Genomic DNA, 113668 nt, shown 5'->3' with positions numbered 1-113668 from the left:
TTTGCGCGGTTCATCCCCGCGCCTGCCGAATAAATCCCCCAAGAATGAGGCCGACATGCCGACCTATACCGCGCTCACCACGCTATCCGATAAACGCCAGGCCGAGGCGCTGGCCGAGGCGCTGGAGGGGCTGACGCCCGAACCGACCGGCGTGGGTGCCTTCGAGATGGAGGACGGATCGGGGCTGTGGGAGATCGGCGCCTATTTCGAGGAGGCCCCGGACGAGGCGGGGCTGGCGCTCTTGGCAACGATTCATGAGGCGCGGCCATTTGCGGTGTCGGAACTGCCCGAGGTGGACTGGGTTGCCAAGGTGCGCCGCGACCTGAGCCCGGTCGAGGCGGGGCGGTTTTTCGTCTATGGCAGCCACGATGCCGACCGCGTGCCCGAGGGCTGCGAGCCCTTGCTGATCGAGGCGTCGATGGCGTTCGGCACCGGGCATCATGGCACCACATTGGGCTGCTTGCGCGCGCTTGACCGGCTGGCCGAGGCGGGCTTTGTCGGGCGCTCGGTGCTTGATCTGGGCTGTGGTACCGCCGTTCTGGCGATGGGGGCGGCGCGGATCTGGCCCGGCGTGATGCTGGCCTCTGATATCGACGCGGTGGCGGTCGAGGTGGCCGAGGCCAATGTCGCGGCCAACGATCTGGGCGGCCGCGTGCGCTGTGTCGAGGCGACCGGGCTCGATCATCCGGAGTTGCAGGCAGCAAGCCCCTATGACCTGATCTTTGCCAATATCCTCAAGGGGCCGCTGATTGCGCTTGCCCCCGAAATCACGGCGCGGCTGCGGCCGGGCGGAAAGGTGATTCTCTCAGGCATCTTGAACGAGCAGGCCGACGAGGTGGCCGGGGTTTATGCACAGGCCGGAAACAATCTTGATCATCGCGACGAAATTGGTGACTGGACGACGCTGGTGTTGTCCAGAAACTCTTGAAATTAAGTCAAAAATTGGCCCGATTTGCCAGTATCGCCTTGTTTTTGCCGTAATCGAGGCGTAGTTTTTTCTCAATCGCGGTGGGGGTCGTGATTGGAGAAATTTTTGCCATGAGTGATGTACACCAAGGCTTTAACTCTCGCGTCAAGGCGCTTGACCGCAAGCGTGCCCGGTCAGGGTATGGCTATGTCGGCAAGGTTCGCAGTGACGGCCTTATCGTTTTCAAACCCAAGCGGCGGATGCCGGGTCTTCCGATCCGCGGTCTGCTTTACATGGTTCTGGGCTTCGTGTTTTTCAAAGGGGTCGTTCTCGCCCATCTGGGCGCTGTGACCTACGAGGAACGTGTCGCGCAGCTGGCCGAGGGCAGCCTCATTCAGCAGGCGGGCGCGGCGGTGATGCAGCCCGATCCGTTGACGCGGATCATGGCGCGCTACTTGTCGCCGGTTCTGCGCTGATCCGATCCTGAAATTGAAAAAGCCCTGCTCAGGTGCGTCCTGTACAGGGCTTTTTCATGTCTTGCGCGCCGGGGGCTGTCCGCTGGCGCATCAGATGTTGCGTGCGACGACGTCGATATCGCCACGTGTCAGGCCGATATCGTCAAGCTCGCGGTCCGAGAGTTGCGACAGGGCGTTGCGCGTGGCGCGGCGCTCGTTCCATGCGACGAGCATGGACAGGACGCGAGAGGCGAGAGAGCCGAAGCCGGCGTGAGAGGCGTGGGCGCGGGTGGTGTCAAGAGCGGCCATGAGAGTGTTCCTTGAATGGGTGGTTGCGGAGAATTTCCGGTTCTGCAGTGCAGCTAGTCAGACAATCCCGTTCTCACAAGCAGGGATTCTTGCATAGTTCTTATGCATTTAATGCATGGGTCATGTTTGAGCGTAAGTCATTGTTTATAATAGACTTGCGATTTCACCAATCATGGGCTGATCCCCTCAGGGGCGGCAATTCTGCAACGCTTTGCCGTGGGGCTGGGCAAAATGGAAACTTGTATTCCCCTTGGTCTTTGTTCTTGTTTCGTGCTATTGCATCGAAAAACAGGCGGGCAGGGCTGAAAAACATGCGGGTATTGGGCATAGATCCCGGGTTGCGCAACATGGGCTGGGGCGTGATCGACGTGGATGGCAGCCGTCTGAGCCATGTGGCCAATGGCATCTGTCATTCGACCGGCGAGGACCTGGGCGCGCGGCTGTTGTCGCTGCATGAGCAACTCACGGACATCTTTCATCGCTATGATCCGACCGCGGCGGCGGTGGAGCAGACCTTTGTCAACAAGGACGGGGCGGGCACGCTCAAGCTGGGGCAGGCGCGGGGCATCGCCCTTTTGGTGCCTGCGCAATACGGGCTGAGCGTGGGCGAATACGCGCCCAATTCGGTCAAGAAGACGGTGGTGGGCGTGGGCCATGCCGCCAAGGAACAGGTGGCGCATATGGTCAAGGTGCAACTGCCGGGCGTGGTGCTGGCCGGTCCCGATGCAGCCGATGCGCTGGCGATTGCCATATGCCACGCGCATCACGCGCGCTCGGGCGACATGCTGGCGCGCGCGGTGGCGAGGGCGGGCGCATGATCGGGCGGATTGCCGGACGGATCGACTATCGCGCGAGCGATCATGTGCTCATTGACGTGCGCGGGGTGGGTTATCTGGTCTATTGCTCGGACCGGACGCTGTCGTCGCTGCCCGCCGTGGGCGGCATGGCGGCGCTTTATACCGACCTGCTGGTGCGCGAGGATATCCTGCAGCTTTTCGGCTTTCCGACGCTGGTGGAGAAGGAATGGCACCGGTTGCTGATGAGCGTGCAGGGGATCGGGGCCAAGGCATCGCTGGCCATTCTGGGCGCGCTTGGCCCCGATGGGGTGAGCCGCGCGATTGCGATTGGCGACTGGAACGCGGTGACGGCGGCCAAGGGGGTGGGCACCAAGACCGCACAGCGCGTGGTCAACGAGTTGAAGGACAAGGCGCCCACGGTGATGGCGATGGGCAGCGCGCCGCCGCCTGCGCAGGATGCGGGCGAGGTGATCGAGGCCGAGAGCGTGGCCGCCCCGGTTGCGGCCCCGGTGATGCCTGCGGGGAACGGTGCGCAGGCCGAGGCGCTGTCGGCGCTGACCAATCTGGGCTATGCCCCGGGCGAGGCGGCGGGCGCGGTGGCGCAGGCGGCGGGCGAGGCCCCCGGGGCCGAGACCCCCGCGCTGATCCGCGCGGCCCTGCGGCTGCTGGCACCGAAAGGCTAAGACGTGACCGATCCCGATCCCACCCTGCGCGCCGAGGAACTGCCCGAGGATCAGGACCGCAGCCTGCGGCCGCAGGCGCTGTCGGAATTCATCGGGCAAAAGGAGGCGCGGGCCAATCTGGCGGTGTTCATCCAATCGGCGCGGCAGCGTGGCGACGCGATGGATCACACGCTGTTTCACGGCCCCCCCGGTCTGGGCAAGACGACGCTGGCGCAGATCATGGCGCGCGAATTGGGGGTAGGGTTTCGCATGACCTCTGGCCCGGTGCTCGCCAAGGCGGGGGATCTGGCGGCGATCCTGACCAATCTGGAGCGCAACGATGTGCTCTTCATCGACGAAATTCACCGCCTCAACGCGGCGGTGGAAGAGGTGCTTTACCCCGCGAGGGAGGATTTCGAGCTGGATCTGGTGATCGGCGAGGGACCCGCCGCGCGCACCGTGCGGATCGAGTTGCAGCCCTTCACGCTGGTCGGGGCGACGACGCGGCTGGGGCTGCTAACCACGCCGCTGCGCGACCGGTTTGGCATCCCGACGCGCCTGCAATTCTACGAGATCGACGAGTTGCACGAGATCGTGCGGCGCAACGCGAAATTGCTGAACATTCCCACCGACCCGGATGGCGCGCGCGAGATCGCGCGCCGCTCGCGCGGGACGCCGCGCATCGCCGGGCGATTGCTCCGCCGGGTGGTGGATTTCGCGGTGGTCGAGGGCGGTGGCAAGATCAGCCGGGAGCTGGCCGATGCCTCGCTCACCCGGCTGGGGGTGGATCACCTGGGGCTGGATGGCGCCGACCGTCGCTATCTGCGGCTGATTGCCGAGGCCTATCAGGGCGGGCCGGTGGGGATCGAGACCTTGTCAGCAGCCTTGTCCGAGAGCCGCGATGCGCTGGAAGAGGTGATCGAGCCGTTCCTGTTGCAGCAGGGCCTCATTCAGCGCACCCCGCGCGGGCGAATGCTGGCGCAGGGCGGCTGGGCGCATCTGGGCCTGCCCGCGCCGGGACCGAAGGGGCAGAACGATCTTTTCGGCAAGTGACGCATCCCCGGTGCGGGTGTCGGATTTGAGTATTTTTGCCATAAAGAAACCGGGATTTGCGGGATCGGGGCGGGCCTGCTAGAGGGGGCCGCAACGGGAGGCTGAACGATGAGCGAGACCCTGAGCGCGGACGAGATCGAGGCGCTGTTTACCCGCACCGACGGGACGTTTCTGTTTGCCCGCTGGGGGCGGCCCATCGTGCCGATTGTCTTTGGTGTCGATGACCGGACGCTCGGGATCGTCAAGGGCGCGATCGAGGCGGTGGTGGCGCTGGCGGATCACAAGATGGCCGAGACCGATCCGGAACTGGGCGCGAACCTGATGATATTTTTCTTTCGTGACTGGGAAGAGTTGCGCGAGGTGCCGGATATGGACCGGCTGGTGCCCGATCTGGGGCCGCTGGTGGATCGGCTGGTGGCGGCGGGGGCCAATCAGTATCGCATCTTTCGCTTTGACGAGGCGGGGGCGATCCGGGCGTCGTTTGTCTTCCTGCGGATGGATGAGGAATTGAGTGCGGTGCCCGCCGAGACGCTGGCGCTGAGCCAGATCGTGCAGACCATTCTCTTGTGGTCGGACCGCGCCTTTACCGACCGCTCGCCGCTGGCGGCCTTGCCGGGCGGCGAGTTGGTGCTGCGCCCCGAGATCGGCGCGCTGATCCGGGCGGGCTATGACCCGGTACTGCCTGCCGTGGCACAGGACCCGAGCCACGCGCTGCGGTTGAGCGCGCGGCTGACGCGCATGTAAATAGGGCGGGCGGCGAAGGCCTTGGCCGTGTTTGCGCCGTGATATGCGTCTTTGCGGGCTCTGGGCCCTTGACCGAATCTGGTGAAACGGCGTTATTACCCCTCATTATCTGGGGGTGTGTTATATGAGAAACGCAATTTGTGGGGCATTGCTGGCCTTGGCCGGGCTGGGCATGGCCGGGGCGTCGGCGGCGCAGACCTGTGGCGGGGACTATACGGTCAAGCGCGGTGACAGCCTGTCGCTGATCGCGGACAGCCAATACCGTGACGCCGGCAAGTGGACCGTGGTGCATTCCAGAAATATCGGCGCGATTGGCGAGAACCCCAACAATATCCGGGTTGGCATGACGCTGCGCCTGCGCTGCATTGAAGGGCTGCCCACCGGCCTGCCCGGCGGGCAGGCGGTGGCGGTCGTGGCACCCGAGCCTGCCGCCTTGGTGGTGGCCCCCGGCACCGCCGCGACGCGCCGCAAGATCAATATCCTGACGGGCAGCGATTTCTGGCCCTTCACCGACAAGGACATGCCCGAGGGCGGGGTGCTGGCGCATGTGGTGCGGGCGGCGATGGAGGCCGCCGATCCCGAGCAGGGCTTTGCCGTGCATTGGGTTGATGACTGGGCGTCGCACCACGAGCCGCTGTTGTCTAACGCGCTGCTGGATATCGGGTTTCCGTGGTTTCGCCCCGATTGCGAAAGCGATCCCGAGACCTATCGCTGTGCCAACCTGATCTTCTCGGACTCGATGTTCGAGGTTCTGATGCTGCTTTTCGTCGACAAGAGCCGCCCGATTGCCTTTAACAGCGTGGCCGATTTGCAGGGCCGGGTGCTGTGCCGTCCGGCGGGCTATTCGACGTATATTTTCGACCAGCACGGGCGCAACTGGCTGAAGGACGGGGTGATCACCCTCAAGACCCCCGCCTCGCCCGCCGAGTGCCTGCGGTTGCTGACCGAAGGCGAGGTCGATGGCGTGGTGCTCAACGAATTCCTCGGCCGGGGCAAGATCAAGGAAATGGGATTGGGCGACCGCGTCGTGGTGGCGCAGGGGCAGCCGATTTCGGTCGATGGCAATCACATGGTGGTTCACAAGTCGCATCCCGAGGGGCGCGCGCTCTTGGCGATCTTCGAAGAGGGGTTGGCGCAGATCAAGGCGGATGGCAGCTATCAGCGCATCATCGATGAGCACATGACCCGCGTCTGGGCGGAGTTCTAGGGCGATGCGGGGTGTCGTGACGGGGATTGCCGCCGTGCTGATGCTGGCCCTGCCGGGGGTGGCGCGGGCTTTGTGTGATGTGACCTACCGGGTGCAGCCCGGCGATACGCTGCTGACTGTGGCAGAGCAGCATTACGAGGCGTCGGATCAGTGGACGCTGATCTATTATGCCAATCAGTCGGCACTCGCGGGGCAGGTGCAGAGCCTGGTCGCGGGCACCGAGATCTATATTCCCTGCCCGGCGGAGAACCCCGTCGCCGACGCCACGCCGTTGGTGCAGAAGGGGGCGGAGATGACGCTTTTGACCGGGGGCGGCAAGCTGCCCTTTGCCGATCCGGATTGGCCCGGCGGGGGGCTGGCGACCGAACTTGTCAATGCGGCGCTGGAGCTGAGCCCGTCGCCGGTGCCCTACGAGGTGGTCTGGGAGGAGGACTGGTCGCGGCATCTGTTCCCGCTGCTGGAGGACAAGCGGTATGACATGGGCTTTCCCTGGCCCAGGCCCGATTGTGCCGCCACGCCAGAGGATGCGCGATGCGCTGCGTTCCATTTCTCCGATCCGCTTCTCGATCTGCCGATCATGCTGTTCCGGCGGGCAGAGGGTGATTTTTTCTACGAGAGCGATGCCGATATCATCGGCAAGCGGCTATGTCGGCCCAAGGGGCGGTTCACCCATGATCTGGACCGGTCGGGGCGACGCTGGCTGGCGCAGGCTCAGATCGAGCTGATGCAGCCGGGCACGCCCGAGGAATGCTTTGCCGCGCTGATGGCGGGGCAGGTGGATGCGGTCAGCCTCGATGTGTTCGAAGGGGCTGCCAAGATCGTGGCCATGGGGCTGCGGGGGCGCGTGGTGCCGGTCGATCAGCCGCTGTCGCGCGAGGCGTTTCATGTGGTGATTTCCAAGACCCACTGGCGCGGCACGACGCATCTCTACCGGCTGAATGCGGGGTTGGCCCGGTTGCGCGAGAGCGGGCGGTACAACGAGATCGTGCAGCGGCATCTGGCGCTGTTCTGGGAAGAGTTGAAGTAGGGGGCGGTTCTGGCCTGGGGCGGTCGGGCGCTGCGCGGCGGTGCCTGCGGCACCTTGGTTCCGCGCATTGGTGCTGAGCCTCAACGACCGCTCCAGCCCCGTCCTGGTCTCAGAACGCCTTGAAGGTCAGCGTCGTCTCGGTGCGTTCGATCCCGTCGATATCGAGCAGGTTGTCGTTGATGTATTTGCCGATATCCTCAGCCTCGGGGATGTAGAGCTTCATCAGCAGGTCGAACGGCCCGGAGGTCGAGTAAAGCTCGGAATGGATCTCGCGCAGGGCGATGGCCTCGGCCACGCGGTAGGAGTGGCCCGGCTTGCAGCGGATATTGATGAAGACGCAGCGCATTGTGGCTCCTTGGCGTTGATTTGAATCTGGCCAGAGTATTTCCGTAACGCGACCGATTGGCAATGACCTCAGGTTCCGGGCGGTGTCAGGAGTGGCCGCAGCAGGGCCAGCGGATGCGCGCGCAGACTCAGATGCAGGGCGGCGTAATCCTCGACCATCTCTTCGCCGAGGGTCATTTTCGGCAGATGTGCCGCCGGTTCGTGGATCGCCTCGCCATCGAGATCGCGGGCAAAAAGCGGCAGCGGCTCGGGGCTGTGCAGCGCCTTGGCCTGCCAGAGCGCGTCGCGTCGCGTGAGGCCAAGGGCGGCGAAGGCATCGGCCTCGGCCAGACGCGCCAGCAGCGCCGGTGCAAGGCCCGCGCGCCGCCAGACATCCTCGGGCCCGGCATAGCCGTTGCCGCGCGCCGCCGCGATCCAGTCGGCCTCGTCCCGGGCGACGCCCTTGATCTGGCGAAACCCGAGGCGCAGCGCCAGCCGCCCCTGGCGGTCGGGCTCCAGCGTGTTGTCCCAGTACGAGGCGTTGATGCAGACCGGGCGCACGGTCACGCCGTGTTCGCGTGCATCCCGCACGATCTGGGCGGGGGCGTAGAACCCCATCGGCTGGGCATTCAGCAGCGCGCAGGCAAAGACCGCCGGGTGGTGATGCTTGATCCACGCACTGGCATAGACCAGATGGGCGAAGCTGGCGGCGTGGCTTTCGGGAAAGCCGTAGCTGCCGAAGCCCTCGATCTGGCTGAAACAGCGTTCGGCAAATTCCATGTCATAGCCATTGGCGCGCATGCCGCGCAGAAAGCGGTTGCGGAACTCGCTGACATTGCCGTGCTTCTTGAAGGTGGCGAGCGAGCGGCGCAGGCGATCAGCCTCCTCGGGGGTGAACCCCGCGCCGATGATGGCGATCTGCATCGCCTGTTCCTGAAAGAGCGGCACGCCGAGGGTCTTGCCCAGCACCCGACCGAGTTCGTCGGAGGGAAAACTGACCGGATCCTCGCCGTTGCGGCGGCGGATGAAGGGATGCACCATGTCGCCCTGAATCGGCCCGGGGCGGATGATCGCCACCTGGATCACCAGATCGTAAAAGCAGCGCGGGCGCATGCGCGGCAGGAAATTCATCTGCGCGCGGCTTTCGACCTGAAAGACCCCGAGGCTGTCGGCGCGGCTGAGCATCTCGTAAACGGCGGGGTCTTCGGGCGGCAGGGTGGCCAGCGTATGCGCCTGCCCGCGATGTTGCGTCAGAAGATCGAACGCCTTGCGGATGCAGGTCAGCATGCCGAGCGCCAGCACATCGACCTTGAGGATGCCAAGCGCGTCGATATCGTCCTTGTCCCAGCAGATCACCGTGCGGTCGGCCATGCTGGCGTTCTCAATCGGCACCAGTTCATCCAGCCGCCCCTCGGTGATGATGAAACCGCCGACATGCTGGCTGAGATGGCGGGGAAAGCCGGTGATCTCGCGCACCAGATCGAGGGTGAGGGCAAGGCGCGGCTCGCTCGCATCGAGGCCCAGTTCGCGCAGGCGGTCCGGGCTGAGCCTGCCATCGCCGCCATACCCCCAGATCTGCGAGGTCATCGCGCCGAGGATGTCTTCGCTGAGGCCCATGGCGCGGCCCACCTCGCGGATCGCGCGCTTGCTGCGGTAATGGATCACCGTGGCGCAGAGCCCGGCGCGGTGGCGCCCGTAGCGTTCATAGATCCACTGGATCACCTCCTCGCGGCGCTCGTGCTCGAAATCGACGTCGATATCGGGCGGCTCGTCGCGCGCCTCTGACACGAAGCGCTCGAACACCATGGTGCCGATCTCGGGCGAGACCGAGGTGACGCCGAGGCAGTAGCAGACCACCGAATTGGCCGCCGATCCGCGCCCCTGACAGAGGATGCCGCGCGAGCGGGCGAAGGCGACCACATCGTTGACGGTCAGGAAATAGGGCTCGTAGCGCAGCTTGGCGATAAGGGTCAGTTCGTGTTCCATCATCGCGCGCACCCGTTCGGGCGCGCCGGTCGGATAGCGCCAGTCGAGGCCCGCCTCGGCCAGCCGTCGCAATCTCTGGCTGGGGCTCTCGTTCTCGGCGACTTCGCTGGGGTATTCGTAGCGCAATTCGTCGAGCGAGAAGGTGAGCCCGGCGGCGAGGGCGGCGGCGCGGTCGACCGCGTCCTTGTGGCCGGTGAAGAGGCGGCGCATCTCGGCCTCGGAGCGCAGGCGCGCTTCGGCATTGGGCAGGGCGTGGCGGCCCAGCCGGTCCACGGTCACGCCCAGCCGGATCGCGCTGAGGACATCGGCAAGGCGGCGGCGCTGCGCGCGGTGCAGGATCGGGGCTGCGGCGGCAAGGGTCGGCAGGCCGAGGCGGGTGGCCTGCCGGGTCTGGTGCGCGAACCGTGCCGGGTCGCGCCCGTCATAGTGCGGGCGCAGCAGCAGGTGCATGTGAGCGCCGAGGCGCGCGGTGAGTTGCGCCGCCTGCCTGTGCCAGTCTCTTGCCCCGCCGGGATGCAGCAGCAGGTGCAGGCCAGCCGCCCCCTCCAGCAGGTCCGCGAGGTGCAATTCGCAGCCCCCCTTGGCCGCGCGCCGTCGCCCGAGGGTGAGCAGGCGGCAGAGGCTGGCCCAGCCCTGCCGGTCGCGGGGCAGGGCGGTGAGCGTCAGCCCGTCGCGCAGCACCAGCCGGGCGGCGGGTATGAGCCGGGGGGTGGCGGCCCAGTGCGGGGTGGTGGGCCAGGGTGCGGGCGGGCCGATCATCCCATGGCGCGCCTCCTGTCTCTGGCGTTCGCGCACCTGCCGGGCGATCTCGCGCGCGCGGGCATGGGCGCGCACGATGCCCGCGACGGAGTTTTCATCGGCGATGGCCACGCCCGAGAGGCCGAGCGTGGCGGCACGCTCGATATATTCCTCGGGATGGGCGGCCCCGGTGAGGAAGGTGAAATTCGAGAGGGCAGAGAGTTCGGCGAAGGGCATGGGGTGGTTGCGATTCGGGAAGGGGCGGGCAGGCGTGTAGTGTATTCACGTTTTGTTCTTGTTTCGAGTCCTTGTGTGGTTGGGGTGGAGTTGGCCTGAAGTGGACCTTTGGTGTTAACGAGATGAGCCGCGCGGCGCCCGCCCGGTGGGGCGGTCGGGCGCTGCGCGGCGGTGCCTACGGCACCTCGATTCCGCGCATTGCTCCTAGATGTCAACGACCGCTCAAGGCCCTTCGTGCCAATCCCCCAAAGAAAACCGCGCGGCCCGTGTCGGGGCCGCGCGGCGGGGTCTCGTATCTTGGCGTGACGCCCGATCAGGTCAGATCGAAGCGGTCAGCCTCCATCACCTTGGTCCAGGCGGCGACGAAATCCTTCACGAATTTCTCCGCGTTGTCGTCTTGCGCATAGACCTCGGCATAGGCGCGCAGGATCGAGTTGGAGCCGAACACCAGATCGACGCGGGTCGCGGTGAACTTGGTCTCGCCCGACTTGCGGTCAACGATGTTGTAGGTGCCGCTACCCGCAGGCTCCCACTTGTAGCCCATGTCGGTGAGCGTGGTGAAGAAATCGGTCGAGAGCGCACCAGGCTTGTCGGTGAAGACGCCATGCGCCGTGCCGCCGTAGTTGGTGCCCATCACCCGCATGCCACCGATCAGCGCGGTCATCTCATGCGCCGTGAGGCCCAAGAGTTGCGTGCGGTCGAGCAGCATTTCCTCGGGCGTGACGATGTAGTCCTTCTTGGTCCAGTTGCGGAAGCCATCGGCCAGCGGTTCCAGAACGTCGAAGGAGGAGGCATCGGTCATCTCGTCGGTGGCGTCGCCACGACCGGGATGGAACGGCACCTCGACGTCGAACCCGGCAGCCTTGGCCGCCTGCTCGACACCGACATTGCCGGCCAGCACGATCACGTCAGCGAGGCTTGCACCGCTCTCCTTGGCGATCGGCTCCAGCACGCCCAGAACACGGGCCAGACGATCGGGCTCGTTGCCCTCCCAGTCCTTTTGCGGGGCCAGACGGATGCGCGCGCCATTGGCACCGCCGCGCATGTCCGAGCCGCGATAGGTGCGCGCGCTGTCCCATGCGGTGTTGACGATGTCCGACAAGCTCAGCCCGCTATCGGCGATCTTGGCCTTGACGGCGGCGACGTCGTAGTCGGTCGCCCCTGCCGGGATCGGATCCTGCCAGATCAGGTCTTCGCCCGGAACGTCGGGGCCGATATAGCGCGCCTTGGGGCCCATGTCGCGATGCGTCAGCTTGAACCAGGCCCGCGCGAAGGTCTCCGAGAAATAGGCCTCGTCGGCCATGAACTTCTCGCAGATGGCGCGGTAGGTCGGGTCCATCTACATCGCCATGTCGGCATCGGTCATGATCGGCATGCGACGCACCGACGGATCGGTGGTATCGACTGGCATGTCTTCTTCCTTGATGTCGACGGGCTGCCACTGCCACGCGCCTGCGGGGGATTTGGTCAACTCCCACTCATAGCCGAAGAGCAGCTTGAAATAGCCCATGTCCCACTGTGTCGGGTTGGTCGTCCACGCGCCCTCGATGCCGGAGGTGATCGCGTTGGTCGCCTTGCCGCCGAGGTTGGGGTTGACCCAGCCAAAGCCCTGCGTCTCGACATCCGCGCCCTCGGGTTCGGCCCCGAGCGTCGCGGCATCACCATTGCCGTGGCATTTGCCCACGGTATGCCCGCCACAGGTAAGTGCCGCGGTTTCTTCGTCATCCATCGCCATGCGCGCAAAGGTCTCGCGCACCTGCTCGGCGGTCTTGAGCGGGTCGGGCTGACCGTTGACGCCTTCGGGGTTGACGTAGATCAGGCCCATCTGCACGGCGGCCAACGGGTTTTCCATCGTGTCGGGCTTGCTCACGTCGCCATAGCGGCTGTCGGAGGGGGCCAGCCACTCGCGCTCGGCACCCCAGTAGGTGTCCTTTTCGGGATGCCAGATATCGGTGCGGCCGAACGAGAAGCCGTAGGTTTTGAGCCCCATGGATTCATAGGCCATGTTGCCCGCGAGGATGATCAGATCGGCCCAGCTCAGCTTGTTGCCGTATTTCTTTTTCACCGGCCAAAGGATGCGCCGCGCCTTGTCGAGGTTGCCGTTGTCGGGCCAGGAATTGAGCGGTGCGAAGCGGATGTTGCCAGTGCCCGCGCCACCGCGCCCGTCGGCCAGGCGATAGGTGCCCGCCGCGTGCCATGCGAGACGGATCATCAGCCCGCCATAGTGGCCCCAGTCCGCCGGCCACCACTCCTGGCTCTCGGTCATCAGCGCCTTGACGTCGGCCTTGACCGCGTCGAAATCTAGGTCCTTGACCTCTTCGGCATAGTCGAAGTCCGGTCCCATCGGGTTGGTCTTGCTGTCATGCTGATGCAGAATGTCGAGGTTGAGCGTGCTGGGCCACCAGCTGGTGACGCTCTGGCCGCTCTCGGTCAGCCCGCCATGCATGACGGGGCATTTGCCCATATCGTTGCCGTCCATCTTGTCCTCCAATTCAGGTTGGGTCTGCTGTATTCGCTGCTGCGGTGCGGGCGCATGCCTCATCTTATCCGCAGAATGTAGAATCGTTCTAACAAATCCACGACATTAGGGGAAGTTGTCTTTGCTGATTAAAGTGATAGTTTCTTGTTATTGGTATGTCACAGCTGATTCAGCAAGTCGCGCGTTGGCCAGGCATCGACCGGCAGCCCCAATTTGGCCTGCATTTCGCGCACCGCCGCGCGGGTATTGGCCCCGAGAATACCGTCCACCCCGCCGACGTCATAGCCGCGCGCCTTGAGCTTGCGTTGCAGCGCTTTCATCTCCTCGCCCGAGAGGCCCGGCGCGGGATTGCCCGCGTCAAACACCGGCGCGCCCTCCAGCCGGTTGGCGAAATAGGCGGCGGTCAGCACGTAGGTAAAGCTTTGGTTCCATTCGAAATAGACCCGAAAATTGGGATAGGTGAGAAAGGCCGGCCCGCCCTTGCCCTGCGGCAGGATCACGCTGGCGGGCAGGTCTGCGATCTCGCCATGGCGCGGGCGCAGGCCCATGGCGGCCCAGTCGGCACCGCCCTTCGTCACCTCCAGCCCCGATTGCGCCCAGTCAAAGCCCTGCGGCAGCGCCACCTCCTGCAACCACGGCTCATCTGCGCGCCAGCCCAACCCGGCCAGCATCGACGCCCCGGACAAGAGCGCATCGGGGGCCGAGGTTTTCAGCCGCACATGCCCGTCGCCATCGCCATCGGTGCCGTGCTCCAGAATGTCCTCTGGCAGCATCTGAACCATGCCGATTTCCCCGGCCCAGGCGCCGGTGGTGCGGGCGGGGTCGAAATCGCCTTGTGCAAACAGCTCGATCGCGGCGAAGATCTGCGGGCGGAAAATCTCGGGGCGGCGGCAGTCATGCGCCAATGTGACCAGCGCGTCGCGGGTGTTGAAATCGCCCTGCACCGCGCCGTAATCGGTCTCGAACGCCCAGAACGCCAAGAGCACGCCCCGGCTGATGCCATAGTCATGCTCGATCCGGTCAAAGGTGCTGTCATATCGCTCGGCCATCTGCCGCCCGCGGTTGAGCCGGTCGGCGCTGATCAGACGACGGGCGAATTCGGTGAAGGGCAGTTGAAACACGCCCTGCCGCCGGTCGGCGCGCAGCACGGATGCATCCTGCCGGACACCGGAAAAGAACCGCTGCACCGTCGCCGCGTCATGGCCACGGGCCTGCGCCTCCTCGCGCAAATCGGCGACGAAGGCGTTGAAATTGCCGCCGCAGGCCGCCGCCGCCCCGCTCGCCGTCAGCAGCCCGAGCGCCGCCACCATCATCATCTGCCGCATGTCACACCCCACAGGTTTCAAACGCGGCGATGAAACAGGATCACCCGCGCGACCGCAACCGCGAAAACCGGCTATCCGCCAAACAGGTCCTGCAACGCAAAGGCCATCACCCGCGCCGATTGCAGCATGTCATCAACGCCCACATATTCATCCGGCTTATGCGCCAGATCGAGGATGCCGGGACCATAGGCGATGCAGTTCTTCAGCCGCCCGATCCGGTCGATATGTTTCTGGTCGTAGGTGCCGGGGCTGACCACGTAATCAGCCGCGTGGCCGAACACCTCCGCCACCGCCCGCGCCACTGCCGCGACCACCGGCGCGTCGCGCTCGGTCATTGTGGGCAGGACGCGGTGCAATTCGCGGATCGTGTAGTCAAACCCGGGTCGCCCGTCGCGCACCGCTTCGAGCACGGCGCGCACTTCCGCCTCGACCGCGCCGATATCCTCTTCGATCAGGAACCGCCGGTCGATCACCATACGGCAGCGGTCGGGCACGCAAGGGCTGGGCAGACCGGTATAATCGGCGTCCTGTTCCGGCTCGCCGCCATGGATGGAGTTGATGTTGAGCGTCGATTGCCGCGCGCCCTCGGGCACCACCGGCATCTCGGTGCGGCGCGCCGCGAGTGCCGGGAAGAGCTGCGCCTCCATCGCCTCGATCACCGCGCCCATGTGGCGGATCGCGCAATCGCCCAGAAACGGCATGGAGCCATGGGCGATCTCACCATGGGTCTCGATCTCGGCCCACCAGACGCCGCGATGGCCCAGACAGATGCGATCCTTGCCCAGGGGTTCGGGGATGATGACGTGATCGACGCGCTCGGGGCTGAAATAGCCGCGCTCGGCCAGGTAGGCGACCCCGCCGAAGCCGCCCGATTCCTCGTCCGCCGTACTGCTGATCTCAATCGCCCCGGCATAGTCGGGGCAGGTGGCGATGAACGCCTCGACTGCCACGATGCTCGCCGCCAGCCCGCCTTTCATGTCGCAAGACCCGCGTCCATAGATGCGGCCGTCGCGCAGTTCACCGCCGAACGGGTCCACGGTCCAGCCATGACCCACCTCGACCACGTCGATATGGCTGTTGAAATGTACGCAAGCACCGGGGCGCGTGCCCTCGCGCCGGGCGACGATGTTCCAGCGCGGATGCCGGTCGCTGTCGCCGGGTGCGCCATGGGCGCGGATCATTTCAGTTGCGAAGCCCGCCTTGGTCAGCCGCCGGTCCAGATAGTCGCAGATCTCGCGATAGTTCACGCCCGGCGGATTCAGCGTCGGGATGCGGATCAGGTCTTGCGTGAGCTCCACCAGATCCGCCTCACGCGCCGCGATCTCGTTGCTCAGACGGTCCTTGAGGGTCATCGCCTCACCTCCGCCGGACAAATAGCACCAGCGCGTGAAATGACCATGACAGCCGGTTTCTTTATGGCATAAATACTCATCTTGCCCGGTCTCACCCCAGCCCTGTCCCCTGCCGCAGCAGTGCCTCGGCCTGACCCACCATACCCTCAATGATCTCCGCCACCGGCGGGCGGTCATGGATCAGCCCCGTCGCCTCGCCGACAAATGTATTGGCGCGGGCCGGGTCGCCCTCGGTCCAGCCCGTCGCCCAGTCGGCCTGTGCGGCCGGGTCGGCGCGCAAGCCATCCGGATCATCGTGCCAGCGCTCGGTCACCGGGTTGCGCAGCACCCGCGCGGTGTAGCGGTCGGGCCAGCGCAGGCCCCGCGCGGCATCCATCACGGTGGAGCGGATGGTCTGATCCCCGGTGGCGGCAATCGCGGCATCGGTCATCGCCTCGCTCACCTGCGCCTCTGCCGAGGCCCAGAGGCGCGAGCCGATGAGCACGCCATCGGCCCCCAGCATGAGGGCCGCCGCCAGCCCGCGCCCGTCGGCAATCCCACCTGCCGCGAGGAGCAGCACATCGGGCGCGTTGCCCGCCAGCCAGTCGGCCACCTCGGGCACCAGCGTGATCGTGCCGCGCCGCTCGCCATGGCCGCCGGCCTCGGAGCCTTGTGCGACGATCACCCGCGCGCCGCAATCCGCCGCGCGCTGCGCGTCGCGCAGGGTCTGCACCTGTGCCATCAGTGGCACGCCCGCCTCGGCAATGCGGGGCGCAAACGGCGCGGGGTCACCGAAGGACAGGCACAGCGCCGCCGGATCGCGCGCGAGTACCTGATCGAGCACCTCCGGCCTCTCGGCCATCTTCCAGGTGATGAAACCGCAGCCGACCCGCGCATTCCCGGCCTCGGCATAAGCCCCGTCCAGCCAGTCGGCATCGCCATAGCCGCCGCCGATCAGGCCCAGCCCCCCGGCATGGCTGACAGCAGCCGCGAGCCGCCCCCCGGCGGCAAAGGCCATCGGCGCCGAGACGATCGGATGGGTCAGGTCAAAGGCATCGGTAAGACGGGTGCGCATGGGCGCAGTATGCGCGCGGGGCCGGGCTCAGGACAAGAGGTCAGCGACGATCCCGGGCAATTCGGCGAAATCGTCGAAGGCGCGGTCATGGGCGATGTCCGCCACCGGGCCCTTGCGGTAGCCTTGGGTATAGAGGGCAAAGGGCAGGCCCGCACGCGCCGCCGTCTCGGCATCGACCTCGCTGTCGCCGACATAGACCACGTCGCGCGCGCCAAGGCCTGCCACCGCCGCGCGCAGCGGGGCCGGGTCGGGCTTGCGCACGGTCAGGCTGTCGCCGCCGATCACCACCGGGAAATGCGCGTCGAGCCCGAGATGCGCGAGCACCGCGCGGGCAGGCATGACGGGCTTGTTGGTGCAAAGGCCAAGCGCGTAGGGCTCGGCCGCCAGCGCCGTCAGCGCGTCAGCGACGCCGGGATAGACCTGCGTCAGCGTCACCGCCGTCTCGTAAAGCTCGATGAACTCCGCGATCAGTTGCGCGCGCAGCGCCGCATCCCCGGCCCGGTCGCGGGCGCGCAGGCAGCAGGTGATGAAATGCGGCACGCCGCTGCCGATGAAGCTGCGCGTCTCGGCAGGCGTGAAGGGCGCAAAGCCGTGCTGCGCCATCAGGGTGTTGGCGGCGGCGTGAATGTCGGGCGCGCTGTCGATCAGCGTGCCGTCGAGGTCGAAAATGACCGCGCGGGTCAGGCCCCCGTTCATGCCATCGCGCCGGTGGCCGCCTCTGCCGCTTGGCGGATGCTGCGGATGTTCTCACCGTAAACACCCGCGTTGTCGACGCTGCCGCCCTTGAACACTGCCGAGCCTGCCACCAGCACATCGGCCCCGGCGGCGGCCATCAGGGGCGCTGTCTCGGGCGTGATGCCGCCGTCGATCTCGATATGAATGGGGCGGTCGCCGATCATCGCGCGCAGGCGTTTGACCTTGTCGATCTGGCTGTGGATGAATTTCTGCCCGCCGAAGCCGGGATTGACCGTCATCACGCAGACAAGGTCGATCATGTCGAGCAGGTTCTCCACCCCGTCGAGCCCGGTGCCGGGGTTGAGTGCCAAACCCGCCTTGCACCCAGCACCGCGAATGGCCTGCAAGGTGCGGTGGGTATGCGGCCCGGCCTCGAGATGCGCGGTCAGCACGTCGGCCCCCGCCTGCGCGAAGGCGTCGATATAGGGATCGACCGGCGCGATCATCAGATGCACATCCATCACCGTCTTGATATGCGGGCGGATGGCGGCACAGAGCGGCGGGCCGAAGGTGAGGTTGGGCACGAAATGCCCGTCCATCACGTCGACATGCACCCAGTCGCAACCCTGATCTTCGATGGCCCGGATCTCGGCCCCGAAATTGGCGAAATCCGCCGAGAGGATCGACGGGGCGATCTTGATAGAACGGGTGAAGGTCATGGCGTGGCTCCTCTCAGGGCTGGATGTTGGGGAAATGCGCGCTCGGACGAGGAAGGTCAAGGGCGGCCCGGTTGCCGTGTCCTTTTATCCGTCACCCTCCGGCTTGACCGGAGGCTCTCTCGGCCCCTCCACAGATCCTCGGGTCAAGCCCGAGGATGACGGAGCACGCGATTGATCCCTCTCGCCTTTCATGCCACCGTCGCCGGGCGAGGGACGAGAGAGGAGAGCAGCATGCAGGGCCAGATGATGCACCGTGATCTGCGGATCATCGACATACTGACCCATGCCGCAGAGGCGCATGGCGATCAGGGCATCGTGTCGGCCCGGGTCGAGGGGGATATTCATTGGCAAAGCTATGGCGAGACATTGGCCCGCGTGGCGCAACTGGCGCATGCGCTGGAGGGGCTGGGCGTGGGCAAGGGCGACCGCATCGGCACGCTGGCATGGAACGGCTATCGGCATTTTGAGCTGTATTACGCGGTGGCGGGCATGGGGGCGGTCTGTCACACGATCAACCCGCGCCTGTCGCAGGAACAACTGCTTTATATCATCCGCCATGCGGGCGACCGGGTGCTGTTTCTCGATCTGACCTTCGTGCCGCTGGTCGAGGCGCTGGCCCCCGATCTGCCGCAGGGGCTGCGGTTCGTGCTGATGACCGACCGCGCGCATATGCCCGAAACGGTGCTTGATGCGCTCTGCTACGAGGAACTGCTGGACGGTCAGCCCGAAAGCCATGACTGGCCGGAGTTTCCCGAGGAGACCGCCTCGGGCCTCTGCTATACCTCGGGGACCACGGGCAACCCAAAGGGCGCGCTTTATTCGCATCGCTCGACACTCTTGCATGCGATGCAGGTGCCGCTGTGCCAGACCAGCAGTTTTCGCGCCGGAGCGCGCATTCTGCCGGTGGTGCCGCTCTTTCACGTCAACGCCTGGGGCCTGCCCTATACCGCGCCGCTGACCGGCATGACGCTGGTGATGCCGGGGCCGCATCTGGACGGGCCGAGCCTGTTCCGGCTGATGGAGACGGAGCGGGTCTGGTCGGCCTGGGGCGTGCCCACCGTCTGGGCCGGGCTGCTTGAAGAGATTGAGGCACAGAACCGGGTGCCGGAGGGGTTTGGCGACCTTGTGGTCGGTGGCTCTGCCGCGCCGCGCGTGATGATCGAAGCCTACGAGGCGCGCGGCGTGAATGTCGCACAAGCCTGGGGCATGACCGAGATGAGCCCCATCGGTGCCCATGGCATGCTGCCTGCTGCGCTGGACGATGCCCCGCAGTCCGAGCGGATCGCCGCGAAATGCTGCGCCGGGCAGCGGCTTTTCGGGGTGGAGTTCAAGATCGTGGATGATGACGGCCACCGCATGCCGCATGACGGGCAGGCGAGCGGAGAGCTTTACGTGCGGGGCAACACCGTGATCAGCGGCTATTTCGAGAATGCCGAGGCCACGCGCGACGCGATGGATCCCGAGGGCTGGTTCGGCACCGGTGACGTGGCCTCGGTCAGTCCCGAGGGGCGGCTGGTGATCCGCGATCGCGCCAAGGATCTGGTGAAATCGGGGGGTGAGTGGATCAGCTCGATTGATCTGGAAAACGCGGCGCTGTCGCATCCCGCCATTGCCGCCTGCGCTGTCATCGCCGTGCCGCATCCGAAATGGGATGAACGCCCGGTTCTGGTGGCGGTGGCGACGGGCGCGGCGCGGCCCGATCTGGCCGAGATGCAGGCGCATATGGCCGCACATTTCGCAGCCTGGCAATTGCCCGATGACCTGCTTTGGACCGACGCGCTGCCGCTGACCGCGACGGGCAAGATATCCAAGCTGACACTGCGCGAGCAGTATGCGGATTACGTCCATCCCGACCTGCGCGAGGACGGCGCATGAGCGCGGAACTGGACACGGCCCGCGTCGCGGACTGGCTAGCGGGGCATCTGCCGGGCTTTGACGGGCCGGTCGCGGCCGAGAAATTCAGCGGCGGGCAGTCGAACCCGACCTATTTGCTGAAGACGCCCGCGCGCAATTACGTGCTGCGGCGCAAGCCGCCCGGGGTGCTGCTGAAATCCGCCCATGCGGTGGAGCGCGAGTTTCGCGTGCAAAAGGCGTTGGCGGGCACGGATGTGCCGGTCGCACGCATGCATGTGCTCTGCGAGGATGAGAGCGTCATCGGATCGCCCTTCTACATCATGGATGCGGTGCCGGGCCGCACCTTCGATGCGCCATCGCTGCCGGGGCTGGACCCTGCCGCGCGCCATGCCGTGATCGACGAGATGAACCGCGTTCTGGCCGCGATACACGAGGTCGATCTGGAGGCGACGGGGCTGATGGATTACGGGCCGTCTGGCAATTACTATCGCCGTCAGATCGACCGCTGGACGGCGCAGTATCATGCCACCGCCACCGAGGATCTGCCTCAGATGGAGGCGCTGATCGTCTGGCTGGATGACCACGTGCCGGAGGAGGACGGGCAGCGCTGTCTGGTGCATGGCGACTACCGGCTCGACAATCTGCTCTTCGCGCCCGACGCCACCGATTGCGTTGCCGTGCTGGATTGGGAGTTGTCGACCATCGGCCACCCCTATGCCGATCTGGCCGCTGTCATCATGCAATGGTCGATGCCCGCCACGACCGAGGGGCGGGGGCTCGCGGGGGTTGATCGTGCCGCGCTGGGCCTGTGGTCGGATGAGGATTTCATCGCGCGCTATTGCGCGCGGCGGGGGCTGGCGCCGATCGAGGGGTTCAACTTTTACCTCGCTTTCACCTATTTCCGCATGGCGGCGATCCTGCAGGGGGTTAAGAAACGCGCGCTGGACGGCAACGCCTCGGACCCCGCCCGCGGTCTGGCGCTTGGGGAATATGTGCCGGAATTCGCGCGCGCCGGGCTGCGGACAGCAAAGGATGAGACATGAGCGACAAGATCGACCCCGCGCTGCTGGAGGAACCTTCAGCGTTGCAAACCCACCTGGGCTATCGCCTGACCGAATGGCGCGCGGATTTTGCGCGGGTGGAATTGCCGCTGACGCCTGTGCTGATGAACCGGCAGGGGCTGCCGCATGGCGGGATGCATGCGACGCTGCTCGATACCGCGATGGGCTTTGCCGGGTGCTATACCGGTGATCCGGAGCGGGCGCAGATGGCGCTGACGCTCTCGCTCACGGTCAATTACCTCGGGCAGGCGCGGGGGGCGCTGCTGATCGCCGAAGCGCGACGGACAGGGGGCGGCAAGAGCACCTATTTCGCCGAAGCCACGGTGCGCGACGAGACCGGCAGCGTGATTGCCACAGGCACGGGCGTGTTCCGCTATCGGCGGCGTTGAAGTTCAGACAATCTGAAATTTGGTAAAGAAATTTGCGATTGATTTAATCATCTGCGCCTCGCAAGCTGCGTGCCTGAGATTTACCGCGACCCTGCGCGCCGCGCGGTGGTCGGCGGCGCATCACAAAGGACAGGCATGACACTCGAGACGCGCAACTTCATCGCAGGCCAATGGCAAGACGGTGCCACCTCCGTGGAAAACCGCAACCCGTCGGACCTAAGGGACGTGATCGGCCACTATGCGCAGGCCGACGCGGCGCAGCTTGACGCGGCCCTGTCTGCGGCGCGCACGGCGCAAACGACATGGGGTGCCACCGGTCCGCAAAAGCGCCACGATGTGCTGATGGCCATCGGCACAGAGTTGATGGCCCGCGCCGAGGAGATCGGGACAATGATCGCCCGAGAAGAGGGCAAGCCGCTGGCCGAGGGCAAGGGCGAGACCTATCGCGCCGGGCAGTTCTTTACCTATTTCGCCGCCGAGGCGCTACGCCAGCTGGGTGAGACCGCCGACAGCGTGCGCCCGGATATCGAGATCGACGTGCGCCGCGAGCCGGTGGGCGTGGTGGCGATCATCAGCCCGTGGAATTTCCCCATCGCCACCCCCGCATGGAAGATCGCGCCGGCGCTCGCCTTCGGCAACGCGGTGATCTGGAAACCTGCCAATCAGACGCCTGCCAGTGCCGTGGCGCTGACCGAAATCATCGCCAGGCAGGACCTGCCCGAGGGCCTCTTCAACCTCGTGATGGGGCCGGGGCGCGATGTGGGGCAGCGTCTGGTCGAAAGCCCGCAAATTGACGCCATCAGCTTTACCGGCTCGGTCCCCGTGGGCCGTGGCATCGCGGCGGCGGCGATGGTCAACATGACCAGGATCCAGATGGAGATGGGATCGAAGAACCCGATGGTGATCTGCGACGATTGCGATCTCGATCTGGCGGTGGCCCACGCGGCGAACGCAGCCTTTGGCGGCACCGGGCAGAAATGCACCGCCGCCTCGCGCCTGATCGTGCAAGACGGCATTCACGACGCCTTCGTCGAGAAGCTGGTCGCCGCCACGCAGGCGCTCAAGGTCGGCCACGCGCTGGAGGACGGCACGCAGATCGGCCCCGTCGTCAGCGAGGGGCAACTCAGCGGCAATCTCGATTACATCAAGCTGGGCCAATCCGAGGGCGCGGACCTCCTCTGCGGCGGCACGCGGCTGGAGCGGGCGACCGACGGCTATTACATGGCCCCCGCCGTGTTCGCGGGCACCGACAACGCCATGCGCATCAACCGCGAGGAAATGTTTGCCCCCGTCACCTGCATCCTCAAGGCGGGCAGCTATACGCAAGCGCTGCACATGGCCAACGATACCGAGTTCGGCCTGACGGCGGGGATCATGACCCGCGATCTCGCCCGCGCCACGCATTTCCGCCGCAACGCGCGCGCGGGCTGCGTGATGGTCAACCTGCCCACCGCGGGCACCGATTACCACGTCCCCTTCGGCGGGCGCGGCGCATCGAGCTATGGCCCCCGCGAACAGGGCCGCTATGCCGAGGAATTCTACACCACGGTCAAGACCTCCTACATCCATTCGGGGGTGCCCGCATGACGCCACCCCGCATCGACGCCCTGCAATATGCCAACTGGTCGGAGGATATTTTCCGGCAGATGCGCGCGGGCAATGTCGATGCGGTGCATGTGACGATCACCTATCACGAAACGTTCCGCGAGACGGTGCTCAATATCGAGGCGTGGAACCGCTGGTTCGAACAGTATCCCGACCTGATCTTTCAGGGCTTTACCGCCGACGATATCGCGCTTGCGCAGGCCACGGGCCGCACCGCGATCTTTTTCGGCTCACAGAACCCGAGTTGCATGGAAGACGATATCGGTCTGGTCGAGGTGCTGCACCGGCTGGGCCTGCGCTTCATGCAGCTGACCTACAACAACCAATCCCTGCTGGCGACCGGATGCTATGAGGCCGAGGATACCGGCCTCACCCGCATGGGTCGCGAGGTGGTGGCCGAGATGAACCGGGTAGGCCTCGTGGTGGATATGAGCCATTCCTCTGAGCGTTCCACGATTGAGGCCATCGAGCATTCGACGCGCCCCATCGCCATCACCCACGCCAATCCGGCACGCTGGCACCCCGCCCGGCGCAACAAGTCCGACCGCGTCCTCGACGCGCTGGCGGAAAGCGGCGGGATGCTGGGCTTTTCGCTCTATCCGCATCACTTGCGTGGTGGTGGCGACTGCACGCTCACGGAATTCTGCGCGATGGTTGCGCGCACCGCTGAGCGGATGGGCATCGACCGGCTCGGCATCGGCTCGGACCTGTGCCAGGATCAGCCCGACAGCGTGGTCGAGTGGATGCGGTCGGGGCGTTGGACGAAAAAGGTCGATTTCGGCGAGGGCAGCGCCGACAGGCCCGGCTTCCCGCCGATGCCCGACTGGTTCCGCGACAATCGCGATTTCGGGCAAATTGCGCAGGGTTTGCGCGCCACCGGCATGAGCCATGCCGAGGTGGCCGGGGTTATGGGCGGCAACTGGGCACGTTTCTTTGCCGAGAGTTTCGGCAGCGTCGCGCCCCGCTACAAGGAGGCCGCGCAGTGAGTTGCGAGAGCCGGAACCCCATGCCGCAGGCGGCGGCGTTCCGGCGACCGCCCGCCGAGGTCATGCGCCTCGGGCGGATGGGATGCAGCCACCCGACGCGACTGTCGTTCCTGCGCCAATTGCTGCGCCGGATCGAGGCCGAGGGCTGGGTCTTCGACCGTCCGGTCTGGGACATGGACGCGCGCGGCGTGGGACGCGCGGTCTACCGGATGCGCTTTGATGGCGGCAGCCTGAGCCTTGTGGCCTTCGCCCATGACCTGCCCGCCGATCAACGCTCCGACCGGGTGATCGCGACGGCGTGGGACGCGACATTCGCGCTCTTCGACGGCACGCCCGATGCCGATGATCTGGACCGGTTGCAGGCCAATGTGCCGCTGCAGGAGGCCGGGCGCGTCAGCCCGAAAGAGCTGTCGCTCAGCCGCGCCAACCGCTCGGTGCGGCTCTTCGATCACGTGATCGAGCGGTTGGCGGCGGGGCAGCAGCCCGATGCGCAGATGCTGCGCGAAACCGGCTATCTGATGCGCACCACCGCCGTCTACGGCTCGGGCAAGTTCGGGGCGGCGGATCGCGCGATGATCGCCGGGCGGCCCGCCCTCTCGGCCCCCTTTCAGGCCGAGATGCTGTCGGTCTGGCTCACCCGCGCCTTTACCGTCGATCTGGTCGAGCATCTGGCGCGTGCCCGTGGTGGCGATGCGGCGGTGCCCCTGCGCGAGGATCTGCGCCGGGGCCTCGGCGTGGGCAATTCCACCGGCCTCGGCATGGCACCGTTTCTGGTGCGGCACCCGGTGCTGCTCAACAACTGGATGATGGCCCGCGAAGAGGCGCTGGCGCGGGTGCGGGCGCAGGCGTCGGCAGATGAGATGACGCTGGCAGGCTTTCGCGCGACGCTGGCGGCGGCGGTGCAGAACGCCACTGACTGGCAGAGCGCGCACCCGATACAGCAGGCCAAGCTGACCGATCTGCGCGATGGTCTGGCCCGGCTGGATCGCTTCGTCGCAGAGGGTTGGGACGCAAGCGCGCCGCAGCCCTGGGACGCACTCTGGTGCTGGGGGAAGGCCAATCTGCCGCTCGAGGCGCAGGAGGCGCTGCTCGCCGCGATGCTGGAGCCGCATGGCGATCTGATCGACGGGCTGGGCCAATGCATGCAGGCCGATGAAGAGGCGCATTTCGGCATCGACGGCGCGATGCGCGTGGCCGCGCTGCGCGACATCCTGCAAGCGCATTACGACTGGGCCATCGACACCGATTACACCGATCCCGCCCATTGCGCGCGGTTCTGGTACATCTCCGAGGAAAAGCTGGAGCCGCGCCTTGGCGAGCGGTTTGAGGAGGAGGGCGCAAGCCGCGAACTCCCACTCGACACCGGGCGGCAGGCGGCGGCGCTCTGGCAGGCCTTGCAGGAGGAGGACGGTGATGCCCCGCTGGCAAAGTTCCTGCTGGCGCATCCCGACCATCGCCTGATTGTGCGCCGCGTGCAGAGCACGGCGCGGCATCCGTTCGCCGAGATACGCGACAACCTGATCGACGCGGACATGCTGCCCATAGACCTGCTGCGCTGCAAGCTGGCCTTCTTCGGGGCCACGCGGTTCGATCCGCGTTCGGACCGGTGGGTGCGGATCAGCCTGTTTCAGGGCGCGCCCTATCCCGATGATCTGAACCCGGGGGATGCGCCGTGATGATGTCGCCCAACGATCCGACCCGGTCTGCCTCTGCCCCTGTCGCACAGGACGGCGCGCGGGTCTGCCTGTCGCTGTCGGAGATCAACGCGCTGTGCTTCAAGGCGGCGCGCGGGGTCGGGCTGAGCTGGGGCGAGGCCGAAGAGGCGGGATGGGCTGCCGCGTGGCTCACGCGCGCAGGATTGGCCGGGCCGTCTATCGTGCTGCACTGGTTGCAGGACTGCGCCACGCTGGCCCGCCCCCTGCCCGCGCCCGGCCATTGGCAGGCCCGCATGGGGCCGCTTTGCCCGCTGCGCACGGGGCTGGCCCTTGCCGATTTTGCGGCGCTGCCCGAAGGGCCGGGCCACGATGGCCTGCGCATCGACACCGTCGCGCATCCGCGCCTCATCCTGCCCTTCGTGGCGCGGGCGGCGACAAGGCTTGACCTTCCGCTCCGTATCGGTTGGTTTGGCGCGGAACTCACGCTGGATACGGCAGGGAACGGGCCGGTCCCGGTGTCACTTGGGGAAGACGCGAGCGCACCTGCCGATCTGTGGATCACGGTCGCGGCGCCACCGGACCCGAATGAGCAACAGACTGATTGTGCGGTGCCGACCAAAGGTATCGCCTTTGCCGACTGGCAGGCGCTCGATGCTTTGGCATTGCGCGTTACCGTTCCACCCTCGGCCGGGTCGCGTGCCGGTGCCGGGGCTGCGGGGGATGACAACGATTGACCCGCGATCAGACGACCTACCATGAAAAGACCACTCAACTGGGAGAAAGACCATGAAAAAACTGACACTTGCACTGGCCTTCGGCGCGCTGACCGCGCCCGCGATGGCGCATGCCGAATGCGGCGAAGTCTCTGTCGCCGAGATGAACTGGGCCTCTGGCTCGATCATCTCCAAGATCACCGAGTTCCTGATGGAGCAGGGCTATGGCTGTGACGTGACGCTGGTGCCGTCGGCCACCACCACCGCGATCACCTCGCTCGCCGAGAACAACGAGCCCGACGTCGTGCCGGAGCTTTGGGTCAACTCGGCCCCCGCCTATTTCAAGCTGGAAGAAGAGGGCAAGGTGGTCAAAGCCGCCGATGTCTTCTCTGAGGGCGGCAGCGAGAACTGGTGGGTGCCTGACTACCTTGTGGAAGAGCATCCCGAACTGGCCACCATCGAGGGCGTGTTGAACAATCCAGACCTGGTCGGCGGGCGCTTCCACAACTGCCCCGACGGCTGGGGCTGCCGCATCGCCAACGACAACCTCGTCAAGGCGTTCGATTTCGAGGGCCACGGTATCGAGGTGTTCAACCACGGCTCGGGCGACACGCTGCCCGCTGCGATGGCCTCGGCCTACGAGAACAAGGAACCGTGGTTCGGCTATTACTGGGGCCCGACCGCCGTTCTGGGCCGCTACAACATGGTCGCCGTGGACATGGGGCCGCATATCGCCGACATCCACGAATGCAACCAGACACAGGATTGCGACAATCCCGGCAAATCCGCCTACCCGGCGGCCCCGGTCCTGACCGTCGTCACCTCGGACTTCGCAGAGCGTAACCCCGAAGTGTTCGAACTGGTGAGCAACATCTCCTTCGGCACGCAGGAGCTGAGCAACCTTCTGGCATGGCAGGCGGATAACAGCGCCTCGGCAGAAGAGGCCGCCGTCTACTTCCTGACGCAGAACAGCGACACCTGGAAAGGTTGGGTGAATGACGCCGCTGCCGAGAAACTGAGCGGCATCATCAAGTAAACGATGCCTTCGGGAGGGGCTGTGCGACATGCGCGGCCCCGTTTGCCCAATAAGCACGACAAGGCCCGCAAAAGGGCCTGCGCAGGGAGAGCCGACATGGCGACATATGATTTCATCTTCAACGGGCTCGGCCTGCGGGAGTGGTGCGACAAGGATGCCACCACCGGCCCGATGAGCATGGCCGACCTGCTCGCCCAAGGCTCGGGCGGCGGTGAGGGCACCCCCATCTGGGAGTTGCCTTTTCCCTCTCTCGATGCGCTGAACGAGGCCTGCCCGGCGATTGCCCGGACCCGCGACCTGACCAAGGGGGTCGAGACCAGCTTTCTCGGCGTCAAGGATTCGCTCAAGGTGGTGCTCGACCCGATCACCCAACCGCTGAGCTGGTTTCTGGAGGCCGCGCTCTACGCCTTTCAGAACACGCCCTGGTTCATCATGATCCCGATCCTGCTGGCGGTGGTCTGGTTCGCCTCGAAATCCTTGAAACTCGTGGGATTCGTCGCCTTCTCGATCCTCTTTCTGGCCTTCATCGACCATTACAATTTCGCCATGCAGACGCTGGCAATCATCTTCGTCTGCGCGTTCTTATGCGTTCTGCTCGGCGTGCCCATAGGCATCGCCATGTCGCGCAGCGACACGATGCAGCGCCTGACGATACCGGTGTTGGACATGCTCCAGACCTTGCCGCCCTTCGTCTATCTCATTCCGCTGATCTTCCTCTTTTCGGTGACCGAGCCGAAACTCTACGGCATTGCGATCATCCTCTATGCCATCGTGCCGGTCATTCGTCTTACGGACCTTGGCATCCGGCTGGTGGATAAAGAGGTGATCGAGGCCGCCGAGGCGTTCGGCATGACCGACCGGCAAAAGCTCTACGGGGTGCAGATTCCGCTCGCGCTGCCCAACATCATGGCGGGGGTGAACCAGACCATCATGATGAGCCTTGCGATGGTGGTGATCGCCTCGCTGGTGTCGGCCCCCGGTCTGGGCGTGCTGGTGCTGCGCGGCATCCGCAATCTGGAACTGGGCGTCGGTCTGATCGCCGGTCTGGGCATCGTGCTATTGGCGGTGATCCTCGACCGGGTGACCAAGGCGGCGCTGGCCCGCGTCAATGCTGCAAGTGCGGCGCAGAGAAACTCATGAGCGGGGCCGCTGCAATGGAAAAAGACGTCAAGATTTCGATCCGCAATCTCTACAAGATCTTCGGGTCGGACCCCAAGGGCGCGCTGGAGCATGTGCGCGCCGGGATGGGCAAGCCGGAACTGATGGAAAAGCACCGCCATGTGCTGGGCCTTCAGGACATCAATGTCGATATGCGCGGCGGCGATATCACCGTCATAATGGGCCTGTCGGGGTCTGGAAAGTCGACGCTGATCCGCCACCTCAACCGGCTGATCGAACCGACGGCAGGGCAGATCCTGCTCGATGGTGAGGATGTGCTGGCCTATGGCGAGCGTGACCTGCGCCGCCTGCGGCGCGAGCAGATGTCGATGGTCTTCCAGCATTTCGCGCTGTTGCCGCATCGCACCGTGCTGGAAAACACCGGCATGGCCCGCGCCGTGCGCGGTGAGACCAAGGCCGATTTCCAGGACGACGCGATCAAATGGCTGGACCGCGTGGGTCTTGGCGGGCAGGGCGGGCAGTATCCGCATCAACTGTCGGGGGGGATGCAGCAGCGGGTGGGCATCGCCCGGGCGCTCGCGTCGGACTCGCCGATCATGCTGATGGACGAGGCGTTCTCGGCGCTCGATCCGCTCATTCGGACCGACATGCAGGACTTGCTGCTGGAGTTGCAGGAGGAATTGCAGAAGACCGTGGTGTTCATCAGTCACGACCTCGACGAGGCGCTGAAGCTGGCCGATCACCTGGTCATTCTCAAGGACGGGCAGGTCGTGCAGCAGGGCGAGCCGCAGGAGATCCTGCTGCATCCCAACGATCCCTACATCGTGGATTTCATCAGCGACATCAACCGCGCACGGGTGCTGCGGGTGCGGTCGGTGATGGAGGATACCAAGGCGCAGGACCGCGAATTCGCGGGCGAGGTCGGCCCTGACGACACGCTGGAATCGGTCATTGCGATTTCCGAGGGCAATACCGGGCTGTGTTACCGTGTCATGCGCAACGGCCAACAGGTGGGCGCGCTGGAGATGCAGAAACTGGTGCGCGCGCTGGTGCCCACCGGGGCGGCAGAGGGCGGCATTCGCGACCGGGCGGTCTGAGGCGGCATTTACAGGGCTGTAATGCGCCGCGGATGTGCTATTGTCGCGTGACTTGCAGATAAAAGAGGTGGCAGGGCATGCCCCGCCACCCACCCGTAGGCCGTTACCAGAGCAGAGACCCGCGTCATGAGCACCCAAGCCCCCGCTATCCGTTCCGTCCATGATGCGGAGGGGGCGGCGGTCATCGACGCCTTCATGTGCCCCTATGAGACTGACACGCCGCTGATCCGGATGGGCGATTTCGGCGATGGCGGCTACCTGTTGCCCGACGACCTGCGCGGGATCGCGGCGTGCTATTCGCCCGGCGTGTCAGAGCAGGCCAGCTTCGAGATGGACATGGCCAAGCGGGGCATTGCGTCCTTCATGGCCGACGCCTCGGTCGAGCGCCCCCCGCTGAACGTGCCGGGGGCTGAATTTGTGCGCAAATTCCTTGGGGACAAGGATGAGGGCGAGGTCATGACGCTGGCCTCCTGGGTGGCGGCGACCGATCCTGACCCCGACGCCGACCTGCTGTTGCAGATGGATATAGAGGGGGCGGAATATGCCACGCTTTCGGCCGCGCCGCGTGACCTCTTGCGCCGGTTCCGGATGATCGTGATCGAATGGCACCACCTGCCCTCGATCCTGACCAAGCCGCGCTTCATGGGCCCGGCTCTGGCTGCCATCGAAAAGCTGCGCGAGGATTTTGTGACGGTGCATCTGCATCCCAACAACGTGTCGGGCAGTGTCGAAATCGACGGCGAGCCGATCCCGCGCGTGGTCGAGGCGACGCTGTTGCGGCGCGACCGCGCCCACGGCCTGCGCCTGGCGACCGCGCTGCCGCATCCGCTCGACCGGCGGCACAACCCCAGAAAACCCGCCCTCGCACTGCCGGAGCGGTGGATGCGTGACCCGGTGAAGGAGTGCAAGTGATGGACAAGGCGGTTCTGGAACGCCCCGAATTGACGTTTTCGCCCGAGGTGGGCGACTGGGTGCGCGAGACCTATGCAGCCTCCAAGGTCATTCTCGAATATGGCAGCGGCGGCTCGACCGTGCTGGCCTCGGAAATGACCGGCAAGACGGTCTTTTCGGTCGAGAGCGACCGCCGCTGGACACGCCGCCTGCAGGCCTATCTCGACGAGGCGGGCGCGCCGTCGCCGGTGCATCTGCACTATGCCCCGATCGGCAAGACCGGCAAATGGGGCCGCCCGGTGGATAGCAGCGGCTATCGGCGCTATCACGAATATGCGCTCGGTATCTGGGATCACCCCGAGTTTCAGGCCCCCGATACGGTGCTCATCGACGGGCGTTTTCGCGAGGCATGCTTTTACGCGGTGATGCTGCGCTGCACCCGCAAGACCGTGGTGTTGTTCGACGATTACGGCGACAGGCCGCGCTATCACGCGGTGGAACGCTTTGCCAAGCCGGTCGAGAGGCGCGGACGGATGGCCCGGTTCGAGTTGAAGAAGATGACCCTGCCGCGCGAGGACCTGACCCAGATCATCGGCGCGTTTGCCAACCCGTTCTGACGGTCAGACCGCCGTCTCGGGCAAGAGGCCCTGCACCAGATCGCTGAAATCGGGACGCTCGCGCAGCTCTGCGATCAGAGCGCGGTGATTGTCGCAGCAGGCCTCGTGCAGGCGGCGCAGGTCCGGGTCGGACAGCAACTCGTCGTAAATCTCGGCCTTGCGCGGGCGGATGCCGTCGATGCTGCGATCCTCGATCCGGTTGTGGTTCATCTTCTGCCAATACTCCAGCCCAAGCGCCTCGCCGCCGTGATGGGCGCGACCCCGGGCCTTTTTCACCAGGTAGGATTCGCAGGACTTGAGCGCGTAGTGATTGAGCTGCACCAGATCATAACCGAGTGAATCCGGCCCCGAGCGCCAGCTGCCCTCCATGTAGCGGTCGGGCATCGGCTGTCCCGAGCCGTTATACCACTGCGTTTCGGCAAAGGTTTCGACGGTGGGGCGCTTGGGCCGGTGCACGCCGATATGGCCCCACAGATCGCGGCGGAACATCGTCTTCAGGCCCCAGGCCTGCGGCGGGCGGCGGGTCATGTCGGCGGCGGCCATGCGGAACTGATCGGTGAGAAAAGTGTCCTCGTAAGATCTGACCCCGGCATTGCCGAAAAGCCGCCATGTCATCGACAGCGTGCGTGCCTGCGGCACCGCATCGGTCAGGGCGCGCAGCGTGTGATCGCCGGTCTTGACGTTGATGTATTCATCGGCGTCGATCGGGATCACCCAATCCTCGGGTCCTGCAAGATCCATCTTGAGAAACCGGCGATAGGCGCGGCGCTGCGGCGCGGGCTTTCTTGAGCTGTTATCGACATGATGCAGCTTGCCCATCTCGTGCAAGCGATCAAGCAGCGCATCCGAGCCATCGGTGCAATCGTTCGAGAAGATCGCCATCTCGTCCACGCCGATGGCCAGATTATGCGCGACCCATTCGACGATAAAGGGCCCCTCGTTCTTCATCGGGGTGACAATGACAAAGCGTCCCATCGGATATGCGCCGTCCTTTCGGTGAGTGAGTGCGGGCCGTGGCTCAGGTGCCCTGTGCGGATGGCAGGCGGGTCTTGCGGAAGGTCTCGGAGATGAACACCGCATCGCCGAACCGCAACTGCCCGTTCTTCAGCCGCCGTGACGGGAAGATGTCGTAGGGCAGGTAGCCATGCCCGCGCATCAGGGTCAGGATCTCGTCCAGCAGCGGCACACCGTCGTAATGCGGGATGGCGAACCATTCGAGCATGATGATGTCGATGGCGTCGCGTGACAGCAGGTCCTGCGCGCCGGTGAGGATGTTGAATTCGCTACCCTGCGTGTCGAGTTTCATGCAGGCGATGTGATCGACCGCGTTCGCCGCGCACCAGTCATCGAGGCGGTTGGTCTCGACGGTAATCGTCTCGGCGGTGGAGTGGCCGGAATGCTGTGCGGCCTCGTCACCGGTATTGGTGAAGAGCGAGGAACTGCCGACATGATCGGCAAGGTGAAAATCGCTCTGCCCGGTCTCGTGCGAGAGGGCCATCTGATGCACCTCGACCGTCGGAAAGCGCGCGAACCGCTCGCGCACATAGTCGCATTGCGCCGGGATCGGCTCGATCAGGTGGATCGGCATGTCGCAGAAGAGGCGGCACAGATGCAGCGCCATGGTACCGCGATTGACGCCCACATCAAGCACCGCGCCGCGACGCTCGGAATATTTCGAGAGCCGCGCGACGGCCCCCATCGGCCCGCCTTTTTCGGCGATTTGCAGGCGGTGTTTCTTCTTGGGATGAAGCATTGTGTCTGCGTTCATGCGACTGGTCCTGTGAAATGCCCGAGGGGTCTTTCGCGCCCTCGTGACTGCTGCCCGCCGGGTGCCGCGCTTGTGCCGCGCATGGTCAACCGGCCCCTTATCAAGCTGTCAGGCCGGGGTTTTTGTCAATAATCTTTCTCGGTGACCTCGTCCTTTGTCTCGATCTTGTTGACCTTGAGCCACCCGAGGAATTCGTCCCAGCCGGGGCGCTCCTTCAACTCGGCGATCTTGGCGCGATGCCAGTCGCAGGCCTCCTCGTGCAGGCGCGCCAGAACCGGATCGGCCTTGAGCGCGTCGAGAACTGGGCGTGCGCGTTCGGCATGGGGCAGGATGCTGCGATCCTGCGTGCGGTTGACGTTCATGTCGGACCAGTAATGTTCGGTCTGTTCGCGGGCGATGTGATTGGTGCGGCCCCGGTCGCGCTTGACCAAGAAGCTGTCGAGCGAGCGCACCGAGTAGTGATGCAGCCGCGCATAACGGTTGCTGAACCCCGGCCATGCGCGCCAGCCGATCTGTCCCATCGGGCGCAGGTTGCCGCCGCAATCGGACCAGCGCACCGCATCCTCGCGCCCCTCGGGGACGCCCTTGGGGCGGTGCGGGTTGTATTTGCGAAAGAGACCATTGTTGCGGAACATCGTCTTGAAGCCTGTGGCGCGCCCGTTGGCCGGATCATCCTCTATATCCGCGAGAAAGAACTGATCGGTCACGGGGGTGTCGGCATAATCCTCGACCCCGCCACAGCCGAACAGCTTCCAGACAAAGGACACCGCGTCGCAATGACCGATGGCGGCGATCATCTCATCCAGCGTCTGCACGCCCTCTCGCAGGTTGATGAACTCGTCCACATCGAGACAGATCAGCCACTCGGCCCCCTTGACCCACGGATGCGCGGTGGCGCGGCGCAGCGCCTTGTGCTGCGGCGGCGAGCCGTCCGAGACGTCGTTGGGCCGGTGACTGCAATAGCCCAGCTCCTCCAGCCGCTCGGCCATGAGGTCGGTGCCATCGTCGCAATTGTTGGTGAAGATCACGAATCCGGTGAAGCCGATGGTCAGGTTATAGGCGATCCATTCCAGCAGGAACGGCCCCTCGTTCTTCATCGTCGTCATGATGACATGGCTGCCGCCAAGGGCGGGGACGGGCAGGGCGGCGGTGATCGCTCCGGACTTGGTCATTCGGCGGCCTGTCTCTTGAGTTTGCGAAAGGCGGGGCTGACGATACGCGCCAGCTTGTCATGGCCGCGCTCTTGCAGGTTGGTTTGCAGCGCCTTGCGATACCACGGCAGAAAGCGGCGGTCGCGATACATCTTGTAGAACACGTCCGGTGTCAGCGTGTCGTCGAGCGCGTGCTGCATCAACGGCTTGAGCAGCCCCGCCCGGCGCAGGAACACCGGCGAGAAATGCCCCGAACACCAGGTCTTGAGCCGGATCACGTTGTCGCCCTCCAGCCGGTCGACATGGCGGCGGTCGGGCTCGAAGAACGGATCGTAGAGCACGAAGGCCTTTTCGACCTCGTCGATCTCGAAGGCGCAATCGCTATGGGCCAGCGACCAGTCGCGCGCGCGCCCCATGCCAAAGCGTTTTTCCCAGGGCACCAGCGTCTCGTCGAGCGTGGTCTGCGGGTTGAAGCTGATGACCGTGGCCCCGGGGGCCAGTGACGCAAAGGCCAGCGCCGCGAAACCGCCCATCGAGGTGCCGGTCAGGATCACCTTGTCGAACCCGGCAAAGAAGCCGTCGGCGGCCACCTTTTCGAGATGGGCGATCAGTTGCGGGCAGCGAAACCAATCCTTGCGCCGCGCCATCACCGCCATGTGCGACCAACCATTGTCGCGCACGAATTTATACGCCCAAGGCTCGCGCTCGGGCGAGAGATCATTGACGTTCGAGAGGTTGTCGAAACTCACCACCAGCCGCGCCTGATCCCGCAGGATGCCGACCACGGCATGGTTCTTGAGCCGGGTGTAGAAGCCTTCGGTGTCGCCGCCGGTGTGGATTTCCGCGAACCACGGCGGCAGGGCGGCGGGGGCGTCGGGGCGCGGGTCGGGTTCCGCGTCCGGTGCGATGTCGGCGGTTTCTGCGAGTGGGGTTTCGGGGGGCCGAGGCTTGGCGTTTGGCGCGGGTTTCGGGGCCACTGCCCCGAATGTATCCAGTACCCTTGCCATATCACCGCCGCCGGTTTGCAGCCGCTCCAGCGTTGCGCGTTCCTCGGCGCAGAGCGTCTCTTGCGCCTCTGCGACGCCGGGCAGGGCCATCAGCTGTGCAAGTTCGCGCGCCGTGTCATCCATGCGCGGCGTCAGGTCTGGGCCGTCGCCAGTGATGGCGCGCTGCACCTCCAGCCAGGCGATCACCGTGTCGGCATCGGGGCGCTGCTTTTCGGGCAGGGTGTCGAGGTGCAGAAGATGCGCCTCCACGCTCGGCGCGGGGATTTTCAGGATCGCAGCCTTGGACGTGCCGCGCGCGCCTGCATCGTTGGCCCATGTCAGGCGGCTATGCGGTTCGGCCATCGGCGTGCCGTCGCCACTCACCCATTTGAGCGCCGCCTTTCCCTGCGCAGGGCCGGTCGGCAGTTCGGGATTGCGTGCTGCAAAAAGCCCGAGCCGCACCACGCTGCGCAGCGGGGCATCCGCTGTCACGGCGGCGGTCGGTCGCGCGGTGAACAGGATCGCGCCGGTGTCCTGTGCCTCGGCCATGCCCGCAACCTGAAGCGGGGCCGAGAGCACATCCGCCCCGCCCGAAGACCGCATCAGCGATTGCACGGATTTCGCATTGTTCAGGATACAGAAATACTCGTCCGCCCCGAGATAGAGCCCATAGCCGCCGTTTTCCCCGGCCTCGACGGCCGCCGCGCGCAGGGCGGAATTGTGGATTTCTTCCTTCATGTCGGGATCGACGGCAACCGGTATCAGGCGCAGCACCCCTGCCGCCACAAGGGCGTCGAACAGCGGCGGTTTGCCCGATTGTCTGCGGTCCGTGAACAACAGCACATCGGTGGCCCCGATCGCGCGGTGATAGGCCAGCCATTCCAGAAACGACGATCGAGGCTGCGCCGCAAAGGCACTCAGCACCAGTTTCGGCCCGGTTGTCATGAACTCACCAACTCCTTCGCCACGGCCCGGCAGCGGGAGCGCTTGCGACTGTTTCCGTTGAGTGTATAAAATTTCCAGGATGTAGAAAAGGTTGATTTATGTCGAGGGTGGGCGATAACGGGCGCGGATGGTTCATCGGTCTGCGCAAGGACCAGTTGGGCGCGCGCCTGCTGATGATGCTCAACAGCATCCGCCTCGCCGAGGATTACGGCACTGATTTCCGCATCAACTGGTTCCCGCGCGGGGCGATGGCCCCGAAACTCGACACGCCGTCGGACCTCTTCGCGCAGGCGTTCATCGACCGGCATTTTATCGACAACGAGAGCTTCGAGGCGCTGGACAGCCTGACCAGGCCGCTCTGGTCGTTCCTCAAGGACAAGACGCCCGAACGGCTGGAGGCGCATCTGGCCGGGGGCGGGCATGTCCTGCTCGATGAGGGGTTCGAGATCGTGGAATTCCCCTGGGAGGATGGCAGCGACCTGCGCGGGCGGTTTCGTGGGTTCATCAGCCGCATCGCCTTCAACCCGGTGGTGCAGCGCCATATCGAGGCGATCGAGACGGCGATGGCGCAGGGCAGGGGGCGCGTCGTGGCCTATCACATCCGGCGCGGCGATATCCTCAACGAGGACCCGTGGAAGCACAAGGAATGGCCCGCCAAGATCGAGCCGGACGAGCTTTACTCGGCCTATCTGGAAAAGAACGCCGAGGCCGGGGCGCTGGTGTTTTCCGATCAAGCGGAAAGCATCGCGCGGTTCACCACCGCGCACAGCCAGGTGCGCAGCATCACCGATCTGGTCGATCTTGAGGGCTGCAAGCCGGTGCAGCGCGATTTTCTGGAACTCTTCGCGATGTCGCGTGCCTCCGAGATCGTGGCCCCGCCGATCAGCGCCTTCAGCCGCGCCGCCGCCCGCCTGAGCGGGCAGGAGCGCAAGTGCTTTCACGACGTGATGACCCTTGCGGAACGCGACGCCGCATATGAGCATCTGGTGGCCCGGTTCAACGCCGGGGTGGAGAATTTCATCACCCCGAGCGAGGCCGCGCATGTCTATGTGAAACTCGCCCGCCGCCTGCAGGAAACCGGGCGCGAGGCCGAGGCATGGGAGATCGGGCAGAGCATTCTGGATGCAGGCGCCGACAATGCCTTCATGGCGCTGATGCACGCCACCAACGGCATCTATCTCAGCAAATGGGACGAGGCGCTGGTGCATGTGGAGGCGGCGTTGGCTCATCCCGACCAATGGCAGGAGAACTATATCTCCGGCCTTGCCATCCGGGCGCATATCCTGGGGGCATTGGGCAAGCGGTTCGGTGCGCGGCGGTCGTTCCTGCGCGCCTTCTGGCAAAAGCCGATGCTGCCGGATGTGACGGTGCTGGGGTCGTTCATGATCAAGCGCGGGCGGCTCAAGCCCGGCGCGACGCTGCCGTTTGACCGGGCCACGCTGATGGCGCTGCCGGTGCGCTATCAGCAGACCAATATCGTGGTGCAGCAGGGCAAGATCCTGCGGCGTCGCGCGGCGGACCTGTCGACCATCGCCATTGAATGGCCGTGGTTCCCGCTTGATGGCAAGACCGGACGGTTGTTGCAGTCGACGCAGGAACTGGAAGCGATGCGGAAGCGCCTTCTGGCGCATGAGGGCTGCGTACCGGGGGCCGGGCCGTTCAGCTTTTGCGCGCTGCTCGAGGCGCGGATGGGGCGGCTCGATGATGCGTTTGCCCGAAATACCGAGGCGGTGGCGCAGGCCCCGGATGATCCGCTGGTGCGCAAGCGGCAGGCGGAAATCCTGCTGCTGCGCGGCGATCACGAGGGCGCATTGAGCGAGATGGACGCCTGCCGCGCCCATGCCCCCGATCACGCCTTCTGGCATTTCCTGACCGGGCAGATTCATGAGCAGGCGGGCGATATGGCGGCGGCGCGTGGGTGTTTCGAGCAGGCCTCGGCGATGGATGACAGCACCGCCGAATTGCACGCCTATCTGGCAGAGTTGTGTCGCCGCATGGGTGACGAGAACGCTGCCGTCACGGCGCTCGACCGCGCCGCCGAGATCGCGCCCAATCAGCAACGCTATCGCAACCGGCGTGATAGGCTGATGCGCAAACAGGCGTGAGCGGGGGGCTTTTGGCATTGAGGCGACATTGCCGTGAGCCGCGCATCGACGGGCCGCGGTGCGGTGAGCCAACCTTAGTTTTGTAGCGCTTTATATCAGCCAAGCCCGAAAAACATCAGAGCGCAGAGCAGGTTGCAGCCAAATCGCCGCGCCGGGGGGCGGCCCGGCGATGCGCGGCGGCCTTCGGCCGCGTTTCGCGCAGGGTGCTTCAATCGGATGTCCGCTCCAGGCCATCCCCGTCTCAACCCGCCCGCCGGATCAGCTTGAGGATCGCGCGTACGGCATATTGAAACTCCGCCAACTCTCCCGGATGGCTGCGTGGCGGGTGGTCTGGCAGGTCCGTGCGCGGTGGGAACAGCACCTCGCGCCCGGGGAAAAATGCCTCGCGCATCGCCGTGTTGCGCGCCTCAAGCGTCTCGTTGATCTGAGCGCGCTCTTCGGGCCGGAGCACATCCGCGCTGGCAAACAGCCGCGGGTCCTCGCTCTGCTGGAGAAGCCGCCCCAACCTGCGCCGCGCCTTCTTGTCATAGCCTGCCCCGCGCTCGTCAAAGAGGCCGAGCGCCTCGCTCGCCAGCCGCGAGAGCGAACGGTTCGCCGCAACACGGGGCAGGGTCACCGCCTCGGGCGACACGCCCATGGCCGACAGGAAATCCGGGATCACGTTCTGTCCCGCCATCTCGTCGCGCAGGTAGAGGCGTGGGTGGATTTCTGCCCCCGGCACCTGTGTCTTGATCCGTTCAAACAGCGCGCCGAAATCCATGTAGTCGGGGTCGCTCTCGATCTGCGCCAGCCTCTGAGCGATAAACCCGTCCGCCCCGCCGGTGGGCAGGGCATTCTTGGCGCGCTGCTTGTAATCGGCCTCGATGAAATCGTCGAAGCGGCGCAGGTAGAGGATGACCCTGACCGGCGCCTCCACGCGGTTCAAAAAACGTGCCTGCATCGGCGTCAGATCACGGCCGAAGAACATCTCGCTCGACAGGATGCAGTGCTGCCCGGGATGGGCGGCATATTCGGCGGCAAAGGCTTCGGGCTCGTCCTCGGGGGCGGTCTGCCAGCCCCGGCTCATGTGAATGGCCATGGCGTTGTGACAGATAAGCCGCGCAGTCCCGGTGCCCCGGTCGCGACCGGTGACCATGTAGCGGATGCCGTGATCTTCCAGAAAACCGGGCTGCGCATGCAGATAACCCTGCAGCGCCGTCGTGCCCGTCTTGGGCATCCCGATATGGAGCCAGAGCACGCCTGGCTTCCTCATTCCACCGTCACGGATTTCGCCAGATTGCGCGGCTGATCCACATCCGTGCCCTTGGCGACCGCTGTGTGATAGGCCAGCAATTGCGCCGGCAGCGCATAGAGGATCGGGGCCAGCACGGGATTGACATCGGGCACGGTGATGGTCTGCCACGTCTCTTCACCGGCAGCGGCGACGCCCTTGGCATCCGAGATCAGCAATATCTGCCCGCCGCGCGCCATCACCTCCTGCATGTTCGACACGGTCTTGTCGAACAGCGCATCACAGGGCGCCATGACGATCACCGGCAGGGTTTCGTCAATCAGGGCAATCGGGCCATGCTTCAACTCGCCAGAGGCATAGGCCTCGGCATGGATATAACTGATTTCCTTGAGCTTCAGCGCCCCTTCGAGCGCCAGCGGATACATCAACCCGCGACCGAGGAAGAGCGCGCTTTGCGCCGCCGAAAGATCACGCGCGACGACGCGGATATCGCGATCGATCTCCATCGCGGTATTGAAGGTCGCGGGCAGCGCGCGCAACTGCGACAGCAGATCGCTCAGCCGCGCGTCATCCATGCGCCCGCGCGCATGCGCCGCCTTGAGCGCGAGCAAGAGCAGCACCGTCAACTGACAGGTGAATGCCTTGGTCGAGGCGACGCCGATCTCGGCCCCGGCAAGGATCGGCAGGGCCAGGTCGCTTTCCCGTGCGATCGAGCTTTCGGGCACGTTGACCACCGACAGGACCTGTCCGGCGCGACCCTTGCAGTAGCGCAGGGCAGCGAGCGTATCTGCGGTCTCGCCCGACTGGCTGACGAAGAGGGCGGCGGTGCCCTTGCTCACCGGCGGTTCGCGATAGCGGAACTCCGAGGCGATATCGACATCCACGGGCAGGCCCGCCAACTGCTCGAACCAGTATTTTGCCGTCAGGCAGGCGAAATAGGCGGTGCCACAGGCCACAAGGCTCATGCGCTCGATCCTGGTGAAATCGGGCGTGCCGCCCGGCAGCACGATATTGCGCCCGTCCTCGGTCAGGTAATGGGTGAGGGCGGTGCCGATTACCGATGGCTGCTCGGCGATTTCCTTGGCCATGAAATGGCGATGCCCGGCCTTGTCGACGCGGGCATTGTCGATCTCGATGGTCTTGATGGCGCGGGTCACCGCCTGGCCTTCGGCATCGGTGACGGCGAGGCCCTGCCGGGTGACGACGGCGATATCGCCCTCTTCGAGATAGGTGATCCGGTCGGTCATCGACGCGAGCGCGATGGCATCCGAGCCGACGAACATCTCGCCCTCGCCATGACCCACGGCGAGCGGGCTGCCCTTGCGCGCGGCGATCAGCAGATCGGGGTGCCCGTCGAACAGGAAGCACAATGCATAGGCGCCTTCCAGCCGTGCAATGGTGGCACGCGCTGCCGCCTCGGGGTCCATGCCCTGCGTCATCAGGTGGTGGGCCAGCAGCGCCACTGTTTCGGTGTCGGTATCGGTCTCGTGGCCAACCCCGGCCTCTGAGAGTTCTGCACGCAAGTCGCGGTAATTCTCGATGATCCCGTTATGAACCACGGCGACGGGCCCGGCCTTGTGCGGGTGTGCGTTCATCTCGGTCGGGGCACCATGGGTGGCCCAGCGGGTGTGACCAATGCCGGATTTACCGGCCAATGGTTGATGCACCAGCAGATCCGCGAGATTGACCAGCTTGCCCACGGCGCGCCGACGGTCGAGCCGTCCGTCGTTCAGCGTGGCGATCCCGGCGCTGGCATAGCCGCGATATTCCAGCCGCCGCAGCGCCTCGACAAGGATCGGGGCGGCCTCGTGATTGCCCAGAACTCCGATAATTCCGCACATCAATCCGTTTCCTTCTGGTTCTTTCGGGCCTTTTGCGCCCGTAACAGTTCAAATAATTTACGTGCAAGTCCGGGTTTCTCGACCTGTCGGGCGCGCCCGATGGCCAAGGCACCCGCGGCCACATCCTGCGTGATGACCGAGCCGGAGCCGGTCATCGCCTCATCGCCCACCGAAACCGGGGCCACCAGCATCGTGTTCGAGCCGACGAAGACCCGCTCGCCGATGCGGGTTTCGTGCTTCATCACGCCGTCGTAATTGCAGGTGATGGTGCCCGCCCCGATATTGCTGTCGCGCCCGATCTGCGCGTCGCCGATATAGCTCAGGTGATTGACCTTGGCCCCCTCGCCGATGAGCGCGTTCTTGACCTCGACGAAATTGCCGATGCGGCTGTCCTCGCTCAACTCGGTGCCGGGGCGCAGCCGGGCATAGGGTCCGACCACCGCACCGCGCGCGACGTGACAGCCCTCGAGATGGCTGAAGGCGCGGATATGCGCGCCGGTTTCGATGGTGACGCCGGGGCCAAAGACCACATTCGGTTCGATCAGGCAGTCGCGCCCCAGATGGGTGTCATAGGCGAAAAAGACCGTGTCGGGCGCGACCAGCGTCACGCCGTTCTCCATCGCCTCGGCGCGGGCGCGGTCCTGAAAGGCGGCCTCGGCCATGCTGAGTTCCGCGCGGCTGTTGATGCCCATGGTTTCGGCCTCGTCACAGGTGACGGCGGTGGCCGAGAGGCCACGCGCGCGGGCCAGTCCCACGATGTCGGTCAGGTAATACTCGCCCGAGGCATTGTCGTTGCCGACCTCTGCGATCAGGTCAAAGAGAAGCGGGGCAGGGGCCATGACAACGCCGCTGTTGCATAGCGTGATCGCGCGCTCTGCCGGGCTTGCGTCCTTGAATTCCACGATCCGCGTGAGCGCGCTGCCCTCGACCAGCAGCCGCCCGTAGCGGCCCGGATCGGCGGCCTCGAACCCCAGCACCACGACGTCATGCGCGGCGCGTGCGGCGGCCATCTTTTCCAGCGTCTCGGGGCGAATGAAGGGCGTGTCGCCATAGAGGACAATGGCATCGCCGGTAAAATCCTCCAGCTGTGCCTGTGCCTGCGCCACCGCATGGGCGGTGCCCAACTGTTCCTCTTGCAGCACGATGCGCGCCGTCTCGTCATGTTCTTGCGCTGCTTCGGCCACCGCCTCGGCCTCGTGCCCTGCCACGATCACGGTATGGTCGGGGTCAAGCGCGGCACCGGCCTGCATCGCATGCACCAGCATCGGGGCCTCGGCGATCCGGTGCAGAACCTTGGGCAGATCGGAGTTCATCCGCGTTCCCTTGCCCGCCGCCAGAATGATGAGTGCAATCGACATGAGAAATCCCTGAACGTGGTAACGCGGTTTCTTGTATCGGTTCACCACACGGGCGCAAGGGTTGAGGTATGAAACCTGCGTTACAACCCGCGCCGGGTTGCGCGAAAACCTGCCGCAGGCTCATCGATAGGTGCGCGCCTCCATCGGGGTGTCGTCGATGTGGCGTTGCAGCCGGTCGAGCAGGGACTGTTCCGCGCGGTTGAGCACGGCGCGCGGGTTCCAGACCACATGGACATCGACCGCCGCCGTCTGATCATAGGGCGGCAACTGCCACAAGAGGCCGTCGCGCACGTCACGTTCGGCCACGTGCAGGGGCAGGGGGCCGATGCCGACCCCCGCGATGATCATGCGCCGCACCTCCTCCAGGTGGCTCGACGTGGCGATGATCTGATCGCCCAGTTCCGCCTGCGCGCGCATCAGCGTCACCGGCTTGAGAGCGTCCTGCAACCGGTCGGTCTCGAAGCTGACCGCGCTTTGCCCCGCCAGATCGGCGCGGGTCAGGTCGCGGCGGCCAAAGAGCGGATGCGGCGGGCCGCAGAAGAGGCCGAAGAATTCGCGGTAGAGCCGCAGATATTCCAGCTTGGGGTTGCGCTGATGCACGAGGCAGATGGCGAAGGAGGCCGAGCGCGCCGACACCGTCTCGATCGCCTGCGCCGAGGAATGTACTTCGATCGAGAGCGTTGCGCGCGGGTTCTCGGCATGGAATTCCGCCAGCACCTGATCAAAAAGCGGGCAGATGACATGGCTTGCCAGGGACACCCGCACATGCCCTGTCACCTCGTCGGTCATGTTGCGCATCAGGGTCGAGAGCCGCAGGATCGAGCCCTGGATATCGAGCGCCTCGCGATAAAGCACCTCGCCTGCCTCGGTCAGCTCGAACCGCCCCGGCGAGCGGTGAATGAGGCGCTTGCCCACCCGATCCTCCAGCCTTTTCAACGCGGTAGAGACCGAAGGCTGCGTCAGGCGCAGCCGGTTTGCGGCATCTGTGACCGACCGTGATTGCGCCAGCACGACGAAGGTGCGCAAGAGATTCCAATCCATCTCGCGCATGATGCGTTCGGGGCTGTCGCGGCTTTCCATAGATCTCATCTATTGTCACAATTCCTATTATCTATTTGATTAATGATGGACCGCTTTGCACCCTCTGGGCAAGCCCGCATTGAACGGGACGCGCATGAAAGGGAGACGCATGTCGGTCGAAGCCCGCGAGGCAAGACAGCCGTGGATATTGCTGTCACCTGCCCTTGGGGCGGTGCTCTTTCTGCTGATCATCCCGCTGATGTTCATCGTGGTCTATTCGTTCTGGCTGCGCTCGGCCATGGGTGCGGATCAGGTGGGGTTCTACCTCGACAACTGGCAAAAGGCGCTGAGCGACCGGTTTTATCGCGACATCCTGCTCAACACGCTGAAGATCGCGGCGATTACCACGCTGATCTGCGGGCTGATGGGCTATCCGGCGGCGTATTTCATTGCGCGGTCGAAGGGCAACAAGATGATCCTGCTGCTCCTGCTGATGCTGCCATTCTGGATCAGCTACATCATCCGCACGATGAGCTGGATCAACATCCTCGGCACGTCCGGCGCGCTCAATACCTTGCTGATGACACTGGGGATCATCAGCGAGCCGATGCAGATGCTCTATAACGAGGCGACGGTGATCCTCGGGCTCGTGCATTTCCTGCTGCCCTTCATGGTGCTGAATGTCTATGTCAGCTTGGAGGGCATCGACACCAATCTCGAAGACGCCGCCACCTCGCTCGGGGCGACCCGGTGGGAGGCGTTCACCCAAGTGACGCTGCCGCTGTCGCTGCCGGGGCTGGCGGCGGGCGGGCTGCTGTGCTTCGTGCTGGGGGCAGGCACCTATATCACCCCGGTGATCCTTGGCGGGCCGACCGATGCGATGTTCGCCAATCTGGTGTTCGAGGCGATCATCACGCAGCTCAACTGGCCGCTCGGCTCGGCGCTGTCGCTCTTGCTGCTGGCGGTGTTGGGGGTGCTGGTGGGCATCTACAACCGCTATCTCGGCATGGCGCAACTGGCGAAGGGGCTCGGGTGATGGGCTGGCATGCGATCCGCATCTGGACCGTGCTGGTCTATGGCTTCATGTTCCTGCCGGTGGCGGTGGTGGTGCTTTTGTCGTTCAACGCCAATCAGTTCGGCAGTTTCCCGATGACCGGCATGTCGCTGCGCTGGTTCGAGGAATTGTGGAACAACGACGCGGTGATGCGGGCCTTTCGCACCTCGATCGTTCTGGGGCTGATGACGGCGGTGATCTCGACCACGCTCGGCATCCTCGCGAGCCTCGCGCTGGTGCGCTACAAGATCCCCGGCCGCAACACGATCACCACGCTGCTGATCGCGCCCATTCTGGTGCCCGAGGTGGTGCTGGCGGTGGCGCTTTTGCTGTTTCTCAACTGGCTCGGTCTTGGCAAGAGTTTCGCTTTGCTGCTGGCGGGACACGTCATCTTTACCCTGCCTTTCGTGATCCTCGTGGTGCAGGCGCGGCTGGTGTCGATCAAGCGCGACGTGGAAGAGGCGGCCCTCAGCCTCGGCGCGTCGCCGGTGCAGACGTTTTTCTCGGTCACGCTGCCGCTGATGCTGCCAGCCGTCGCCGCCGGCGCGCTCTTTGCCTTCACCATCAGTTTTGATGACATCACCGGCACGCTCTTCTGGAAGCCCGGCGGGGTGGAGACCGTGCCGACGCAGATCTTCTCGATGCTGCGCAATTCGATCAGCCCCGAGATCAACGCGCTTGGCACGGTGATGATCGTGATGACCGTGGGTCTGCCGCTGCTGGGTGCGGCGGTGGCCCGCAAACTCGCCATGAAAAGCGGCACCTAAGAACCGCACCAACCCTCAACAAGGAGATATGAAAAATGGACAATACCAAACGTTATGAACGCCTGCTGGAGCGGTATCGCAATGGCGATCTGGACCGGCGCAATTTTCTCGGCCTGATCGGGGCGGCGGGCCTCGCCTATGGCGTGCAGACGCCCTTTGCCAAGTTCGCCCATGCGCAGGACGTGCAACAGGTGCGGTTCGACGGCTGGGGCGGTGTCGTGTCCGAGGCGTTCCGCGAGCATGCCTTTGAGCCATACACCAAGGAGACCGGTATCGAGGTTGTGGATGGCACCTTTGCGGGCAGCGACGAATATCTCGCGCAGGTCCGCTCCAGCCAGGAGGGCGAATACAACATCGCGCATCTGTCGGGCGTGTTCGACTATGCGCGCTACGTGAATTTCGGCCTGACGGTGGATCTCAACCTCGACAACATCCCCAACATGTCGCTGGTGATGGATGCGCTGACCAGCGCGTTCCGGGGTGTGACGCCGGATTACCTGTCGGCTGTGCCTTACGATTACGGCACCACCGGGCTGGCCTATAACCGCAAGTATATCTCCGACGAGGAGATGAAGGAAAAAGGCGCCAGCATCCTGATCGACGAGGCCTATAAGGGCAAGATCGGCGGTTGGGGCGAATGGCGCACGCGGATCTGGTATGGCGCGTTGCAGACCGGACAGGACCCCAACAACATTGAGGATATGGATGCCGTCTGGGACGCGATCCGCAGCCACCGCGATCTGGCGCTGAAATACTGGTCGTCGGGTGCGGAACTCATGAGCCTGCTGGCGGAGGAAGAGATCTACGTGACCGAAGGCTGGTCGGGCCGCATCGCCGCCTTGCAGCAGCAGGGCCACGATATCGGATATTACGACGCCCCCGGCAGCTTTGCCTGGCAGGAATGCCTGCATGTGCTCAAGGGCAGCCCGGTCGAGGCCTGCGAGGAGTTGTTGAACTTCATGCTGGCGCCGGAGACCTCCATCGCCGTGGCCGAGGGGCAGAATTATCCGCCCGCGCTCGACGGGACCAAGGTCGATCTGGGCGACAAGATCCCCACCCTGCCGGCCTATGATCCGACCGGCACGCTCGACTCGCTCACCTTCGCCGATCCGAACTACTGGAATGGCAACGAGGCGGAATGGTCCGAGACCTTCAGCCGCGTGCAGCGCGGCTACTGAGCCCTCGCCGCGCCCCTGTCCGGGGCGCGGCCCACCCCCGTTGAGGAGCCGCAGATGAGCGCCGTCACCCTGCAAGACATCGTCAAGCGTTTCGGCAGTTTTACCGCCGTGCATCGCACTACGCTGGAGATCCCCGAGGGGGCGTTCGTCACGCTGCTGGGGCCTTCGGGCTGTGGCAAGACCACGAACCTGCGGATGATCGCCGGGCTTCTCGACCCGAGCGAGGGCGAAATCCTGATCGGCGGCAAACGCGTCAACGACGTGCCCATTCACAAGCGCAACCTCGGCCTCGTCTTTCAGAACTACGCGCTTTTCCCGCACAAGACCGTGGCCGAGAACGTGGCCTTTGGCCTGAAATACCGCGACGTGCCGAAACCCGAGATCCCGGCCAAGGTGCAGGCGGCGCTGGAACTGGTGCAACTGCCCAATGTCGGCGACCGCTATCCCAAGGAACTCTCGGGCGGCCAGCAACAGCGCATCGCACTCGCCCGTGCCATCGTGATCGAGCCGGACGTGCTGCTTCTGGACGAGCCGCTTTCGGCGCTCGACGCCAACCTGCGCGAAGATATGCGGGTGGAGTTGAAGCGCATTCAGGAGCGTATCGGGGTGACCACCGTTTTCGTCACCCATGACCAGTCCGAGGCGCTCGCCATGTCGGACCTGATCGTGGTGATGTCCGAGGGGCGGGTGGAGCAGGTGGGCAAGCCCGAAGAGGTCTACAACACCCCCGCCTCGGAATTCGTCGCCAATTTCCTCGGGGCGTCCAACATCACCGAGGCGAAATGTATCGAGCATGGCGCGAGCGTGGTGGTCGAGGATGCGACCTTTGGCAAGGTGACCGTGCCCGCCGCCAAGGCCCCCAATCTGACCGGAACCGGCGCGGCCAAGCTGGTGGTGCGTGCCGAGAAACTGTTGCTGTCGAAAACCCCCGCGCCCGAGGGTGTGATTTCGGTTCCCGCCACCGTCGAAACCGTGGATTATCAGGGGCAGGCCGTGCGCTATTTCGTGCGCGCGGGCGAGGCGCAGCTGCAAGCCATCAACATGATCGACGAGCGCCCGTTTGCGGCGGGCGACGCGGTCCATCTGCACTTGCGCCCGCAGGATTGCGCGGCGCTTCCGGGATAAGACAATGAACGTGAAACCCTCTCACCTTTTCTATCAGGGGCGCGAGCGCAAGCCGGTGCTCGATCAGGCGCGCGGCGTCTACATGTGGGACGTGGATGGCAAGCGCTATCTCGATGGCTCAAGCGGCGCGATGGTCTGCAATATCGGCCATTCCAACGAGAACGTGCTCGAGGCGATGCGCCGGCAGATGGAGAAATCCACCTTCGGCTACCGCCTGCATTTCGAGACCGAGGCGTCCGAGAAACTCGCCGCCAAGACCGCCGCCTTGTGCCCCGAGGGCCTCAACCGCGTGTTCTTCGTCTCGGGCGGGTCCGAGGCGGTGGAATCGGCGCTGAAGCTGGCACGGCAATACGCGCTCGCCACCGGCGAGGGCAGTCGCTGGAAGATCATCAGCCGCGCGCCCTCCTATCACGGCTGCACGCTCGGCGCGCTTGCCATCACCTCCTACGCGCCGCTGACCGATCCCTTTGCGCCGATGATGCAGGCGATGCCCAAGGTGCCCGCGCCCCGCGCCTATCTCGACGGGCTCGACCCCGAGGACGAGGCGACGGGCCATCATTACGCCGACATGCTGGAGGCAAAGATACTGGAAGAGGGCCCCGAGAGCGTGCTCGCCTTTATCGTCGAGCCCATCGGCGGCGCCTCCACCGGGGCGCTGGTGCCGCCACGCGGCTACATGGAGCGGGTGCAGGAGATTTGCCGCCGTCATGGCGTGCTGCTCATTCTCGACGAGGTGATGACCGGGGCGGGGCGCACCGGCAAATTCCTCGCCTCCGAGCATTGGGGGCTGGAGCCGGATATCGCTGTCATGTCCAAGGGCTTTGCCGCCGGATACGTGCCGCTTGGCGCAATGGTCGCGCATGAGCGGCTGGTCGAGGCGGTGCTGGATGCGGGCGGCTTCCTGCACGGCTACACCTATGCCGGCAACCCGCTGGCCTGCGCCGCCGGTCTGGCCGTGATCGACGAGATCGAGCGGCAGGATCTGGTGGGCAACGCGGCGCGCATGGGCGTCAAGCTGAAAGAGCGGCTGGAAGGTCTCATGCAGCGCTATGCCATCATCGGAGACGTGCGCGGCAAGGGGCTGCTGACGGCGTTCGAATTCATGGCCGACCGGGGCAGCAAGGCCCCGCTGCCCAAGCACCTGCAGGCCTTCAACCGCTTCGTGCAGATCGCCTATGACAAGGGTCTGATCGTCTATTCGCGGCGCACCCGCGACGGGGTGGAGGGCGACCACATCATCGTCGCCCCGCCGATGATCGCGACCGAGACGCATCTCGACGAGATCACCGAGATGCTGGATGCCTCGCTGTCGCAGTTCACCGAGGAAATCCGCCCGGCCCTGGAGCAGGCCGTTTGATGCGCGAGATCATCATCACCTGCGCGCTCACCGGCTCGATCCACACGCCCTCGATGTCGCCGCACCTGCCGGTGACGGCGGACGAGATCGCAAAAGCGGGGGTTGAGGCGGCTCACGCGGGTGCCGCGATCCTGCACCTGCACGCGCGCGACCCCGAGACGGGCAGGCCGTCGGCCGACCCCGCCCATTTCCGCGCCTTCCTGCCGCGCCTCAAACAGGGCTGCGACGCGGTGCTCAACCTCTCGACCGGGGGCAGCGCGGTGATGACGCTTGATGAGCGTCTGGCCGCCCCGAAAGAGGCTGCGCCGGAAATGGCCTCGCTCAACATGGGCACGATGAATTTCGCCCTCTACCCGATGGCCGAGCGGATCACCGACTGGCAGCACGACTGGGAAAAGCCGTTCCTGGAGGGCTCCGACGATCTGGTGTTCAAGAACACCCCGCGCGACATCGCCCGTATCCTCACCGAGTTGGGGCAGGAGCGCGGCGCGCGGTTCGAGTTCGAATGCTACGATCTGGGGCATCTCTACATGCTGCGCCATTTTGCCGACCGGGGCCTGATCGAACCGCCGTTCTTCATTCAATTCGTGTTCGGCGTGCTGGGCGGCATGGGGCCGGACCCCGAAAACCTGAGCCACATGGTGCGCATCGCCGACAAGCTCTTCGGTGCAGATTACATGTTTTCGGTGCTGGCTGCGGGGCGTCACCAGATGCCGATGGCGGCGCAGGCGGCGGCGATGGGCGGGCATGTGCGCGTGGGGCTGGAGGACAGCCTGACGATCGCGCGCGGCACGCTCGCGCGCTCCAACGCCGAGCAGGTGCAGAAAGTGCGCGGCATTGTCGAGGCGATGGGCCGCGAGGTGGTGGATGCGGATGGTGCGCGCCGCCTGCTGCGCCTCAAGGGCGCGGACCGGACGGCGATCTGAGACATGGTGACGGAGTTTCGTGCGGTGAGAACGGAGGCAGATCTGGTCCTGCTGGATCGCGCCCTGCGCGCGCTGAGCGACGATCTGGGCGATACGCATCTGGCCAGTTTCGATGCCTTGCGCGCGGGTCTGATGGGCGATACGCCAGCGGCCTACGGGCTTCTGACGGTCGAGCATGACCTGATCGGCGCAGCGCTCTACAGCCCGGTGTTTTCCACCGCGCAGGGGGCGGCGGGGGTCTATGTCTCGGACCTCTGGGTCGATGCGGCGACGCGCGGGCAGGGGACGGGGCGGCGCCTGCTGGCCGAGGTGGCGCACCGGGCCGGGGCGCAGTGGAAAGCGGCGTGGATGACGCTGGCGGTCTATGGCCACAGCACCGCCTCGCGCCGGTTCTACGAACGCCTGGGCTTTGCGCCGCAGGACCGCGTGACACAGATGCGCCTGCCACGGGCGGGCTTTGACAGACTGAAGGGAGAGGGCAGATGAAGGCCATTTTCGACGACCGCCAGTGGCAGCACGACCCGCAGCATTTCATGGCCAACGGCGTCATCCAGCCCAGCCCCGAACAGCCCGAGCGTATCGCGCGGCTGACGGACGGGGCAGAGGCGGCGGGTTGCGAGATGATCGCGCCCAAGGATGCGGGGCTTGGCCCCATCGCCGCGCTCCATTCGCCGGAATATGTGACCTTCCTGCGCAACATCCACACCCGCTGGCAGCGCATCGACGGCGGCGGGCCGGAGGTGATCCCCAACATCCACCCCGCCACGCGCGGCGACAATTACCCGAAATCCGCCGTGGGTCAGGCGGGCTATCATCAGGCTGATACCGCCTGCCCCATCGGCGCGGGCACGTGGGAGGCCGCCTACTGGTCGGCGCAGAGCGCCGTCACCGGGGCCGATCTGCTGGAGCAGGGCGAACGCGCCGCCTACGCCCTCTGCCGCCCGCCGGGGCACCATGCCTTCGGCGATCTGGCGGGGGGGTTCTGCTTTCTCAACAATGCCGCCATTGCCGCCGAACGGTTGCGTATGGCGGGGTTGCGCACCGCCATCCTCGACGTGGACGTGCATCACGGCAACGGCACGCAGGGCATCTTCTACGACCGCGACGACGTGCTGACGGTCTCGATCCATGCTGATCCCGAACGGTTCTATCCGTTCTTCTGGGGCCATGCGTCCGAGCGCGGCGAAGGTCGTGGCATCGGCTACAATCTCAACCTGCCGCTGCCGCGCAAGACCGGCGATGAGGACTATCTGAAGGTGCTGGATCGCGCGCTGGAAAGGATCGTGAATTTCGGGGCTGACGCGGTGGTGGTCGCCCTCGGCCTCGACGCCTATGAGGGCGATCCGTTCCAGGGGCTGGCGATCACCACGCCGGGGTTCGGGCGCATCGGCGCGGCCATTGCGGGCCTCGGGTTGCCCACGCTGTTCGTGCAGGAGGGGGGATATCTCTGCGAGGAATTGGGCCAGAACCTCACCGCGACGCTGACCGGGTTCGAGGGGGTGCCTACATGACCGATATCATCGTCATTGGCGGCGGCATCGCGGGCATCAGTGCGGCGGCGGAATGCGCCCGCGCCGGGGCGCGCGTGACCGTGTTGGAGAGCGAGCCACAGATCGGCTATCACGCGACCGGGCGCTCGGCGGCGATCTTCATCCGCAATTACGGCAACGCGACGCTGCGCGCCCTCAACGCCGTGGCCGAGCCGATTTTCGAGCAACCGGGAGAGATCAGCGACACACCGATCCTCAGCCCGCGCGGCGAGTTGATGGTCGCCTCGGAGGAAGAACTGCCGGTGCTCGACGCCTATCTCGACGGCGCGGTCGGGGTGGAGCGGCTGACAGGGCATGAGGCCGCCGAAATCGTCCCCATCCTGCGCCCAGAGCGCATCGCGGGCGCGCTGATCGAACGCGACGCGCGCGGCATCGACGTGGACCTGCTGTTGCAGGGCTATGCAAGGATGCTGCGGGGGCGCGGGGGGCAGATCGTCACCGGCGCGCAGGTGCAGGCGCTCCGCCATGAGGCTGGGCAATGGCACATGGACACGGCGCAGGGCACCTTCAGTGCGCCCACCGTGGTCAACGCCGCAGGCGCATGGGCGGATGAGGTTGCGGCACTGGCCGGGCTGCAGCGCCTCGGGCTGCAACCCTATCGCCGGTCTGCCGCGATCATCCCGGCCCCCGAAAGCCATGACACCGAGCATTGGCCGATCTTCGGCTCCATCGCCGAGACCTGGTATGCCAAGCCCGAGGCGGGCAAGCTGATGGTCTCGCCCGCCGACGAAGACCCGGTCGACCCGCATGATGCCTGGCCCGAGGACATGGTGCTTGCCGAGGGGCTGCACCGGTTCGAGCAGGCGGTGACGCATGAGGTCACGCGGCTGGAGCATAGCTGGGCCGGCTTGCGCACCTTTGCCCCCGACCGCACGCCGGTGGCGGGTTTTGATCCGCGCCGCACCCGCTTTTTCTGGCTGGCGGGGCAGGGCGGCTATGGCGTTCAGACCGCGCCCGCGCTATCGCAATTCAGCGCAGCACTTCTGACTGGCGGCGCGCCCGTGCTCGACGCGGCCACCCGCGCCGCGCTCGCCCCCGACCGTCTTTGTTGATCCAACCGAAAGGACCCGCCCATGAGCGATATCACCCGTCACCACACCGGTCAGCGCATGAGCCAGATCGTCACCCATAACGGCACCGTCTATCTGGCCGGGCAGGTGGGTAATCCGGGCGACAGCGTGGCAGACCAGACCCGCACCTGCATCGAGAAGGTCGAGACACTGCTGGCCGAGGCCGGGTCAGACGCCACCCGCATCCTGCAATGTGTGATCTGGCTGGCCGACATGGCCGATTTCGCCGAGATGAACAGCGTCTGGGATGCCTGGGTGCCCGAAGGCCACGCCCCGGCCCGCGCCTGTGGTGAGGCAAAACTGGCCACGCCCGAGTATAAGGTGGAGCTGATCGTGACGGCGGCGCAAGGCTAAGTAGGACCGTGAGGCTGGGCGCGGGGCTGAGATTGGCCTTGAGCTGCCGTTGCCGCATCCCGCGCGAAACGCACCGAAGGTGCCCCGCGATCGCCGGGCCGGCCTGCGGCCTGGCGATTTGAGGGGTACTGCCACGGGGTGGGGTTTTAAGGAATTTTCCCGGCTAAAGTACCCGCCACACCCCGTGCATCGCCAGTCCCCGGCCCTGCGATCACGCGGCACTTCTGGCGGTCATTCAACGGCAGCTTCAAGCCAAAACGCAGCTAGCCCGACGCCTCACCGCAGAATACGCGGCAAGCGCAGCCCGTTCTCCCGAGCGCACTCGAGCGCCTCTTCATAGCCTGCATCCGCGTGCCGCCAGACCCCGCTCGCCGGATCGTTCCACAGCACCCGCTCCAGCCGTTTGGCGGCCTCGGGCGTGCCATCGGCGCAGATCACCACGCCCGCGTGCTGCGAGAACCCCATGCCGACACCGCCGCCGTGATGCAGGCTGACCCATGTCGCCCCCGAGGCGGTATTGACTAGAGCGTTCAGCAACGGCCAGTCCGAGACCGCGTCCGATCCGTCCTTCATCGCCTCGGTCTCGCGGTTCGGGCTCGCGACCGAGCCGCTGTCCAGATGATCGCGCCCGATCACCACCGGCGCCTTCAACTCGCCCTTCGCCACCATCTCGTTGAACGCCAGCCCCGCGCGGTGCCGGTCCCCGAGCCCGATCCAGCAAATCCGCGCGGGCAGCCCCTGAAACGCGATCCGCTCGCGCGCCATGTCGAGCCAATTGTGCAATTTGGTGTTCTCGGGAAACAACTCCTTCATCTTGGCGTCGGTGCGGTAGATATCCTCCGGGTCGCCCGACAGCGCACACCACCGGAACGGCCCGATCCCCCGGCAGAACAGCGGCCGGATATAGGCGGGCACGAAGCCGGGAAAGGCAAAGGCATTCTCCAGCCCCTCATCCAGTGCCACCTGCCGGATGTTGTTGCCGTAATCGAGCGTCGGCACGCCCGCATTCCAGAATTCCACCATCGCCGCGACATGGGTTTTCATGCTCGCCCGCGCCGCGCGTTCCACAGCCTTCGGGTCGCTCTCGCGCTTCGCCTTCCACTCCGCCATGCTCCAGCCCTGCGGCAGATAGCCGTTCACGGGGTCGTGCGCGCTGGTCTGATCGGTAACCATGTCGGGCCGGATGCCGCGCCGGTAGATCTCGGGAAAGATATCGGCGGCATTGCCCAGAAGCCCCACGGACTTCGCCTCACCCGCCGCCGTCCACCGCTCGATCATCTCCAGCGCCTCATCAAGGCTGTCGGTCTTCTCATCCACATACCGCGTGCGCAGGCGGAAATCGATGCTGTCGGGGTTGCACTCCACCGCCAGACAGCACGCCCCGGCCATCACCGCCGCCAAGGGCTGCGCGCCGCCCATGCCGCCAAGCCCGCCAGTCAGGATCCACTTGCCGGTCAGGTCGCCGCCGTAATGCTGCCGCCCCGCCTCGGCAAAGGTCTCATAGGTGCCCTGCACGATGCCCTGCGAGCCGATATAGATCCATGACCCGGCGGTCATCTGGCCGTACATCATCAGCCCCTTGCGATCCAACTCGCTGAAATGGTCCCAGGTGGCCCAGTGCGGCACGAGGTTCGAGTTTGCGATCAGCACGCGGGGCGCATCAGCATGGGTCTTCACGATGGCAATCGGCTTGCCCGACTGCACCACCAGCGTCTCATCCGCCTCCAGATCCTTGAGGCTCTCGACGATGCAATCGAAATCCGCCCAGGTCCGCGCCGCCCGCCCGATGCCGCCATAGACGACCAACTCATGCGGGTTCTCGGCCACGTCCGGGTGCAGGTTGTTCATCAGCATCCGCAGCGGCGCCTCGGTCTGCCAGCTCTTGGCGTTCAACTCCGGGCCGGTGGGGGGATAGACGTCGCGGGTGTTCTTGCGGGGATCGGTCATCACGGTCTCCATGCGGACAGGGTTTCGAGGATTGGGCGCAGCGTGGCGCGCAGACGCTCCGCGCGCCCGTCGTCATAGTCCCAGGGCGGGGCCTCGGCGGTGAGATAGGTGGCCTGCGAAAGCTCCATCTGGATCGCGTGCAGCCCCTCGTCGGGGCGGCCATAATGGCGCGTCGTCCAGCCGCCTTTGAAGCGGCCATTGGTGACGGTGCTGTATCCGTCTGCCGCTCGGCAGACCGCCTCGACCGCCGCCGCGATCCCCGGCGCGCAGGTCGTACCACCATTGGTGCCGATGTTCAGATCGGGCAGAACGCCGTCAAACAGGTAAGGGATACGTGAGCGTATGGAATGGCAATCATACAGGATCGCAAACCCGTGCCGCGCCCGCACCCGCTCCAGTTCCTCTGCCAGCGCGGCGTGATAGGGCGCGTGATACGCCACACGCCGCGCCTCCACCTCGTCCGAATCCGGCTCTTCCCCGCTCTGCCAGATCGGCAGACCATCAAAATCCGTCAGCGGCACCAGCCCCGTGGTGTTCTGCCCCGGATAAAGGCTCTCGCCGTCGGGTGCGCGGTTCACGTCGATCACGTAGCGATGCGCGCGCGTCCGCACCGTGGTCACATCCCCGACCAGCCCGTCATACAGCCGCTCGACATGCCAATCGGTATCGGCCAACGCGCGGCCCGTCACATTCAGCCGCGCCACGATCTTCGGCGGAACATACGTACCTGTATGCGGCAGGCCCAGCACCAGCGGCCCGCCCCCCTGTACCACCTCGATCATAGCGCCAGCTCCAGCCCCGCCGCCCGCGCCAGCGCGCCCTCGCGCATCAGCGTTGCGGCGGCCTCCAGATCGGGGGCCATGTAGCGATCCGCCCCGAGGCTCGGCACCACCTCCCGCAGCCGCGCCACAGCATCCCGCAACGGCGCGGAGGTCTCCAAGGGCGCGCGCGCCTCGATCCCCTGCGCGGCGCAGATCGCCTCGACCCCGAGGATCACCGACAGGTTCCGCACCATCCGCCGCAGACGATACGCGGCATGCGCCGCCATGCTCACGTGATCCTCCTGATTGGCCGAGGTGGGCGTGCTGTCGATGGTGCAGGGATGCGCCAGATGCTTGTTCTCGCTCATCAACGCCGCCGCCGTCACCTCGGCGATCATCAGCCCCGAGTTCAGCCCCGGATCGGGCGTCAGAAAGGGGGGCAGGTCAAACGACAGCGTCGGATCGACCATCAGCGCCACGCGCCGTTGCGCGATCGCCCCCACTTCGGAAATCGCCATCGCCAGCGTATCGGCGGCAAACCCCACCGGCTCGGCATGGAAATTCCCGCCTGACAGGATCGCTCCATCCTCGACCAGCACCAGCGGATTGTCCGTCACCGCGTTCGCCTCCACCTCCAGCGTGCGCGCGGCCCAGCGGATGAGGTCAAGCGCCGCACCCGTCACCTGCGGCTGACAGCGGATGCAATAGGGGTCCTGCACGCGGGTATCGCCCTCGCGGTGGCTTTCGCGGATGACGCTGCCCTCCATCAGCGCGGCCATCGCGGCGGCCACGTCGATCTGCCCCTGATGCCCGCGCAATTCGTGGATCATCGGGTGCAAGGGCGCGGTCGATCCCATGATCGCGTCGGTCGAGAGCGCCGAAGTCACCACCGCGCCGCGCACCAGCGTCATCGCCTCGAAGAGCCCGCCCAGCGCACAGGCGGTGGAAAACTGCGTGCCATTGATCAGCGCCAGCCCCTCCTTGGGGCCGAGCACGACGGGCGTCAGCCCCGCACGCTGCAAGGCCACGCCACCCGCCAGTGTCTCGCCCTCGAATACCGCCTCGCCCTCGCCGACCATCACCGCCGCCATATGCGCCAAGGGGGCCAGATCGCCCGACGCCCCCACCGATCCCTGCGCCGGGATGACCGGCACCACACCGGTGGCCAGCATGTCCTCGATCAGCGCGCATATCTCCCAGCGCACGCCCGACGCGCCGCGCCCGAGGCTCAGCAGCTTCAGCGCCATCATCAGCCGCGTGGAGGCCGCATCCAGCGCCTCGCCCACGCCGCAGCAATGCGACAGGATCAGGTTGCGCTGCAATTGCGCGGTGTCCTTGCCCGCGATCTTGACCGAGGCGAGCTTGCCAAAGCCCGTGTTGACCCCGTAAACCGCCGCCTCACCATCCGCCGCCCGTTCGACAAGCGCCGCCGCCCGCGCGATCCCGTCCCGCGCAGACGGGTCGAGCCGCGCGGCCGCCCTCTCGCGCCACAGCGTTTCCAGTTGCGCCAGCGGGGTGGCCCCGGGGATGAGCGTTTCGGTCACGAGTGTCCTCCGAAAATACGGGTATGCAGGGGGTTGGTGCCGATCCGGTAGGAGAGTTCAGCGGGCGTCTCGATATCCCACACCGCCAGATCCGCCCGCAGCCCGGCGCGGATCTCACCCCGGTCGCGCAGGCCCAGCGCCTTTGCCGCGTGGCGCGTCGTGCCCGCCAGCGCCTCCTCCGGTGTCAGGCGAAAGAGGGTGCAGGCCATGTTCATCGCCAGCAGCAGCGATCCCAGCGGCGACGATCCGGGGTTGAGGTCGGTGGCCACCGCCATCGCCACGCCCGCGTCGCGGAATGCCTGCACCGGGGGGGCTTGCGTCTCGCGCAGGGTGTAGAACGCACCCGGCAAGAGCACCGCGACCGACCCCGCATCGGCGAGCGCGCGGGCATCCGCCGCGCTCGCATATTCCACGTGATCAACTGAGCGCGCACCATATCGCGCCGCCATCGCCGTGCCTCCCAGATGGCTCAACTGCTCGGCATGCAGCTTCACCGGCAGGCCCAGCGCCCGCGCCCGCTCGAACACCCGCGCGATCTGCACGGTATCAAAGGCGATCCCCTCGCAGAACCCGTCGACAGCGTCGACCAGCCCCTCGGCATGCGCCGCCTCCAGCGCGGTCAGGCAGACCTCGTCAATATAGCGGTCGGCATCCTCTCCGGCGGGCACCGCATGCGCGCCCAGAAAGCTTGTGACCACGGTCACGGGCCGCATCTCGCCGATCCGCCGCGCCACGCGCAGCATTCGCAGTTCCGTTTCAAGATCAAGCCCATAGCCCGACTTGATCTCGACCGTGCCCACCCCCTCGGCAATCAGCGCATCGACCCGGGGCAGCGCATCCGCCAGCAGGCTTTCCTCATCCGCCGCCCGCGTTGCGCTGACCGTCGAGACGATCCCGCCGCCCGCGCGCGCGATCTCCTCGTAGCTCGCGCCCTCCAGTCGCATCTCGAATTCGCGCGCACGGTGGCCGCCATGCACGATATGGGTGTGACAGTCGATCAGCGCAGGCGTCACCAGCCGCCCGTTCAGCGACTGCACGGGCGCATCGCGGAACCTCTCAGGCACATCACCAGCGGGCCCGACCCATCGGATCTCCGGCCCTTCCAGGCAGATCACGGCCGTCTCGATCAGCCCATAGGCGGCCGTGCCAGGAGTCATCGTCGCAGCATTCAGATCGGTCAGAAGCAGGCGGTCGGGCATGGCGCAGTCCTTGATTTCATTCAAGCTTAATAATAATATGTACGCACATAATATGTCAACGGAGTCGCGCCATGCAAATCATCACCGCCAGTCAGGCACTTACGCCCCAAGGCTGGGCGCGCGATGTGCAGATCACCCTCGATGCGCAGGGCCGGATCGAATCGCTGGGGCCGATGACGACCCGCGCGGCCACCCATTTTGATATGGTGATCCCGGCCCCGGTGAACCTGCACAGCCACAGCTTTCAGCGCGCCATGGCCGGGCTGACCGAGGCGCGCGGGCCGGACCCGGCGGACAGTTTCTGGACATGGCGGCGGCAGATGTACCGCTTTCTCGACCGGCTCGACCCCGACCAGATCGAGGCCATCGCGGCGATGGTCTTCATGGAGATGCTGGAGGCCGGGTATGGCGCGGTGGCCGAGTTTCACTACCTGCATCACGCGGCGCAGGGGCAGGGCTATGACGATATCGCCGAACTCAGCGCGCGCATCGTGGCCGCCGCGCAGCAGGCGGGCATCGGCCTCACGCTGCTGCCGGTGCTCTATCAATGGGGCGGCTGCGATGCGCGGCCCCTTGCAGGCGGGCAATTGCGGTTCGGCAACGACCCGGAGCGGTTCGCGCGCCTGCATGCCGGGGCCGCGCGGGTTCTGGCCGATCATGGCCATGCCGATGACCGCATCGGCACCGCGCCGCATTCGCTGCGCGCGGTAGACGCGGCGGGGCTGGAGGCAGCGCTCGCGCTTTGCCCCGATGGCCCCGTCCACATGCATCTGGCCGAGCAACAGGCCGAGGTCTCGGAGGTCGAGGCGCATCTTGGCGCGCGACCGGTGGAATGGCTTCTGGGCGCCCACGCGGTCGATCCGCGCTGGTGCCTGATCCATTGCACGCAGATGACCGGGGACGAGACCGCCCGCCTTGCCGCCACCGGTGCCGTGGCCGGTCTCTGCCCGATCACCGAATCGAGCCTTGGCGACGGTATCTTCAACGGTGCCACCTATCTCGGCGCAGAGGGCCACATCGGCGTGGGGTCGGATTCCAACATCCACATCGCGTATTTCGACGAGCTCAGGACGCTGGAATATTCGCAACGCCTGCGCGACCGTGCCCGCGCGGTGCTGGCGACGCAGGCGCACTCCACCGGGCGCCGCCTGATCGACGCGACGCTCGCCGGCGGCGCGCAGGCGGCGGGGCGAAAATGCGGCGCGCTCGCGCCCGGATACCTCGCCGATATGGTGGGGATTTCCACTGACAATGAGTGGCTCTGCGACCGCGCGGGCGACGTGGCGCTCGATACGCTGATCTTCGGCGGGCACGGCGCGCAATGCATCACCGATGTCTGGAGCGCGGGCCGCCATGTGGTGCAGCACGGTCGCCATCACGCGCGCGACGCGATATGCAGGCGGTTCAGGGCCTCCATGGCGCAATTGCGGGACGAGACATGACGATAGCGGAGCGGCTGACCTGGCGGGATGTCTACGACACCATACAGGGGCGTATCCTTGACGCGACCTACCGGCCCGGCGCCCGCCTGCCACGCGACGAGGATATCGCGCTCGATCTCGGCTGTGCCCGCGCCACGGTGCAGCGCGCCATGCGCGCGCTCGCCGATGAGGGGCTGATCGAACGCAAGCGCAAGGGCGGCACGCATGTACTGCGCCTGCCCGCCACCCGCGCGACCTTTCACATCCCCGTCGCCCGGCTGGAGGTGGAGGCGACCGGCGCGCGCTACGGCTATCAACTCGTCTCTCGCGAAGAGGCCGACGCCCCGCGCGCCGTTGCCGCCGCCCTCGAGATGCGCGCCCCCGCCCGCATGCTGCATGTCCGCGCCCTGCATCTGGCCAATCAGCGCCCCTACCTGTTCGAGGATCGCTGGATCTGCGTCGAGACCGTGCCCGAGATCCTCGATGTCGATCTCAGCCGCGAGAACGCCAATGAATGGCTGTTGCAACACCGCCCCTACAGCCGCTGCGACCTGCGGTTCTTCGCGATGAAGGCCGCTGCCGATGACGCCGCTCTGTTGCAGGCCGAAGAGGGGGATGCGCTCTTTGGCATCGCCCGCAGCACCTGGAACGGCAGCGACCCGATCACCACCGTCACCGCCCTCGCCCCGCCGGGCTACGAGATGCACAGCCGCGCGTGAGGCGGCGATGGCCCTGCGCCCGGCGTTGCGCTAGGCTCGGGTATGGCTCAGCTCAACCTCGCCCATCTGCGCACCTTTCTCGCCGTCGTCCGCACCGGCGGCGTGCGCAAGGCTGCCGTGAGCCTGAACCTGACGCAACCCGCCGTCACTGCCCGCATCCGTAATCTTGAGGACACGCTGCAAGGCACGCTCTTTGACCGGGACGCGGGCGGCATGACGCTGACCAAGCGCGGCGAGCGGCTGCTGCTTTACGCCGAGAAATTCGAGCGGTTGCAGGAGATGATCGAGAAGGACGTAATCGACCCCAAGGGGCTGGAACGGCATCTGCGCATCGGCGTCTCCGAGACCATCGCGCAATGCTGGCTGCCCGATCTCATCGCCCGGCTGCACCGCAACTTTCCCAAGCTGCAGATCGAATTCAACGTCGATATCTCGCTCGACCTGCGCGAGCGTCTGCTGGGGCGCGAGATCGACCTTGCGATCCTGCTGGGGCCGATCTCGGAATATACGGTCGACAATATCGACCTGCCGGGGTTCGATCTGGCGTGGTATGTCGCTGCCGATGCGCCGATTGAGGAGGACCCGTCGGCCTATCTCAGCCGCCCGGTGCTGACCTATGCCCGCAACACCCGGCCTTACCGCGAGCTGCGCGAGTTGCTGTTCGAGCATGTTGGCCCCGACGTGTCGATCTTTCCCTCCTCCTCGCTCTCGGCCTGTTTCCGGCTGGTCGAGGCCGATCTGGGCATCGCCGCATTGCCGCGCGCCTTGGGGGCGGAATACGTGGCGGCGGGGCGCATCCGGCAGTTCGATCCCGGCTGGGTGCCGCCGCCGCTGCGCTTTACCGCGTCATGGGTGGCCGAGCCGCGCAGTCACGTGGTCGAATTCGCGGCCCGCGCGGCGCGCGACGTGGCGCAGGAGTATCGCGCCCATCTTGGTGATAAGTAATTTCGATATCAAGCGACAAATTTATTCGATTTGATTTTATATTTCGTCCCGGTCACGCTGAAATCAACCAATCGAGAGGCTGCCCGTGACCACCGATTTCGACCGTCTGAGAGATGCCGACCTGCCCAGCCTGCGCGCCGAGATTCGCGCCGGGCGCTACGCGGGCCATACCGCCGGGCTGGGGTCCGGGTATCTTCAGGCCAATATCGTGATCCTGCCCGAGGCGCTGGCGCTCGACTTCATGCGGTTTTGTCAGCGCAATCCCAAACCCTGCCCGCTGGTCGGGGTCTCGGATACCGGCAATCCGATGATGCACACGCTTGGCCGCGACATCGACATTCGCAGCGATGTGCCCGCCTACAACATCTACCGCCACGGGCGGCTTGAGGGGTCTGCCGCCGATATCCGCGATCTGTGGACGGGTGACATGGTGGCCTTCGCGCTTGGCTGTTCGTTCACCTTCGAGCATGCGCTGATGCAGGCGGGCATCCCGCTGTGGCATGTCGAGAACGACACCACCGTGCCGATGTTCCGCACCGATATCGACTGCGCGCCCGCCGGTCCGTTTCGCGCGCGGATGGTCGTCAGCATGCGGGCCATCGACCCCGCACGCCTGAGCGAGGCGGAACAGATTTCGCGCCGCTACCCGCTCGCGCATGGTGCCCCAATCCATCACGGCGCACCCGAGGAGATCGGGATCACCGACGTCACCCGTCCCGACTGGGGCGATGCGATGCCGGTGGGTGGGGGGCAGGTGCCTGTTTTCTGGGCCTGTGGTGTCACCCCGCAGGTCGCAATCGAGGCCGCCGCGCCGCCGCTCTGTATCACGCACAAGCCCGGGCATATGCTGATCACCGACATCCCCGAAGAGGCCGAAGTGCCCGTGCTGGCCCCGCAGGCCGCGTGACCTCAAGCCACCGACGCAATACCGACGCAATACCGACACGAAACCGACAAGGAGAAAGACCCATGAAACTCACCGCAATTCTTGCCGCCTCCACCTTCCTCGCCGCACCGCTCGCGGCACAGGACCTCTCGGTGGTGGGCAGCTGGTCAAGCCTGCCCCTGCACAAGCAATACGAGGCCCCGTTCTGGACCGAGACCCTGCCCGAAGCCTCGGATGGCGAAATCAACGTCTCGCTGACCACGCACAATCAGATGAACCTCGGGGTGGGTGACGTCTACCGCCTGCTCGGTGACGGGGTCTATGACGTGGCGATGACCGTAGCCGATTACGCCGTGGCCGACGCGCCGGAACTCGAAGGGCTCGACGTGCCTCTGGTGGCGCTGACGGCCGACGAGGCGCGGGCGATGGTCGACGCGGCGCGCCCGATGGTCGAGGATATCTTCAACGACCGGTTCAACAGCCATGTTCTGGCCATCGCGCCCTATCCGCCGCAGGTGGTGTTCTGTAACGCGCCGGTCACGGAACTCTCTGATCTTGAAGGACTAAAGGTGCGCGCCTCTGGCCGCATGACTGCGCAGTTTCTTGAGGCTTTGGGCGCCGAGGGCATCAATGTCAGCTTCGGCGAGGTGCCCGGCGCGCTGCAAAACGGCGTGGTGGATTGCGCCGTGACCGGGGCCGGTTCGGGCTATTCGGCGGGCTGGTGGGAGGTTTCGACCCACCTGCTGCCCATTCCCCTCGGTGGCTGGGACAGCGTCGTGACGGCGATGAACCTCGACCGCTGGAACAGCCTCGACGAGAGCACGCAATCGCTCATTGAGACTCAGATCAAGACCGAGTTCGAAGACCCCGCCTGGGCCACCGCGCAGGACGCGCTGGTCAACGATATCGCCTGCCTCACCGGCAATGGCGACTGCCCCGCAGGCGAGGCGCGCGACATGACGCTGGTCGAGGTGTCGGATGCCGATTTCGAGCGCGCCCGCGAGGTCCTGGTCAATACCGTGCTGCCCGACTGGGCCGACCGCGCGGGCGACGACTGGGCCAAGCGCTGGAACGAAACCGTAGGCGCCACCGTCGGCGTCACCATCGACGCGGTGAACTGAGCATGACGACAGGGGCCTCGACCGCCGTGGCGCTGCTCGACGCGCTGCGCAGGATCAACAGGGGGGTGGCGATTGCCGTCGGCCTTTTCCTGCTGGCCTGTGCGGCCTTCGTGCTCAGCGATATCCTGCTGCGGCAAGTCGAGGCTTCGTTCGGCGGCACCGATGAAATCAGCGGCTATGTCATGGCCATCGCCACGTCCTGGGGCATGGGCTATGCGCTGATGGAACTGGGCCATGTGCGCATCGACCTCATCCGCTCGCGCGGCGGGGCGATGACGCGGGCGCTCTTCGATCTCTTCGCGCTCGCCACGCTGGCGGGGACGGTCACGCTGGTGGCGTGGTGGTCCTGGCCGGTGGTGGAGCGCTCGCTTGCCAATTCCTCGCGCGCCAACACACCGCTGGAAACCCCGCTGGCGCTGGTGCAGATCCCGTGGTTCGCGGGTTGGGTGTGGTTTGCGTTGGTCTCCTGGGCGACGCTGACGGCGGCGGCGCTGCTGGTGCTGCGGCGCGACTATGACCGGGCCGATCAGGCCATCGGTGCGCTTGGCGAAGCGGAGGCCACGGAATGATTGCCTATGCAACCTTCGGCCTGCTGTTCCTGCTGGGCCTCTCGATCCCCGTGGGCATCGTGCTCTTTCTTCTGGGCTTCGGGCTCGACCTCTTCTTCAGCCCGTTCCCCCTGATCCGGGGGCTTGGCAACCTTGTGTGGTCCACCTCAAACAATCCCACGCTCATCGCGATCCCCTTCTTCGTGCTTCTGGGCGAAATCCTTGTGCGCTCTGGGATAGCCACGCGCACCTATGCCGCGCTCGACCGCTGGGTCAGCTGGCTGCCCGGTGGCCTTGTTCATGCCAATGTCGCGACCGCGACGATGTTCTCGGCCACCTCTGGCAGTTCCGTGGCCACCGCTGCCACCGTGGCCACCGTCGCCATGCCGCAGGCGGAAAAGTTGGGCTATGACCCCAAGCTCTTTTCGGGCGCGATCGCGGCGGGCGGCACGCTCGGCATCATGATCCCGCCGTCGATCAACCTGATCGTCTATGGTTTCCTCACCCAGAGCTCGATCCCCAAGCTGTTTCTCGCGGGCCTTGTGCCGGGCATCGGCCTTGCGCTCGCCTTCATGGTCGTCACCGTGATCATCTGCATGATCCGCCCCGGTCTGGGCGGCGAGCGGCGGGTGTTTCCGCTGGTGCAAATGCTGCGCGCGCTTTTGCAACTGATCCCGATCATCCTGCTCTTCACCGTCATCATCGGCTCGATCTACAAGGGCTGGGCGACCCCGACCGAGGCCGCGTCGGTGGGCGTCTTCGGGGCGTTTGTCATCGCCGCGCTCTTTGGCACCGTGAATTTCGATGTGCTGCGGCAGAGCCTGCTTGGCACCGTCAAGATCACCGCGATGATCATGCTGGTGGTGATCGGCGCGTCGTTCCTCAACTTCACGCTGGCCTCTGCCGGGCTTGGCCGTGAACTTGAAACGCTCCTCGGTGGTCTCGGCCTGTCGCCGCTTGGCACGATCATGGTCGTGGTCGGCATTTATATCGTGCTCGGCTTCTTCATCGAGACGCTGTCGCTGATGGTGGTGACCATCCCCATCGTGGTGCCGCTGGTGGTGGCGCAGGGCTATGACCCGATCTGGTTCGGCATCCTGATGATCGTGCTGATCGAGATGGCGCTGATTACGCCACCGGTCGGTCTCAACCTCTACGTGGTGCAGGGCGCGCGGCAGGGCGGGCGGATGTCCGAGGTGATGCTGGGGGCCGCACCCTATGCGGCGACCATGCTGGTCATGGCCGGGCTGCTCATCGCCTTTCCGCAGATCGCCCTTTTCCTGCCGCAAGCTGTCCAATAGACCTTGAGGCATGCACGAGACCGGAGGACACCGCCCCGTGAGCGAGACGGATCAAGACACACGCGCCGATGCACCCTTTCCCCGGATCGGGCGGGTGGGGCTCGATGGTCTGGTCGTCTCCTTCGGCGAGACGTTGAGCGAGCCTGCCAACCGCGCCGCCCTCGCCTTTCGCGCGGCGGTGGAGCGGGCCACGCCCAAAGGCGTCGAAGAAAGCACCACCTCTCTGGTCTCGACCTTCCTGCGTTTCGATGCGCTGCGCATCGAGGTGGGGGATCTGCGCGCGGAACTCCAGACGCTGCTCGACAGCCGCGACTGGTATGCCGCCGATCTTCCCGAAGGGCGCAGGTTCTGGCGCATTCCCACCGTCTACGGCACCGATCTGGCCCCGCAACTGGCCGAGGCGGCAGCGGCGGCAGGGCTGACAGAGCAGGCGGCGGCGCAGGAAATCGCCAGCACCCGCGTCCGCGTTCAGACCATCGGATTCGCCCCCGGCCAGCCCTATTTGGGCGAATTGCCGGAGGCGTGGGACATCCCCCGTCAGACCGCGCTCACCGACCGGGTGCCGATTGGCGCGCTGACCGTGGCGATTCGGCAGTTGGTGCTCTTTTCGGTCACCACGCCCACCGGCTGGCGGCATATCGGGCAGACCGCCTTTCGCCTGTTTCGGCCAGATTCGGACACGCCTTTTGTCCTGCGCCCGGGCGACGAGGTGATCTTTGAGGCGACTGACCGCGAGACATATGAGCGCCTGCGCGAGGATGGCCCCGATGGCGGTGCACGGTCCGAGGTGATCCGATGACCCGCCGTCTGATCGTGCATGACGCGGGCCCCGGTGTCAGCGTGCAGGACCTTGGCCGGCCCGGATATCTCGCCTTTGGCCTGTCGCGCGGGGGTGCGGCGGACCGGCTCGCCATGGCTGAGGGCGCGGCGCTCTTGCATCAGTCCGAGGGGCTGGCCGCACTTGAGATGGCGGGCATGGGCGGCAGTTTCGAGGTCAGCCACGACACCCGCATTGCTCTGACCGGCGCGCCGATGCGGGCAAGCGTGGACGGCGCGCCGCTGGCGTGGAACGCCTCGCATCTGTTGCACGCGGGCAGCCGCCTCAGCATCGGGGCGGCGACGCGCGGTGTCTATGGCTACCTGCATCTGGGCGGCGGTATCGCCACGCCCGAGCGTCTCGGCGCGCGCTCGGCGCATCTTGCGGCGGGGCTTGGCGCGCTGATCGCGGCGGGCGACGATCTGCCTTTGGGTGAGGATCGGACCGGGGGCGAGACCGGACTTGTCCTGCCCACGGATGACCGGTTCGATGGGGGCACGGTGCGCGTCGTACCGGGCTTTCAGACCGGGTTTTTCCCGGATGAGGAGATTACCCGCTTTGAGGCCACGCAGTTCACCCGCGCCGCGCGCGGCAACCGGATGGGCGTGCGCTTCGATCCCGACGGTCAGGGCTTTGCCAGTGTGGCCGGGCTCTCGGTCCTGTCCGAGGTGATCGTGCCGGGCGATATCCAGATCACCGGCGACGGCGCGCCCTTCGTGCTGATGGCTGAATGCCAGACCACGGGTGGCTATCCGCGCATCGGCTCGGTCCTGCCCTGCGACCTGCCGCGCGTGGCGCAGGCGCAGCCCGGCGCGCAGTTGCGGTTTCGCTTTGTCACGCTCGAGGAGGGTCTCGCGGCCGAACGCGCCGCCGAGACCACCCGCAAGGGGTTGCGCGAAAAACTCGACCATCTTGTGCGCGACCCCAATGACATCCGCGATCTGCTGTCCTATCAACTCATCAGCGGTGTCACCGCAGGCCATGACGAGGAGACCTGACCCATGCAAGCAAGCGTCGATCTGAATGCCGACATGAGCGAGAGCTTTGGCCCCTGGACCATGGGCGACGATGCCGCCCTGCTGGAGGTGGTCAGTTCCGCCAATATCGCCTGCGGCTTTCACGCGGGCGACCCGGACGTGATGGCACGGACCATGGCGGGCGCCGTTGCGCGTGACGTAGGCATCGGGGCGCATCCCGCCTTTGCTGACCTGCAAGGCTTTGGTCGCAGGCGCATTGACCTGGCGCATGAGACGCTTGGCAATCTCGTGCGCTATCAGTTGGGGGCGGCGCAGGCGATGGCGCGGGCGGCGGGGGGCACCGTGCGCCATCTGAAACTGCACGGCGCGCTCGCCAACATGGCGTCCGAGGATGCAGAGCTTGCCCGTGCCGCCTATGCCGCAGCACTTTCGGTCGATCCCGAGATCATCGTGATGGTGCTTGCCGGCACCGCGCAGGAGGTTGCCGCCCGCGATCTCGGCGCGCGCATGGCCTGCGAGATCTTTGCCGACCGCGCCTATAACGACGATTGCACGCTGGTCGACCGGCGCAAGCCGGGCGCGGTGATCCATGACCCGGCCTGCGCCGCCGCCCGTATCCTCGAGATGATTCGCGCGGGCGCGATCATCGCCGAAAGCGGCAAGCATATCCCCACCCGGATCGACACGATCTGCCTGCATGGCGACACGCCGGAAGCTGTGGAGATCGCGCGCGGTCTGCGCGCGGAGCTTGAAGCCGCCGGGGTCGCCGTGGCGCGGTTTTCCGGCGCGCGGGCCGAGTAGGGCGGGCGTCAAAACCAACGCCTCTTGGATGATAGGCGAGGTCGTGGTGGGCCTGAAGCGGTCATTGACGTTTCCGAGATGAGCCGCGCTGTGCCCGACCGCGGGTGGGCGCTGCGCGGCGGCGCGTTCCGCGCCTTGATTCCGCGCATTGGCGCTGCAACTAGACAACCGCTCGAGGCCAAAATCGCTCCCTACCGGCTGTACTTGATGAACGGCGTTAGCGTCCCGATCCGATCATAGAGCTTGCGCGCCTGTGCGTTGAAGTCCTGAGTCAGCCAATAGACCGACGGACAGCCATCGGCATCAGCGCGGGCATAGACGGCCTCGATCAATGCTCGCCCCACGCCCGTGCCGCGCGCTGTTGGGACCGCAAAGAGATCCTGCAGGTAACACACCTTCTCCTCCCGCCAGTTGTGCGGATGATAGATGTAATGCACCAACCCGACCGCGCGCCCGTTCTGCAGTGCGATCAGACCGCTCTGATCAGGATGCGCCGCCGAGGTCAGCCGCGCGAAGGTCACGTCATAGACCGTATCGGGCAGGGTGGTCTCGTAGAACGCCAGATAGTCGCGCCAAAGTGGCACCCATCCGGGTTTGTCCCCGGTCTCGACAGGGCGGATCTGCAGGGTCATGGCATATCTCCGGTTCAGGTCTTGTTGCGTAGCCTGCGCCAACCGCAGGGCAGAGACCAGACTGAATTCTCGCCGCGCCCCGGCATTTTTCCGCCGATCGGGTTGTCACCCGTTCATCGTTCCCCCACCTCTAGCAAGCATTCCGCGCGGCCTGCGCGGGACGTCAGACCACGCAACAGGAGACTGATTTGACCTTCACAACCAAATTCGCGACGCTGCTCAGTGCCACGGTGCTCGCGCTTGCCACCCCGCTCGCCGCGCAGGAGACCGAGCAAAGCCTGCCGCAACCGGCCGAAATCGCCGCCGAGGACGTCACCGACGGCCAAGTCGAGGCCTTTGTCGATGCGATCCTCGCAGTCGAAGAGGTGCGCGAGGAATACACGCCCCTGATCGAGGCCGCCGAGGATGAGGCAGCTCAGAGTGAGTTGGTGGAAGAGGCCAATGAGGCCGCCTTTGCCGCCGTGGGCGAGGTCGAGAACATGGATGTCGACAGCTATGTGGCCATTGCCAATGCCGCCGGTCAGAGCGAGGCGCTTAATCAGCGGATCATCGCGCAAATTTCGGAGCAGCGCGAAGAGTGACGCGCGCCCCGGGGCGGCGGATCACTCCGCCGCCACTGCGCGTGGATCGGCGAGCGTCACGATATCCATCATAATCGTGTTGAGCTCGAAATCCTTGGGCGTATAGACCCGCGCTACGCCCATTTCGCGCAACCGTCGGGCATCCTCCTCGGGGATGATGCCGCCGACGATCACGGGAACATGTCCGAGACCGGCGTTGCGCATCCGCTCCATCAGCTCCTCCATCAGCGGCATGTGCGATCCTGACAGGATCGACAGCCCGACCACATGTGCGCCCTCGTCCTGCGCGGCGCTGACGATCTGCTCGGGCGTCAGGCGGATGCCCTCATAGCCGATATCCATCCCGCAATCGCGCGCGCGGAAGGCGATCTGCTCGGCGCCGTTGGAATGGCCGTCGAGCCCCGGCTTGCCGACGAGGAATTTCAGACGCCGCCCGAGGCTGTCGCTGACCGCGTCCACGGCATCGCGGATCTCATCAAGCCCCTCGGTCATGTTCGACGGGCTGCGCGAGACACCGGTGGGTCCGCGATATTCGCCGTGAATGGCGCGCATCTGTTCGGCCCATTCCCCCGTCGTCACGCCCGCCTTCGCTGCCGCGATGGAGGCGGGCATGATGTTCTCCCCGGCCTCCGCCGCCGCGCGCAGATCCGCAAGCGCCGCCTTGACCGCGCCTGTGTCGCGCGCGCGCCGCCACTCCTCCAGCCGCCCGATCTGATCGGCCTCGACGGCCGCATCGACCACCATGATGCCGCCATCCTCGGTCTGCAACGGCGAGGGCTCGCCCTCCTGCCACTTGTTCACGCCGACGACCACCGTCTCGTTACGCTCGATCCGGCCGAGGCGTTCGGCGTTGCTGTCCACCAGCCGCGATTTCATGTACTCGATGGCCGAGACCGCGCCGCCCATGCTGTCGAGACCCGCCAGCTCATGCCGCGCGCCGTCTTTCAGCGCCTCGACCTTGGCATCCACCGCCGGGTTGCCCTCGAACAGGTCGTCGAATTCCAAAAGGTCCGTCTCATAGGCGAGGATCTGCTGCATCCGCATCGACCATTGCTGATCCCAGGGGCGCGGCAGGCCAAGTGCCTCGTTCCAGGCGGGCAATTGCACCGCCCGTGCGCGGGCCTTTTTCGACAGCGTCACCGCCAGCATTTCGATCAGGATACGGTAGACGTTGTTCTCGGGCTGCTGTTCGGTCAGGCCAAGCGAGTTGACCTGCACGCCATAGCGGAAGCGGCGGAATTTGGGGTCTTCGACGCCATAACGCTCCTGCAAAATCTCGTCCCAGAGATCGACGAAGGCGCGCATCTTGCACATCTCGGTGACAAAGCGGATGCCCGCGTTTACAAAGAACGAAATCCGCCCGGCGAGGATCGGGAAATCCTCTTCCGGCACGCGCGGCTGCAACTCGTCCAGCACCGCCACGGCGGTGGCCAGCGCAAAGGCCAGCTCCTGCTCGGGCGTGGCACCGGCCTCTTGCAGGTGGTAGGAACAGACATTCATCGGGTTCCACTTGGGCACATGCTTGTAGCAATATTCGGCCACGTCGCCGATCATCCGCAGGCTCGGCTTGGGCGGGCAAATGTATGTGCCGCGCGACAGGTACTCCTTGATCAGATCGTTCTGCACCGTGCCTTGCAGGGCGGTGGTGTCCGCCCCCTGCTCCTCGGCCACCGCGATATAGAGCGACAAGAGCCACGGCGCCGTGGCGTTGATCGTCATCGAGGTGTTCATTTGATCAAGCGGGATCTGATCGAAAAGCGCGCGCATGTCGCCCAGATGACAGATCGGCACGCCGACCTTGCCGACCTCACCCTTGGCGAGCACGTGATCGCTGTCATAGCCCGTCTGCGTCGGCAGGTCGAAGGCCACCGAGAGCCCGGTCTGCCCGCGCGCCAGGTTCGAGCGATAGAGCGCGTTCGACGCCTGCGCCGTCGAATGGCCCGCATAGGTGCGGATTAACCAGGGGCGATCTTTCTGCGTCTGCGACATGTACGGGCCTCGTGAATCAGGTTGCGCAATTTTCTTACGTTCTGCGCAATGTAACGGCAACAAACTGGCGCTGTCAATTCGCTGCATCGCGGCATATGCGCCGGTCCGGCGTCTTCGACCTCTCCCCGCGTCATCCTCGGACTTGATCCGAGGATCTGCCAGCCAAGAGATCCTCTGGTCGAGCCAGAGGATGACGCCCAACACCACGAGGATGACGCGCCCCCCATTTACCGCCCTCGCGTTCCCTGCTTATCTGGCGCAATGACACAAACGGTCGACATGCCCCTCTGGGCGCTCCTTCTGCTGATCGGTTTCGCCGCCGTGACCTTTGCGTCGCATTTCCTCTTCCCCTCCGTCCGCTGGTTCTTTCGCCGCCGGATGGAGCGCGCCGTTGCCCGCCTCAACGAGCGGCTGGAGCGGCCCATCGAGCCGTTCAAGCTGGCGCGGCGCTACGACATGATCCAGCGCCTGATCTACGACCCCGAGGTGAGCCGCGCCATCGCCGTCTATGCCCGCAAGCAAGGCATCCCCGAGAATGTCGCCTTCGAGCAGGCCAAACGCTATGCGCGCGAGATCGTGCCGAGTTTCTCGGCCACCGCCTATTTCGGCATCGCGATCAAGCTTGCCAAATGGCTCAGCCGCTCGCTCTACCGCGTGCGGTTGGGGCATTTCGACGAGACGCTGACCGGCATCGACCGCGACGCGACGGTGGTGTTCGTGATGAATCATCGCTCCAACATGGATTACGTGCTGGTCACGTGGCTCGCCGCCGAACGCTCGGCGCTCTCTTACGCCGTGGGGGAATGGGCGCGGGTGTGGCCGTTGTCGCGGCTGATCAAGGCCATGGGGGCCTATTTCATCCGCCGTAAATCGCGCGGCGCGCTCTATCGCCGGGTGCTGGCGCGCTATGTGGGCATGGCCACCGATGGCGGCGTCACGCAGGCGATGTTCCCCGAAGGCGGGCTGAGCCTGAATGGCGGCTTGCAGGAACCGCGCCTTGGCCTGCTGAAATACCTTGTCGAGGAGCGCGAACCCGACGGGCGCGATGTGGTCTTTGTGCCCGTGGCGCTCAATTACGACCGGGTGTTCGAGGACCGGCTGCTGGTTGCCGCCGATCAGGCAGGCGGGCGGCGCTTTCCGGCGCGGATCAGCGTGGTGGCGCGGTTCATCGTGAATCAGGGCTGGCTCAAGCTGCGGGGCAAGTATCATCGCCACGGCTATGCCGCGGTGAGTTTCGGCGCACCGATGTCACTTCGGTCTTATCAGGTGGATCACCCGGAAGGGGGCGTCGAGGGGCTGGCGCGGGCGCTGATGGCCCGGATCGGGGCCGAGGTGCCGGTGCTGCCGGTGCCGCTGGTGGCGCGGGCGCTGCTGCTGGCCAAGGAGCCGCTGAGCCGCGAGGCGCTCGATACCCGCATCGCGGCGATGCTGACAGAGGCCCCGCGCGCCCATTTGCACCTGCCGCGCGACGATCTGGCCTATGCGATCCGCTTTGGCATCACCGTGTTGCGCAAGCGAGGGATGATCGAGGAGCGTCACGGCGCGTTTTCCGTCATTGAGGCCGAACGCCCGCTACTGACCTATTACGCCGCCTCCATCGCGCATCTTTTTCGCGGTTGCAGCGCGGATTGAGCGATTTTTCTGCATTTGCTCGGTCATATAATTACAAAAATAGACCCAAAGCTATTGCAATATTACCGATCCCTCAGTATCCCAAGGTCAGAGCGCCGCGATTCTGCACTGCGGCACGCGATCACGAGGAGGCTAGCATGGCTTTGGATAACGAGACGGGCATCGCGCCCTATGACGCACCGGAAAAGGACCTCTACGAGGTCGGCGAAATGCCCCCGCTCGGCTATGTGCCCAAGCATATGTATGCTTGGGCGATCCGCCGCGAGCGGCATGGCGAGCCGGAAACCTCGTTCCAGCAGGAGGTTGTCGATACATGGGAGATCGACAGCCACGAGGTGCTGGTTCTGGTGATGGCGGCGGGCGTCAACTATAACGGCGTCTGGGCCGGTCTCGGCCAGCCGATCAGCCCGTTCGACGGCCACGGGGCAGACTATCACATCGCCGGGTCCGATGCGGCGGGCATCGTCTGGAAAGTGGGCGAGAAGGTCAAACGCTGGAAGGTCGGCGACGAGGTGGTCATCCATTGTAATCAAGACGATGGCGATGACGAGGAGTGCAACGGCGGCGATCCGATGTTCTCGCCCACGCAGCGGATCTGGGGCTATGAGACGCCGGACGGCTCGTTCTCGCAGTTCACCCGCGTGCAGGCGCAGCAGCTCATGCCGCGCCCCAAGCACCTGACATGGGAGGAAAGCGCCTGCTACACGCTGACGCTCGCCACCGCCTACCGGATGCTCTTCGGCCACGCGCCGCATGACCTCAAGCCGGGGCAGAACGTGCTTGTCTGGGGTGCCTCGGGTGGCCTCGGCTCCTATGCGATCCAGCTGGCCAATACGGCGGGCGCGAATGCCATTGGTGTCATCTCGGACGAGAGCAAGCGGCAGTTCGTTCTGGATCAGGGGGCCAAGGGCGTCATCAACCGCAAGGAATTCAACTGCTGGGGTCAATTGCCCACGGTGAACACGCCGGAATACAACGACTGGCTCAAGGAAGCGCGGAAATTCGGCAAGGCGATCTGGGACATAACCGGCAAGGGCGTCAGCGTCGACATGGTGTTCGAGCATCCCGGCGAGGCGACTTTTCCGGTCTCGTCGCTGGTCTGCAAGAAGGGCGGCATGGTGGTGATCTGTGCGGGCACCAGCGGCTTCAACTGCACCTTTGACGTGCGCTACATGTGGATGCACCAGAAGCGCCTGCAGGGCAGCCATTTCGCGCATCTCAAGCAGGCGGCGGCGGCCAACAAGCTGATGGTTGAGCGGCGGCTAGACCCTTGTATGTCCGAGGTTTTTCCGTGGGACGAGATCCCGCAGGCGCATACCAAGATGCTGAATAACGAACACAAGCCCGGCAACATGGCGGTGCTGGTTCAGGCCCCGCGCACCGGGCTGCGCACGGTTGAGGACGTGATCGAGGCCGGTCGGGGCTGAGCATCCCCACCGCCAATGAAAAGGCCCGCGGGAGGTGTCCACTGCGGGCCTTTTTTCATGTCTGTATCGCGTCGGTATTCCGTCGGTATCGCGTCGGTGCGATATCAGAGCGCGAGATTCGGGATGATCTGCTTCTTGCGGCTCATCACGCCGGGCAGGACCACGGCATCGCCCCCCACGCTCGCGCCAAAGCTTTTCTCGGCGAGCGCTTTGACCAGATCGTTCGGCACCAGCAGCGTCGCCTCTTCGTTGAGGATATCCACCACGAACAAAAGCACCTGATCGACGCCGTCTTCGGCGGCGACGGTGGTCATGCTCTCCATCAGGCTGGCCTTGCGGTCGAGCACGGTGGCAGGCGCGGTCGTCTCCAACACGCTGACGCGGAATTTCTTGCCGCCGACCTCGTATTCCTTGGAATCCATCCGCAGCAGTTCGGCGTCGGAAAAGGCCGACACGTCGGATTTCGCGGCGAACATCTCAGCGGCGTAGTCGGGGATCGAAATCCCGAGATCGGCGGCGAGGTTCTCGGCCACGGCGCGGTCATGGTCGGTGGTGGTGGGCGAGCGGAATTCCAGCGTGTCGCTGAGGATGCAGGTCAGCGCCGCGCCCTTGGCCCAGTCGGGCATCTTCGCGGCATCGTCGCCCATCAGGTCGACCATGATCGTCGCGGTGCACGCCAGCGGGCGGATGGTGATATCGATCGGGCCCTTGGTCTCCAACCCGCCGACCAGCTTGTGATGGTCGATGATCGCCTGCACGTCGGCGCCGTTGATATTGGCGGGCAGTTCAGCCGGGTTGTTGGTGTCGACCACGACGCAGGACTGACCGTCCTCGACATTCGAGATGATGCGCGGCTTGGGCAGGTCCCATTTGGTCAGAAGGAAGGCGGCTTCGGTATTGGGCTCGCCCAGCAGGACGGCCTCGGCGTCGCCGCCTTTCACCTCGTTGAGATACCACGCCCAGAGGATCGGCGATCCGGTGGAATCGGTGTCGGGGGATTTGTGGCCGAAAACAAGAGTGGTCATGATGCGTGTCCTCAGTGATCGTGAATGCTTCGGCGCGCCTTATAGGCGGGTGGGCGGGGTTTGTCACCCAGTGATGCTGCACTGCGGCAAAAGAGGGGCGTCTGGTGCCTGTCCCTTGCAGAGTCACCCTCGGGCTTGATCCGAGGGGCGCCCGACCAGGAGATCCTCTGGTCAAGCCAGAGGATGACGGGGACGGAGGCACAGGCGAGTGGATCACAGCAGGTGGGGCGGGACAGTTTGTGGCCTGAAGCGGACCTTGGTTTGAAGAGATGAGCCGCGCGGTGCCCGACCGCGGGTGGGCGCTGAAACGGCTTTGGAATGCGCTTTATGGTCGCCAAATACTGAAAGGTTTGCGTGGGTTTGCGACGTTGCAAAAGCGCCCGCCCGGGGGGCGGTCGGGCGCTGCGCGGCGGCGTGCAAGCACGCCTCGATTCCGCGCATTGGTGCTGCACCTGAACTGCAGCTTCAGGTCGAATCCCGACCTTGACATCGGTTCGGCATCAGGCCGATCCGGCAGCCTTGATCCGGGACCGACGATTTTCGCGATCAAGGGTGTTGACTCGGGGCGGCGCACTGCCTAGCTATCCCTCGTTAGCACTCACCCAAGGGGAGTGCCAACGATCCCCGAGTAGGGATCAATAGGGAGTAACTTTGAGCCAAGGAGCCTCAGAGATGGCATTTAAACCGCTGCATGACCGCGTGCTTGTCCGCCGCGTTGAAAGCGAAGAGAAAACCGCCGGGGGCCTGATCATCCCCGAGACCGCCAAGGAAAAGCCCCAGCAGGGCCAGGTGGTTTCCGTCGGTGACGGCGCGCGCAAGGACAATGGCGAGCTGATCGAGATGGCCGTGAAGGCTGGCGACACCATTCTGTTCGGCAAATGGTCCGGGACCGAAGTCACGATCGACGGCGAAGAGCTGCTGATCATGAAGGAAAGCGACATTCTGGGCATCATCGACGCTGATCAGGCCGCCAAGGCCGCCTGAACGCCTCGATTCGTCTGACCCCGGAACAACAAGATATCAGGAGTATCCGAACATGGCTGCTAAAGACGTACGATTTGATACCGACGCCCGCAACCGCATGCTGCGCGGCGTCAACACCCTGGCCGACGCGGTCAAGGTGACGCTCGGCCCCAAGGGCCGCAACGTGGTGCTGGAAAAGAGCTTTGGCTCGCCGCGCATCACCAAGGACGGTGTCTCTGTCGCCAAGGAAATCGAGCTGGAAGACAAGTTCGAGAACATGGGCGCGCAGATGGTGAAAGAAGTCGCCTCGCGCACCAATGACGAGGCCGGCGACGGCACCACCACCGCCACCGTGCTGGCCCAGGCCATCGTGAAAGAGGGCGTCAAGGCCGTGTCCGCGGGCATGAACCCGATGGATCTCAAGCGCGGCATCGATCTCGCGACCTCCAAGGTCGTCGCGCATATCAAGGCTGCTGCCCGCAAGGTCGAAAACTCTGAAGAAGTCGCACAGGTCGGCACCATCTCGGCGAATGGCGAAGCCGAAATCGGCCGTCAGATCGCCGACGCGATGCAGAAGGTCGGCAACGAGGGTGTCATCACCGTCGAAGAGAACAAGGGCCTCGAGACCGAGACCGACGTGGTCGAGGGCATGCAGTTCGACCGTGGCTACCTGAGCCCCTATTTCGTAACCAACTCCGACAAGATGATCGCAGAGCTCGATGACTGCCTCATCCTGCTGCACGAGAAGAAACTCTCGAGCCTCCAGCCGATGGTGCCGCTCCTTGAGCAGGTGATCCAGAGCCAGAAGCCGCTCTTGATCATTGCCGAAGACGTCGAAGGCGAAGCCCTCGCGACCCTCGTCGTGAACAAGCTGCGCGGCGGCCTCAAGATCGCGGCTGTCAAGGCACCGGGCTTTGGCGATCGTCGCAAGGCCATGCTGCAGGATATCGCGATCCTGACCGGCGGCCAGGTGATCTCGGAAGACCTCGGCATGAAGCTCGAATCCGTGACCATGGACATGCTGGGCAGCGCCAAGACCGTCAACATCACCAAGGACGAAACCACCATCGTGGACGGCCATGGCGAGAAGGCGGAAATCGAGGCACGCGTGTCCCAGATCCGCGCGCAGATCGAGGAAACCACCTCGGATTACGACCGCGAGAAGCTGCAGGAACGCGTCGCCAAGCTTGCCGGTGGTGTGGCCGTGATCCGCGTCGGCGGCATGACCGAAACCGAGGTGAAAGAGCGCAAGGACCGCGTCGATGACGCGCTGAACGCCACCCGCGCTGCCGTACAGGAAGGCATCGTCGTCGGCGGTGGTGTCAGCCTCGTGCAGGGGGCCAAGGCGCTTGACGGTCTGACCGGTGCGAACAGCGACCAGAACGCTGGCATCGGCATCGTGCGCAAGGCGCTCGAAGCGCCGCTGCGCCAGATCGCCGAGAATGCCGGTGTCGACGGCTCGGTTGTTGCGGGCAAGATCCGCGAGAGCGAAGACCTCAAGTTCGGCTACAACGCGCAGACCGATGAATATGGCGACATGTTCAAGTTCGGCGTGATCGACCCGGCCAAGGTTGTCCGCACCGCGCTCGAGGATGCATCTTCGATCGCCGGCCTGCTGATCACCACCGAGGCGATGGTGGCCGACAAGCCGCAGAAAGAAGGCAATGGCGGCGGCGGCGGCATGCCCGACATGGGCGGCATGGGCGGCATGATGTAAATCATCCCCCGGCCTTTGCAGCCAAGGAAAGGGTCGCGCTTTGCGCGGCCCTTTTTCGTTGGGGGCAGTGGTTTTGAGTATTTCTGGAAAGATGAAGGGGCGGCGTCAGCCCTCTTCGGCCAGAAGCGCGCGCAATCCGCTGCGGTAATCGGGATGGATCAGGCGTACGCCGAGCTCGTCCTTGATGCGGCGGTTCGAGACGCGTTTCGATTCGGCGTAGAAGGAGCGGGCCATCGGGCTCATTTCCGCCTCGTCGAAGGGGATGGCCTCGGGCACGGCCACGCCCAGCAATTCGGCGGCATGGGCGATGACGTCCTGCGGCGGGGCCGGGTCGTCGTCACAAAGGTTGTAGGCGGTGCCGGGCCGGGGGGCCGTGATCGAGGCCTCGAGCACCTGCGCGATATCGTCGACATGGATGCGGCTGAAGACCTGCCCCGGCTTGATGATGCGCCGCGCGGTGCCTTGGCGCACCTTCTCGAACGGGCCGCGCCCGGGGCCGTAGATGCCGGCGAGGCGAAAGATGTGCTGCGGCAGGCCGGGGATCGCCTGCCATTCGGCCTCGGCCGCGACGCGCAGCCGCCCGCGCTTGGTGGAGGGGGTCAGCGGGGTATCCTCGTCCACCCAAGCCCCCTGATGGTTGCCGTAAACCCCGGTGGTCGAGAGGTAGCCCGCCCAGTCAAGGCGCGGGGCGATGGCGGCGATCTGGTCCCGCCAGCGGGCCAGCACCGGGTCGCCGTCCTCGGAGGGGCCTGCGGAACTCAGCAGGTGGGTGGCCTCTTGCAGGGCAGGGGTGAGGTCATCCGTGCCCCAGAGGAGCGGGATGACGCCCTCGGCGCGCAGGGCGCGGGCCTTGTCCGCGTCGCGGGTGGTGCCGTAGATGCGCCAGCCTTGTGGCAGGAGCCGGGCGGCGAGGGCGCGGGCGCTATAGCCGTGGCCAAAGGAGAAAAGAACCTTGCTCATGGGCCCTTACATGGCGCGGGGTGCGGGGAATGGCAAGGTTTCGCCGGTGGTGATCATGTCGCTGGCGCGGGGCGACGCGGGCGGGCATTCTGGCGAAAATTCATGCCGGAGCCGCCATGCCCCATCCCATGCGCCGCCTTGTGCTCGGCCTTCTGGCCAGCCTGCCGCTTGCCGCCTGTTCGACGCCGTCGGTCTCGACCCGCAGCGCGCCCCAGGATCCGCCGCTCTATCCCAACGAGACACCGGAACTGCGCCGTCTGATCAATCGCTATGCCGATCACTACGAGGTGCCGCGCAGTCTTGTGCACCGGCTGGCGATCCGCGAGAGTACGCACCGGCCCTGGGCGCGGAACGGGCCGTATTACGGGTTGTTGCAGATCCTGCCGCAGACCGCGCGCACGATGGGGCATCGCGGCCCGCCGGAGGCGCTGCTCGATGCCGAGACCAACCTGAAATACGCGGTGAAGTATCTGCGCGGGGCCTATCTGGTGGCGGGCGGCGATCCGGATGCGGCGATCGGCTGGTATGCGCGGGGGTATTATTACGAGGCCAAGCGCAAGGGGCTGCTTGTCGAGACCGGGTTGCGGTCGTGATGGCCTGTTTCTGCCGTTAGGGTAAGCCGCGCAGCGTCGTGCTGCGGAGTGGCGATCCAACGCTGGTTTGGCCGCGCTTTATGCCAGCAAATCCCGAAAAAGAATTGATCGCAGAACAGGTGGCAGCCAAATCGCCGCGCCGGGGGGCGGCGCGACGATGCGCGGCGGCCCGTTGGGCCGCGGTTCGCGCGGGGCCTGCCAACCGAATATCAGAAACAGCCCATCAGCGCCCTGACTCAACTCGCATAATCGGAGCCTTCGGCGTCGAGCAGGGCCTTGATCTCGGCGAGGTGCCGGTCGGCCTGTTCGGGGTAGCTTTCGATCTCTTCGGCGGTCTTGGCGGCGACCTCGTGCGAGAGCACCCGCAGGGGCCGCCCGGTCTGGAGCGCGCGGATGTATGTCTCGGCCGCGCGCTCGAAGTAATAGAGCCGGTTGAACGTGTCGGCGACGGTGTCGCCGATCACCATCACGCCGTGATTGCCCATGATCATGACCTTCTGTTTCGGGTCATGGAAGAGCCGCGCGCAGCGTTCGCCCTCATCCTCGAAGGCAAGCCCGCCATAGCCCTCATCGACCACGTGGCGGCCATAGAACATCGCGCCGTTCTGGTCGATGGGCGGCAGGCGGCTGTCTGCGAGCGAGGCCAGCACGGTGGCGTGGGTCGAATGCACATGCATCGCACAGCGCGCATGGGCGCAATGCCGATGCAACCCGCCATGCAGGCCCCATGCCGTGGGGTCGGGGGCGTCGGGCCCCTCCAGCGTCTCGGGGTCGTTGGCGTCGACCACGATCAGGTCGCTGGCGCGGATGCGGGCGAAATGCATCTGGTTGGGGTTCATCAGGAACTGCGTGCCGTCCTCGTTGATCGACAGGCTGAAGTGATTGGCCACGGCCTCGTGCATGTTGAGCCGCGCGGTCCAGCGGAAGGCGGCGGCAAGGTCGACCCGCTCCTGCCAATGCTCCATGTTGGGGTGCAGGTTGGTCACGCTCATGTCGCTGTCCTTTCATCATCGGTGAGGGGCCGCGAGGCGACCCAGGCATAGCCGTTTTCGCACAGGATGCAGCATTCGCGCAGCCCGTGCGGCTTGTTGGTGGGGGGTTGCAGGATCATCCCGCCCGCATCTTCGGCGCGGGCGGCGGCGATGTCGGGGTCGCTGTCGAACATGTGCAATGACGCGCCCGCGCCGCGCGGCGGGCTCTCGGGCACAAGGCCAAGCAGCGGGTGGCTGCCATAGGTGTGATCGGCATGCAGCTGGATCAGATGGCCGTGATAGGCGATGATCGCGAAATCGTCGTTGACGCGATGCGGCACCGCGCCGAAGACGCCGCTGAGAAACGCCGCCTGCGCGCGCACGTCGCGCACGAGTATGTTGAGGCCAAAGCCCCGCAGGCTGGCCCCGAACGCCTCGGGGGTGACGGTTTCATAATCCATGGCGCGCCTCGCTTTGCCGCGCAGCTTGATCGTGCCCTTGGCCCGTGTCAACGTGTCCCCTCTGACCGATGACAGGATGAGCGCATGAGCCTTGCCGACCCGACCGACCCGATCCTGCCGCCCGACCTGCCGGGGCCGGAGGCGTTTACCGATGCGCGCGCGGCGGTAGACCGGCTGTGCCTGCTTTACGATGGCGCGACGCGGCATCTGTGCGACGCCTTCGCGCGGGCGCTGAAGGGCGACATTCCGGCGCGGCGGGTGCGGGCGTTCTACCCCGAGATTCGCCTGACCACGACCACCTATGCCAAGATCGACAGCCGGTTGAGTTTTGGCCATGTGTCCTATCCCGGCACCTATGGCGCGACGATCTCAAGGCCGGATCTGTTTCGCGCCTATCTTGAACAGCAGATCGAATTGCTGATGGAGAACCACGGCGTGCCGGTGTCGATCGGAATGTCGGACACGCCGATGCCGGTGCATTTCGCGGTGGCCAATGACGCGGCCCTGACGGTGCCGCAGGAGGGGGCGGCGGAGTTCACCCTGCGCGATTATTTCGACGTGCCGGACCTGGCGACCACCAATGACGACATCGTCAACGGCACATGGGAGCGGGGGGCGGACGGGACGGCACCGCTGGCCCCGTTCACCGCGCAGCGGGTGGATTACTCATTGGCGCGGCTGGCGCATTACACGGCGACCGATGCGGAGCATTTCCAGAATTACGTGCTGTTCACCAACTACCAGTTCTATGTCTCGGAATTCGAGGCCTTCGCGCGGCGCATGCTGGCCGATGAGACGAGCGGCTACACCGCCTTTGTCAGCACCGGCAATGCCGAGATCACGACGCCCGACGCAGCCCTGCCGATGCCGGCGCGGCTGCCGCAGATGCCGACCTATCACCTCAAGCGGGCGGATGGATCGGGGATCACGCTGGTCAATATCGGGGTGGGGCCGTCCAATGCCAAAACCGCGACCGATCATATCGCGGTGCTGCGCCCGCATGCCTGGGTAATGGTTGGCCATTGCGCGGGGCTGCGCAATTCGCAGTCGCTGGGTGATTTCGTGCTGGCGCATGCGTATCTGCGCGAGGATCGCGTGCTCGATGCAGATCTGCCCGCCTGGGTGCCCATTCCGGCGCTGGCGGAAATCCAGATTGCCTTGCAGGAGGCGGTGGCGGAGGAGACCCAGCTTGACGGGTTCGACCTCAAGCGGGTGATGCGTACCGGCACCGTCGCGAGCGTCGACAACCGCAACTGGGAGTTGCGCGATCAGTCCGGCCCGGTGCAGCGCCTGAGCCAGTCGCGCGCCATCGCGCTCGACATGGAAAGTGCGACGATTGCGGCCAACGGCTTTCGCTTCCGGGTGCCCTACGGCACGCTGTTATGCGTCTCTGACAAACCCCTTCAGGGCGAGTTGAAGCTGCCCGGCATGGCCTCGGATTTCTACAAATCCCAGGTTTCACGGCACCTGATGATCGGGATTCGCGCGATGGAATCACTGCGCCAGATGCCGCTCTCGCGCATCCACAGTCGCAAATTACGCTCCTTCGAGGAGACGGCGTTCCTGTGAACCGACAGAAATCTGCACAAAATCCGCCGAAAACGCTTGCTTTTGGCCACTAGGCGTTGTGTTTAGCCACATCATAGCGTTAAATCACGCCCATGAGGCCCAAGAGACGGGCAGTTGAAGGAGACCAAGAAATGGCAAAACCAATGACCAAAACCCAACTCGTCGCCGCTCTGGCCGAGGAAATGGGCAGTGACAAGAAATCCGCAAGCGCGGCCCTCGATGCGGTGGTCAATGTGATCACCAAGGAAGTGTCCGGCGGCGGTGCCGTGACCCTGCCGGGCGTCGGCAAGATCTACTGCCGCGAGCGTCCCGAGCGCATGGTGCGCAACCCCGCCACCGGCGAGCAGATGAAGAAAGACGCCGACAAGGTGGTCAAGATGACCATCGCCAAGGCGCTCAAGGACAGCGTCAACGGCTGATCCGCTCTTTCGAGTTTTTTGCAAAGGGTCGCCCATGAGGCGGCCCTTTCGCGTGTGCGGGGGCCGGTGATGCCGGGTTGCGCCTGCCCGGGAAATCCACAATGGTCGCGGCGGTACTTGGGACAGGGCAGGGCATGGACATTCGCGCGATACTGATGGGGCTGGCCTTTGCGGTGATGTGGTCCTCGGCCTTCACCTCGGCGCGGATCATCGTGGCCTCGGCGCCGCCGCTGACGGCGCTCAGCCTGCGGTTCTTGATTTCCGGACTTCTGGGGGTGCTGATTGCCCGGGCCCTGGGGCAAAGCTGGCAACTGACGCGCGGGCAGTGGCGCGCCACGGTGATTTTCGGGCTGTGCCAGAACACGCTCTATCTGGGGCTCAACTTCGTCGCCATGCAGACCATCGAGGCGGGGCTTGCGGCGATCATCGCCTCGACCATGCCGCTATTGGTCGGGCTGGCGGGCTGGCTGATCTTTCGCGAGCGCATCGGCTGGATGGGGATGCTGGGTCTTGTCGCAGGGGTGGTCGGTGTGGCGATCATCATGGGCGCAAGATTGCAGGGCGGTGTCGATCTCTACGGTCTCGGGCTGTGCGTCGCGGGTGTGATCGCGCTGACCTTTGCCACGCTGGCGGTGCGCGGGGCCACGTCGGGCGGCAATTTCCTGATGATCGTGGGCTTGCAGATGCTGGTGGGCAGCGCGGGGCTTGCGGTGGGGGCGGCAGCGATGGAGACCATCGAGGTCACATGGTCTTGGCAGTTGATCGCGGCCTTTGCCTATACCACGCTGGTGCCGGGGCTGGCGGCGACGCTGGTCTGGTTCTGGCTGGTCAACCGGATCGGGGCGACCAAGGCCGCGACCTTTCACTTTCTCAACCCGTTCCTTGGGGTGGCCATCGCCGCGCTGATCCTGAGCGAGACGCTGAGTGCGCAGGATCTGATCGGCGTGGCGGTGATCATGGGCGGTATTCTGGCGGTGCAATTGTCGCGGCAGCGCCGGGTCTGAGCGACCGGAATTTTTTAAAAATTCCGGATCGTTTTCTTTTCAAGAAAACGGCGTCAGCCGATGGTGCCACGCGGCCCGTCACCGACCTGCCCGCGATGCAGGAGCAGGTGATCGAGCAGCACACAGGCCATCATCGCCTCGCCCACCGGCACCGCGCGGATGCCGACGCAGGGATCGTGGCGGCCCTTTGTGACGACCTCGATGGGGTCGCCGTCGACGGTGATCGAGCGGCGCGGCGTGAGGATCGAGGAGGTCGGCTTGACCGCGAAGCGCACTACCACCTCCTGCCCGGTGGAGATGCCGCCGAGGATGCCGCCTGCGTGGTTGGAGGCATACTCGGGGCCGGTCTCGCCCATGAAGATCTCGTCGGCATTGGCGCTGCCGGTGAGGGTGGCGGCGGCCATGCCCTCGCCGATCTCGACGCCCTTGACCGCGTTGATCGACATCATCGCCGAGGCCAGATCGGTGTCGAGCTTGCCGTAGATCGGCGCGCCGAGGCCGGCGGGCACGCCGCGCGCCACCACCTCGATCACGGCGCCCACCGAATCGTGGTTCTTGCGCAGGGCTTGCAGATAGGCCTCCCACTCGGGCGCGGCGCTGGCATCGGGAAGCCAGAAATCATTGCCGTCGATGGCGTCCCAATCGAAACGGGCGCGGTCAAGTTGCATCTCGCCCATGGCGACCATGTAGCCCTTGACCTCAATCCCTGGCACGAGGCTGGCCAAGGCCGCGCGCGCCACGCCGCCTGCCGCCACCCGCGCCGCAGTCTCGCGGGCCGAGGAGCGCCCGCCGCCACGCGGATCGCGGATGCCATATTTGAGGTGATAGCTGATATCGGCATGGCCGGGGCGGAAGGTGCGGGCGATGTCGCCGTAATCGCGCGAGCGCTGATCGGTGTTCTCGATCATCAGCTGAATCGGCGTGCCGGTGGTCTGCCCCTCGTAGACGCCCGAGAAGATGCGCACCGCGTCGGGTTCCTGCCGCTGGGTGGTGTTCTTGTTCTGGCCGGGGCGGCGCTTGTCGAGCCAGTGTTGCAGCTTGCCCTCGTCGAGCGGCACGCCCGGCGGGCAGCCGTCCACCGTCGCACCCAGGGCGGGCCCGTGGCTTTCGCCCCAGGTGGTGAACCGAAAGAGATGACCGAAAGTGTTGAGGCTCATGCGCGTGGCTCCTTTGCCGCTCATCTAGCCGTGGCCTGCGCCCGCCTCAAGCCATTTTGGCGGGCATTTGTCGCAAACAGGCGATATGGGCGGGGGAATCGCTATACTCTCTGGCCTCGGACCGGACGTGAAAAGGTGCAAAAACGACATCTGTCCGACCCTGAAAAAACACTGGCGCAGGGGGCAATCCCTGCTAACACTGGCACCGGACCTGTCGGAAAACGACCCCGGTCGACCCGGCCAAAGGCCAACACGGAGGAACACCATGACCCACTCACTTCCCGAAGAGAACGTGCGCCCGATCGTGCGCAAACTGGCCGAGGACACCAAGGCCGGAAAGATGGACCGCCGCGAATTCATCGCGCTCGCCTCGACATTCGGGGCCTCGTCTGCCGCCGCGTATGGCCTGCTGGGCCTGGCCGTGCCGACCCCGGCGCAGGCGCAGGAGGGCAAGAAAGGCGGCGTGCTGCGCGTCGCCTCCCGCGTGCTCGAGATCACCGATCCGCGCAAGTTCGCGTGGACCGAACCGGGCAATATCAGCCGTCAGTTCTGCGAGCCGATGGTGCGCTGGGCGTCGGATTTCAGCTTTCAGCCGATGCTGCTGGAGGGCTGGGAGGTCAGCGATGACGCCAAGACCTACACGCTCAAGGTGCGGCAGGGTGCTGTCTGGACCAACGGCGATGAATTCAACGCCGATGACATCATTCACAACCTCAACCGCTGGTGCGACAAGGCGGTCGAGGGCAATTCGATGGCCGCGCGCATGGGCACGCTGATCGACCCCGACACCAACAAGGCGATCGAGGGCGCGATCGAGAAGGTCGATGATTTCACTGTGCAGTTGAACCTGCCGCGCCCCGATATCACGCTGATCGCGGGCATGTCGGATTATCCGGCACTCTGCGTGCATCGCAGCCATGGCGATGACAGCGATCTGGCGCAATCGCCCATCGGCACCGGCCCGTTCGATCTGGTTTCCATCGAGATCGGCACCATGGCCGAGGTCAAGCGTCGCGAGGACGGCAAGTGGTGGGGCGGCGACGTCTATCTCGACGGTATCCGCTTCCTTGATTTCGGCACCGATAACGCCTCGATCGTGGCGGCGTTTGACGGCGACGAGATCGACATCAACGACGAATCGACCGCCGATTTCATCGAGGCCTATGATGCGCTCGGGCTGGTCAAATCCTCCAAGCCCACCGCCAACACCATCGTCGCGCGGATGCGCGCCGACACGCCGCCCTATGACAGCAAGGAGCTGCGCAACGCCATTCAGCTCGCCTGCGACAACGCGGTGCTGCTCGCCATCTCGATCAACAACGAGGGGATTCCGGCGGAAAACCACCACGTCGCGCCGTTCCACCCGGAATATGCCGAACTGCCGAAAATCGCGCCCGATCCGGCCAAGGCCATGGAAATGGCCACGGCGGCGGGCCATGCCGAGACCGAGATCGACATCATCTCGATCGACGGCGACTGGCGGACCACCACCACCGACGCCATTGGTGCGCAGCTGCGGCAGGCGGGGTTCAACGTCAAGCGCACGGTGATGCCGGGCAACACGTTCTGGAACGACTGGACGAAATACCCGTTCTCGACCACCAACTGGGGCCCGCGTCCTCTGGGCGTGCAGGTGCTGGCGCTGGCCTATCGTTCGGGCGAGGCGTGGAACGAGAGCGGCCACTCGAACCCGGAATTCGATGCGCTTCTGGATGAGGCTCTGGGCGTATTCGATGCCGATGAGCGGCGGGAGTATTCGGCCAAGCTGCAGGCGATGTTGCAGGATAGCGGGGCGATCATTCAGCCGTTCTGGCGCAATCAGGCGCTGCACCATACCGACAAGGTCAAGAATGTGAGCGCGCATCAGTTCCGCGAGATGCATTACGAGAAGGTCTGGCTCGACGCCTGATCAGGGATACGTCGGAAAAGACGGGCCGCCCGAGGGCGGCCCGTTTGTGTTTTGGGGCGTGTTGGGTTGGGTTTGTTGCGGCCATAGCATCCCGCCAGAAGGTGCCGCGTGATTGCAGGGCCGGGGACTGGCGATGCGACGGCTGATGCCTGCGCTTTATCCCAGCCAAGTCATTGTAACCTCGACACGTTGCGCGCCCTATCATATCGCCAGGCCGCGGGACGGCCCGGCGATCACGCGGCACCTTCGGTGCGTATCGCGCGGGACGCGGCAACGGCAAACCCCGGCCATTCGCGCCCTCGCGCAAATGCCTACCCGAGTTCTGCCCGCAGCCCTTCCATCCGCTCGGTCAGAAGTTTTTGCGAGGTCTCGTCCTTTAGGCGTCCGTCGTCATCAAAGGCGTTCATCGCGCCTGCGATCAGCACGGCGGTGCCGGGGATGAGCCGGGCCTGATGCTGGGTGAGGCACGACAGCGTCATGAATTGCGCCGTCTCACCCCCCGTACGCCCGGCCGAGGCCGAGACGACCACCGTGGGCTTGTCCTTGAGCGGCCATCCCGGCAGACGGCTGATCCAGTCGAGCCCGTTCTTGAGCACCCCGGTGATGCCCTTGTTGTATTCCGGCGAGCCGACCACCACCGCATCCGCGTCCTTGATCTGCGCCGCGAGGGTCTTGACCTTCTCTGGCACGCCCTCGGCCTCTTCGAGATCGCCGTTGTAGAGCGGCAGGTCGAGATCGCCCTCGATCACGTTGGCTGGGCCGAACGCCTCGGCGGCCTGAGCCAGAAGCATCCGGTTATAAGAGCCCTTGCGCAGCGAGCCGGACAGAAGCAGGAGCGTGGGATGTGTCATGTGTCGACCTTTCTGAAAAATGAATCGTTGTTGCCGCACAAACTGGCGCGGGGGGCGGCGTTTGGCAACTGCGAGTGCCTGCACAACGGCTGTGCGATCCTTCAGCGGCACGAAAAAATGAAACCGGCCCGCAGGGGGGCGGGCCGGATCAGATTTGCCACAGGCATGGCGAGGGGGACGTCGTTACCAGTCCACAGGGCCTTTTTCGGCGAACTGGTGGACCAGGAAATCAATGAAGGCGCGGACCTTGGGCTGGGTGAAGCGGCCCGGCGGGTAGACTGCGTAGATGCCCTGCATCTCGACCGGCAGGTCGGGCATCGCGTCCTCGATCAGCCCGTCGGCCATCGCCTGTGCATAGAGGAAGGAGGGCAGATAGGCGATCCCGAGGCCGGAGATCGCGGCGTTGAGCAGCGATTGCCCGTCATTGACGCTGAGACCGCCTGCCGTGCGTACCTGCCGCTTTTCGCCCGAGGGGGCGGTCAGCTTCCAGACGGCGTTGCCTGCCTGGCTGGAATAATGCAGCAGCTTGTGCTCGTTCAACTCGTCGATCTTCTGGGGGCGGCCGTATTTCTGGAAATAGGCGGGGCTGGCGATCATCCGCTTGGTGGTCTCGGTCAGCTTGCGGGCGCGCAGGGTGCTGTCCTCCAGCTCACCGATGCGGATGGCCATGTCGAAGCCTTCGGAAATCAGCTCCACGTAGCGGTTGTTGAGCACCATGTTGACGGTGATATCGGGGAATTCATCGAGGAAAGACCCCAGGATCGGGCTGAGATGATTGACGCCGAAATCGGTGGCGACCGAAATGCGCAAGAGGCCCGAGGGATCGGATTGCATGGAACTGACCAGCGCATCCGCCTCGCCTGCGTCATTGAGAACGCGCAGCGCCCGGTCGTAATAGGCGAGGCCAATTTCGGTCGGGCTGACGCGGCGTGTCGTTCGGTTGAGCAGACGTGCCCCCAAGCGGGCTTCAAGTGACGAAACATGCTTGGATACGGCGGATTTCGAAATGCCCATCTTGCGCGCGGCGTCGGTGAACCCACCTTGATCCACCACCGTGGCGAAGGCCTCCATTTCCGTCAGGCGATCCATACTGATACCTCTTCTTGCGTGTCAGACCCTGTTCTGCCCAAGAAATCAGGCACAACTGGGGCGCTTGCCCGACAATATCTTGATATTCGGTTTATCGTTCCCGGCGGGGAAACGCAGAAACACTGAGCTGTGAAAGGGGAAACACTGCGTCGCGGCGCAACCTGTGCTAATCTCGGGGCAGGAGGATTCACCATGACACGTATTGCAGCACTTATCACCGCAGGCCTTTTGGCGGTCGCCGCGCCGGCGTTTGCCGGGGACACGCCCGCGCCCGAGGGGGCAGAGGTCTATTTCGTCAATCTCTCGGACGGCGCGACTGTCGAGGCCCCGGTGACGGTGGTCTTTGGCCTCAAGGGCATGGGCGTGGCACCTGCCGGGACCGAGAAGGAAAACACCGGCCATCACCATGTGCTGGTTGATCGCCCGCCTTTGGGTGAGGGGCCGGACGGGGCTGAGGAGCTGAACACCAGCCTGCCTTCGGACGAGAATCATATTCATTTCGGCGGCGGTCAGACGCAGGTGAGCCTTGATCTGGAGCCGGGAGAGCACACGCTGCAACTGGTTCTGGGCGACATGAACCACGTGCCGCACGATCCGCCGGTGACGTCCGAGGTGATCACGATCACCGTGGAATAAGCCGCCTCAGAGCGTCGCAGCCAGCCGGGTGCCCTGATCTATGGCGCGTTTCGCATCGAGTTCGGCGGCCACATCCGCGCCGCCGATCACGTGGCAGGTGACGCCCTCGGCCTCGAGTGCATCCGCAAGGCTGCGCTCGCTCAGCTGTCCGGCGCAGAGCACGATGGTGTCGGCCTCGATGAGTTTGGGGGTCTCGCGCGCCTCGCCAAAGCTGATGTGCAAGCCGTGCGCATCGATGCGCTCGTAATTGACGCCGCTCAGCATCTCGACGCCCTTCATCCGAAGCGCCGCGCGGTGAATCCAGCCGGTGGTCTTGCCGAGACGTTTGCCGGGGCGCTCTGCCTTGCGCTGCAACAGCGTGACGGCCCGCGCGGGCGGCTCTGGCTGCGGGCCCGTGGGGGCCAGCCCGCCGCGCACCTCTGCGGGGTCGCCGACGCCCCATTCCTCGCGCCAGAGCGACAGGTTCTCGGTCGGGCTCTCGCCCTCGTGGACGAGGAACTCTGACACGTCGAAACCGATGCCGCCCGCGCCCACCACGGCGACGCGCTTGCCCACTTCTGCCTTGCCGCGCAGCACGTCGATATAGCTGAGCACGTTGGGGCCGTCCTGCCCGTCGATACCGGGATCGCGGGGAATGACCCCGGTGGCGATGATCACCTCGTCGAAGCCTGCAAGGTCATTCGGCCCCGCTTCAACGCCCAGCTTCACCTCGACGCCGGTCTCCTGCACCATCACCTCGAACCAGTCGACGAGGCCGTGGAATTCCTCCTTGCCGGGAATGACGCGGGCCATGTTGAGTTGGCCGCCAAGCGTAGGCGCGCGGTCGAAGAGCGTCACCTTGTGGCCGCGCCCCGCTGCCGTGATCGCGGCCGAGAGGCCCGCAGGACCGGCACCGACCACGGCGATGCGTTTCGGTGTGTCGGCGGGCGCGATGGTCAGTTCAGTCTCGTGGCAGGCACGCGGATTGACGAGGCAGGAGGTGAGCTTGCCCGAGAAGGTGTGATCGAGGCATGCCTGATTGCAGGCGATGCAGGGGGCGATGGTCTGCGCGCGCCCCTCTGCCGCCTTGTTGACGAAATCGGCATCGGCGAGGAAGGGCCGCGCCATCGAGACCATGTCGGCCACACCCTGCGCGATCAGGTCTTCGCCGACTTGCGGCGTGTTGATCCGGTTCGAGGTGATCACCGGGATGCCCACCTTGCCCATCAGTTTCTGCGTGACCCAGGCCCAGCCCGCGCGCGGGACGGAGGTGGCGATGGTGGGCACCCGCGCCTCGTGCCAGCCGATGCCGGTGTTGAGGATCGAGGCGCCCGCCGCCTCGACCGCCTGGGCCAGTTGCACCACCTCGGCATGGGTGCTGCCCTCGGGGATGAGGTCGATCATCGACAGGCGGTAGATCAGGATGAAATCGGGGCCGACGGCGGCGCGGGTGCGGTGCACCACCTCGATGGGCAGGCGCATCCGGTTCTCGTAGGAGCCGCCCCAGCGATCCGTGCGCTTGTTGGTGTGGGTGACAAGGAACTGGTTGAGGAAATAGCCCTCCGACCCCATGATCTCGACCCCGTCATAGCCTGCCTCGCGGGCGCGCTCCGCCGCCGTGACGATATCGGCGATCTGCTTCTCGATGCCGTTCTCGTCGAGTTCGGTGGGGGTAAAAGGCGAGATCGGCGACTTGACGGGGGAGGGGGCCACGCATTCCTTGCCATAGGCGTAGCGGCCCGCATGCAGGATCTGCATCGCAATCAGCCCGCCCGCGTCATGCACCCGGTCGGTGACGATGCGGTGATTGGCGATATCCTCGGGGGTGAAGAGGCCCGCCGCGCCGGGAAACACGCCGCCCTCGCGGTTGGGGGCCATGCCGCCGGTGACCATGAGGCCGACGCCGCCGCGCACGCGGGAGGCGTAGAATTCGGCCACCCGGTTCCAGTCGCGCGTCTCCTCCAGCCCGGTATGCATGGAGCCCATGAGCACGCGGTTCTTGAGCGTGACGTGGCCCAGATCGAGGGGCGCGAGAAGATGCGGATAGTTGGACATGGCTGACGGACCTCCCTTGGCTGGCACAGTGATGCCGCAGGCGAGCGCGCTTGTCACCCATGAACGCTGCGTTACCGGGGGACTGCTGCGATGAGGGGCTGCGCCCCGGATTTGAGTATTTGGGGAAAGGTGAAATGGGAGGGACGTCCAAAGCGGAGCGGTGACCCAGTTTCAGTCTTCGCCGTCCACGCGACCGCGCAGGGCCTTGACCTCGCCGCGCACCTTCTTGGCCTTGAGGCGGCGTTTCTTGGCGCCGAGGGTGGGGCGCGTCGGGATGCGGCGTTTGGGTTTGACCAGGGCCTGCCGGATCAGGTCTGCCAGGCGGTCGCGCACGATGTCGCGGTTGCGGGTCTGGCTGCGGGTCTCGTCGCAGTGCAGAACGAGCGCGCCCTCCTTGGTCCAGCGGCGGCCTGCCAGCCGTTTGAGCCGGGCCTTGACCGGGCCGGGCAGGTTGGGCGAGCGCTCGGCCTCGAAGCGCAATTCGACCGCGCTCGCCACCTTGTTGACGTTCTGCCCGCCGGGGCCGGAGGCGCGGATGAACTGCTCGGTCAGTTCCCAATCCTCGATGGCGATCTGGTCGGTGATCCTCAGCATGCGGCGGTCCCGTTGATGACGTGTTGATCGGTGACAGGTAGATTTCTGGCAGGCGTGACAATTCAAAAGGGCCGCCCCGGCTGGGAACGGCCCTCTAGAAGTTACGGAGGTGGGCCGGTTAGGCGCACCAATCCGGGCGGCTTTCGCCTCGGGGCTGCCCTAGACGGCGGCCTCCCGAACTGTTCCGACACCTCGCTCCAATACCTCTATAGACACTGGACCACCTCCTTTCGCTTTGTTGAACCTGACCCAAGCCTGCCACAAATTTCGTAGTTGTCAAAACAAAATCATGTGGTGGGCGAAAAAAGCGACGCAGTATGCTGATTTATTGATCTTGCAGCACGGCCACGCATTGGCGCGGAAGGTCTTCCATCGTCAACTCGCGGCGGGGTTTGGGCGGCGGCGCATCGGGGTCGGGCGGCGGCGGGTTGAGGATGTTGCGCACCCACTGCTCGGCCTCGGCGCAGCCATCGCCGGGTGGCGGCGCGGCCTGCTCCACGCAGCCGCGCGCGTTGTCGGGGCAATTCAGCCGGACGTGAAAATGGTAGTGATGCCCCCACCACGGCCGGACCTTGCGCAGCCATGCGCGGTCGCCGGTCTCATCGCGGCACATCTGGGTCTTGGCCCCGGGAAAGATGAAGATGCGCGCGGTGCGCGGGTCTTGCGCGGCGGCCTTGACGATCTCGTGATGCGCGCGGGTCCAGTTGCCGTTGATATAGGCGCCATTGGCCCGGCGCATGGAGATCGACGAGATATTCTCGCGCGCCGTGCGGCTTAGGGTGAGGTTGTCGGCGGGGCGCAGCCAGATATCGGCGTCGAGGCCCATCTGGTGGCTGCGATGCCCCGACAGCATCGGCCCGCCGCGCGGCTGGCTGATATCGCCCACATAGATGCCGTTCCAGCCCGGCTGCGCTGCGGCCTTGCGCGAGAGTTTTTGCAGCAGGTCGATGGTCTCGGGGTGGCCCCAGTTGCGGTTGCGGCTGAGGCGCATGGCCTGCCATGTGGGTCCGGTTTCGGGCAGGGCGACGGCCCCCGCGATGCAGCCCTTGGCATAGCTGCCATAGGCGGCGGGCGCGTGTTCGGAACCTTGCCCTTGCGCGCCGAAAAGCTGTTTGGCCTGTACGCCCTGCATGGCGGCGGGGATGCTCTGACTGGAGACGATGCCGGTGGCCTGCGCCTCCGGCTCGGGTTGCGTGCAGGCCGCGAGGGCCAGACAAAGTGCTGCTGTTACGACGATCCGGCCCATTGATCCCTGTCCCCTTCCGCCTTGACCCAGCGTAGCAGCACAAGGCCGATCAGGAAAAGGAAAATCACCGGTGAGATGCCGATCCGCGCGCTGCCCGAGAGCGAGGTGACAAGCCCGATCAGGGCCGGGGCAAGAAACGCCGTGGCCCGGCCCGAAAGGCCGTAGAGGCCGAAATTCTCGGTCGGGGTCGCGGGGTCGGTATGGCGCACCATGAGCGTGCGGCTGGCAGCCTGAAGCGTGCCGCCGAGGCCGCCGATCAGCACGCCGCAGCCGAAGAAGATGGCGTCTGGCAGGGTGGAGCCCTCTGCCAGTGGAATGCCGAAGATCTGGCTACGGTCCATGCCGACGACGATGACGCAGACCGCGATCAGGCCCCAGATCGCCGTGATGATCACCGGCTTGGGGCCGAAGCGTGCATCGAGCCTGCCGCCGACCCAGCTGAAGAGTGCCGCCGAGATCGCACCGATGATCCCGAAGATGCCGACCGAGGTGATCGACCAGTTGAGCACGAGGATCGCATAGGTGCCACCGAAGCCATAAAGCCCGTTGAGCGCATCGCGGTAGAACATCGAGGAGCCGAGATAGGTGCTGAGGCTGAGGCGGTGGCGCAGCCCCTTGACCGTCTTGACCAGCAGCCCGAGCGCATCGCCGATGCCGCGCCCCGTGCCCGCAGGCCCGGTGTCGCGCACCCATAGGAAATAGGGGATCATGAAGACCGCGAACCAGACCGCCGTGAAGGGCCCGACGAAACGCGTGCCCTCGCGTGTGGCGGCGTCAAGTCCGAAGGCCGGGTCAAGGCCGATCAGGGTCTTGCCGCTGGGCTGTTCGACAAAGAGCGCCAGCATGATCAGCAATGATACCACCCCGGCCACATAGCCGAAGGCAAAGCCCGAACCGGAGATCGCGCCGACCTCGTCCTGCGTGCCGAGCGAGGGCAGTTGCGAATTGATGAAGATGAGCGCGTATTCCGCGCCGATGAAGCCAAGGCCGAAGGCGATGAGCCCGAACCACAGGTTCGCGCCGTCCGGCGTCATCCCCCAGATCGCGGCGGCCCCGGTCACGTACATCAGTGAAAACACGATGATCCATGGCAGACGCCGCCCGGTGGTGTCGGCAAAGGCCCCCATGATCGGCGCGCCGAGGCCGATGATCAGGCCGCTGATGGTCAGGCCGGTGGACCAGAGGGTCTGCGCGCGGGCGTCGGCGACGCCTTCGCTCAGCCCGGTGGACATGAAATGGTCGGAGGCGACGGAGGCGAAGTAGGGGCCGAAAATGAAGGTGATCAGCAGGGTGTGGTAGGGTTGGCTGGCCCAGTCGAAAAAGAACCAGCCCCAGATGCGCTTGCGTTTGGAAATAACGGTCATACCTGCCTCGCTCAACCTTTGGGGGATATGAGCGCGGCAGGCGCGTGGGTGCAAGCTATTCCTGCACGATGTCCTGCATCGGGGGCCAGGGGCGCGTGGCATCGGCCTCGATCCAGGCGCGGACCCAGCCGGGGTGTAATGGCTGGGCGGCGTCGTGCCCCAGTTCGGCCTGGACGGTTGCGGGGGCCACGATCCCGCCCTTGCCGGTCACCGCCGCGCGGTAGAGGATGTGGTTGGCGCATTGGCCATCGGGCGTCCACATGGATTGTTCGAGATAGAGGAATTTCTCGTCCCAGCAGACCAGCCGCGAGCGCATCTCGATCCGTTCGAACATGCGGATGCGGCGGCGATAGCGCACGCTTGCGCCTGCGATGGTCAGGCCCCAACGCTTGCGGCGCAGCACCTTGATCAGCCCGACGCGACCGGCGAGCGGAATGCGCCCCAGATCATAGAGCGTGAGCGTGCGCCCGTTGTTCAGTTCCATCCACAGGTCGATATCCCAGGGCAGGCAGTAATGCTGCGACACATGCAGCCCGGTGACCGGCAGCGCGGAGGATTTGCGATGCTTGTAGAGTTGCCAGATCAGGCGCAGGACGGGATACATGGGCGGGTCTCCTTTGGCCCGCGCCTGCCAGCCTCGGGCATGGCCGTCAACTGCGACCGCGCGTCAGGCTTGCGCTTCCGCGCGGCCTTGCTTAGGTGGGAAGGCGTTTCCGACCCAGAGGACCACTGCCCATGCAATCGCTTTTCCAGATCCTGATGCTGCTGCTCGACATCGTGTGGTTCTTCATCCTTGCGCATGTGATCATGTCCTGGCTGATCAATTTCCAGGTGCTGAACCTGCAGCAGCAATTCGTGGCGCAGATCTGGTACGGGCTCAACCGCCTGCTGGAGCCGATCTATTCCCGCGTGCGCCAGTTTCTGCCGCCGATGTCGGGCATCGACCTGGCCCCTCTGGTGGTGCTGGTGGCGGTCTATGCGCTGCGGATCATCCTGATCAACAATGCGGCAGCGTTTTACTGATCTCGGGTCTTGTTCACCGAATCTTGGTGTGAAACACTGACTGTAAGAGCAGATAAATAAAATCTTACAGGACTGCCATGCCGAGCGCTGCCACGCTTTTGCGCGATGTCTTCGGGTTCGATGCGTTTCGGCCCGGACAGGAAGAGATCGTCCACACCGTCGCCACCGGGTGCAACACCCTTGCGATCATGCCCACGGGGGGCGGTAAATCCCTGTGTTTCCAATTGCCTGCGCTGCTGCGGGACGGGGTGACAGTGGTCATCTCGCCGCTGATTGCGCTGATGCGCGATCAGGTGCGGGGGCTGCGTGCGGCGGGGGTCGAGGCGGGGGCGCTGACCTCGGGCAATACCGAAGAGGAAACGGCAGAGGTCTGGGCGGCGCTGGAGGCGGGGCGGCTCAAGCTGCTCTACATCGCGCCGGAGCGACTGGCGGCGGGATCGTCGCTGGCAATGCTGCGGCGCATCGGTGTCAGCCTGATTGCCGTGGACGAGGCGCATTGCGTGAGCCAATGGGGCCATGATTTCCGGCCTGATTACCTGCGCATCGGGGAACTCAGGCGCGCGCTCAATGTGCCGCTCGCCGCCTTCACCGCCACTGCCGATGCCGAGACGCAGCAAGAGATCGTGGACAAGCTCTTTTACGGGCAGCCGCCGCAGATCTTCCTGCACGGGTTCGACCGGCCCAATATCCATCTGGCCTTTGCCGCCAAGGACGGGCCGCGCCAGCAGATCATGGGCTTTGCCGGGGCGCGCAAGGGGCAATCGGGCATCGTCTATTGCGGCACCCGCGCCAGGACCGAGAGTTTGGCGCAGGCGCTATCGCAGGCGGGGCACAATGCCTGCGCCTATCACGGCGGGATGGAGGCCGATCAGCGCCGCCAGGTGGAGCATCGGTTCAACAGTGAGGACGGGCTGATCGTGGTGGCGACGGTGGCCTTTGGCATGGGGGTGGACAAGCCCGATATCCGCTGGGTCGCCCATGCCGACCTACCCAAGAGCATCGAGGCCTATTACCAGGAAATCGGCCGCGCGGGGCGCGATGGCGCGCCCGCCGAGACGCTGACCCTCTTTGGTCCCGACGATATCCGCCTGCGCCGGTCCCAGATCGACGAGGGGCTGGCCCCGCCGGAACGGCGGATGGCCGATCACGGGCGGCTTAACGCGCTTCTGGGTCTGGCCGAGGCGCTGGAATGCCGCAGGGTGGCGCTGCTCGGCTATTTCGGCGAGGCGGCAGAGCCATGCGGGAATTGCGACCTGTGCGAGACGCCGCCCGAGACCTTCGACGGGACCGAGGCGGTGCAAAAGGCGCTGTCGGCGATCCTGCGGACCGAGGAACGGTTTGGCGCGGGGCATCTGATCGACATCCTTATGGGCAATGCGACCGAGAAAGTCCGCGCGCGCGGCCATGACAACCTGCCGACCTTCGGCGTGGGCCGCGACATGGACAAGCGCGGCTGGCAGGGGGTGTTTAGGCAGATGATGGGGCATGATCTGGTGCGCCCCGATCCCGAACGGCATGGTGCATTGGTGATGACCGAGGCCGCCCGCCCGATCCTGCGCGCCGAAACCCCGATCCGCCTGCGCCGCGAGGTGGTGCAGCGCGCGCCGCGCCCTGCCGCCCGGGCACTGGTGTCGGAGGAGGACGCGCCGCTTCTGTCGGCGCTCAAGGCCAAGCGGCGCGCGCTGGCCGAGGCGGCGGGGGTGCCTGCCTATATCGTCTTCAACGACCGCACGCTGATCGAGATGGCCGAGACGCGCCCCGCCAATCTGGATGCGATGGCGCGGGTCGGCGGCGTGGGGGCCACCAAGCTGGACCGCTATGGCGCGGATTTCCTGGAGGTGATCAACGGAGCGGTGGAGGAGGTTCACCCCACACGGCGCAAGCTGGCGGGCCGCGCGGCGGGCGAGGTCTATGACCAGCTGATCGAGGCGCAGGCGCGGCTCTCGCGCGGGCCAGAGGGCATCGACAAGCCGTTGAGTTGTTCGGCCTCGCTGCTGGCGCGGGTGGCGAGCCAGCGCCCGCGCGACAGTGATGCGATGGCCCGGCTGATCGGTGAGAAATACGCCGAACGTTTCGGCCCGGCCTTTCTGGACGTTCTGCGCATGGCGGACTAAGTCAGTTCGAACGGTGTCACAGAGGAAGTTTGCGCATGCTGGTTGTCGTCTCGCCCGCCAAGAAGATGGATATGAGCCCGGTTGAGGGAGTCACCCCGACGCGGCCCGCCTTCCGCACCGAGGCGGAGGATCTGGCGCAGGTGGCGCGTGGCCTCGATGTGGGCGATCTGCAAAAGCTGATGAAGATCAGCGAGAACCTTGCCCGGCTCAATGCCGACCGCTTTGCGGATTTTGGCACGATGGAGGAAAAGCCCGCCGCGCTGGCCTTTGCGGGCGACACCTATCAGGGGCTGGAGGCGGGATCATTGGACGCGGAGGAGATGGCCTGGGCGCAGGATCATTTCCGCATCCTGTCGGGGCTTTACGGGCTGTTGCGCCCGCTTGATGCGATCGAGCCGTACCGGCTGGAAATGGGCAGCCGGCTGGCGACCGACCGGGGCCGCACGCTCTACGACTATTGGGGCGACCGGATTTCCAAGGCGCTGAATGCGCAGGCGCGCGAGATCGGCACTGAGACGCTGGTGAACTGCGCGAGCCAAGAATATTTCGGCGCGGTGGACCGTGCGGCGCTCGATCTGCGGGTGATTACGCCGGTGTTTATGGAGGAAAAGGTGGGCACGCCCAAGATCGTGAGCTTTTACGCCAAGAAGGCGCGGGGCGCGATGGCGCGGTTCGTGATTCAGCACCGTCTGACCGACCCGGCGGCGCTCAAGGATTTCGACACTGGCTGCTATCGCTACAATGCCGAGATGTCGGAAGGCGACAGCATGGTGTTTTTGCGCGACTATCCGGCCTGAGCCGTTGTCGCCGCTGGCTGTGGCGCGCGGGCGTCGGGTGGGCAGGCGGCGATGATCTGTGCGATGATATCGGTCTTGCGCAGCGGCTTGGTCAGGTAGTGATCCAGCCCGGCGGCCAGAATGTCCGCCTCGTCGCCCTGCATTGCGTGGGCGGTCATCGCGACGATGGGCACATGCGCGCTGGGGTCTTCGGCCTCGCGGATGGTGCGGGTGGCCTCCTTGCCGTCCATCTCGGGCATGGAGATATCCATGAAGATCACATCCGGCTGGAACGCGTGGTAAAAATCCACCGCTTCGCGCCCGTTCTCGGCGAATTTCAGATCGATATCGAGGCCGGTGAGCATCTTTGAAAATACCAGCCGGTTGGTCTTGTTATCCTCTGCCGCGAGCACCCGCATGGTGCGGGCGGCCTCGGGAGCCTTGTCGCCGGGGGGCAGCACGGCGGCGAGCGTGTCGATCAGGGCGCGGCGGGGTGCCGGTTTTTGCAGCACCGCCTGGACATGGGCACGGGCCGGATCCTGTTCGGCATAGCCGGTGTTCTGGCTGAGCAGGACGATGGGCATGGTGTGACCCGCCTCGCGCAGCGCCTCGGCGAGTTCGAGCCCGTCCATCTGCGCCATGTTGTGATCGCATAGCACGATGTCGATATCGGGGCGGGCCAGTGTCAGGGCCTCGGCCCCGCTGGCGCAGGTGACGACGGTGAGGCCGAGCGCGGCGAGTTGACTTTCCAGAATGTCCCGGCTTGCCGCCTGCGGTTCGACGATCAGGGCGCGGCCCCCAGATTTGGGCAGGACCGGGTCTGCCACGTCTTCGGAGGCGGCGACGGGCAGGGTGAGGGAGATGCCGAAACTCGATCCCTCTCCGGGGGTCGAGTCGACCCAGATGTCGCCCTGCATCATCCTGATCAGCTTTTGCGAGATCGCGAGGCCGAGGCCGGTGCCCTCGAACTTGCGATTGCGGTCATCCTCGACCTGATTGAACTCACCGAAGATGTGGTCGACCTTGTCGGGCGGGATGCCGATGCCGGTATCCTCGATGCTGACATGGATCATCGCCGCCTCGTCCGCGGCGGGGGGCACGCCGGTCACACGGATCAGCACATGGCCCGTCTCGGTGAACTTGATGGCGTTGCCCAGAAGGTTGGTCAGGATCTGCCGGATACGGCCCGGATCGCCGATGAAGCGCGTCGGCAGGAACAGGTCGTAATCGACCAGCAGATCGAGCCCCTTGTCGCGGGCATTGGCCTGCATCAGCGTCACAAGCTCGTGGATGCAGCGTTCGAGGTCGAAAGGGGCCGTGTGGAGGACCAGTTTCTCGGCCTCGATCTTGGAGTAATCCAGCACGTCGTTGATGATGACGAGCAGCGCCTCGCCGGAGTGCTTGATGGTGGACGCATAGAGGCGCTGTTCCTCGGTCAGGTCGCTGTCCATGAGCAGATCGGCCATGCCGACGACGCCGTTCATCGGGGTGCGGATCTCATGGCTCATGTTGGCGAGGAAGGTGGACTTGGCGCGATTGGCGCTCTCGGCGCGGCGGCGGGCCTCTTTCAGCTCCGTCTCGTAGCGGATCGTGTCGGTGATGTTGAGCGCGAGGCTGACGACATCGCCATCGGGGCCGCGCTGATCGATCAGCTTGATATAGTGGCCGTTCCACAGGCGGATCACCTCGGGCTCGGGCGTGGCCTGTTGCCAGCGGTCGAGCATGTGTTCGCGCCAGACATGCGGGGCGTGCGCGCCGATGTTGACGATCCCCTCTTCGGTGATGAATTGCAGGATCTCGACATAGCTGATGCCGGGCTGCACCGCCTCCAGCCCGTCGAAAACCGCGAGCCAGGCATGATTGGCCGCGATCATGTGGCTGTCGGCATCGAAAAAGGCAAAGCCGTCCTGAATGGTGGCGATGGAATGCCAGAGGCGGCGTTCCGCGATCTCGACCTTTTGATGCGCTTCGCAGAGGTCCGATTTGACGCGCAGGTTTTCGTCGCGGACGGTCTTCACCTCGGCGCGGGTCTCGTGTATCTCGTGCGAGAGGGCGCGCGCATGCTTGCCCAGTTTGCGGTTGGCGGCGTGCAATTCCGCCTGTTTCTGTTCCAGCAGACGTTCGGCGGCCAGACGCGCGCGCCGCTCTTCTGCCAGCTTGTTGGCAAGGCTCATGCCCATCCTCCGCCGTGCCGGAATGTAATCCGATCACACTCCGGCATCGTCGTGAACAAGCGGTTAAAGCCTGTGAATTATGTGCTCAGAGCGCCTCGATCGCCAATGCGATGCCCTGACCGCCGCCGATGCACATGGTGATCAGCGCGCGCTTACCGCCGGTCCGCTCCAGCTCGTAAAGCGCCTTGACCGTGAGGATGGCCCCGGTTGCGCCGACCGGATGACCGAGCGCGATGGCCCCGCCATTGGGATTGACGCGGCCCGGGTCGAGACCGAGCCCCTTGTTGACCGCCAGAGCCTGCGCGGCAAAGGCCTCGTTCGATTCCACCACATCGAAATCGGCCACGCTGAGCCCGGTTTTCGCGAGCAGGCTCTCGACGGCGGGGATGGGGCCGATGCCCATCACCTCGGGGCGCACCCCGGCATGGGCATAGCCCAGAACACGTGCGCGCGGCTTGAGGCCTGCGGCCTCTGCCGCCTCGGACCGGGCGAGCACGAGGGCGGCGGCGCCGTCATTGATGCCGCTGGCATTGCCGGCGGTGATGGTGCCGTCTTTCTGGAACACCGTGCGCAGACCGGCGAGGGCCTCGGCGGTGGTGGGTTTGGGGTGCTCGTCGGTGTCGAACGCCACCATATCGCGTTTCACGCGCACCTCGACCGGCACGATCTGCGATTTGAAGCGGCCTTCGGCGATTGCCTCTGCGGCGCGGCGCTGGCTCTCAAGCGCGAAGGCATCCTGATCGGTGCGGCTGATGTCATGCTCGGCCGCGACATTCTCGGCGGTGACGCCCATATGGCCGGTGCCGAACGGACAGTTGAGCGCGCCCAGCATCATGTCGAGCGTCTTCACGTCGCCCATCTTGGCCCCCCAGCGTTGATCGGGAATGATGAAGGGCGAGCGGCTCATGTTCTCGGCCCCGCCCGCAAGGCCGAACTCGGCATCGCCCAGCATCAGCGATTGGATGACCGACACGATGGCCTGTGCGCCCGAGCCGCAGAGGCGGTTGACGTTCATCGCGGGGGCCGTGTCGGGGATGCCTGCGTCGATGGCGGCGACGCGGCTGACATACATGTCGCGCGGTTCGGTGTTGATGACATGGCCAAAGACCACATGGCCGATCTGGCCGCCCTCGACGCCCGAACGGGCCAGCGCCTCGCGGGCGACGGTGGCCCCGAGGGTGGTGGGCGGTGTGCCCGCAAGGGCCCCGCCGAATGTGCCAATGGCCGTTCGGCAGCCATCCAGAATAACGATATCGGTCATGGGTCATCCTCCACCCGGGGTTTGCGTTGGGCCGAGCCTAGCGGCGGGGCAGGGCAAAAGGCAACGCGGACGTGGTGTCAGGGCGGAGTTTTGTGAAATTCGGAGGGTGGCCGTGCTGTTCGTTCTTCATCCGGTGGGCGTGAGCGGTTGCCGTCCGGTGTCGGTGAGCAGGTGGCAGGTGGGGCCGTCGAACACGGCGGGCCAGAGTTGGCGGCCTTGGCCCGCGCCACCGTCGAGGTCGATGCGGTTGCCGAAATGCTGTGGCCGGTCGAGCGCGGTGTGGCCGTGCACGACAAGCCAGGGGTGGGGCGCGTCGTGATCGAGAAAACCGTCGCGGATCCACATCAGGTCGGTGGCGCTCTGTTCCGCGAGGGGCAGGCCGGGGCGGATGCCTGCGTGGACGAAGAGCAACGCGCCTGCCTCCTTGTAGAGTGGCAGCCTGGCCAGCCAGTCGCGATGCGATTGTGGCACGGCGGCGCGGGCGGCGTCCCATGCGGGGGCGTCCTCGGTGGCGCTGATGCCGTAAGAGGCCAGCGTCGCCGCGCCGCCAAGTCGCGGATTGAGCCATGTGAGGCCGGAGCGGACCTGTGGCGAGCGGATCTGGCCGGTGTCGAGGAAATCGAGGAAAAGCTGGTCGTGGTTGCCTTTGAGCACGCTCCAGGGGCGGCCCTCGGCCTGGCCCTGCATCAGCCGGTCGATCACGGCGCGGCTGTCCGGGCCGCGATCCACGAGATCGCCGAGAAACACAATGCGGGCCTGCGCCCCGCCGTCCTGCGTGACGAGATCGAGGGCGGCGTCGAGCAGCGCGTCCTGACCGTGGATATCGGGTATGGCGTATATCGGGTCTGTCATGCGGGGATGTAGACCCTGCCTGCGGAAGGTTGTCCAGAGGGGGTGGGGCGATTGGCCTGAAGCGGAGGTTAGACTAAGCCGCGCATCGTCGTGCCGCGGTGTGGCGATCCGAAATCAGTTTGGCAGTGCTTTATATCAGCCAAGTCCGAAAAACATCAGAGCGCAGAACAGGTTGCAGCCAAATCGCCGCGCCGGGGGGCGGCACGGCGATGCGCGGCGGCCCGTTGGGCCGCGTTTCGCGCAGGGTGCATCCATCGGATGTCCCCTTCAGGCCCAAGTCACAGCGCCATGAATCGCGCCGCCACGGCGCCGTTCATGTAGCTGATCCGCCCGCCTGCCATGGTGGCCATGATGCGGCGGCTTGCCGGGTCGATCACCGTGAGGTCGGCGCGCAGTCCGGGGCGCAATTCGCCGCGATCCCCGAGGCCCAGAATGCGCGCCGGGCCGAGCGAGATCAGCCGCCAGGCGGAGGCCAGGTCGCAGACCCCGCCATCGGCCAGCAGGAACGCTGCGCGCTTCAGCGACGGGTAGTGGTAATCCGAGGCGAGCGCGTCGATGAGGCCCATGGCGGCCATTTCCAGCGCGCTTGCATTGCCCTTGTGCGAGCCGCCGCGCACCAGGTTGGGCGCGCCCATGATGATGCTGTCGCCGCCTGCGCGGGCGGCCTCGGCGGCGGCCAGCGTTTCGGGGAATTCCGCGATACGGATGCCACGTGCGCGGTTTCTCGCGCGCGCGACCCCGGTCGCCTCGTCATGGCTGCCAAGGCGCACGCCCGCCGCGATGAGCCGCGCGCTGAGCGCGTCGAGGGCGGTTTCCACTTCGGGCATCCGGGCATGCAGGTCTTGCATGAAGGCGAGGTGCTTTTCGGGGTTGCGCCCGATGCGCAGGGCCTGCCCGGTCAGGCGGGGCGGGCGTTTGCCCTTGGCCAGTTCCTCATGCGGGAGGTGATCGTTGAACACCACGTAGGGGATGGCGTGGCGGGCGATCATCTCCTCGACGGCGGCGTAATCGTCGAGCATCGGGATCTCGAAGCGCAGTTGCACCAGAAGATCGGTGTCCACCTGCGGGCGGATGGTGGCGAGCTCGGCAAACACCTTCTCGGCAAACTCGGGGCCGCGCATGCCGCCTTCCCAGCTGTAGAACTGTGCCAGGGTGGCGGTGGTGATACCGTTGGCGGCCAGTTCCGCCTCGGTGGCGATGAGGCCCTGATCCACGTCCTTCATCGCGCCGCGCCGGGGGGCGAGGTGACGTTCGAACCCGTCGCCGTGGATGTCGACGATGCCGGGCAGGATCATGTAGCCCGACAGGTCCACGCTGCGGTCCGCGGGCGCGTCGGTGACACGGCCATCGGCGAGGTGCAGGTCGCGCATCTCCGGCCCGTCGGGCCAGAGCACCTGCGCGCCCTGCAGGGTAAGGGCCGCGCTCATCCGCCGCGCCGCCCGAAAAGCACATCGCCGAGCGTCAGGTCGTGATCGAACCGGCCATGCTCGAGAAATTCCTCGACCTGCGCGATAACCAGCGGGTTGTTCATCAGGAAAGTATGCGTCACCGGCAGGGTGAGGTGATCGGCCATGCCGTCCACCCTTGTCGAGGCGACCGAAACCTTACCATCGTCGGGCCCCTCGATCAGCGACGAGTAATAGGGGTTGAGCGAGCGGGTGCCCGCGATCACGCCCAGTTCGAAATCCACCGGCGGCAGGTTTTCGGGCACGCCGCCCGGCCCGGTCTGAAGCTGCATCCCCGCAGGGCCGTTGAGCCATTTGAACAGCTCCAGCCCGCCCAGCTCGTCCACCAGTTCGCTGCCGTGATTGGGCGGGGCGAGCATGACAACGCGGCCCATGGTCTCGGGCCGGTTTTCGGCCAGCCAGACCCGCAGCAGGATACCGCCCATGGAATGGGTGACGAAGTGGATCCGCGTCTCGCCGCAGACACGCACCGCGAAGGGCAGGGTTTCCTCGGCCAGTTCCGCGATATCCTCTTCGGTCGAGGGGTAATCGGGGGAGAAGACGTCATAGCCCTGCGCCTCGAGCACCTCCTGCATCACGAGGAACGAGGCGTCGCTGCGCGCCAGCCCATGCAGCAGCACGACGCAATCGGCCCGCGCGAGGGCGGGGGCGAGGGTGAGGAGCATGATGAGGGCGAGACGGATCATGCGGGTGACATATGCGCAAACGGACGGGCTGTGAATAGGGAGGTTTTTCGAGGGATTCCGGTGCGTGACATGCGGACCACCACCCAAGCGCCGATGACGCGCCCGACCTGAGCCCGCAATACGAACGGCTGCGCACAATCTTGCAATGGCAGGCACCGGCTGAGAGGTTTTTGCGCGGTGTCGCGGTCCTCTGGTGCAACCGCTGCCAATCGCGTCGTCCCCGATCCGATCTCCATCCGTCCGCCAAGGGCGGCAAGGCCTTTGCAAAGGCCTTGAACCGCGCTTTGCACAGCGGGGGTATGCGGCTTGCACGCCGCTTCTGCGTGCTATTCCGGGCGTTTCAGGCTGAAGGTCTCGCGGATCACCGAGTAGTCCTGATAGCCCAGCCGGGTCAGCGGGGTGAAGCGGGTGACGTCAAAGAGACCATCGACCATGCAGTCATCGCGCATATGCACGCCGGTGACCTCGCCGAAGACCACGAAATTCGCCTCGCCTGGCAATTGCACGATCTGTGTGAGCTTGCATTCGAGGTTGGCGGGGCTCGCGGCCACGCGGGCGCAGTCCACCGTTTCGCAGGCGGCTTTCTCCAGCCCGGCATCGGTGAACTCGTCGACCTCGCGGCCCCATGGCCCGGAGGTCTGGTTCATCGCGTCGCGCAGTGCCTCGCTGACGATATTGACGCAGAACACGCCGGTGTCGCGGATATTGGCGACGCTGTCCTTGGTGCCGTCGCGGTCGGGCTTGGCCGAGGTCGAGGCGAACATCACCTGCGGCGGCACATAGGCCACCGCGTTGAAGAACGAGTAGGGTGCGAGGTTGTCATGGCCTTGTGCATCGCGGGTCGAAATCCAGCCGATGGGCCGGGGGGTGACGATCGCGTTGAAGGGATTATGCGGCAGGCCGTGGCCATCCTCGGGTTTGTAGAACATCGCGTCTTTCCTCTCGGGGTGATCCGGTTTGTGCCAGCCGTAACGCCGTGCTACGCGCTTTGCCAGTCGATATTCGCGAAGGTATGGCGCGCCATGTTGGATGTGCGGCCCGAGGGGCCAGAGGATCATTGGGAGGTCGAGGCGCTCTATGACCTGTGTTTTGCGCCGGGGCGTGAGGCACTCTCGTCCTACCGGCTGCGTGACGGGGTGCCGCCGGTCGCTGATCTGTGCCTTGTGGCGCGCGAGGACGGGATCGTGGCGGGGGCGATCCGCTATTGGCCGGTGTGTGTGGGGCCAGAGCGCGCCCTCCTGCTGGGCCCCGTGGCGGTGCATCCCACCCATCAGGGCGAGGGGCTGGGTGCGTGGCTTATTCGCGATAGCGTGGAGCGGGCGCGGGCGGCGGGCTGGCTGCGCGTGATGCTGGTGGGGGATGCGCCCTATTACGGGCGCTTCGGCTTTGCCCTGCTGCAGGGTGTCATGATGCCGCCGCCCACCAATCCCGAGCGCGTGCTTGGGCTGGCCTTGCAGCCCGGCGCGTGGGAGGGTGTGCGCGGAGAGGTGACGCGCGCCGCTTGATTTTTCCGCAGGCCATGCGCAGCTTGATCCGGTGAGACATCTGACAGGGCGGGGCGATGGAACTTCTGGGCCGACCGATCGACGAGACCACGACAGAGGCGCGGCTTGATGCGCTTGTTCGGCGCAACGCGCAGGCGGGCAATGCCGCGATGGATGTGCTCAACCTCATCGGCGGGCAGGCCGAGGGGCTCTTGGACCGACTGCCACCGGCCGCGCGGATGCGGCTCAATTCCGCCACCGAAGACGCGCTGCGCCATGCCGCCGAGGCCGCGCATCGCTCGCGCGAGGTTGTGGGCGACGGGCCCGCCTGGCGGGTACGGGCGCTGACCACGGTGATGGGGGCCGCGGGCGGGTTCGGCGGGCTGCCGACGGCGCTGGCGGAATTGCCCGCGACCACGACCATCCTGTTGCGCGCGATTCAGGACGTCGCGAGCGAGCACGGCTTTGATCCGTCAGAGCCCGCTGTGCGCTTCGATTCCATCGAGGTGTTCGGGGCAGCGGGGCCGTTGTCGGAGGATGACGGGGCCAATCTGGGTTTTATCGGCACGCGGGTGACGCTGACCGGGGCCGCGATGCGCGCGCTGATCGCGCGGGTCGCCCCGCGTCTGGCGGCGGTTCTGGGGCAGAAGCTGGCGGCGCAGACCGTACCGGTGCTGGGCGCAGCCGCCGGGGCGGCGACGAATTACGCCTATACGCGGTATTATCAGGATATGGCGCATGTGCATTTCGGGCTGCGCCGCCTCGCCATCGACGCCGACCGCGACCCGCAGGAGATGATCACGGCGTTCCGCGAGAGGGCGGCGCGCGCCTAGCCTGCCTGTGGCGCGCCCCGTCGCGGCGGATCGGATCGGCAAGACACCGCAGGCGCGCGTCAGATTGCTTTCGATTCGGAAACAATCGGGGTATCATCCGGGATAAATAGCCACGCAATAAGGGGCAGGTGATGCGAGCAGTGATGTTGGGGCTCTCAGCCCTTTTGACCGGGATCGGCCCGTCATGGGCCGCAGGTGCAGTAGAGGAATCGCTGCGCCCGCAATTGCGGCCCGGGTCGGGGCTGATCACGGCGGCGGCGGTGGTTGTGAACGATGTGCCGGTGCGCGTGCTGCGCCCGCAACTGCGCCCCGAGGGGCTGCGCGCTACGCCGGTCACCTCTAATTCCGGCTTTGACCGCTGGATCGCCGGGTTCCGGGGGCGGGCCGCTGCACAAGGGATCAGCAGGCAGGTGTTTGACCGGGCCTTTCGTGGCGTGCGTTACGATCCCGAAGTGGTGGCCAAGGACCGCAACCAATCGGAATTCAAGCGCGAGATCTGGGATTATCTCGACAGTGCCGTGTCGCCCGTGCGGGTCGAGAACGGGCAGCGCGCCCTGCGCCAGCATCGCCGCACGCTGGAGCGGATCGAGGCGCATTACGGCGTCGAGAAAGAGGTCGTGACGGCGGTCTGGGGGATGGAGAGCACCTATGGCGAGCGGTTGGGTGATCTGCCGCTGATCGGCTCGATGGCGACATTGGCCTATGACGGGCGGCGCGGGGCGTTCTTCGAGAAGCAACTGATCGCGGCGCTGAAAATTCTGCAATCGGGCGACGTCACGCCTGACCGGATGAAAGGCTCCTGGGCCGGGGCAATGGGGCACACGCAGTTCATGCCCACCTCGTATGAGGCCTATGCGGTGGATTTCACCGGCGATGGCAAACGCGACGTGTGGTCGGACGATCCGACCGACGCGCTGGCCTCGACCGCCGCCTATCTCAAGCGGTTCGGCTGGCGCAAGGGCATGCCCTGGGGCATGGAGGTGCGAGTGCCGCGCGGCGCGTCCTTCGGCAGCACCAGCCGCATGCCCTCGGACTGGGCGGCGCGCGGTGTCGTCGGGATCGACGGGCGGCCGGTGCGCGATTACGGCTCGGCGCGCATCCTGCAACCGGCGGGGCCGTCGGGCGCGTCCTTCATGGTGTTTGCCAATTTCGACGTGATCAAGCGCTACAACAACGCCGATGCCTATGCTTTGGGCGTCGGGCACCTGTCGGACCGGATCGCGGGCGGGCCGGAGATACAGGCCAGCTGGCCGCGCGGCTATGACCCGCTGACATTCGATGAGCGCAAGGAGATGCAGCGACGGCTCAAGCGCAAGGGCTTTGCGGTGGAGAAGATCGACGGCCTCGTCGGGCCCAATACCGTGGCCGCGATCCGCGCCTTTCAGCGGTCGGTGGGGGCGGCGCAGGACGGCCTGCCGTCGCAGCAGTTGCTGGCGCTGCTCAAGCGGTCGTGACACCAGAGAGCGGGGCGGTTTTCGCCCCTCTCGCGCTGATAGCGCAAACGTCTGCCGGGGGTTTGGGCAGGGTCCGAGGTGCGGGAATCGCAAATTCGTAAGAAAATGTGATGTTTTTTGCAGGGTAAAAAGCGCGCATTCGGTCGCACTTGGGGTAAGCCTTTGAAAGCATGCGGTATTCTATAGTATACAATTGATTTCAAGCGGCTTGCCCGACACGGAAGGCTCTGCTACACCCCAGCCGAATTTCGATGTTTCGCAAGTTTCATCGTATGCCAACGCCCCCGGATGTGACCCGCCGTCACAGCTGCTCAACCGGGGCCAGATTATCGGAAGGGTGGACGTGTCCGAACCAGCTTCGATTTCTTCCGGCATTGCCGCGCGCTATGCCACTGCGATCTTCGAGCTTGCGAAAGAGGCCAAATCGCTGGCCAAGCTCGAAGAAAACCTCAATGACCTGTCCGCAGCACTTGGCGAAAGCGTCGATCTGCGCGACGTCATTGCCTCTCCGGTGCTGAGCCGTGACGAGCAGGGCAAGGCGATTGCCGCGATTGCCGACAAGATGGGGCTGGTCCCCGAACTGCGCAACGGTCTGGCCGTCATGGCCGCCAAGCGCCGCCTCTTCGTGGTGCCGCAACTGATCGCACAGCTTGACGAGATGATTGCCGAGGACAAGGGCGAGGTGAAGGCCGAAGTGACCAGCGCCAAGGCACTGACCAAGGCACAGTCCGACAAGCTGGCGAAAACCCTCAAGGCCCAGATCGGCCGCGATGTGAAACTGAATGCGACCGTTGATGAAAGCCTCATCGGCGGTCTTGTTGTCAAAGTGGGCTCGAAGATGATCGACACCTCGATCCGCTCGCGGCTCGATTCCCTCCAGAATGCAATGAAAGAGGTCGGATAAATGGGTATCCAAGCAGCAGAGATTTCTGCGATCCTGAAGGACCAGATCAAGAATTTCGGCCAGGAGGCCGAAGTTGCCGAGATCGGTCGGGTTCTGTCCGTGGGTGACGGTATCGCGCGGGTTCACGGGCTGGACAATGTCCAGGCCGGTGAACTTGTCGAGTTTCCGGGCTCGATCATGGGCATGGCGCTCAACCTCGAGGCCGACAATGTCGGCGTCGTGATCTTCGGCTCCGACCGTGACATCAAGGAAGGCGACACCGTCAAGCGCACCAAGTCCATCGTGGACGTGCCGATCGGCGACGAACTGCTGGGTCGCGTCGTGGACGGTCTCGGCAACCCGCTCGACGGCAAGGGCCCGATCAAGACGAAAACCCGGGGTCTGGCCGATGTGAAGGCCCCCGGCATCATCCCGCGTAAATCGGTGCACGAGCCGATGGCGACCGGCCTCAAGTCGGTGGACGCGATGATCCCGATCGGCCGTGGCCAGCGCGAGCTGATCATTGGCGACCGTCAGACCGGCAAGACCGCCGTGGCGCTCGACGCGATCCTGAACCAGAAGATCTATAACGAGGCCGCAGGCGACGACGAGAGCAAGAAGCTCTATTGCGTCTACGTGGCCGTGGGCCAGAAGCGTTCGACCGTGGCGCAGCTGGTGAAAAAGCTAGAAGAGAGCGGCGCGATTGAATATTCCATCGTCGTGGCCGCCACCGCATCCGACCCCGCGCCGATGCAGTTCCTCGCGCCCTATTCGGCGACCGCCATGGCCGAGCATTTCCGCGACAATGGCCGTCACGCGCTGATCGTCTATGATGACCTCTCCAAGCAGGCCGTGGCCTATCGCCAGATGTCGCTGCTGCTGCGTCGTCCGCCCGGCCGCGAAGCCTATCCCGGTGATGTGTTCTATCTCCACTCCCGCCTGCTGGAGCGCTCGGCAAAGCTCAACGAGGACAATGGCTCGGGCTCGCTGACGGCGCTGCCGATCATCGAAACCCAGGGCGGTGACGTGTCGGCCTTTATTCCGACCAACGTGATCTCGATCACCGACGGTCAGATCTTCCTTGAAACCGAACTGTTCTATCAGGGCATCCGCCCCGCCGTGAACACCGGTCTGTCGGTGTCTCGTGTGGGCTCGTCGGCGCAGACCAACGCGATGAAATCGGTTGCCGGTCCGGTGAAGCTGGAGCTTGCGCAGTATCGCGAAATGGCGGCCTTCGCGCAGTTCGGCTCTGACCTCGATGCGGCGACGCAGCAGTTGCTGAACCGTGGTGCACGTCTGACCGAGTTGATGAAGCAGGCGCAGTATTCGCCGCTCACCAACGCCGAGATCGTATGCGTGATCTATGCCGGCACCAAGGGCTATCTGGACAAGATCAAGGTTGGCGATGTGGGCCGCTACGAGCAGGGCCTGCTCAAGCACCTGCGCGGCAAGCATCAGGATCTGCTGGATCACATCACGACGGAAGATCCCAAGATCAAGGGTGAGGCCGAGGACAAGATCAAGGCCGCGCTGGACGAATTCGCCGCTGACTTCGCGTAAGGGGGAGATAAGGCAATGCCGAATCTCAAGGACCTGAAAAACCGGATCTCGTCGGTCAAATCGACCCGCAAGATCACGAAGGCCATGCAGATGGTCGCCGCGGCGAAGCTTCGCCGTGCTCAGGAGGCCGCGGAAATGTCGCGGCCTTACACCGAACGCTTCAACGCGGTTATGAAGAAACTCGCGGCCTCGGTGGGTGACGCCGAGAACGCGCCGCGGCTTCTGGCCGGGACGGGCGAGGACAAGGTGCATCTTCTGGTGGTGATGACCGCCGAGCGTGGGTTGTGCGGTGGCTTCAACGCCAATATCGCCAAGCTGGCCAAGGCCGAGGCGGCGGACTTGCTCGCCAAGGGCAAGACCGTGAAGATCATCACCGTCGGCAAGAAGGGCCGCGATGCGATGCGGCGCGACTATGGCCAGTATTTCGTGGATCACGTCGATCTCACGGAGGTCAAGCGCGTGGGCTATGCCGATGCGCAGGCGGTCGCGGCCAACGTGCTCAACCGGTTCGACGCCGGAGAGTTCGACGTGGCCAAGATCTTCTACTCGCAGTTCGAGAACGTGGTGACGCAAATCCCGACCAAGCAGCAGATCATCCCTGCCGATGTGGGCGATCTGGACGAGGCCGATACCGAAACGTTCTACGACTACGAGCCGGACGAGACGGCGATCCTCGCCGATCTTCTGCCGCGCGGCGTGGCGACGCAGATCTTCAGCGCGCTGTTGGAAAACGGGGCCTCGGAACAGGGGGCACGGATGTCCGCGATGGACAACGCCACCCGCAACGCGGGCGAGATGATCGACAAGCTGACCATCGAATACAACCGCTCGCGTCAGGCCGTGATCACCAACGAGCTGATTGAAATCATTTCCGGCGCGGAAGCGCTGTAAGACAAACCGGAGACGAAACATGGCAAATGCAAAAGGCAAAGTGACGCAGGTCATTGGCGCCGTTGTGGACGTTCACTTTGACGGCGATCTGCCAGCCATTCTGAACGCGCTGGAAACCGACAATAACGGCAAGAAGCTGGTGCTCGAAGTGGCGCAGCATCTGGGTGAGAACACCGTGCGCACCATCGCGATGGACGCGACCGAAGGTCTCGTTCGTGGTCAGGACGTGAAAGACAGCGGCTCGCCGATCTCGATCCCGGTCGGCAACGCCACCCTGGGCCGTATCCTCAACGTCATCGGCGAGCCGGTGGACGAGGGCGCGCCGATCAAGGCAAGCGAGTATCGCGCCATTCACCAGCCCGCGCCCGAATTCGCGGAGCAGTCGACCGCCTCCGAGATCCTCGAGACCGGCATCAAGGTGGTGGACCTGCTGGCCCCTTATGCCAAGGGCGGCAAGATCGGCCTCTTCGGCGGTGCCGGTGTGGGCAAGACGGTTCTGATCATGGAACTGATCAACAACATCGCCAAGGTGCACTCGGGCTATTCGGTCTTCGCCGGTGTCGGCGAGCGGACGCGTGAGGGCAACGACCTCTATCACGAGATGATCGAATCGAACGTGATCAAGCCCGACAATCTGGAAGAGAGCCAGGTTGCGCTGGTCTACGGTCAGATGAACGAGCCTCCGGGCGCGCGTGCGCGTGTCGCGCTGACCGGCCTGACGCTGGCCGAGCAGTTCCGCGACCAGTCCGGTTCGGACGTGCTGTTCTTCGTCGACAACATCTTCCGCTTCACGCAGGCGGGCTCCGAGGTGTCGGCGCTTCTGGGTCGTATTCCTTCGGCCGTGGGTTATCAGCCGACGCTGGCCACCGACATGGGCGCGATGCAGGAACGCATCACCTCGACCAAGCAGGGCTCGATCACCTCGATTCAGGCAGTCTATGTGCCTGCGGACGACCTGACCGACCCGGCGCCGGCCACGACCTTCGCGCACCTCGACGCCACGACCGTTCTCAGCCGTGCGATTTCCGAGCTTGGCATCTACCCCGCCGTGGACCCGCTCGACTCGAACTCGCGCCTGATGGACCCGCAGATCGTGGGCGAAGAGCATTACGCCGTGGCGCGTGACGTGCAGGGGATCCTGCAGCGCTACAAGTCGCTTCAGGACATCATCGCCATTCTCGGCATGGATGAACTCAGCGAAGAGGACAAGCTGACCGTGGCGCGTGCCCGGAAAATCCAGCGTTTCCTTAGCCAACCCTTCGACGTGGCCAAGGTGTTCACCGGCTCCGACGGCATCCAGGTGCCGCTGGAAGAGACCATCAAGTCGTTCAAGGCCGTGGTCGCGGGTGAATACGATCACCTGCCGGAAGGTGCGTTCTACATGGTCGGCGGCATCGACGACGTGATCGCCAAGGCCGAGAAGATGGCGGCAGACGCGGCATGAGATCGGGGTGGGGGTTTTACCCACCCCACCAGGCCACCAATTGGGTAGGGGGGGGGGGAAACCCACCCCCAAGCCGCCCAGGGGGGCCACAAGGGGGG

The 113668-nt window shown here is 65.3% G+C and carries 103 protein-coding genes and 1 pseudogene (1 of these 104 cut by a window edge); 63 read left to right on the top strand and 41 right to left on the bottom strand.

All coding sequences use genetic code 11. The features are described 5' to 3' along the window. From RID11_RS18510 to RID11_RS18500, 3 genes are all read left to right on the top strand, one after another. On the top strand, nucleotides 1-33 hold the 3' portion of the coding sequence (locus RID11_RS18510; protein WP_350141737.1) for an MFS transporter. The gene continues 1200 nt to the left of window position 1, outside the view; only the last 33 of its 1233 coding nucleotides appear in the window; its start codon lies off the left edge, out of view; its stop codon occupies nucleotides 31-33. Between the two features lie 22 nt (nucleotides 34-55). Next, nucleotides 56-928, top strand: coding sequence for a 50S ribosomal protein L11 methyltransferase (locus RID11_RS18505; RefSeq protein WP_350141736.1), 873 nt, complete (start codon nucleotides 56-58; stop codon nucleotides 926-928). 110 nt (nucleotides 929-1038) lie between these two features. After that, nucleotides 1039-1383, top strand: coding sequence for a hypothetical protein (locus tag RID11_RS18500; protein WP_350141735.1), 345 nt, complete (start codon nucleotides 1039-1041; stop codon nucleotides 1381-1383). A 90-nt stretch (nucleotides 1384-1473) separates the two neighbouring features. Here the strand turns inward: RID11_RS18500 and RID11_RS18495 are convergent, their stop codons facing one another. Beyond that, nucleotides 1474-1671, bottom strand: coding sequence for a DUF1127 domain-containing protein (locus tag RID11_RS18495; RefSeq protein ID WP_350141734.1), 198 nt, complete (start codon nucleotides 1669-1671; stop codon nucleotides 1474-1476). Nucleotides 1672-1982: 311 nt separating this feature from the next. Here RID11_RS18495 and ruvC point away from each other — a divergent pair, with 311 nt between their 5' ends. From ruvC to RID11_RS18465, 6 genes are all read left to right on the top strand, one after another. Then, nucleotides 1983-2489, top strand: coding sequence for a crossover junction endodeoxyribonuclease RuvC (ruvC, locus tag RID11_RS18490; RefSeq protein WP_350141733.1), 507 nt, complete (start codon nucleotides 1983-1985; stop codon nucleotides 2487-2489). After that, nucleotides 2486-3151, top strand: coding sequence for a Holliday junction branch migration protein RuvA (ruvA, locus tag RID11_RS18485; RefSeq protein ID WP_350141731.1), 666 nt, complete (start codon nucleotides 2486-2488; stop codon nucleotides 3149-3151). The genes ruvC and ruvA overlap by 4 nt, the downstream gene beginning before the upstream one ends. Nucleotides 3152-3154: 3 nt before the next feature. Then, nucleotides 3155-4183 (top strand): Holliday junction branch migration DNA helicase RuvB, encoded by a 1029-nt coding sequence (gene ruvB, locus RID11_RS18480; protein WP_350141730.1) that lies wholly within the window; start codon nucleotides 3155-3157, stop codon nucleotides 4181-4183. A gap of 108 nt (nucleotides 4184-4291) precedes the next feature. Continuing rightward, nucleotides 4292-4927 carry a hypothetical protein gene (locus tag RID11_RS18475; protein ID WP_350141729.1) on the top strand — a complete coding sequence of 212 codons (636 nt, stop codon included), beginning with the start codon at nucleotides 4292-4294 and terminating at the stop codon, nucleotides 4925-4927. 124 nt (nucleotides 4928-5051) lie between these two features. Next, entirely contained in the window at nucleotides 5052-6134 is a 1083-nt protein-coding gene (locus tag RID11_RS18470) for a transporter substrate-binding domain-containing protein (protein WP_350141728.1), read from the top strand. 4 nt (nucleotides 6135-6138) lie between these two features. Continuing rightward, nucleotides 6139-7161, top strand: coding sequence for a transporter substrate-binding domain-containing protein (locus RID11_RS18465; protein WP_350141727.1), 1023 nt, complete (start codon nucleotides 6139-6141; stop codon nucleotides 7159-7161). Nucleotides 7162-7270: 109 nt separating this feature from the next. Here RID11_RS18465 and RID11_RS18460 read toward each other — a convergent pair whose 3' ends face one another. The 8 genes and pseudogenes from RID11_RS18460 to rpe all read right to left on the bottom strand — a co-directional run bounded on the left by RID11_RS18460 (nucleotide 7271) and on the right by rpe (nucleotide 18050). Further along, nucleotides 7271-7507: an Lrp/AsnC ligand binding domain-containing protein gene (locus tag RID11_RS18460; protein WP_350141726.1), complete on the bottom strand. Its 237-nt coding sequence runs from the start codon at nucleotides 7505-7507 to the stop codon at nucleotides 7271-7273. A gap of 68 nt (nucleotides 7508-7575) precedes the next feature. Continuing rightward, the gene (locus RID11_RS18455) at nucleotides 7576-10446 is read right to left on the bottom strand and encodes an error-prone DNA polymerase (RefSeq protein ID WP_350141725.1); all 2871 of its coding nucleotides are present in this window, start codon (nucleotides 10444-10446) and stop codon (nucleotides 7576-7578) included. A 313-nt stretch (nucleotides 10447-10759) separates the two neighbouring features. Then, nucleotides 10760-12925: pseudogene (gene katG, locus RID11_RS18450) on the bottom strand (catalase/peroxidase HPI). Nucleotides 12926-13083: 158 nt separating this feature from the next. Further along, nucleotides 13084-14250: a lytic murein transglycosylase gene (locus tag RID11_RS18445; protein ID WP_350141724.1), complete on the bottom strand. Its 1167-nt coding sequence runs from the start codon at nucleotides 14248-14250 to the stop codon at nucleotides 13084-13086. A 71-nt stretch (nucleotides 14251-14321) separates the two neighbouring features. Beyond that, nucleotides 14322-15602 carry an acetylornithine deacetylase/succinyl-diaminopimelate desuccinylase family protein gene (locus RID11_RS18440; protein WP_350141723.1) on the bottom strand — a complete coding sequence of 427 codons (1281 nt, stop codon included), beginning with the start codon at nucleotides 15600-15602 and terminating at the stop codon, nucleotides 14322-14324. A 91-nt stretch (nucleotides 15603-15693) separates the two neighbouring features. After that, entirely contained in the window at nucleotides 15694-16656 is a 963-nt protein-coding gene (locus RID11_RS18435; protein ID WP_350141722.1) for an NAD(P)H-dependent flavin oxidoreductase, read from the bottom strand. Nucleotides 16657-16683: 27 nt separating this feature from the next. Continuing rightward, complete coding sequence (gph, locus tag RID11_RS18430; protein WP_350141721.1) at nucleotides 16684-17352, bottom strand: phosphoglycolate phosphatase; 669 nt, start codon at nucleotides 17350-17352, stop codon at nucleotides 16684-16686. After that, entirely contained in the window at nucleotides 17349-18050 is a 702-nt protein-coding gene (gene rpe, locus RID11_RS18425) for a ribulose-phosphate 3-epimerase (protein WP_350141719.1), read from the bottom strand. The genes gph and rpe overlap by 4 nt, the downstream gene beginning before the upstream one ends. Nucleotides 18051-18281: 231 nt before the next feature. On the opposite strand from rpe, the gene RID11_RS18420 reads away from it, so the two are divergent. The 12 genes from RID11_RS18420 to RID11_RS18365 all read left to right on the top strand — a co-directional run bounded on the left by RID11_RS18420 (nucleotide 18282) and on the right by RID11_RS18365 (nucleotide 31073). Beyond that, a complete protein-coding gene (locus tag RID11_RS18420) occupies nucleotides 18282-19925 on the top strand; it encodes a long-chain-fatty-acid--CoA ligase (RefSeq protein ID WP_350141718.1) in 1644 nt (547 codons plus the stop codon). Then, a complete protein-coding gene (locus tag RID11_RS18415; protein ID WP_350141717.1) occupies nucleotides 19922-20947 on the top strand; it encodes a phosphotransferase family protein in 1026 nt (341 codons plus the stop codon). Before RID11_RS18420 ends, RID11_RS18415 begins: the two co-directional genes overlap by 4 nt. After that, a complete protein-coding gene (locus tag RID11_RS18410) occupies nucleotides 20944-21354 on the top strand; it encodes a PaaI family thioesterase (protein WP_350141716.1) in 411 nt (136 codons plus the stop codon). The genes RID11_RS18415 and RID11_RS18410 overlap by 4 nt, the downstream gene beginning before the upstream one ends. A 135-nt stretch (nucleotides 21355-21489) precedes the next feature. After that, a complete protein-coding gene (locus RID11_RS18405; protein ID WP_350141714.1) occupies nucleotides 21490-22941 on the top strand; it encodes an aldehyde dehydrogenase family protein in 1452 nt (483 codons plus the stop codon). Further along, nucleotides 22938-23945 (top strand): membrane dipeptidase, encoded by a 1008-nt coding sequence (locus RID11_RS18400; RefSeq protein ID WP_350141713.1) that lies wholly within the window; start codon nucleotides 22938-22940, stop codon nucleotides 23943-23945. The genes RID11_RS18405 and RID11_RS18400 overlap by 4 nt, the downstream gene beginning before the upstream one ends. A gap of 20 nt (nucleotides 23946-23965) precedes the next feature. Continuing rightward, the gene (locus RID11_RS18395) at nucleotides 23966-25621 is read left to right on the top strand and encodes a hypothetical protein (RefSeq protein WP_350141861.1); all 1656 of its coding nucleotides are present in this window, start codon (nucleotides 23966-23968) and stop codon (nucleotides 25619-25621) included. After that, a complete protein-coding gene (locus tag RID11_RS18390) occupies nucleotides 25621-26334 on the top strand; it encodes a DUF3726 domain-containing protein (protein WP_350141712.1) in 714 nt (237 codons plus the stop codon). The genes RID11_RS18395 and RID11_RS18390 overlap by 1 nt, the downstream gene beginning before the upstream one ends. 52 nt (nucleotides 26335-26386) lie before the next feature. Then, nucleotides 26387-27349 (top strand): ABC transporter substrate-binding protein, encoded by a 963-nt coding sequence (locus RID11_RS18385; protein WP_350141711.1) that lies wholly within the window; start codon nucleotides 26387-26389, stop codon nucleotides 27347-27349. A 96-nt stretch (nucleotides 27350-27445) separates the two neighbouring features. Further along, nucleotides 27446-28489 carry an ABC transporter permease gene (locus tag RID11_RS18380; RefSeq protein WP_350141710.1) on the top strand — a complete coding sequence of 348 codons (1044 nt, stop codon included), beginning with the start codon at nucleotides 27446-27448 and terminating at the stop codon, nucleotides 28487-28489. Between the two features lie 14 nt (nucleotides 28490-28503). Continuing rightward, on the top strand, nucleotides 28504-29565 hold the full coding sequence (locus RID11_RS18375) for an ATP-binding cassette domain-containing protein (protein ID WP_350141709.1): 1062 nt from the start codon (nucleotides 28504-28506) through the stop codon (nucleotides 29563-29565). 126 nt (nucleotides 29566-29691) lie between these two features. Beyond that, nucleotides 29692-30477: an FkbM family methyltransferase gene (locus tag RID11_RS18370; RefSeq protein ID WP_350141707.1), complete on the top strand. Its 786-nt coding sequence runs from the start codon at nucleotides 29692-29694 to the stop codon at nucleotides 30475-30477. Then, entirely contained in the window at nucleotides 30477-31073 is a 597-nt protein-coding gene (locus RID11_RS18365; RefSeq protein WP_350141705.1) for a hypothetical protein, read from the top strand. The genes RID11_RS18370 and RID11_RS18365 overlap by 1 nt, the downstream gene beginning before the upstream one ends. A 3-nt stretch (nucleotides 31074-31076) precedes the next feature. Here the strand turns inward: RID11_RS18365 and RID11_RS18360 are convergent, their stop codons facing one another. The 4 genes from RID11_RS18360 to RID11_RS18345 all read right to left on the bottom strand — a co-directional run bounded on the left by RID11_RS18360 (nucleotide 31077) and on the right by RID11_RS18345 (nucleotide 35923). Next, a complete protein-coding gene (locus RID11_RS18360; RefSeq protein ID WP_350141704.1) occupies nucleotides 31077-32048 on the bottom strand; it encodes a glycosyltransferase family 2 protein in 972 nt (323 codons plus the stop codon). Nucleotides 32049-32091: 43 nt separating this feature from the next. Further along, nucleotides 32092-32841 carry an FkbM family methyltransferase gene (locus RID11_RS18355; RefSeq protein ID WP_350141703.1) on the bottom strand — a complete coding sequence of 250 codons (750 nt, stop codon included), beginning with the start codon at nucleotides 32839-32841 and terminating at the stop codon, nucleotides 32092-32094. Between the two features lie 125 nt (nucleotides 32842-32966). Continuing rightward, complete coding sequence (locus RID11_RS18350) at nucleotides 32967-34013, bottom strand: glycosyltransferase family 2 protein (RefSeq protein ID WP_350141702.1); 1047 nt, start codon at nucleotides 34011-34013, stop codon at nucleotides 32967-32969. Further along, a complete protein-coding gene (locus tag RID11_RS18345) occupies nucleotides 34010-35923 on the bottom strand; it encodes a hypothetical protein (RefSeq protein WP_350141701.1) in 1914 nt (637 codons plus the stop codon). The genes RID11_RS18350 and RID11_RS18345 overlap by 4 nt, the downstream gene beginning before the upstream one ends. 98 nt (nucleotides 35924-36021) lie before the next feature. Here RID11_RS18345 and RID11_RS18340 point away from each other — a divergent pair, with 98 nt between their 5' ends. Beyond that, nucleotides 36022-38028, top strand: coding sequence for a tetratricopeptide repeat protein (locus RID11_RS18340; protein WP_350141700.1), 2007 nt, complete (start codon nucleotides 36022-36024; stop codon nucleotides 38026-38028). A 241-nt stretch (nucleotides 38029-38269) separates the two neighbouring features. On the opposite strand, the gene RID11_RS18335 is transcribed toward RID11_RS18340, so the two are convergent. The 4 genes from RID11_RS18335 to RID11_RS18320 form a co-directional block, all read right to left on the bottom strand. Then, nucleotides 38270-39265 (bottom strand): hypothetical protein, encoded by a 996-nt coding sequence (locus RID11_RS18335; protein WP_350141699.1) that lies wholly within the window; start codon nucleotides 39263-39265, stop codon nucleotides 38270-38272. An 11-nt stretch (nucleotides 39266-39276) separates the two neighbouring features. Further along, the gene (gene glmS, locus RID11_RS18330) at nucleotides 39277-41100 is read right to left on the bottom strand and encodes a glutamine--fructose-6-phosphate transaminase (isomerizing) (RefSeq protein WP_350141698.1); all 1824 of its coding nucleotides are present in this window, start codon (nucleotides 41098-41100) and stop codon (nucleotides 39277-39279) included. Then, nucleotides 41100-42458, bottom strand: a complete 1359-nt coding sequence (glmU, locus tag RID11_RS18325) for a bifunctional UDP-N-acetylglucosamine diphosphorylase/glucosamine-1-phosphate N-acetyltransferase GlmU (RefSeq protein WP_350141697.1) — start codon at nucleotides 42456-42458, stop codon at nucleotides 41100-41102. The genes glmS and glmU overlap by 1 nt, the downstream gene beginning before the upstream one ends. A gap of 120 nt (nucleotides 42459-42578) precedes the next feature. Beyond that, entirely contained in the window at nucleotides 42579-43538 is a 960-nt protein-coding gene (locus tag RID11_RS18320; RefSeq protein ID WP_350141860.1) for a LysR family transcriptional regulator, read from the bottom strand. Between the two features lie 109 nt (nucleotides 43539-43647). Here RID11_RS18320 and RID11_RS18315 point away from each other — a divergent pair, with 109 nt between their 5' ends. Genes RID11_RS18315 through RID11_RS18270 form a run of 10 tightly spaced genes read left to right on the top strand, consistent with a single transcriptional unit; the run spans nucleotide 43648 to nucleotide 52859 of the window. After that, a complete protein-coding gene (locus tag RID11_RS18315; protein ID WP_350141695.1) occupies nucleotides 43648-44514 on the top strand; it encodes an ABC transporter permease in 867 nt (288 codons plus the stop codon). Further along, entirely contained in the window at nucleotides 44514-45299 is a 786-nt protein-coding gene (locus tag RID11_RS18310) for an ABC transporter permease (protein WP_350141693.1), read from the top strand. The genes RID11_RS18315 and RID11_RS18310 overlap by 1 nt, the downstream gene beginning before the upstream one ends. 35 nt (nucleotides 45300-45334) lie before the next feature. Next, nucleotides 45335-46477 (top strand): ABC transporter substrate-binding protein, encoded by a 1143-nt coding sequence (locus tag RID11_RS18305; RefSeq protein WP_350141691.1) that lies wholly within the window; start codon nucleotides 45335-45337, stop codon nucleotides 46475-46477. A gap of 54 nt (nucleotides 46478-46531) precedes the next feature. Then, nucleotides 46532-47602, top strand: coding sequence for an ABC transporter ATP-binding protein (locus RID11_RS18300; RefSeq protein ID WP_350141689.1), 1071 nt, complete (start codon nucleotides 46532-46534; stop codon nucleotides 47600-47602). 4 nt (nucleotides 47603-47606) lie between these two features. Continuing rightward, entirely contained in the window at nucleotides 47607-48959 is a 1353-nt protein-coding gene (locus tag RID11_RS18295; protein ID WP_350141688.1) for an aminotransferase family protein, read from the top strand. Next, nucleotides 48959-49885, top strand: a complete 927-nt coding sequence (gene kce / locus RID11_RS18290) for a 3,5-dioxohexanoate:acetyl-CoA acetone transferase (RefSeq protein ID WP_350141686.1) — start codon at nucleotides 48959-48961, stop codon at nucleotides 49883-49885. Before RID11_RS18295 ends, kce begins: the two co-directional genes overlap by 1 nt. A 24-nt stretch (nucleotides 49886-49909) precedes the next feature. Then, on the top strand, nucleotides 49910-50371 hold the full coding sequence (locus RID11_RS18285) for a GNAT family N-acetyltransferase (protein ID WP_350141685.1): 462 nt from the start codon (nucleotides 49910-49912) through the stop codon (nucleotides 50369-50371). After that, entirely contained in the window at nucleotides 50368-51396 is a 1029-nt protein-coding gene (locus RID11_RS18280; protein WP_350141683.1) for a histone deacetylase family protein, read from the top strand. The genes RID11_RS18285 and RID11_RS18280 overlap by 4 nt, the downstream gene beginning before the upstream one ends. Further along, the gene (locus RID11_RS18275; RefSeq protein ID WP_350141682.1) at nucleotides 51393-52487 is read left to right on the top strand and encodes an NAD(P)/FAD-dependent oxidoreductase; all 1095 of its coding nucleotides are present in this window, start codon (nucleotides 51393-51395) and stop codon (nucleotides 52485-52487) included. The genes RID11_RS18280 and RID11_RS18275 overlap by 4 nt, the downstream gene beginning before the upstream one ends. Before the next feature lie 21 nt (nucleotides 52488-52508). Continuing rightward, the gene (locus tag RID11_RS18270; RefSeq protein ID WP_350141681.1) at nucleotides 52509-52859 is read left to right on the top strand and encodes a RidA family protein; all 351 of its coding nucleotides are present in this window, start codon (nucleotides 52509-52511) and stop codon (nucleotides 52857-52859) included. Between the two features lie 276 nt (nucleotides 52860-53135). Here RID11_RS18270 and hutU read toward each other — a convergent pair whose 3' ends face one another. Genes hutU through hutI form a run of 4 tightly spaced genes read right to left on the bottom strand, consistent with a single transcriptional unit; the run spans nucleotide 53136 to nucleotide 58268 of the window. Further along, nucleotides 53136-54806, bottom strand: coding sequence for a urocanate hydratase (gene hutU / locus RID11_RS18265; protein WP_350141680.1), 1671 nt, complete (start codon nucleotides 54804-54806; stop codon nucleotides 53136-53138). Continuing rightward, a complete protein-coding gene (gene hutG, locus RID11_RS18260; protein WP_350141678.1) occupies nucleotides 54806-55588 on the bottom strand; it encodes an N-formylglutamate deformylase in 783 nt (260 codons plus the stop codon). Before hutG ends, hutU begins: the two co-directional genes overlap by 1 nt. Then, entirely contained in the window at nucleotides 55585-57111 is a 1527-nt protein-coding gene (gene hutH, locus RID11_RS18255; protein WP_350141677.1) for a histidine ammonia-lyase, read from the bottom strand. Before hutH ends, hutG begins: the two co-directional genes overlap by 4 nt. Beyond that, the gene (gene hutI, locus RID11_RS18250) at nucleotides 57108-58268 is read right to left on the bottom strand and encodes an imidazolonepropionase (protein WP_350141859.1); all 1161 of its coding nucleotides are present in this window, start codon (nucleotides 58266-58268) and stop codon (nucleotides 57108-57110) included. Before hutI ends, hutH begins: the two co-directional genes overlap by 4 nt. 113 nt (nucleotides 58269-58381) lie before the next feature. Here hutI and RID11_RS18245 point away from each other — a divergent pair, with 113 nt between their 5' ends. From RID11_RS18245 to RID11_RS18200, 10 genes are all read left to right on the top strand, one after another. Then, nucleotides 58382-59752 carry a formimidoylglutamate deiminase gene (locus RID11_RS18245; RefSeq protein WP_350141676.1) on the top strand — a complete coding sequence of 457 codons (1371 nt, stop codon included), beginning with the start codon at nucleotides 58382-58384 and terminating at the stop codon, nucleotides 59750-59752. Then, on the top strand, nucleotides 59749-60450 hold the full coding sequence (hutC, locus tag RID11_RS18240) for a histidine utilization transcriptional repressor HutC (protein WP_350141675.1): 702 nt from the start codon (nucleotides 59749-59751) through the stop codon (nucleotides 60448-60450). The genes RID11_RS18245 and hutC overlap by 4 nt, the downstream gene beginning before the upstream one ends. Nucleotides 60451-60492: 42 nt before the next feature. Continuing rightward, a complete protein-coding gene (locus tag RID11_RS18235) occupies nucleotides 60493-61395 on the top strand; it encodes a LysR family transcriptional regulator (protein WP_350141674.1) in 903 nt (300 codons plus the stop codon). An 85-nt stretch (nucleotides 61396-61480) separates the two neighbouring features. After that, nucleotides 61481-62302 (top strand): putative hydro-lyase, encoded by an 822-nt coding sequence (locus RID11_RS18230; RefSeq protein WP_350141673.1) that lies wholly within the window; start codon nucleotides 61481-61483, stop codon nucleotides 62300-62302. 62 nt (nucleotides 62303-62364) lie between these two features. Further along, a complete protein-coding gene (locus RID11_RS18225; RefSeq protein WP_350141672.1) occupies nucleotides 62365-63402 on the top strand; it encodes a TRAP transporter substrate-binding protein in 1038 nt (345 codons plus the stop codon). A 2-nt stretch (nucleotides 63403-63404) separates the two neighbouring features. Next, nucleotides 63405-63971 carry a TRAP transporter small permease subunit gene (locus tag RID11_RS18220; protein WP_350141671.1) on the top strand — a complete coding sequence of 189 codons (567 nt, stop codon included), beginning with the start codon at nucleotides 63405-63407 and terminating at the stop codon, nucleotides 63969-63971. Further along, entirely contained in the window at nucleotides 63968-65251 is a 1284-nt protein-coding gene (locus RID11_RS18215) for a TRAP transporter large permease (protein ID WP_350141670.1), read from the top strand. The genes RID11_RS18220 and RID11_RS18215 overlap by 4 nt, the downstream gene beginning before the upstream one ends. A 37-nt stretch (nucleotides 65252-65288) precedes the next feature. Beyond that, nucleotides 65289-66050, top strand: a complete 762-nt coding sequence (locus RID11_RS18210; protein ID WP_350141669.1) for a 5-oxoprolinase subunit B family protein — start codon at nucleotides 65289-65291, stop codon at nucleotides 66048-66050. Further along, the gene (locus RID11_RS18205; RefSeq protein ID WP_350141668.1) at nucleotides 66047-67066 is read left to right on the top strand and encodes a 5-oxoprolinase subunit C family protein; all 1020 of its coding nucleotides are present in this window, start codon (nucleotides 66047-66049) and stop codon (nucleotides 67064-67066) included. Before RID11_RS18210 ends, RID11_RS18205 begins: the two co-directional genes overlap by 4 nt. 3 nt (nucleotides 67067-67069) lie before the next feature. Continuing rightward, the gene (locus RID11_RS18200; protein WP_350141667.1) at nucleotides 67070-67846 is read left to right on the top strand and encodes a LamB/YcsF family protein; all 777 of its coding nucleotides are present in this window, start codon (nucleotides 67070-67072) and stop codon (nucleotides 67844-67846) included. 191 nt (nucleotides 67847-68037) lie between these two features. On the opposite strand, the gene RID11_RS18195 is transcribed toward RID11_RS18200, so the two are convergent. Further along, the gene (locus tag RID11_RS18195; RefSeq protein WP_350141666.1) at nucleotides 68038-68478 is read right to left on the bottom strand and encodes a GNAT family N-acetyltransferase; all 441 of its coding nucleotides are present in this window, start codon (nucleotides 68476-68478) and stop codon (nucleotides 68038-68040) included. Nucleotides 68479-68666: 188 nt separating this feature from the next. Here RID11_RS18195 and RID11_RS18190 point away from each other — a divergent pair, with 188 nt between their 5' ends. After that, nucleotides 68667-69059, top strand: a complete 393-nt coding sequence (locus tag RID11_RS18190; RefSeq protein ID WP_350141664.1) for a DUF4168 domain-containing protein — start codon at nucleotides 68667-68669, stop codon at nucleotides 69057-69059. Nucleotides 69060-69080: 21 nt separating this feature from the next. Here the strand turns inward: RID11_RS18190 and RID11_RS18185 are convergent, their stop codons facing one another. Next, entirely contained in the window at nucleotides 69081-71135 is a 2055-nt protein-coding gene (locus tag RID11_RS18185; RefSeq protein WP_350141663.1) for a methylmalonyl-CoA mutase family protein, read from the bottom strand. 174 nt (nucleotides 71136-71309) lie between these two features. On the opposite strand from RID11_RS18185, the gene RID11_RS18180 reads away from it, so the two are divergent. Together RID11_RS18180 and ccrA are read left to right on the top strand one after the other, a co-directional pair. Next, complete coding sequence (locus RID11_RS18180; RefSeq protein ID WP_350141662.1) at nucleotides 71310-72680, top strand: 1-acyl-sn-glycerol-3-phosphate acyltransferase; 1371 nt, start codon at nucleotides 71310-71312, stop codon at nucleotides 72678-72680. 137 nt (nucleotides 72681-72817) lie between these two features. Beyond that, entirely contained in the window at nucleotides 72818-74107 is a 1290-nt protein-coding gene (gene ccrA, locus RID11_RS18175) for a crotonyl-CoA carboxylase/reductase (protein ID WP_350141661.1), read from the top strand. A 104-nt stretch (nucleotides 74108-74211) separates the two neighbouring features. Here ccrA and RID11_RS18170 read toward each other — a convergent pair whose 3' ends face one another. Next, nucleotides 74212-75132, bottom strand: a complete 921-nt coding sequence (locus RID11_RS18170) for a manganese-dependent inorganic pyrophosphatase (protein ID WP_350141660.1) — start codon at nucleotides 75130-75132, stop codon at nucleotides 74212-74214. A gap of 672 nt (nucleotides 75133-75804) precedes the next feature. Between RID11_RS18170 and groES the strand changes: the two genes are divergently transcribed. Beyond that, complete coding sequence (gene groES, locus RID11_RS18165) at nucleotides 75805-76116, top strand: co-chaperone GroES (RefSeq protein ID WP_050660995.1); 312 nt, start codon at nucleotides 75805-75807, stop codon at nucleotides 76114-76116. Nucleotides 76117-76168: 52 nt separating this feature from the next. Next, nucleotides 76169-77812 (top strand): chaperonin GroEL, encoded by a 1644-nt coding sequence (gene groL / locus RID11_RS18160; protein WP_350141659.1) that lies wholly within the window; start codon nucleotides 76169-76171, stop codon nucleotides 77810-77812. A 105-nt stretch (nucleotides 77813-77917) separates the two neighbouring features. Here groL and RID11_RS18155 read toward each other — a convergent pair whose 3' ends face one another. Further along, nucleotides 77918-78772, bottom strand: coding sequence for an SDR family oxidoreductase (locus tag RID11_RS18155; protein ID WP_350141658.1), 855 nt, complete (start codon nucleotides 78770-78772; stop codon nucleotides 77918-77920). Between the two features lie 116 nt (nucleotides 78773-78888). Here RID11_RS18155 and RID11_RS18150 point away from each other — a divergent pair, with 116 nt between their 5' ends. After that, on the top strand, nucleotides 78889-79365 hold the full coding sequence (locus RID11_RS18150; RefSeq protein ID WP_350141657.1) for a transglycosylase SLT domain-containing protein: 477 nt from the start codon (nucleotides 78889-78891) through the stop codon (nucleotides 79363-79365). 236 nt (nucleotides 79366-79601) lie between these two features. On the opposite strand, the gene RID11_RS18145 is transcribed toward RID11_RS18150, so the two are convergent. Next, nucleotides 79602-80357 carry a class II aldolase and adducin N-terminal domain-containing protein gene (locus RID11_RS18145; protein ID WP_350141655.1) on the bottom strand — a complete coding sequence of 252 codons (756 nt, stop codon included), beginning with the start codon at nucleotides 80355-80357 and terminating at the stop codon, nucleotides 79602-79604. Beyond that, entirely contained in the window at nucleotides 80354-80797 is a 444-nt protein-coding gene (locus RID11_RS18140; protein WP_350141858.1) for a VOC family protein, read from the bottom strand. Before RID11_RS18140 ends, RID11_RS18145 begins: the two co-directional genes overlap by 4 nt. A gap of 84 nt (nucleotides 80798-80881) precedes the next feature. Here RID11_RS18140 and RID11_RS18135 point away from each other — a divergent pair, with 84 nt between their 5' ends. The 3 genes from RID11_RS18135 to RID11_RS18125 all read left to right on the top strand — a co-directional run bounded on the left by RID11_RS18135 (nucleotide 80882) and on the right by RID11_RS18125 (nucleotide 83789). Beyond that, on the top strand, nucleotides 80882-82366 hold the full coding sequence (locus RID11_RS18135) for an AMP nucleosidase (RefSeq protein ID WP_350141653.1): 1485 nt from the start codon (nucleotides 80882-80884) through the stop codon (nucleotides 82364-82366). A 131-nt stretch (nucleotides 82367-82497) separates the two neighbouring features. Then, nucleotides 82498-82785: an HU family DNA-binding protein gene (locus RID11_RS18130; protein ID WP_350141652.1), complete on the top strand. Its 288-nt coding sequence runs from the start codon at nucleotides 82498-82500 to the stop codon at nucleotides 82783-82785. Nucleotides 82786-82919: 134 nt separating this feature from the next. After that, nucleotides 82920-83789 (top strand): DMT family transporter, encoded by an 870-nt coding sequence (locus RID11_RS18125; protein ID WP_350141857.1) that lies wholly within the window; start codon nucleotides 82920-82922, stop codon nucleotides 83787-83789. Between the two features lie 53 nt (nucleotides 83790-83842). Here RID11_RS18125 and aroC read toward each other — a convergent pair whose 3' ends face one another. Then, a complete protein-coding gene (aroC, locus tag RID11_RS18120) occupies nucleotides 83843-84946 on the bottom strand; it encodes a chorismate synthase (RefSeq protein WP_350141651.1) in 1104 nt (367 codons plus the stop codon). A 265-nt stretch (nucleotides 84947-85211) separates the two neighbouring features. On the opposite strand from aroC, the gene RID11_RS18115 reads away from it, so the two are divergent. Next, nucleotides 85212-86855: an ABC transporter substrate-binding protein gene (locus tag RID11_RS18115; protein ID WP_350141650.1), complete on the top strand. Its 1644-nt coding sequence runs from the start codon at nucleotides 85212-85214 to the stop codon at nucleotides 86853-86855. A gap of 311 nt (nucleotides 86856-87166) precedes the next feature. On the opposite strand, the gene RID11_RS18110 is transcribed toward RID11_RS18115, so the two are convergent. Beyond that, nucleotides 87167-87706: an NADPH-dependent FMN reductase gene (locus RID11_RS18110; RefSeq protein WP_050661004.1), complete on the bottom strand. Its 540-nt coding sequence runs from the start codon at nucleotides 87704-87706 to the stop codon at nucleotides 87167-87169. A gap of 183 nt (nucleotides 87707-87889) precedes the next feature. Further along, entirely contained in the window at nucleotides 87890-88795 is a 906-nt protein-coding gene (locus tag RID11_RS18105) for a LysR family transcriptional regulator (protein WP_050661005.1), read from the bottom strand. Between the two features lie 192 nt (nucleotides 88796-88987). Between RID11_RS18105 and RID11_RS18100 the strand changes: the two genes are divergently transcribed. Continuing rightward, entirely contained in the window at nucleotides 88988-89431 is a 444-nt protein-coding gene (locus tag RID11_RS18100; RefSeq protein WP_350141647.1) for a DUF4399 domain-containing protein, read from the top strand. Nucleotides 89432-89437: 6 nt separating this feature from the next. Here the strand turns inward: RID11_RS18100 and RID11_RS18095 are convergent, their stop codons facing one another. The 5 genes from RID11_RS18095 to RID11_RS18075 all read right to left on the bottom strand — a co-directional run bounded on the left by RID11_RS18095 (nucleotide 89438) and on the right by RID11_RS18075 (nucleotide 95273). Next, the gene (locus tag RID11_RS18095; RefSeq protein WP_350141646.1) at nucleotides 89438-91465 is read right to left on the bottom strand and encodes an FAD-dependent oxidoreductase; all 2028 of its coding nucleotides are present in this window, start codon (nucleotides 91463-91465) and stop codon (nucleotides 89438-89440) included. A 171-nt stretch (nucleotides 91466-91636) separates the two neighbouring features. Further along, nucleotides 91637-92059, bottom strand: a complete 423-nt coding sequence (gene arfB, locus RID11_RS18090) for an alternative ribosome rescue aminoacyl-tRNA hydrolase ArfB (protein WP_350141644.1) — start codon at nucleotides 92057-92059, stop codon at nucleotides 91637-91639. A 325-nt stretch (nucleotides 92060-92384) separates the two neighbouring features. Then, entirely contained in the window at nucleotides 92385-93305 is a 921-nt protein-coding gene (mepA, locus tag RID11_RS18085; RefSeq protein ID WP_350141642.1) for a penicillin-insensitive murein endopeptidase, read from the bottom strand. Beyond that, nucleotides 93287-94669 carry an MFS transporter gene (locus RID11_RS18080; protein ID WP_350141640.1) on the bottom strand — a complete coding sequence of 461 codons (1383 nt, stop codon included), beginning with the start codon at nucleotides 94667-94669 and terminating at the stop codon, nucleotides 93287-93289. The genes mepA and RID11_RS18080 overlap by 19 nt, the downstream gene beginning before the upstream one ends. Before the next feature lie 55 nt (nucleotides 94670-94724). Further along, the gene (locus RID11_RS18075; RefSeq protein WP_350141638.1) at nucleotides 94725-95273 is read right to left on the bottom strand and encodes an acyl-CoA thioesterase; all 549 of its coding nucleotides are present in this window, start codon (nucleotides 95271-95273) and stop codon (nucleotides 94725-94727) included. Between the two features lie 131 nt (nucleotides 95274-95404). Between RID11_RS18075 and RID11_RS18070 the strand changes: the two genes are divergently transcribed. The 3 genes from RID11_RS18070 to yaaA all read left to right on the top strand — a co-directional run bounded on the left by RID11_RS18070 (nucleotide 95405) and on the right by yaaA (nucleotide 98603). Next, complete coding sequence (locus tag RID11_RS18070; RefSeq protein ID WP_050661014.1) at nucleotides 95405-95692, top strand: YggT family protein; 288 nt, start codon at nucleotides 95405-95407, stop codon at nucleotides 95690-95692. A gap of 77 nt (nucleotides 95693-95769) precedes the next feature. Further along, the gene (gene recQ, locus RID11_RS18065) at nucleotides 95770-97806 is read left to right on the top strand and encodes a DNA helicase RecQ (RefSeq protein ID WP_350141635.1); all 2037 of its coding nucleotides are present in this window, start codon (nucleotides 95770-95772) and stop codon (nucleotides 97804-97806) included. Nucleotides 97807-97841: 35 nt separating this feature from the next. Beyond that, nucleotides 97842-98603: a peroxide stress protein YaaA gene (gene yaaA, locus RID11_RS18060; RefSeq protein ID WP_350141633.1), complete on the top strand. Its 762-nt coding sequence runs from the start codon at nucleotides 97842-97844 to the stop codon at nucleotides 98601-98603. On the opposite strand, the gene RID11_RS18055 is transcribed toward yaaA, so the two are convergent. From RID11_RS18055 to RID11_RS18030, 6 genes are all read right to left on the bottom strand, one after another. Next, on the bottom strand, nucleotides 98591-100756 hold the full coding sequence (locus RID11_RS18055) for a response regulator (protein WP_350141631.1): 2166 nt from the start codon (nucleotides 100754-100756) through the stop codon (nucleotides 98591-98593). The genes yaaA and RID11_RS18055 overlap by 13 nt on opposite strands. Before the next feature lie 85 nt (nucleotides 100757-100841). Further along, the gene (locus RID11_RS18050; protein WP_350141630.1) at nucleotides 100842-102017 is read right to left on the bottom strand and encodes an acetyl-CoA C-acyltransferase family protein; all 1176 of its coding nucleotides are present in this window, start codon (nucleotides 102015-102017) and stop codon (nucleotides 100842-100844) included. Nucleotides 102018-102143: 126 nt separating this feature from the next. Beyond that, nucleotides 102144-102869, bottom strand: a complete 726-nt coding sequence (locus tag RID11_RS18045; protein ID WP_350141628.1) for a metallophosphoesterase — start codon at nucleotides 102867-102869, stop codon at nucleotides 102144-102146. Between the two features lie 278 nt (nucleotides 102870-103147). Beyond that, nucleotides 103148-104296 (bottom strand): alpha-D-ribose 1-methylphosphonate 5-triphosphate diphosphatase, encoded by a 1149-nt coding sequence (locus RID11_RS18040; RefSeq protein ID WP_350141626.1) that lies wholly within the window; start codon nucleotides 104294-104296, stop codon nucleotides 103148-103150. Next, nucleotides 104293-105021 (bottom strand): esterase/lipase family protein, encoded by a 729-nt coding sequence (locus RID11_RS18035; RefSeq protein WP_350141624.1) that lies wholly within the window; start codon nucleotides 105019-105021, stop codon nucleotides 104293-104295. The genes RID11_RS18040 and RID11_RS18035 overlap by 4 nt, the downstream gene beginning before the upstream one ends. Before the next feature lie 326 nt (nucleotides 105022-105347). Beyond that, nucleotides 105348-105950, bottom strand: a complete 603-nt coding sequence (locus RID11_RS18030) for a flavin reductase family protein (RefSeq protein ID WP_350141622.1) — start codon at nucleotides 105948-105950, stop codon at nucleotides 105348-105350. A 93-nt stretch (nucleotides 105951-106043) separates the two neighbouring features. On the opposite strand from RID11_RS18030, the gene RID11_RS18025 reads away from it, so the two are divergent. The 7 genes from RID11_RS18025 to atpD all read left to right on the top strand — a co-directional run bounded on the left by RID11_RS18025 (nucleotide 106044) and on the right by atpD (nucleotide 113570). Beyond that, a complete protein-coding gene (locus RID11_RS18025; protein WP_350141620.1) occupies nucleotides 106044-106526 on the top strand; it encodes a GNAT family N-acetyltransferase in 483 nt (160 codons plus the stop codon). Between the two features lie 56 nt (nucleotides 106527-106582). After that, nucleotides 106583-107338: an EcsC family protein gene (locus RID11_RS18020; protein WP_350141618.1), complete on the top strand. Its 756-nt coding sequence runs from the start codon at nucleotides 106583-106585 to the stop codon at nucleotides 107336-107338. A 131-nt stretch (nucleotides 107339-107469) separates the two neighbouring features. Next, nucleotides 107470-108792: a lytic murein transglycosylase gene (locus RID11_RS18015; protein WP_350141616.1), complete on the top strand. Its 1323-nt coding sequence runs from the start codon at nucleotides 107470-107472 to the stop codon at nucleotides 108790-108792. A 337-nt stretch (nucleotides 108793-109129) separates the two neighbouring features. Next, a complete protein-coding gene (locus tag RID11_RS18010) occupies nucleotides 109130-109696 on the top strand; it encodes a F0F1 ATP synthase subunit delta (RefSeq protein ID WP_350141614.1) in 567 nt (188 codons plus the stop codon). Further along, complete coding sequence (gene atpA / locus RID11_RS18005) at nucleotides 109697-111235, top strand: F0F1 ATP synthase subunit alpha (RefSeq protein WP_350141612.1); 1539 nt, start codon at nucleotides 109697-109699, stop codon at nucleotides 111233-111235. 15 nt (nucleotides 111236-111250) lie between these two features. Next, nucleotides 111251-112126 carry a F0F1 ATP synthase subunit gamma gene (locus tag RID11_RS18000; protein ID WP_350141610.1) on the top strand — a complete coding sequence of 292 codons (876 nt, stop codon included), beginning with the start codon at nucleotides 111251-111253 and terminating at the stop codon, nucleotides 112124-112126. A 19-nt stretch (nucleotides 112127-112145) separates the two neighbouring features. Next, complete coding sequence (gene atpD, locus RID11_RS17995; RefSeq protein WP_080455193.1) at nucleotides 112146-113570, top strand: F0F1 ATP synthase subunit beta; 1425 nt, start codon at nucleotides 112146-112148, stop codon at nucleotides 113568-113570. The last annotated feature ends 98 nt before the right edge of the window (nucleotides 113571-113668 follow it).

The sequence above is a fragment of the Roseovarius sp. genome, from assembly GCF_040219995.1.
GTDB lineage: Bacteria > Pseudomonadota > Alphaproteobacteria > Rhodobacterales > Rhodobacteraceae > Roseovarius.
This window is presented reverse-complemented; position numbering and strand designations above follow the sequence as displayed.

Excerpts from the sequence above, each read along its gene's own strand:
- RID11_RS18275 (WP_350141682.1), top strand. The coding sequence starts at position 51,393 with ATGACCGATATCATCGTCATTGGCGGCGGCATCGCGGGCATCAGTGCG.
- glmU (WP_350141697.1), bottom strand. The coding sequence starts at position 42,458 with ATGTCGATTGCACTCATCATTCTGGCGGCGGGCAAGGGAACGCGGATG.
- ruvC (WP_350141733.1), top strand. The coding sequence starts at position 1,983 with ATGCGGGTATTGGGCATAGATCCCGGGTTGCGCAACATGGGCTGGGGC.
- kce (WP_350141686.1), top strand. The coding sequence starts at position 48,959 with ATGCGCGAGATCATCATCACCTGCGCGCTCACCGGCTCGATCCACACG.
- RID11_RS18455 (WP_350141725.1), bottom strand. The coding sequence starts at position 10,446 with ATGCCCTTCGCCGAACTCTCTGCCCTCTCGAATTTCACCTTCCTCACC.
- RID11_RS18125 (WP_350141857.1), top strand. The coding sequence starts at position 82,920 with ATGGACATTCGCGCGATACTGATGGGGCTGGCCTTTGCGGTGATGTGG.
- RID11_RS18050 (WP_350141630.1), bottom strand. The coding sequence starts at position 102,017 with ATGACCGATATCGTTATTCTGGATGGCTGCCGAACGGCCATTGGCACA.
- RID11_RS18460 (WP_350141726.1), bottom strand. The coding sequence starts at position 7,507 with ATGCGCTGCGTCTTCATCAATATCCGCTGCAAGCCGGGCCACTCCTAC.
- RID11_RS18305 (WP_350141691.1), top strand. The coding sequence starts at position 45,335 with ATGGACAATACCAAACGTTATGAACGCCTGCTGGAGCGGTATCGCAAT.
- RID11_RS18435 (WP_350141722.1), bottom strand. The coding sequence starts at position 16,656 with ATGCGCACCCGTCTTACCGATGCCTTTGACCTGACCCATCCGATCGTC.
- RID11_RS18370 (WP_350141707.1), top strand. The coding sequence starts at position 29,692 with ATGAGCACCCAAGCCCCCGCTATCCGTTCCGTCCATGATGCGGAGGGG.
- RID11_RS18070 (WP_050661014.1), top strand. The coding sequence starts at position 95,405 with ATGCAATCGCTTTTCCAGATCCTGATGCTGCTGCTCGACATCGTGTGG.
- RID11_RS18295 (WP_350141688.1), top strand. The coding sequence starts at position 47,607 with ATGAACGTGAAACCCTCTCACCTTTTCTATCAGGGGCGCGAGCGCAAG.
- RID11_RS18135 (WP_350141653.1), top strand. The coding sequence starts at position 80,882 with ATGAGCCTTGCCGACCCGACCGACCCGATCCTGCCGCCCGACCTGCCG.
- RID11_RS18200 (WP_350141667.1), top strand. The coding sequence starts at position 67,070 with ATGCAAGCAAGCGTCGATCTGAATGCCGACATGAGCGAGAGCTTTGGC.
- RID11_RS18355 (WP_350141703.1), bottom strand. The coding sequence starts at position 32,841 with ATGAACGCAGACACAATGCTTCATCCCAAGAAGAAACACCGCCTGCAA.
- RID11_RS18500 (WP_350141735.1), top strand. The coding sequence starts at position 1,039 with ATGAGTGATGTACACCAAGGCTTTAACTCTCGCGTCAAGGCGCTTGAC.
- RID11_RS18320 (WP_350141860.1), bottom strand. The coding sequence starts at position 43,538 with ATGGAAAGCCGCGACAGCCCCGAACGCATCATGCGCGAGATGGATTGG.
- RID11_RS18075 (WP_350141638.1), bottom strand. The coding sequence starts at position 95,273 with ATGTATCCCGTCCTGCGCCTGATCTGGCAACTCTACAAGCATCGCAAA.
- RID11_RS18245 (WP_350141676.1), top strand. The coding sequence starts at position 58,382 with ATGCAAATCATCACCGCCAGTCAGGCACTTACGCCCCAAGGCTGGGCG.
- RID11_RS18055 (WP_350141631.1), bottom strand. The coding sequence starts at position 100,756 with ATGAGCCTTGCCAACAAGCTGGCAGAAGAGCGGCGCGCGCGTCTGGCC.
- arfB (WP_350141644.1), bottom strand. The coding sequence starts at position 92,059 with ATGCTGAGGATCACCGACCAGATCGCCATCGAGGATTGGGAACTGACC.
- RID11_RS18205 (WP_350141668.1), top strand. The coding sequence starts at position 66,047 with ATGACCCGCCGTCTGATCGTGCATGACGCGGGCCCCGGTGTCAGCGTG.
- glmS (WP_350141698.1), bottom strand. The coding sequence starts at position 41,100 with ATGTGCGGAATTATCGGAGTTCTGGGCAATCACGAGGCCGCCCCGATC.
- RID11_RS18130 (WP_350141652.1), top strand. The coding sequence starts at position 82,498 with ATGGCAAAACCAATGACCAAAACCCAACTCGTCGCCGCTCTGGCCGAG.
- ruvA (WP_350141731.1), top strand. The coding sequence starts at position 2,486 with ATGATCGGGCGGATTGCCGGACGGATCGACTATCGCGCGAGCGATCAT.
- mepA (WP_350141642.1), bottom strand. The coding sequence starts at position 93,305 with ATGGGCCGGATCGTCGTAACAGCAGCACTTTGTCTGGCCCTCGCGGCC.
- RID11_RS18185 (WP_350141663.1), bottom strand. The coding sequence starts at position 71,135 with ATGCAGCGAATTGACAGCGCCAGTTTGTTGCCGTTACATTGCGCAGAA.
- RID11_RS18220 (WP_350141671.1), top strand. The coding sequence starts at position 63,405 with ATGACGACAGGGGCCTCGACCGCCGTGGCGCTGCTCGACGCGCTGCGC.
- RID11_RS18080 (WP_350141640.1), bottom strand. The coding sequence starts at position 94,669 with ATGACCGTTATTTCCAAACGCAAGCGCATCTGGGGCTGGTTCTTTTTC.
- RID11_RS18405 (WP_350141714.1), top strand. The coding sequence starts at position 21,490 with ATGACACTCGAGACGCGCAACTTCATCGCAGGCCAATGGCAAGACGGT.
- RID11_RS18315 (WP_350141695.1), top strand. The coding sequence starts at position 43,648 with ATGTCGGTCGAAGCCCGCGAGGCAAGACAGCCGTGGATATTGCTGTCA.
- RID11_RS18105 (WP_050661005.1), bottom strand. The coding sequence starts at position 88,795 with ATGGATCGCCTGACGGAAATGGAGGCCTTCGCCACGGTGGTGGATCAA.
- RID11_RS18400 (WP_350141713.1), top strand. The coding sequence starts at position 22,938 with ATGACGCCACCCCGCATCGACGCCCTGCAATATGCCAACTGGTCGGAG.
- RID11_RS18140 (WP_350141858.1), bottom strand. The coding sequence starts at position 80,797 with ATGGATTATGAAACCGTCACCCCCGAGGCGTTCGGGGCCAGCCTGCGG.
- RID11_RS18390 (WP_350141712.1), top strand. The coding sequence starts at position 25,621 with ATGATGTCGCCCAACGATCCGACCCGGTCTGCCTCTGCCCCTGTCGCA.
- rpe (WP_350141719.1), bottom strand. The coding sequence starts at position 18,050 with ATGACCTTCACCCGTTCTATCAAGATCGCCCCGTCGATCCTCTCGGCG.
- RID11_RS18155 (WP_350141658.1), bottom strand. The coding sequence starts at position 78,772 with ATGAGCAAGGTTCTTTTCTCCTTTGGCCACGGCTATAGCGCCCGCGCC.
- RID11_RS18025 (WP_350141620.1), top strand. The coding sequence starts at position 106,044 with ATGTTGGATGTGCGGCCCGAGGGGCCAGAGGATCATTGGGAGGTCGAG.
- RID11_RS18345 (WP_350141701.1), bottom strand. The coding sequence starts at position 35,923 with ATGACAACCGGGCCGAAACTGGTGCTGAGTGCCTTTGCGGCGCAGCCT.
- RID11_RS18170 (WP_350141660.1), bottom strand. The coding sequence starts at position 75,132 with ATGACCACTCTTGTTTTCGGCCACAAATCCCCCGACACCGATTCCACC.
- RID11_RS18365 (WP_350141705.1), top strand. The coding sequence starts at position 30,477 with ATGGACAAGGCGGTTCTGGAACGCCCCGAATTGACGTTTTCGCCCGAG.
- RID11_RS18470 (WP_350141728.1), top strand. The coding sequence starts at position 5,052 with ATGAGAAACGCAATTTGTGGGGCATTGCTGGCCTTGGCCGGGCTGGGC.
- RID11_RS18495 (WP_350141734.1), bottom strand. The coding sequence starts at position 1,671 with ATGGCCGCTCTTGACACCACCCGCGCCCACGCCTCTCACGCCGGCTTC.
- RID11_RS18195 (WP_350141666.1), bottom strand. The coding sequence starts at position 68,478 with ATGACCCTGCAGATCCGCCCTGTCGAGACCGGGGACAAACCCGGATGG.
- RID11_RS18150 (WP_350141657.1), top strand. The coding sequence starts at position 78,889 with ATGCCCCATCCCATGCGCCGCCTTGTGCTCGGCCTTCTGGCCAGCCTG.
- RID11_RS18030 (WP_350141622.1), bottom strand. The coding sequence starts at position 105,950 with ATGTTCTACAAACCCGAGGATGGCCACGGCCTGCCGCATAATCCCTTC.
- RID11_RS18420 (WP_350141718.1), top strand. The coding sequence starts at position 18,282 with ATGCAGGGCCAGATGATGCACCGTGATCTGCGGATCATCGACATACTG.
- RID11_RS18270 (WP_350141681.1), top strand. The coding sequence starts at position 52,509 with ATGAGCGATATCACCCGTCACCACACCGGTCAGCGCATGAGCCAGATC.
- RID11_RS18300 (WP_350141689.1), top strand. The coding sequence starts at position 46,532 with ATGAGCGCCGTCACCCTGCAAGACATCGTCAAGCGTTTCGGCAGTTTT.
- RID11_RS18445 (WP_350141724.1), bottom strand. The coding sequence starts at position 14,250 with ATGCGGCAGATGATGATGGTGGCGGCGCTCGGGCTGCTGACGGCGAGC.
- RID11_RS18415 (WP_350141717.1), top strand. The coding sequence starts at position 19,922 with ATGAGCGCGGAACTGGACACGGCCCGCGTCGCGGACTGGCTAGCGGGG.
- hutU (WP_350141680.1), bottom strand. The coding sequence starts at position 54,806 with ATGACCGATCCCCGCAAGAACACCCGCGACGTCTATCCCCCCACCGGC.
- RID11_RS18095 (WP_350141646.1), bottom strand. The coding sequence starts at position 91,465 with ATGTCCAACTATCCGCATCTTCTCGCGCCCCTCGATCTGGGCCACGTC.
- RID11_RS18440 (WP_350141723.1), bottom strand. The coding sequence starts at position 15,602 with ATGACCCTCAAGGACCGTCTGAGCAACGAGATCGCGGCGCGTGAGGCG.
- RID11_RS18310 (WP_350141693.1), top strand. The coding sequence starts at position 44,514 with ATGGGCTGGCATGCGATCCGCATCTGGACCGTGCTGGTCTATGGCTTC.
- aroC (WP_350141651.1), bottom strand. The coding sequence starts at position 84,946 with ATGAGCCTCAACACTTTCGGTCATCTCTTTCGGTTCACCACCTGGGGC.
- RID11_RS18215 (WP_350141670.1), top strand. The coding sequence starts at position 63,968 with ATGATTGCCTATGCAACCTTCGGCCTGCTGTTCCTGCTGGGCCTCTCG.
- yaaA (WP_350141633.1), top strand. The coding sequence starts at position 97,842 with ATGCTGGTTGTCGTCTCGCCCGCCAAGAAGATGGATATGAGCCCGGTT.
- hutI (WP_350141859.1), bottom strand. The coding sequence starts at position 58,268 with ATGACTCCTGGCACGGCCGCCTATGGGCTGATCGAGACGGCCGTGATC.
- RID11_RS18110 (WP_050661004.1), bottom strand. The coding sequence starts at position 87,706 with ATGACACATCCCACGCTCCTGCTTCTGTCCGGCTCGCTGCGCAAGGGC.
- RID11_RS18035 (WP_350141624.1), bottom strand. The coding sequence starts at position 105,021 with ATGATCCGTCTCGCCCTCATCATGCTCCTCACCCTCGCCCCCGCCCTC.
- hutG (WP_350141678.1), bottom strand. The coding sequence starts at position 55,588 with ATGATCGAGGTGGTACAGGGGGGCGGGCCGCTGGTGCTGGGCCTGCCG.
- atpD (WP_080455193.1), top strand. The coding sequence starts at position 112,146 with ATGGCAAATGCAAAAGGCAAAGTGACGCAGGTCATTGGCGCCGTTGTG.
- RID11_RS18115 (WP_350141650.1), top strand. The coding sequence starts at position 85,212 with ATGACCCACTCACTTCCCGAAGAGAACGTGCGCCCGATCGTGCGCAAA.
- RID11_RS18145 (WP_350141655.1), bottom strand. The coding sequence starts at position 80,357 with ATGAGCGTGACCAACCTGCACCCCAACATGGAGCATTGGCAGGAGCGG.
- recQ (WP_350141635.1), top strand. The coding sequence starts at position 95,770 with ATGCCGAGCGCTGCCACGCTTTTGCGCGATGTCTTCGGGTTCGATGCG.
- RID11_RS18100 (WP_350141647.1), top strand. The coding sequence starts at position 88,988 with ATGACACGTATTGCAGCACTTATCACCGCAGGCCTTTTGGCGGTCGCC.
- groL (WP_350141659.1), top strand. The coding sequence starts at position 76,169 with ATGGCTGCTAAAGACGTACGATTTGATACCGACGCCCGCAACCGCATG.
- RID11_RS18410 (WP_350141716.1), top strand. The coding sequence starts at position 20,944 with ATGAGCGACAAGATCGACCCCGCGCTGCTGGAGGAACCTTCAGCGTTG.
- hutC (WP_350141675.1), top strand. The coding sequence starts at position 59,749 with ATGACGATAGCGGAGCGGCTGACCTGGCGGGATGTCTACGACACCATA.
- RID11_RS18020 (WP_350141618.1), top strand. The coding sequence starts at position 106,583 with ATGGAACTTCTGGGCCGACCGATCGACGAGACCACGACAGAGGCGCGG.
- RID11_RS18235 (WP_350141674.1), top strand. The coding sequence starts at position 60,493 with ATGGCTCAGCTCAACCTCGCCCATCTGCGCACCTTTCTCGCCGTCGTC.
- RID11_RS18380 (WP_350141710.1), top strand. The coding sequence starts at position 27,446 with ATGGCGACATATGATTTCATCTTCAACGGGCTCGGCCTGCGGGAGTGG.
- RID11_RS18350 (WP_350141702.1), bottom strand. The coding sequence starts at position 34,013 with ATGACCAAGTCCGGAGCGATCACCGCCGCCCTGCCCGTCCCCGCCCTT.
- RID11_RS18000 (WP_350141610.1), top strand. The coding sequence starts at position 111,251 with ATGCCGAATCTCAAGGACCTGAAAAACCGGATCTCGTCGGTCAAATCG.
- RID11_RS18225 (WP_350141672.1), top strand. The coding sequence starts at position 62,365 with ATGAAACTCACCGCAATTCTTGCCGCCTCCACCTTCCTCGCCGCACCG.
- RID11_RS18015 (WP_350141616.1), top strand. The coding sequence starts at position 107,470 with ATGCGAGCAGTGATGTTGGGGCTCTCAGCCCTTTTGACCGGGATCGGC.
- RID11_RS18385 (WP_350141711.1), top strand. The coding sequence starts at position 26,387 with ATGAAAAAACTGACACTTGCACTGGCCTTCGGCGCGCTGACCGCGCCC.
- atpA (WP_350141612.1), top strand. The coding sequence starts at position 109,697 with ATGGGTATCCAAGCAGCAGAGATTTCTGCGATCCTGAAGGACCAGATC.
- groES (WP_050660995.1), top strand. The coding sequence starts at position 75,805 with ATGGCATTTAAACCGCTGCATGACCGCGTGCTTGTCCGCCGCGTTGAA.
- ccrA (WP_350141661.1), top strand. The coding sequence starts at position 72,818 with ATGGCTTTGGATAACGAGACGGGCATCGCGCCCTATGACGCACCGGAA.
- RID11_RS18340 (WP_350141700.1), top strand. The coding sequence starts at position 36,022 with ATGTCGAGGGTGGGCGATAACGGGCGCGGATGGTTCATCGGTCTGCGC.
- RID11_RS18505 (WP_350141736.1), top strand. The coding sequence starts at position 56 with ATGCCGACCTATACCGCGCTCACCACGCTATCCGATAAACGCCAGGCC.
- RID11_RS18395 (WP_350141861.1), top strand. The coding sequence starts at position 23,966 with ATGCCGCAGGCGGCGGCGTTCCGGCGACCGCCCGCCGAGGTCATGCGC.
- RID11_RS18475 (WP_350141729.1), top strand. The coding sequence starts at position 4,292 with ATGAGCGAGACCCTGAGCGCGGACGAGATCGAGGCGCTGTTTACCCGC.
- gph (WP_350141721.1), bottom strand. The coding sequence starts at position 17,352 with ATGAACGGGGGCCTGACCCGCGCGGTCATTTTCGACCTCGACGGCACG.
- RID11_RS18180 (WP_350141662.1), top strand. The coding sequence starts at position 71,310 with ATGACACAAACGGTCGACATGCCCCTCTGGGCGCTCCTTCTGCTGATC.
- RID11_RS18375 (WP_350141709.1), top strand. The coding sequence starts at position 28,504 with ATGGAAAAAGACGTCAAGATTTCGATCCGCAATCTCTACAAGATCTTC.
- RID11_RS18040 (WP_350141626.1), bottom strand. The coding sequence starts at position 104,296 with ATGAGCGCGGCCCTTACCCTGCAGGGCGCGCAGGTGCTCTGGCCCGAC.
- RID11_RS18045 (WP_350141628.1), bottom strand. The coding sequence starts at position 102,869 with ATGACAGACCCGATATACGCCATACCCGATATCCACGGTCAGGACGCG.
- RID11_RS18465 (WP_350141727.1), top strand. The coding sequence starts at position 6,139 with ATGCGGGGTGTCGTGACGGGGATTGCCGCCGTGCTGATGCTGGCCCTG.
- RID11_RS18360 (WP_350141704.1), bottom strand. The coding sequence starts at position 32,048 with ATGGGACGCTTTGTCATTGTCACCCCGATGAAGAACGAGGGGCCCTTT.
- RID11_RS18280 (WP_350141683.1), top strand. The coding sequence starts at position 50,368 with ATGAAGGCCATTTTCGACGACCGCCAGTGGCAGCACGACCCGCAGCAT.